Origin of the sequence: Bacillus sp. FSL R5-0585, assembly GCF_038004545.1 — a bacterium.
Classification (GTDB): Bacteria; Bacillota; Bacilli; order Bacillales; family Bacillaceae_G; genus Bacillus_A; species Bacillus_A cereus.
This window is the reverse complement of sequence record NZ_JBBORJ010000001.1, coordinates 3,166,640-3,281,982: the sequence shown is the minus strand read 5'-3', so window position 1 is coordinate 3,281,982 and position 115,343 is coordinate 3,166,640. Positions and strand designations below refer to the sequence as shown.

The window sequence follows — 115,343 nt, the reverse complement described above, 5'->3', positions numbered from 1 at the left end:
GCGACCAACGTTTAAAGAAGTAGAAAAGGATTGGAAAGAAAATAGAGAATCGTTTATGTACCCAAATGTTAAAGCGCTTTATTGAACATAATGGGGGTTTTATTCTTACAAAATTGTCACACTCCTGTAAGGTAATTCAATAGATTAGATATTTTTTCTGTGTCATAATAAAGACATAAGAAAGCGCATTAAAAAACTACAACTTATTAGGAGAGTGTCAGTCATGATTGTAACAACAACGTCTGGAATTCAAGGTAAAGAAATTATTGAGTATATCGATATTGTAAATGGTGAAGCTATTATGGGTGCAAATATTGTCCGCGATTTATTCGCTTCCGTTCGTGATGTTGTCGGTGGTCGTGCTGGTTCTTACGAAAGCAAGCTAAAAGAAGCTCGTGATATCGCAATGGATGAAATGAAAGAACTTGCAAAACAAAAAGGTGCGAACGCTATCGTTGGTATTGACGTAGATTACGAAGTTGTTCGTGATGGAATGTTAATGGTTGCTGTAAGTGGTACAGCTGTACGTATATAAGTAAATAAAAAACAGGCTCCCCCTTAAAGTTCATGCTTTGAGGGGATTTTTTTGTTTCATGATTAAAGTTAAAATGAAGAAGAGTTGATGGCGTATTATAAGTACAAAAAATAAGCAAAACGTTATTGTAAAAGATGCTAGGATTGGGGGTATTGCACGGGAATTTAGATACTAAGCAGACGCACCCGCTTATTTCAAATATAGTATATATCGTTTTCAAGGAGAAAAGTAAGAAATACAGCAATCTTTATATTTGTTTAACGAGAGTGTTAACTTTATGATAAATAAAAAAATTGTTATTTGAGGTAAGGGGAGAAATAATGGTATGAATAACGAGAGTGTATAGTTTATAGAAATAAACGATTGAGCATGTAAAGGGTTGTATTACATAAAATTTATAATGAATAGAGGCGGTTACATTATGTTTTGGTTAGGGTGTTTTTTAGGATATATTGTAGGTTCAGTTATTACATGTGCTCTACTTTACTATGGGTATAGATCCAATGAAAATAAAAAAGTGGATATACAAAAGAGGGAGGAGAGGAAAGTCAATAAAAAAGGTGTATAGTAGGCGAAAGGTAAGGTGATAATGTTGATGCAACAATAAAGGACAGTACATATTTTATATGACGATTATGTACTGTTCCGCTTATTCTTTTTGGATTATGAAAAATTGTTGCCTGTCTTGCTATAAATTTCATAGGCGAAATAACCAAATAAATAGCCTATTCCAGACCCTAAACTAATGGAAAGCAGTGAGAAATCTGGGGAAAACATACCGGAAATCAAACCAATCATACAGCCGACAAGCATTCCCATAGGTATGAAACTATCTAATAACAGTTGAGCTTTTTGAGATTTTTTCTTACCTAATTTTCCGTTCTTATATTTATGTTCCAATCTTTTAATTACAAATACTACAATTCCACCAACTATTACAACAGGCGCGATTGCCGTGATTAGCCACATGTGAAAATCTCCTTTCACCTTTTAATAGGATTATACCAGATACTTACAATTAGGTGTTCCTAAACGTACTATCTAGTCTATTTAAATGGCCAATCAAAAAGACTCCTTCAATTGTAGTCAATAACCCGTCAAAAAAACTTTCCCTTTCGTTTTCTCCGCAGATTGCACAACATCAACCGCCGCTTTCACATCCGCTAAGTCATATGTAGAATGGACTTTCATAAAACGTAATTGCTCATTTTCTACTAAGCAAATTAAGTGACGAAACGTTTCTTGCCATTTATATGGTGACACTTCATTATTCCAATGTCGTAAATGAAATATGTTTGCGTGTACTTTTGCTTTCGTGACAATCTCGGCCCAGTTCACTTGTATTCCTGATAGAAGACCGATCGTTAAAAAGTGCCCGTTTGGACGTAAGGAGAAAGCTAATTCATTTCCATCCGGTCCTCCGATGGAATCAATTGCAGCATCCGCACCGAGCCCGTTCGTTAATTCCATAACGGTTTCATAAAGCGGGGCAGTGGAAGTATCAATTACATACGTAGCACCAAGGCGCAGTAATTCTTCTGTATGCTTATTATTTCTTGTAACAGCAATTAATCGGAAATTTAAAATTTGCGATAACTGCGCAAAAAGATGACCAATTGCGGATCCACAAGCATTCACTAATAAAACGTCATTACGCTGTAAGTTTAACGTTTCTGTACATGTAACCCACGCTGTAAGGGGATTAATATACATTTGTGCCGCGGTAAAATCATCAATAGAATCGGGAATAGGGACTACAAAATCAGCCGATGTTTTCACATATTCTTGCCAAGTACCTTCCCCGCGTAACGGTAACACACGTTTACCGATAAGGTCTCTAGAAACAAAAGCTCCTACATCTTCTACAATACCAACACCTTCATAACCAGGTATGTTAGGTAAAGGGATTCTATGTGCGTACGCTCCGGTTATTGGAATTAAGTCAGATGGATTAATCGGTCTAACTAGCATACGGACGAAAACTTCATTATCTTTTAGTGGTTCTATATTTTTATATTCAACTTGTAATACGTCTTTTGGATTGCCAAACTTATGAAATTGAATGCATGTTCCAAGCAAAGTAATTTACCCCCTTAGTTTCATTGGGTTTATTATAGCATTTTTGGTTTGGGTGGTTATTTTGTTAGTGATAAATAGGGTTTTTAATTTACGTATTTATCAGAATTTTATAAAATGTGTATATAACTATAAAATGGGGGGATTTCTTCATGTGTACTAGTTTGACATTACAAACTAAAAATTTCCAACACCTTTTTGCGAGAACAATGGATTTCACATTAGATATGAATCAGGAAGTAATAATCATTCCTCGGCGTTATCAGTGGAACAATATAACTGGTGAAACGATCCGAGCGAAAAAGGCTGTTGTCGGAATGGGAATTAATCATGAAGGAAGGGTCATTATGGCGGACGGAGTAAATGAAGCTGGTATGACGTGTGCCACTCTCTATTTCCCGGGATTCGCTACTTATAGTAACAGTATAGATAACCACAAAACGAATTTAGCGCCATTTGATTTTGTGGCTTGGAGCCTCACGCAGTTTAATTCTGTTGAAGAGTTAAAAAAATCTGTTGATAACATTTCCCTTATAGATGTACCATTACCAGTTTTAGGAATTGCTCCGCCGCTACATTGGATTTTAGCAGATAAATGGGGAGATTGTATTGTACTTGAGCCGACAACTGATGGACTAAAAATGTATGACAATCCACTAGGAGTGATGACTAATAGTCCGGAGTTTAATTGGCATTTACAAAATTTAAGACAATATATTGGTCTTAAATCGCAGCCATTTGCGCCAACGGAGTGGGGCGATGTACCATTAAGTGCTTTTGGACAAGGTTCAGGATCGATGGGACTTCCTGGAGATTTCACACCGCCATCAAGATTTGTGCGGGCAGCATATGGAAAACAAAACATTCAAGGTATAGAGAACGAAGAAGAGGGGATATCTGCTATTTTTCATATCTTATCAAATTGTGAGGTCCCTAAAGGGGCAGTAATAACAGAAGACGGAACATTAGATAATACGATCTATACGAGTGCAATGTGTATGGAATCTGGAACATATTATTACCATACTTACGATTGTAGACAAATTATAGCCATTCATTTATTCAATGAAGATTTAGATACAGCTGAGATTAAAATGTATCCGTTCCAGCGGAAGCAAAAAATCTTTTATGAAAACTGATAAAAACACCTCCATTGAATTTGCATACTTTGAACTGACCCACGAATTTGGTACATGAAAAAAACACCTATGCTACCTGTTTCTTATATTCTATAGGAGACAGGTAGTTTAACTTTTCTTGAATACGTTCCGTATTATAATACTCAATGTAATCGTGAATGAGTTGTTTGAGAGTAGAGGTTGAATGTATTTGTTTTTCTTGGGAGTAAAACAATTCAGATTTCAATGAGGAATGAAAAGATTCTATTACGGCATTATCATGACAATTTCCTTTACGGGACATACTTGTGGTAATGCCATTCTCTTTAGATAACGTTTGGAAAGCGTAGGAGGTATACACGGCCCCTTGATCACTATGTAGTATAATTTGAGTCTTTTGTTTTAGTTTGATCGCCTTCTCAACTGTGTTTAAGACAAGTGTTACGTCTTGTCTGTTACTTATTTCATACGCAATGATTTCATTGTTATATAAATCCATAATACTTGATAAATACAACATCTCTGTACCAAATGGCAAATATGTAATATCTGTAACCCATTTTTCATTTGGCTTGTTAGCTTGAAAATTTCTATTTAAGAGATTCTCTACAACAATTCTACTTTCCCCATTAATCCAGGTTCTTCTCTTTCTTTTAACCCTACATTGTAAATTTTTCTTTTGCATTATTTTTTGTACGGTTTTTCGATTTAGGTGATAATTATATTTTCGTTTCAATAAAGCAGTAACTTTTCGATGTCCATATCGAAAGTGATTTGTCATACAAATTTTCAAAATAGCCTGTTCTAATTTTGCTTCCTTTACATCTTTCACTTTATTTTTCCATCGATAATAAGTAGAACGAGGTATACCAATTAATATACATATCTCTTTAATGGAGTACTCATCTTTCATCAACTCCACTACTTCTACAACTACTTCTTTAACCAACTCCTCTCGATTTCTTGGTACTTTTTTAAAATATCTAGTTGCATTTTTAATTTCCGATTCTCTATCTGAAGTTTCTCGATTTCAGTTATACCTCCTTCACTAGCCTTTTGTAGCGTACTTTGTTTTCCTACAGGGCGACTAAAACGATACGTTTCACCTTCACGATGCCACTTCATCCAAGTTTTAATCTGTGCTTTATTTTTAATTCCTAATTGTTCCATAATTTCTTTATTTGTGTATCCTTGTTTTTTCAGCTCGATTGCTTTCCATTTAATTTCTTCTGAATAAGATTTTCTCGTCCCCATAAAAGAAACACCTCCGTATATTCGTATTTAAATTAAATACGGTATAAGAGGTGTTTTTTCCTTGTCTTATTTCATTGGGTCACTTCACTTAGTATGCGAATTCGGGAGGTGTTTTTCTATTAAGCCGAAGCTTTCTTCATTCTCTCAAGTAAACTAGATAACACATGCGTACGATACGATTCTAGTTTTTTACCTTCATAAGTACGGATACCTAATTTTTTAAGTTCTTTTACATACCAACCTTTGCTTCCGAAATACATGTGATCGCTCCCCTTCAACTTTGTTTTTATTTGTTCTGATTGCATATGGAGGTACAGGTAATATAATGAAGGAAATGAATTTCGCGCGAAAATGGTTAACTTTGTTGCAAAAGACATATATACTAAAGATAGTATACAACGAGGTGGACAAGACGTGATTATAGAGAAGCACGAAATTCAAATTGACCAAATTACGAGCGGTAAAGTGAATATCTTTACTTTCTATCGAAATAGAAAGCAAATTGATGATCATTTTTTACGATTGCAAGAACCATCGCTTACAGCAAACTACTTCTTCCATTTTCATTTTGATGCAGAGAGCTTGCATCTACTGCAGAAAGAGTTTCCAAGCGTATATCCGTACGACGGTAGTGAAACGATTCACGACTGGACGGAAAAGATGAAAGCTGAATTGCAACATCAGATCCAAACAGGAAAATGGAATAAACGCGTACGTATCGGTAATCGCATTCTAGATGTGGTGTTTACGTGGTGTGACGAAGATATAGTAGAGTGAAAAAGAAGCGGATGACGCTTCTTTTTTTAGCGCTGGAATAAAACGAGCTTACCTGCAGTAGATGTACAGCGATGTGTTTTTTCATACAATCCTTTTTCTTGTAAGATAGATTCACCTTTTGCTTTTGCTTCTTTTTCAGTTGCCGCCTCGAATGATTCGTCTAATGCTTTTGAACCATCTTTTTCAAAGACTGTTAGAACGTATACTCCCATGAAAATTCCCTCCAATAATTAAAATCAGAATCTTATAATTATTTTGACATAAAACGCTACAATATGCAAAGAAATATATGACATTGCGTGGTAAAATAGAATGAAACTTTACTCATCGAGAATATTTTTATTCTCGATGAGTATTAGTTTTCAGCGATGTTAATTTTAATAAAATGAAACTTTTGAAAGATAGAAAGGATCGTTATTTGTGAAACAAGTAAAGTTTATACATGCGGCTGATTTGCATTTGGATAGTCCGTTTAAAGGGATGGAGATGAATGTACCGCAGTCTGTTTGGGAGAGAATGAAGCAAAGTACGTTTGAATCATTTGAGCGTATTGTTGATAAAGCGATTCAAGAGCGCGTTGATTTCGTATTACTAGCTGGGGATTTGTATGATGCGGAGACGAGAAGTTTGAGGGCGCAAGTGTTTGTGCGTGAGCAAATGAAGAGACTTTCGCAGTACGATATCCCTGTTTTTATTATTCACGGTAACCATGATCATTTAGGGGGAAGCTGGGCAGCAATTGAGTTTCCGGAAAATGTTCATGTATTTACTGAGCCTTATGTAGAAGAGAAATCATTTTATAAAAATGGTGAGCTATTAGCTTCTATTTATGGGTTTAGTTATTTGCAGCAAGCGGTAACGGATAATATGACAGCGCAGTATACGAAAATGAGTGATGCGCCTTTTCATATTGGCATGCTTCACGGAAGTGTGGAAGGAGATGCAGAGCATAATCGCTATGCACCGTTTCAAATTCGTGAGTTGAAAGAAAAACTGTTTGACTATTGGGCTCTTGGCCATATACATAAACGTGAAATTTTATCAGAAGAGCCGTATATGATTTATCCAGGGAACATACAAGGTCGTCATCGTAAGGAAACAGGCGAGAAGGGTGCGTACCTTATTGAACTTACGAAACAAGGAACGCAATGTTCATTTTTCCATACGGCAGATGTTGTATGGGATGAGATTGAAGTTTGTATTGATGGACTTGAAACTGTTGATGAACTTATGACGAGCCTATCTACTGCGATGAATGAATGCAGAAGAGAAGAGGAAGGGACGCTTTTAACTGTCGTATTCACAGGGCAGGGCCCACTTTCACCTTATTTGCGCGACGAAAAGCGTGTGGAAGAGATTTTTCATATTTTAGCATCTGGAGAAGAGCGAAAAGATTTCGTATATGCGATGAAGTGGAAAAATGAGACGGTTTCTTTTGCGGAAATCGAACGTTTGAAAGCGGAAAATCATTTCGTCGGTAGTGTGCTAAAGGAGTTAGAAGCTTTCACTAATATGGATGGAGTATTGCGCACTATTTGGACATCTCCTGTAGCGCGTAATAGTATTGAATCTTTTACAGAAGAAGAGAAGAAAGAGATTCAAAAGGAAGCAGAAAATATTATTTTAGAACAATTATTCCAGCAAGAGAGGGATAAAAAATGAGAATTGAAAAAATCCATATTTATGGGTACGGAAAATTAGAAAATGTGGAAATGGATCTTTCCTTGCTGACAGTGTTATACGGTGAAAATGAAGCGGGGAAATCGACAATTCGCTCATTTATGAAAAGTATTTTATTCGGTTTTCCGACGAGAGGACAGCGCCGTTATGAGCCGAAAGAAGGTGGTAAGTATGGCGGTGCGATGACTGTGCAAACAGAGCAGTACGGTCGTTTGAAAATTGAGCGATTGCCAAAGACAGCCAATGGCGAGGTGACCGTTTATTTTGAAGACGGGAAAACGGGCGGAGAAGAAATTTTAAACGATATATTAAGCGGGATGAATGAAAGTTTATTTGAATCTGTCTTTTCATTTGATATGCATGGCCTTCAAAACATTCATCAGCTTGGTGAAGCGGATATTGGCAATTATTTATTTTCGGCAAGTGCAGTCGGAAGTGATGCGCTATTGCAGTTAGATAAAAAGCTAGAAAAAGAAATGGACCAGCGCTTCAAGCCGAGTGGTCGTAAACCAGAAATTAACGTGTCATTGCAAGAGATGAAGAAACTTGAAGAGAAGATGAAAGAGTGGCAAGGGAAAATTGGCACGTATGAAAAACAAGTGGAGCAGTTAAAAGAAAGTGAAGAGAAGCTTGCTTCTGTTCGCGGGGAAAAAGAGAGTGCAGAAAAGCGAAAGCAAGATTATGAAATATTAGCAGCGCTTGAGCCACTCGTTATTGAAAAGCGTGCGCATGAGAAAGTGTTAGAGAACGAGAGCGGGCAGTTTCCTGTAAACGGAATGGCGCGTTATGAAGCAATGAAGGCGAAGATGGAGCCGCTTCAATTACAAGTCGATTCGCTCCACAAGAAAATTGAGACAGTACAATCGGAAATTGCTTCGATTCAAATAGATGAAGAGTTTTTACAAAAAGAAAGTTGTGTAGAAGAACTTCGTATGCAGCATATGTCTTACGAAAATGCACGCCAAGAAATGCGTGATATGAGCGGGAATATTACGAATATAAAAGAAGAACTGGCAGAACTAGAACAACAAATTGGTACTACTTTTGAAAAGGAAACAGTTCTTTCATTTGATATGAGTTTGGCAACGAAAGAGTTAATTACGCAAACAGTGCAAAAGGCGCGCGAATTAGAAACGCAAAAAGTACAGCTCGATGATTGTTTTAAAGTAGCGCAAGAGCAATTAGAAGAACAAGAAGAAAATATAAGACAGATTAAGAAACAAATGTTAGTGGATGAAGAGAGAAATGTGTTAGTTGAGAAAGAGAAATCGTTCCAAGATGCGGCGTTTATCGGTATGGGCGCAGAGAGAATGAAGCGCAAGTATGAGGAAAAAGCAGGAGCAGCTAAGCAAAAGAAAAAGCAGTGGCAAAGAGTTTGTCTTCTGTTACTTCTTATTAACACAGGCGTTTTATTCACAAGCTTATTTATAGATAACCGAGCGCTCTTATTTATTAGTGTCATTGTTTTTGTAGGGATTGTTCTCGCTCTTGTTTTATATAAAGATCCATCAAATGGATTACAAGAAGAGCTCCTTACACTTCAGCAAAGTGCCGGCGGGAGACAAAGTGAAGAAGCGATGTCTGTACGCTATCAGTTAGAAAAAGATGAAGAGATACGTAAATTATTTGAGCGTGAGTCTTATAAGTTACAGCAGTTGGAACGAGCGTATGATAAAGTCGTTTCATCGTATGAGGAATGGGAGAGAGAAACGTTCCAGGCGGGAGAACAAGTCGATGCATATAAAACGCGCTATATGTTTCCTGAATTTTATACGTATGCACACATATTGCCGGCGTTTGAGCGTATTGAAAAAATGCAGCAATTATATCGGGAGTTAGAGAAGCAAGGCACGCGAAAATCTTCATTATATGAAATGATTTCGCAATTTGAACATAAACTAGAAACTGTTATCGGTAGTGCGGAGTATAGTAAGCTACACGAGGCACAAAGCCGTATGCAAAATGAGAAAGAGAAGCGCCAAACTTGTAAGCAGTTAAAAGAAAAACTGGCGGAATGGCAAGAAGAATATGAGTTTATGCAAGAACAATTAAAGCAATTACTAATAGAACGAGATGGTTTATGGCATATTGCAGCGTCTACAGATGAAGAGATGTTTTTAGAAGCAGGTAAACTGGCGGAAAAACGTGAGGATGCAGAGAAACAAGTGGGGCGTTTATTGCCGCAAATTAATCTGTTGGAACAGCGTTTAACGAGTTTATCATTAGCTGAACATTATGAAGCTGACGGTTATGAAGAGAAATTAAAGCAAGAAATGACAGTCGTGCAAAACTGTCTTACGGAAGAGAAAGAACTGACAGAGCGTATTGCGAAACATCGTATGGAAATTGCGAATTTAGAAGAAGGTAGTACGTACGGTGATTTAATGCATGAATGGGAAATGAAAAAAGCGCAAGTGCGTGAACAAGTGAAGAAGTGGGCTGCTTATGCGGCCGCAAAAACGGTGTTAACGAAAACGAAGCAATATTATCACGAAGTACATCTTCCTCGTATTTTACAAAAGTCAGAAGAGTATTTCGTCTATTTAACAGGCGGACGATATAGTAAAATCTTTTCACCGTCAGAGGCAGAACCGTTCATCGTTGAACGTAACGACGGTATGCGTTTTTACAGTCATGAACTAAGCCAAGCGACAGCGGAGCAGTTATATTTATCGCTGAGATTTGCACTCGCGAAAACATTTGAGCATGATTATCCATTTATTATTGATGATAGTTTCGTGCACTTTGACGCGGTAAGGACGAATCGCACAATTGAACTTATAAAGGAAATTGCAAAAGATAGACAAGTCATATTCTTTACATGTCATGCGCATTTACTCGCGTATTTTACAGAAAAACAGATTATAAAATTAACACATATGCGTAAAGAAAATGAGTTGTAGTGTGCTATACTAAAAGTAACTGATTTGGTGGAGGAATTCGAATGAAAAAGAAAATTGCAGAGTATGAAGTTGGTGAACAAGTCGATATTTTCTTGTTAATTAAAACAGCGACAAAAGGTATCGCAAGCAATGGAAAGCCATTTTTAACAGTAATCTTACAAGATCCAAGTGGAGATATTGAAGCGAAATTGTGGGACGTATCACCAGAAGTTGAGAAACAATATGTAGCGGAAACAATCGTGAAAGTAGCTGGAGATATTTTAAACTACAAAGGACGTATTCAATTACGTGTGAAACAAATTCGAGTTGCGAATGAAAATGAAGTAACAGATATCTCAGACTTCGTAGAAAAAGCACCAGTGAAAAAAGAAGATATGGTTGAGAAAATTACGCAATACATATTTGAAATGAGAAACCCGAACATTCAGCGTCTAACAAGACATTTATTAAATAAGCATCAAAACGAATTTTTAGACTATCCAGCAGCGACAAAGAACCATCACGAGTTCGTATCTGGACTAGCTTATCACGTCGTATCGATGCTTGATTTAGCGAAAGCTATCTCAAATCTATACCCATCGTTAGATAAAGACTTACTATATGCAGGTGTTATTTTACATGACCTTGGTAAAGTAATCGAACTATCTGGCCCAATTTCTACAACGTATACGTTAGAAGGAAATTTACTAGGCCACATTTCTATTATGGTGAACGAAATTGGTAAAGCAGCAGACGAATTGCAAATCGATGCAGAAGAAGTATTAATTCTTCAACACATCGTCCTTTCTCACCACGGAAAAGCGGAATGGGGTAGCCCAAAACCACCATTAGTAAAAGAAGCAGAAATTCTGCATTACATCGATAACTTAGATGCAAAAATGAACATGATGGACCGCGCATTAGGACGCACAAAACCAGGCGAATACACAGAGCGTGTCTTTGCGCTTGATAATCGTTCGTTCTATAAGCCGTCGTTCCATAATTAATAGTGTGAATAAAGTGGCCTCATTAAGTGTTAATACACTTAGTGAGGCTGTTGTATAATGATAATAAAGTTATTGAATTTTGATTATTAAAAAGCTAAGAGCCTTACTACATTCTACGTAGCAAGGCTCTTTAAAGTTGTTTCAAATTACATCCATCTGTTCGTTCAAGTGTAACTATTCGCAATCATTTGATATTATACATGTGAATAGAAAGATACATTAAAATTAGTTTCGTAGTTGTAAAAGGAGGTTATTTATATTATTTTCTTATAATTTTCCAAAAGGGAGAGTTTATGAAAAAGATTATTGTTTTTGTATTAACGATATTTATATTATTCTCAGGATTCGCAACACAAAGTTATGCGTTGTCAGATTCGCAATCTGCGGCAATACAAGCGTTGCTAGATGATGCCTGTCGTATATCAGGTGTGCCGGGAATGTCAATCTCAATACTTGCTGATGATGAAGTGTTCTACTTTTCTTCAGGGTATGCAGACCGTGAAAAGGGGTTGTCTGCAAGTGAAAATACACTCTATGAGTTAGCCTCGGTCAGTAAAGCTTTTACCGGTATGGGTATTATGCTATTGGAAGAGCAAGGGCTGCTCTCAATGACTGACCCTGTCCAAAAATATTTACCTTGGTTTACATTAAAGTATCAAGGGAAACCTGTTGATATGCAAAGTCTTACACTAAATAACTTTCTTCACCATACCAGTGGTCTAACAAATATTAGGCATCTTCAAAATATTCCACAAGGCAATACACCGGATATGTTGCAAAAGACTGTGGAAATGCTCGTTGATGCTGAATTGGCGTTCCCTCCCGGTGAACAGTATAACTATGGAACCGTTAATTATGACGTATTGGGTTTGGTTATTGAGATTGTGTCGCGACAAAGCTATGAAGACTTTATGAAGGAACAGGTATTTCAGCCGCTAGGTCTTCACCAGACGTATGTTTATAAAGAAGATGCTCAAGCTACTGGACAGTTGGCACAGGGCTACCGTTCTTCCTTTTTTATGACAACTCCATTTAAAGCTCCGGATTATGCTGGGAATAAACCCGCAGGCTACATCATTTCTAATACAAAAGATATGGCTCGTTGGCTGGGCATACAGATGGGTATCGTGCAGGACATACCCGAAATATTTCACACGGTTATCGAAAAATCACATAGGGGTGATATGTCTGTTTCGGCTGTCAACGGTATGTATTATGCGGCAGGTTGGTCCGTAAATGCCGAACAAACGATTATAGAACACACTGGGGGCAATCCAAATTTCAGAACCGAAGTAGTCATACTGCCAAATGAACGAACAGCCGTCTCCTTGCTGAGTAACGGCACAAATACCAATACAAACATGGTACTAAAAGTTAAAGATATATTAGAAGGCAATCTAACTCAGTCATATGAAATAAGCGGCACACAGCTTTTGGATATCATTTTGTCGTCTATCACAATTATTTTTTGCCTATTGGCCGTTTTGCTATTTCTCTTAGGATTACGCAGAAGGAGAACGAATGAGCGACAGCCAATGACAAAAAAGAGAATAACCGTAACAGTTATTTTCCTGATCGCTACGATTGCTCTGGGTATACTGTGCTGCGCTTTCGATTGGTCAACAATACTTATGTGGCAAACATATAGTGTTCTTACAGCTTTGATTTCGTCAGCATTATTAACAGCAAGCATTACATGGTTTGTATACACTCACCGATAAAATACCTTGCTCCCAAGATAAGCATAATGTTAAGTCATTAAAGTCCGATTGGTGAGGGCTGATAATCAGTGGGGGGGAAGAAAACCCCCACTGATTAAAGTTTCACTTTATTAAAAATGAAATAAAATAGTTAAGAAGTACGCATGGGTGTAACGAAGAACTAATAAAACATATCTTGCCACTAGAATGGGGGCATATCAACTTTTAAATTGAGTACCGCCAGCATTTCAGAAAAAATATGTTAAGCAAAAAATACAATAAGCTGTCCATATGGGCAGCTTATTTACATAATTCTCGATATTGGAAGTTGATTAATATCAGTTCATTTGTTTTTCGAAAGGAGTTATTTTGTTCGTTCAAAGATAATATCAAAGTAATTCGCGTACCCCATAGTTGGTGGCGCAAATAGTTGATTTTATAGGGGGAAAACCTGTAACTAAAGCCTAACATAGGTGTTTTTGTTTAAATTTTGCTTAATTCTCACTAGTAATTAACTAAAAATTTAGAAATCGTTATATAATGAATTTAATTTAAAATTAGGAGTGATTAAATTGCCAGATATGATAAACCTCGTTCTTTTCATCATTATAGCGAGGTGTTAAAACTTCTAATAGAAAGCATATTCGATTAAGAAAGAAGGGGTAGTTATGAAAACTAGTGAAGAAACGCATTGGCAAAGGTTTAAACGTAAGAGTAAATCCCCGAAAGAGTGGTTAAAGAAAGTATACGAATTTTTTATTAATGAACACGTATGGGATGCTATCTTTAAAGTGTTCATTAAACTAGTATGGGCAGTAAAAGGTATGGGGAAAAGCTTGAAACGGGTAATAGAAAACATATTCAATTAAATTCTATTCTTTCATAATTTCCTCATACGATCGATAATTTCCAATAAATTTGTTTTATATAATGGAGTGTGAATACAACAGTTGATACAGCAATGGCTATAATACCTATATGTGCGTAAAAATTGAAGTAATCATATTTCTGGAAGAAAAATTCAAGGACAGGAAATAAAAGAGTAAGACTAGCAATTAATATTAATTGTTCTTTTTTCATTATCATGCCTCCTTCTTTGTATAATTCAGCATTGATAGAAACAATTTCTATATGAATATCCTATACATGATCAGTTAACATAACGTCCTATTATCGGTAGCAAGGAAAAAGGAGGAACCCTACTCTCACAAGGGAACCTCCTTTTTTTGTTCTATCAATCTATGCAATTTTTTATACATTCCTATTCTGGTGCGGTTTTAGGGTTCTTGTCTGTTATTGGATTAACGAAAAAACTGTATAAAATCTCGCATACTCTTAGCGTGTTTTTTTCAAAAATGCTGGCGATATCTCACATCCATCAACTTATGAATTTTATAATGTCCTCAAACCAAGAATTTCTCGTGTTTTTAGTCCAAAATGTTATTTAATAAAAAAATATCTCGAATTCGAGATAAAATACTTGCTTTTTAATCACTTGAGTTGTAAAGTGATAGTAACGAAAGCAATTGAGCCATATGAAAAACATACACTCAGTTGTTTTCGATTAAAAAACAAAGTAACTTATACAGTAAAAACTAAGATGAATTTACGAAAACATTAATGAGAATAAATTGAAAAGCTAAAAAGCATAGTATTTTTTTATCATCACTTGACTAGTAAAACGAAGCGGAGGAATTACAAATGTATAAAATTAAAGGGCATCATCACATTTCAATGGTTACGAAAAATGTAAATGAAAATAATCACTTTTATAAAAATGTGCTTGGATTACGTCGTGTGAAAATGACAGTGAACCAAGATGATCCGTCAATGTACCATTTATTTTACGGAGATAAAACAGGAAGTCCGGGTACAGAGTTATCATTTTTTGAAATTCCTTTAGTAGGAAGAACATATCGCGGTACGAATGCGATTACTCGAATTGGATTACTCGTTCCTTCAGAGGAAAGCTTACATTACTGGAAAGCGCGATTTGAGGAATTTGATGTAAAACATAGTGAAATAAAAACATATGCAAATCGTCCTGCTTTGCAGTTTGAGGATGCTGAAGGTCTTCGCTTAGTATTACTCGTTTCAAACGGAGAAAAAGTAGAGCACTGGGAAACTTGGGAGAAATCAGAAGTTCCTGCAAAGCATCAAATTCAAGGAATGGGTTCTGTAGAAATGACAGTTCGCAGACTTGATAAAATGGCGAGTACACTTACAGAGATGTTTGGTTATACAGAGGTTAGCCGAAATGATAAAGAAGCAATTTTCCAGTCCATTAAAGGAGAGGCTTTCGGAGAAATCGTTGTGAAATATTTAGATGGTCCTACTGAAAAACCAGGCCGCGGTAGCATTCACCACTTAGCAATTCGCGTGAAAAACGATGCAGAGCTTGCTTATTGGGAAGAACAGGTGAAACAAAGAGGCTTCCATTCTTCAGGAATCATCGACCGTTTCTATTTTAAAAGCTTATATTTCCGCGAATCAAACGGAATCCTATTTGAAATTGCAACAGATGGCCCAGGATTTACAGTTGATGGAGATGTGGAACATTTAGGAGAAAAACTGGATTTACCACCGTTCTTAGAAGATCAGCGTGCAGAGATTGAAGTGAATTTAGCACCGATTGAAGAGAAGTAATAGAAGAAAATATACAACTTTAACATATAAATGAAACCCATTGGAGGAATATAAAATGAACCAATTAAAAGGAATTCACCACGTTACAGCGATTACAAGTAGTGCAGAAAAAAACTATGAGTTTTTCACTCACGTTTTAGGAATGCGTTTAGTTAAAAAAACAGTAAACCAAGATGACATTCAAACGTATCATTTATTCTTTGCAGATGATAAAGGTAGTGCAGGAACAGATATGACATTCTTTGACTTCCCAGGTATTCCAAAAGGAGTACACGGTACAAATGAAATTTCAAAAACTTCATTCCGTGTTCCAACTGATGCAGCGTTAGCATATTGGGTAAAACGTTTTGATCGTCTTGAAGTAGAACATACAGGAATTAAAGAGCAATTTGGTAAGAAAACTCTTTCTTTCGTTGACTTTGATGATCAACACTATCAATTAATCTCAGATGAACTTGATAAAGGAATCGAATCAGGTACACCATGGCAAAACGGACCAGTACCATTAGAATACGCAATTACTGGTTTAGGACCTGTATTCATTCGTATCGCAAACTTTAGTTTCTTCAAAGAAGTGTTAGAAAAAGTTTTATTATTTAAAGAGGTTGCGCAAGAAGGAGAATTCTATTTATTTGAAGTGAATAAAGGTGGAAACGGTGCATCTGTCATCGTAGAACATAATACGGTTCTTCCTGAAGCACAACAAGGTTTTGGTACAGTGCACCATGCTGCATTCCGCGTAGAAGATCGCGCTGTATTAGAAGAATGGATTGAGAGAATCAGTAGGGTTGGACTTCCTTCATCTGGTTATGTAGACCGTCATTTCTTTGAATCATTATACGCAAGAGTTGCACCACAAATCTTATTTGAATTTGCAACAGACGGCCCAGGGTTTATGGGAGATGAGCCATACGAAACACTTGGCGAAAAATTATCTTTACCTCCATTCCTAGAGCCAAAACGTGAAGAAATTGAAAAATTAGTTCGTCCAATTGATACAGTGAGAAGTACGAAGGAATTCATTAAAGAGTAAAAATAGAGATAGTAAGTAGGAGAGCAAGTAGTTTTAGCGGAGTGCTGGAACTGCTTGCTTTTTTATTTATCTTAGTAAGTTTTCTGACAATTATTTCTCAAGTTATTAAAAAGGAAAACTTTGGTATAATTAATTAAAATATTAAATTTTCTGATAATTATTTTTCAATACATAGAAAAGGAGTGGTAATATACAATTTTGATAATTGTATAAAAATCCTAATTTTGTAATTTTGGAGAAAAGGGGATGCGAGTGTATGGGAGCAGATGTAGTAACGCGGGAGCAAATGAGACACTTATTGGATGATTGGTATCATTCAATGTTAAAACAAGATGTGGTTAAAGCGAAAGTACTAAATGAGGAAATAGAGTCCAAGGTTATTTATATTAAAGAAGATCAGTATGCGGCATTTTATCACACATTATTAAAATTCCGTTATCATGTGCTAATTGATAGTTTGAGTATTACAGAGAATAGTTTTGATGAAATTAATACCTTTATAATTCCTGATGACGCACTTTTAACACATTATTATCACTTATTTAAAGGTATTCATGCAATGTATATATCAAATTACATTGAGTCACAAAATCACTTTGAAGAGGCTGGGAAATTACTTAAATATATAACATCTTCGTTGGAACATGCTGAATTCAATTATAGATTTGCATATTTGTCTTATCAAACGTATAAACCATTGATGGCGATTGATCAAATACGTTTAGCAAAAGATGAATATGAAAAACATCCTGGCTATGAAGTTTGTATTGCTTTGTGTGAGAATATTTTTGCAATGGCTTGTATTGATTTAAAGCAATATGAACAAGCCGAAGAGAAGTTGAATTTGGCATTAGATGTATTTCAAAAGATAGATAATGAAAGATTTATTACAATGGTTCGTCATAATTTAGCATGGTTATATGCAAGTCAAAACCTTTCGAGTTTAGCAATTCGACATTTAGTAGAAGTAATAAAAAGTAATCCCAAACATTTCAAAGCAATGTTTGTATTAGCACGTGAATATTACAAAATTGGAAAAATCGATACTGCCGCTGAATTAATTGAAAAAGGATTAGATATATGTAATAAGATACAAAATAAAGAATTTCAGCACCGTTTTGTAATTTTAAAGGAAATGAATCAAAAGACGTCTAGTGTATTATTAGAATCCACTATTTTAAATGGGATTTTATATTTTGAGAAAGAAGGTTTGTTGGATTGTATTCAAGAATATACTGAGATTTTAGCTATGCAATTTTATAAAGAAGAAAACCATGTAAAGGCAAGTAAATATTTTTATATAAATAATCAAGCACAGAAAAAACATTTAGAAAAAGGGGCGTTGAAATAATGAAAAAAGTAGGCGTAATAGCAAAAGGATTAATTTTTGTAGGGATTCTTTCATTGGGACTTAATTTTTCTTCTACTACACAGCAAGCAGTTAATATTGGTGACGGAGGAGCACCAGCAAGACCAGACTACGTTAACATTGGCGAAACAGGAGGAGCACCAGCAGATAATAAAGGCGACGGCGGCGGAGTAAGCCAACTATAATAACAAAGAAAGGGACTTCAATATGGAGTCCCTTTTTCTATTTTCAGGCCATGTAGAGAAAAGAATTGACTTACTTTAAATGTGTAACTATAATAGTTACATAATAACCATTAGTAATAGAAGTGAGTTATATTTTTTTAGTATAATTGTAACTGTTTTAGTTACAATTAAAAGGATAACATAAAATAACCAAAAAATGTAAAAACTTTAAATAGCAACTCAAGAAAGGAGACGGGAATGTTGAAACGGTTTAAGTTTTATTTGATTAGCGGTATTGTGCTTGTTTTGCTTATCGTATGTAACTTCGTTGATAAGCCGATTGCGAAGGTTGGAGAAGTGAAAGATACTGTTATGATGAAGCTGAATACGAAAGAGAGTATGGCGCAAATTGATGGGCAGACGATTTATTTTAAGCAAATTGGTGAGGGAAAACCGCCGTTACTCATGTTGCATGGGTTTGGTGGTTCTTCTGATGGGTTTAGTGATATTTATCCGGAACTAGCGCGAGACCATACGATTATTGCGGTTGATATTTTAGGGTTTGGGCGTTCTTCTAAGCCAGTTGATTTTCAGTATTCGTTTCCTGCGCAAGTGAATTTATATTATAAGTTAATGAAGAAGCTCGGATACGATCAGTTTGCGGTGCTTGGCCATTCGATGGGCGGAGAGATGTCCTTGAATTTAGCGTATTTATATCCGGATGCAGTAACGCATCTCATCTTGGCGGATGCTACAGGAATTGAGTCTTTCCAGCAAAAAGAAAGTTATGAAGTACCACCGCTATCGACGGACTTACAAACTGTAACCGAGATTACGAAGTATAATAAAAATGAAGTGAAAAATAGTCGTGATGATAAAGAGCATTATGATCAGCTTACGAAAATGAGAGAGCGCCGCATTGCGATGGAAGCTGATAAAATTAAGGTACCGACTTTAATTATATGGGGACGACATGATAAGAGCGTTTCTTGGAAAAATGGTGAACTGTATCATGGGCTATTTGCAAATAGTACGTTTCATATTATTGAAAAAGGATACCACGCACCGTTTCGTCAGGAACCAATTGAGTTTATGGAATATGTACAAGCATTTTTCGCGAAGCATCCACAATAAAAATTTTAAGCATAAATCCACTTCTTTCCTCATAAAGTGAAACTAATAAGGCTTGTCTAAGGAAAGGAATGAAGTGATTTGGAAACTTTACCATGGTGGGTGTATCTTGTAATTGTCGGGATTGTACTAAGTGGCTACATGGTTTTATATACTTCGAAAAAAGAGCAAGATATGGATAATGAGTTTATCGAAAAAGAAGGCGAAGTATATATGAAGCGTTTAGAAGAAGAACGTGAGAAACGTAATCAAGATAGTGATAAAGATTCGGTATTGCTTTAATAGAAATTTTGAAAGGCTACCACCTAGTAGGATTTTACATCTAGGTGGTAGCTTTTTTTCTTCTGGGGAGCAGTATATGTTCATCGAGCTAAGGTTATATTCGTTTAATTTTACATGTATAAGAGAGTCATCATAAACTTTTATTGATGGCATTTATATATATTTTTCTTCATAAGAATGGAACTAGCGGGGATTTTACTGGGGGGGATTAACAATGCATAGGGATGAAACTTCATTACATCCGGATACAGGTGTTACATCTGTAATGTTTGTTGAGCGTTCATTAAATGAAATTCGTTTTTGGTCTAGAATCATGAAGGAGCATTCTTTTTTTCTACGTTTAGGATTTAGATGCGAGGATACTCAACTAATCGAAGAGGCGAATCAATTTTATCGATTGTTTGAACATATTGAACAAATAGCGCATTCCTATACAAATGAAACAGATCCTGAGCAAATAAAAAGATTTAATGCAGAAGTACAACAAGCCGCAACTAATATTTGGGGATTTAAACGAAAAATTTTAGGATTAATTCTCACATGTAAATTGCCAGGACAAAATAACTTTCCACTTTTAGTTGACCATACAAGTAGGGAAGCTGATTATTTTAGAAAACGTTTAATACAATTAAATGAAGGTAAATTAGATGCTCTTCCTGATGCTATTATTAAAGAAAATGTTTTCTTTTTAAGGATTATGGCAGACCATGCTAAATTTATTGGCCATCTTCTTGATCCATCGGAAAGAAAGCTTGTAGATACAGCACGGAATTTTAGCAATGATTTTGATGAATTGATGTATCAAGCAATTGACTTAGAATCTATGAAACCACAATCCCAAACAGCTCCTCTTTTAGATCAATTTTTAGATCAAAATCGCGTGTCAGTTGCATCTCTTCGGGATTTTAAGAAAACAGCACGTGATTTAATTGAGCAATGTAAAATAAAGAGCATCATTCATCCATTATTGGCAGACCATGTTTTCCGTGAAGCTGATAGATTTCTTGAAATCATTGATATGTATGATGTTCATCTTACAAATATTCAATCACAACCTAGATATTAGAAGATAAGGAAAGATACTATTTTTTCCTTAAGCTGAGAAGTTAACAATTTATTGTTAGCTTCTTTTCTTTGCGATTAAAATTTCCTTTTAAGAACTACATAAATCCCTTTGACCAAATATATAATTCTTTGTAAAATGATATATGTGGAAAAATTATGAATATACAGGAAATCTATGGATAGTAGATTTTAATAAATTACTCGGGGGAAATTTATTAGTTAAGTATATTAACTTGTTTGCACTACATTTTACAAATAAAGGGGTATTAGTAATCATGAAAGCAAAGAAATTAGTAAGTTTGGCGTTACCAGTTATGTTATTGAGTGGTTGTATTACAATTGAAACTGATGGTAAGAAAGCTGAACCAAAGAAAGAAGAAACGCAAAAGGTAGAGAAAGAAAATAAGGCTACTGAAAAAGAGAGTAAGTCAACTGATAGCAAGAAAGAGGATAGCTTATCTGTAGCGAAAGGTGAAGGTACAAATAGTAGTTCATCAAGTAGTCAACAAAGTTCTTCTTCTAATTCTTCAACTGGTAAGGTAACTGGTTCTGATGTTGAAAGGTATAAGGCAGATATCATAAACAGTGCTACTCAAATTGAAGATACAATGAAATTAATTGAAGGAATAGCAGATTCAGATGTAAAATCATACAAACAAAAGAAAAGTGAAGTACAACTAAGTTTAGGTGGAGCAAAGGCAACAACGAAGAAACTGAAGAATTTACAAGCACCTCCTGAATTACAGGGAGAACAAGTGAAGATAAAGCAATCGATGGAACTGTATGCGGATTGTTTCCAACTTCTCTTTGATGCATTAGACCAAGAAGACGAGAGTAAAATGCATCAATCATTAAGTAAAGCACAAGAAGGTTCAAAACTGTTTGAAGAGGCAGCGAAGAGTATCGGTAGTAAAACCAACTAAAAATAAAGTATTTAAAGGGGTATTTGTAAGTGCAGTTGGTGCAAGTAAAGAGTTAGAAATTAGTTATGGAAACACATTACAAATTTATCATATGGACGATAATGTTCGTATTCGATATGTAAAACAATAAATAATTGGTGAAAAACTCTGTAATAAATTTTACAGGGTTTTTTGTTAGTTCTAGTTTATTTTTTGTCTTCCTAAGCGTTAAGCATACTAGTATAAGTTGAGAAATGAACAAAACAATAATGATAGGCAGATGATGTAACTCCATAGTAACTGTAACCATCCAAAGCCCAATTCATACACTATGATGGAGGCTTTTTACTTACTAATCGGATGAAAAAGGAGTGTAATCATGAAGAAACGTACTGTTAATGAAGCAGGAAGGAATGTGCCACAACCAATCCGCAGCGACGGAGCAGGTGCGATTGATTCTGGACCTCGTAATGTTATGCGGGATATTCAAAATCCGAATATGCTTGTTCCGCCTATAACGGATGCAGGGTTAGTTCCTAACTTGAAGTTTTCATTCTCGGACACTTCTATGATTTTGAAACAAGGTGGGTGGTCCCGGGAGATTACTGCTCGGGAACTACCGGTTTCGACGACAATTGCGGGAGTGAATATGAGTTTAACGGCCGGTGGAGTACGAGAACTACATTGGCATAAAGAAGCGGAATGGGCGTATATGCTTTTAGGACGGGCACGCATAACGGCTGTTGATCAAAATGGGCGGAATTTTATTGCTGATGTTGGACCAGGTGATCTTTGGTATTTTCCGCCTGGTATTCCGCATTCCATTCAAGGATTGGAACATTGTGAATTTCTACTCGTTTTCGATGATGGACATTTTTCTGATTTATCTACTTTAGCTATTTCTGATTGGTTTGCGCATACGCCAAAAGAAGTGTTGTCGGCTAATTTCGGAGTACCTGAGAGTGCTTTTCGTTCTATCCCTTCAGATCAAGTTTATATTTATCAAGGAGAGGTGCCAGGTTCGCTTGAAAGTCAGGAAGTTCAATCACCGAAAGGAGAAGTTCCTTTAACATTTAAATATGAATTGTTAAAACAACAGCCGATTAAGACGCCTGGTGGTAGCGTTCGAATTGTAGATTCTACGAATTTCCCTATTTCCAAAACAATCGCAGCAGCGCTCGTTGAGGTTGAGCCTGGCGGAATGAGAGAACTTCATTGGCACCCGAATAATGATGAATGGCAATATTATTTGACAGGGGAAGCGAGAATGACTGTGTTTCTTGGAAATGGTACCGCTCGTACATTTGATTATAGAGCTGGCGATGTCGGATATGTACCGTTTGCGACGGGGCATTATATTCAAAATACAGGTACCGAAACATTATGGTTTTTAGAGATGTTCAGAAGCAATCGTTTTGAAGATGTATCGTTAAATCAATGGATGGCACTGACTCCTAAAGAAATAGTGGAGAGTAATATACATGTTGGCCCGCAAGTAATGGATTCTCTGCGTAAGGAGAAGTGGCCTGTTGTGAAATATCTGGGGTTTTCATATAGTCCGAAAAATGATGAGTAAAAATGAAAATTTGCGTTATTCTTTCTGGAGACTGATAAGAAGGGATGGCGTATTTTTTATGCCTAATCTAGTCTTTATCCCGCTATTTGCCGGGCAGTAAGACCCCACCTCAAAATTCAGCGGAATCAAAGAAGTTAGGTGGGGGGCAGGCTGTCCGTAAAAGCCCGATTGGTGAGGGCTGATTAAAGTTTCACTTTATTAGTATCCGTTCCTTGTATTATTGTTCGGGAAATTATTATTGGAGCATAGTATAGGGAAGATACATATAAAAGAGCGCCATTATAAGCTGTAACGTATAAGTTGCGCAGGAAATGCAACGATAACTCGCTTTACTCTTCATCATTTATTTGAACATAATGGGCATAGAGAGGTGATAAACACAGTATGATTTTTAGTGAGCGTTTAAAAGAAGAAAGGGAAAAAAGAAATTGGTCGCAAAATGATTTGGCTGAAACACTTCATGTGAGCAGGCAATCTGTTTCGAAATGGGAGACGGGAAAGAACTATCCGAGCATTGAAATTATTATTCATTTAAGTGATCTGTTCGGTATTACAATTGATGAACTGCTAAGGAGTGATGAAGAATTGACGCAGAAAGTAATTGAAGATAGTAAGCAATTGGCGTATCCAAAATGGAAGGTGTTTTTTGATAGTCTATTTATGATAGGAGTATTTTTGTTTATTGCAAAAATCGTTGTATGGATGCTAAATAAGTTTGCTGGAGCAAATATTACAATTGTAGCAGATGCGCCATATGTAATGAATCTTTTGCCCCTTGCATTCATGATTATAGGTGGTATGGGATCGGATAAGTTGAAGAAAATATATAGATAAGAGAAAGATTTGAAAGAAATCCCCAACACTAGCTGTTCTTTTCACTTAAATTGTGTACTATAAAGGATAGGATGACATAAAGAAGGGGACATATAGAATGGAATTTCATGAACAGAAAATTTTGCCGGCAGTGAGGCAAATTAAAGATTTGGAAAAGCTATTACATAGTTCGTATGAATATATCGTTATTTTAGATATTCATGTCGGCCAATTGAAGAGTGTTATATCGCTTGCGAAGCAATATTGTAAAAAGGTGTTTTTACATGTGGATTTAATTCATGGTTTGCAGAGTGATGGGCATGCGACGGAATATTTATGTCAGGAGTTTAGACCGTACGGGTTACTTTCAACAAAGGCGAGCGTTATTATGAAGGCGAAGCAAAAAGGTGTTGTGGCAATACAACGCATCTTTTTAATCGATTCGAGTGCGATGGAGAAGAGCTGCAATCTTTTAGATAAGACGAAACCGGATTATATTGAGGTACTTCCTGGAGCATTAACGGATGTTATCGCTGAAGTGAAAGAGCGTACTGGTGTACCGATTTTAGCAGGTGGTTTTATTCGTACTGTAGAAGATGTGGAAAGAGCTTTAAACGCTGGTGCGACAGCAATTACGACATCAAAACGCGAACTATGGAAACATTACCAAAAAAAGTGACGAAAATGTGAATTTTTTCGTTGACACCGCTTTCATTTGCGGTTAACATTATAGACAAGTTAATAAACGTGACGGAGAAAAGTAGAGATCCACATTTCATTGTTTCTATATAAATTTATATAGAAGCGTGCAAGCTGTGGGTCTTTTTCTTTTGACAAAAACGAATGGCCATTCATTTTACCTCTATCACATTTGAAAGCGTTTAAATTGATTGTGGAGGGATACTATGTCAGCATTTTTAGGAGAGTTAATAGGGACTGCGTTGTTAATCGTACTTGGTGGCGGCGTTTGTGCTGGTGTAAGTTTAAAGAAATCGTTTGCGAAAGATTCAGGTTGGATTGTTATTACAATGGGCTGGGGCTTAGCAGTAGCGGTTGCAGCGTATGCGGTTGGATCAATTAGTGGGGCACATTTGAATCCAGCGTTAACGATAGGATTAGCATTTAAGGGAGCGTTCCCATGGAGTGACGTACCAGGTTATATCGTAGCACAAATGATTGGGGCAATTATCGGGGCAGTTATCGTATATTTACATTACTTACCACACTGGAAAGAAACAGAAGATCCAGGAACAAAGTTAGGTGTATTTGCAACAGGTCCAGCAATTCCGAACACATTTGCAAACCTTTTAAGTGAAATGATTGGAACATTCGTTTTAGTATTTGGTATATTAGCAATTGGTGCAAATAAATTTGCAGATGGATTAAATCCATTTATCGTAGGTTTCTTAATTGTAAGTATTGGTTTATCATTAGGTGGGACAACAGGATACGCAATTAACCCAGCGCGTGATTTAGGTCCGCGTATCGCACACTTCTTCCTTCCGATTGCAGGAAAAGGCGGTTCAAACTGGAAGTATGCATGGATTCCAGTAGTTGGTCCAATTTTAGGTGGATCACTTGCAGGTTTATTCCATCAAGTTGTATTTGAAGGAAAACAAAATTCAGCACTTATTTATGTGATTATCGCAACTGTGATTGTACTAGCAATCTCTTATATGACAAGTAAAAAAAGCGGAAGCAATACAAATAGTAGAAAAGTAGCATAAGGGGGAAACCGATATGAAAAAATATATTCTTTCATTAGACCAAGGAACAACAAGCTCACGCGCAATTCTTTTCAATAAAAAAGGTGAAATTGTTCATTCAGCTCAAAAAGAGTTTACACAACATTTTCCAAAGCCGGGCTGGGTAGAGCATAATGCACAAGAAATTTGGGGATCTATTTTAGCAGTTATCGCAACTTGCTTAAGCGAAGCGGATGTAAAACCAGAACAAATCGCTGGTATCGGTATTACGAACCAACGTGAAACAACGGTTGTATGGGATAAAACAACTAGTAAACCAATTTACAACGCAATCGTATGGCAATCTCGCCAAACAGCTGAAATTTGTGATGAGTTAAAAGAAAAAGGTTATAGCGAAATGGTTCGCGAAAAAACAGGTCTTTTAATTGATGCATACTTCTCTGGTACGAAAGTAAAATGGATTTTAGATAACGTTGAAGGTGCAAGAGAGAAAGCAGAAAACGGCGATCTATTATTCGGAACAATTGATTCGTGGCTTGTATGGAAACTATCTGGTGGTAAAGCACACGTAACAGATTACTCAAACGCATCACGTACGTTAATGTTTAACATTCATGACTTACAGTGGGATGATGAGCTTCTAGAAATGTTAACAGTACCAAAGAGCATGCTTCCAGAAGTGCGTCCATCATCTGAAATTTACGGAGAAACAATTGATTATCACTTCTTCGGCCAAAATGTACCCATTGCAGGTGTAGCTGGTGACCAACAAGCAGCATTATTTGGACAAGCTTGTTTCGGTGAAGGTATGGCGAAAAATACTTACGGAACTGGTTGTTTCATGTTAATGAACACTGGTGAAAAAGCAGTAGCTTCTGAGCACGGCCTATTAACAACAATTGCATGGGGAATAGATGGTAAAGTAAACTACGCATTAGAAGGAAGTATTTTCGTAGCAGGTTCTGCAATTCAATGGTTACGTGACGGAATGCGCATGTTTAAAGATGCAAGTGAGAGTGAAGTGTACGCAAATCGCGTTGAATCAACTGACGGTGTATACGTTGTACCAGCATTCGTTGGACTAGGAACACCTTATTGGGATAGTGAAGTACGCGGCGCTATGTTTGGTGTAACACGCGGTACGACGAAAGAGCACTTCATTCGTGCAACGCTAGAATCTTTAGCTTACCAAACGAAAGATGTATTATGCGCAATGGAAGCAGATTCAGGTATTGAACTGAAAACATTACGCGTTGATGGCGGAGCAGTTAAAAATAACTTCTTAATGAAGTTCCAAAGTGATATTTTAGATGTTCCTGTAGAGCGTCCGGTGATCAATGAAACAACAGCTTTAGGTGCAGCATACTTAGCTGGTCTTGCGGTTGGATATTGGAAAAACCAAGATGAAATTAAAGAACAGTGGCATATGGACAAACGCTTTGAGCCAACGATGGAAGCGAAAACAAGCGAAGAGCTATATGCTGGATGGAAAAAAGCAATTGAAGCAACAAAAGCTTTCAAATAATCATAAACAGTGTTATAATGGTGACAAGTTAATAATTCGGTAGGAGATTTGGAGAGACCACAACGCGCTATAGAGGCGAAATCTATAGCGGAGTTTGTGGTCTCTTTTTTCGTTATCAAAGGGAGGAATTACCATGAAATTTTCAAGTAAACAACGTAAAGACGTATTAAACGGAGTAAATAAACAAGAGTTAGATGTGATCGTAATTGGTGGAGGTATTACTGGTTCTGGTATTGCATTAGATGGAGCAACACGCGGGTTATCAACAATTGTGTTTGAAATGCAGGACTTTGCAGCAGGTACATCAAGTCGTTCAACGAAGCTTGTACACGGTGGTCTACGTTATTTAAAACAACTTGAAGTGAAAATGGTAGCAGAGGTGGGTAAAGAGCGCGCGATCGTATATGAGAACGGTCCCCATGTAACAACACCAGAGTGGATGTTACTTCCGTTCCATACAGGCGGTACGTTCGGATCATTTAGTACATCAATTGGTCTTCGTGTATACGACTTCTTAGCAGGTGTAAAACGAAGCGAGCGCAGAAAGATGTTTAACCGTGAAGAAACATTAAACAAAGAGCCTCTTGTAAAAAAAGAAGGATTAAAAGGCGGCGGTTACTACGTAGAATATCGTACAGATGATGCGCGTCTTACAATTGAAGTAATGAAAGAAGCAATTGAGCACGGCGCAAAAGCTGTTAACTACGCAAAAGTAGACAGTTTCTTATATAAAGATGGAAAAGTATGTGGTGTACGTGTAATCGATTTACTAGACGGAGAAGTATACGAAGTTTACGGTAAGAAAATTGTAAACGCAGCTGGCCCTTGGGTAGATACACTTCGTGAAAAAGATAACTCGAAAAAAGGAAAAGTACTTCAGTTATCAAAAGGTGTTCACTTAGTAATTGATCAAAAACGTTTCCCATTAGGTCAAGCGATTTACTTCGATACACCAGATAAACGTATGGTATTCGCGATTCCACGCGGCGGAAAAACATATGTAGGTACAACAGATACGTTCTATGATAAAGACGCAGCTGTACCACAAATGACAACAGAAGATCGCACATATATCATTAATGCGATTAACTACATGTTCCCAAGCGTGAAAATTACAGAGAAAGACATCGAATCAAGCTGGGCTGGTGTACGTCCGTTAATTTACGAAGAAGGTAAGAGTGCATCTGAAATTTCTCGTAAAGACGAAATTTGGACTTCTGAATCTGGTTTAATTACAATCGCAGGTGGTAAATTAACTGGATACCGCAAAATGGCTGAAATGGTAGTAGACTACGTAACGAACTTACTACAAAAAGAAGGTCATAGCGCATATCCGAAGAGCGACACGAAACATATGCCAATCTCTGGTGGACATGTAGATGGTTCACACGGATTCCCAGCATTCGTTGCGAAAAAAGCTGGTGAAGGTACGAAATATGGTTTAACAACAGCACAAGCAGAAGAATTCGCGAAATTCTACGGCTCTAACGTTGACGTACTATTTGATTTAGCGAAAAAACATAAAGACGAAGCGAAAGAATACAACATGCCACTAGACGTTCTAATCCCGCTTGTATACGCAATGGATTACGAAATGACAGCAAAACCAGTTGACTTCTTCGTACGCCGTAGAGGCGCTGTATTCTTCAATATCCACTGGGTATACGAGTGGAAAGAAGCAGTAATCAACTACATGGCTGCGAAACTAGGCTGGAATAAAGAAGAGCAAATGAAATACACAGCTGAATTAGAAAAAGCATTAACAGACGCTGTAATTCCTGTAGATCAACAAGAACAGGCGGCTGCTTTAGCGTAAAATAGATATGTTTTTTGAAGAAAGAATTGTGTAGGTATAAAAATACACAATTCTTTCTTTATTGTAGGGGATAAATTATGAGTATTTGGTGTTAAAAAGACTCTTATCATTAATGGAGAGAGTCTTTTTATTTTGCGTGCCCAGCTAAGCTGGGCACTGCTTGCTGGTGAAAGTCCAGCGCCAAGTCGTCTAGTAGCTAACAGGCAACTGGTGGAGAAATCCTAAGGTTGAAGCTCTGTGACAAAGTGACTTCTATTTAGAAGTGCGAGCGAATCAACAAACCGTAACATAAAGTGAACCTTGCCGCCTCGTTAAAAGAAACCTAGCAATAGGACAAAGGGAAGTTGAGCCTGGTGAATATAGGAGAAAACCATGGAAGACGTGAAGAACTTGGAAATACAGCATCGAAGAATCCTTCGGGGTACGGAGGATGGTATGTTGAGAAAGTAGTGTCTGGAACTAGGGAGCCCCTCCTTTGCCCTTTCTTTCAGAAAGGAGAGAGAAAGCCTATAAGCATATGCGAAATGGTGGACTGTAAAGAGGGCGTCGGAGGAGATTATAGTACTGAATATCATAACCACAACACAACGTTATGTAGGGAAGGACCTCTACTTTGTTCATAAGTTGGAAGGAGGTACGAGTGAGTGAATACTGGAAAACTTGCTAACTACACTGATGTAAAAGCTCAAGAACTTTGGAAGACTTTATATTTTTGTGCCAAAGAAAATTCAAGCCGAAGATTTCATGCGTTGTATGATAAGATTTATCGTCCCGATATACTAGCTGAAGCATGGCGAAGAGTAAAACGGAATAGAGGAAGGGAAGGAGTGGATGGACAAAGAATTGAGGGAATTGTTCACCAATATGGAGAACGTAACTTTCTAAATGAGTTGTGCAAGGAACTCAAAAGTAAGCCATAGCATCCACAAGCTGTGAGAAGAACCTATATTCCAAAGGGGGATGGAAAACAAAGACTACTTGGAATTCCTATGATCAAAGATAGAGTTGTACAAATAGCAACAAAATTAGTCATTGAACCAATCTTTGAAGCTGAAACAGAAAAGAGATGGCGAAGCCATCCCTAAAGAAATTTAATCTGTTTCAGTTTTCTACTTTACGAGAATATATTGGGGGATATTTCGAGTGTGACTATCTCTTTTCGATGAACCAAGAGATGGATTTTCCGGTAAGAATTTTATTATTTTACATTTATTTCAATTAAATTCATTTGGTGAATAGGTTACTAAATGAAATGTTTATCTAAACTCAGTATCAGTATAACAAGAAAAAATAGTAAAAAACAGTATTGTTTTGATTATATATGTATATTAGAATTTATTCAATGTTAGGAGGGGATAGTGATTAAGAAGAAAATTTTGTATTCTTTGATTTTTTTAGTTTGTGTTTTTGCAATTTGCACTGTCTATTTCTTTTTCTTTCAACGTACGAGTTTGGTTAAAATAAATCAATCAGACAACCTTGCTTTACTAGAAAAAAGAAAAAAGGAGCAAGTAAGATCATGGGCACTTTCGAATTTAAATTCAGAATATTGGGAACATGAATCTAAAAATAAGATTAAGGTTGCGATATTAGACAGTGGAATAGAAAAACAACATGATGATTTAAAAAATCTTGTAATTAAAGAATACAATGTAATTGAGCCGCAACATCCAGTAATTGATGTTTTAGGCCATGGAACGAATGTGGCAGGTATTATCGCAGCAAATAATAACAAAATTGGAATCACTGGCGTTGCAGCATCGCTAGTGGAACTCTATGATGTTAAAGTTCTTAATGATGATGGAAAAGGGAAGATTGATAATTTAGTTCAAGGTATTAATTGGTCCGTTGAAAACAATGTTGATGTGTTAAACGTTAGCTTTGGTATGTCTTCTAACCATCCTGAACTTGAAAGGGTGATTGAGAAGGCGATTCAAAAAGGGATAATTGTTATTGCAGCTGCAGGTAATAATTATGGCGGAAAAGTTGAATATCCAGCTAATTATAAAGATGTTATTTCAGTAACAGCAGTAAATCACGCTTATAAAGCTGCAAGTTTTGCTGCAAGGAATGGGAAAATTGATTTTGCAGCCCCAGGTGTGAACGTAATAACCACTACAACTTCTAATGGTTATTCGATTGAAAATGGAACATCTCTAGCAACGGCTCACGTAACAGGAATTGTATCTTTAATTCTTGCGAATAAGGAAACATTTAAACTGCCATCTAGCAAAGTAAAGTTCCCTCAAGAAGTGTATAAAATTCTAGAAAAAAATACAGTGGACATTGGTAGCAGTAATCAAATTGGCAATGGTTTTATAAAATTATAGTAGGGTGGAGAATTATGATTAAAAAGATAGTATCATTAATGTTAATCTTTGTTTTAAGCATTGGAATCATTCCAAATGGTAAAGTTTTAGCTGAAGGTTGGGTTCAAGACGAGAATATTGAAGTACTTGAGAATAATAGTGAGAAAGTAGAAGTACAAACAGAAGTTGAAACGGTAGAAGGTGATGCAACAGTTTCAGCGGCTTGGGATAAAACAGATAACACATTTACAGTGAAATCAATGGAAAAAGATGCAAACGGAAATGAAGTTGAAAAAGAATATAGAGTTGACGTTGAAGAGGCTACTGACGAAGTGTTTAAAGCGACATTTACCGATATAAAAACAAACGAATCTTTTGAAGTAGATTCTATGGAAGCGCATGCTTCTGTAGTGTTCTTATTACCGCTGGCAGGTGTAATTGGTCAAGGGCTTGTTTCGCATTTAATCGCGATTGGTGCTGCTGTAATTATTGCAGGTGCTACATATACGGTAGTGGGGAAAGTTGCAGCAGAATTACGAAAGAAAAAATATGATCACTATGCTGCTGTTTTAACAAAAGGTGATTTATATATTGGCGGACCAATTTCTAAAGCAACTGCAGTTTCAAGAATGAAATCAAGTGATAAAAAGAATAACAATGTTTGGTCAAAAACTTATGCTTTAGCGGCAACTGTTGCAAAAGACGCTGGAAACGGGAGAACACCAATTGGCCCTGAGCGTGACAAAGGAAAAACGTCAGCAGAAGGTTATTATTTCCACTTCCATATCCATAATAGAACAGGTGGTCATTCATTCTATTAAAAAGGAGTAGTGTATGATAAATAAACTTTATGAAAAATACAAAATGCGAAACATCCCAAATAAATTTTCGATAGACGAAATTGATACAATTTTGAAAAGTGAGTATAGAGCTACAGAAATTAAAAAAAATAAAATTGGTTCCATTTATCTAGATACAAATATCGAATTTAAAGAAATAGTAAAGTGTTATAAGATCGAGGAAAAGGCTGTTTTGATGGAATTGTTTAGTGATGCGGAAAAAAAAAATTTTGCTGAAATGATACAACTTAATCAATCTGAACAAAATACAGATTTCAATGAGCAAGATCTTTTCAATAAAGAAATTCAAGAAGGCAAATTAATTGTTATTTTTTTAGCAAGTGCGGATGGCACATACATTAATTACTTCAACCTATTAGGTCATTCAGAGATGATGTACAATAAACTTACAGTTCTTATGGGCTTAGAAAAAGAAGAATGTAATATTGAAAATCCCTTGTTTCAAGAATACTTACAGGCACTAGCTGCGATTGGGTATTTAGAAGAATAAAGTGAAAATCACAGTGATTTGAAGTGAGCCATGAAAATGGAACGCACGTTAAAAAAACTAAACCATCTATTTCCTATATACTTTAGGGGATAGATGGTTTAATTTTTTTAAATTTGTATACTTATTATGCGAATTCAAGAGGTGTTTTTTTCTCTTGACTAAAAATAAATAAAATGTGTTACAATGATGATAGAGTATATAGTATGAATTTTGCATAAAATAAAAAAGACAGAAGCCTGAGAAACTTCTGCCTTGTGTAACCTAACTTGCTATTGTGGTGGTAGTAGGTGCGGTTATAAGACAATTACATTAACGTTTTAGCCGAGAACCGCCCTTACCTTTTCCACGAAGCAGGGTGGTTCTCGCTTTTTTGTATACAGAAATTAGCCATGGACCGACGTATCTTCTACCGATGACAACGCCAGCTCCGGTTAGGATACCATACACTAATTTAATTACAAACATCGCGATCATATTATCACCTCCCCCTTTTTTCAAAATGGAAGAGATGATTACCACACCTACTAGTTATAGCTTATTAAGTTACATATTAATTGTATTATGTTTTAAAATAGGGAACAAGACATATGGATGAAAATTCCTGTTTTTAAGCAGAACATTAGTGTCAGGGGACAAGAAGTAAATAAATATTCATAAAAAAACGGTATGGACATCGCAATCTGTATTTTTTACACTAGCACACTTAGTACGTTTTGTTTCAAAAACATAAATAGATAGTATGTAGAGGGTTATGATAAATAACCCTCTTTTCGTGTTTAAATAAGTGCACTCTCTTTAATAGAAATACATAATTCAGAACGAGAAATTGATTCAGCTAGCTGGTGTAAATAGGCGTATTCTTCCGAGTCTTTTTCGGAAGTGTTAGGATCCAATACAGGTGAAGAAAGAAGTACATCAATCGTAAGTATGTCTGCATCATGAGAAATGATGTTATAACCTGCAAATACAGGTTGTTTTAAGTCTTTTACTTTTTGAATCATCTGATGGAATTTCGTAACACTTATATTGATTTGTGCGAATGGAAAGCATTTTTGGGTAGGATTCTCGATGGTCTTTCTAATTTTATAATCGTATACATAGTAGTACTTTTCTTGCTGCTCAAGTGTTTGCAACTCTTTCGTTAATAAGTGGTATTTGTCTGTAAGTCCAGTTGTAAGTACATCGTGTTCTTCGCCAACTAATAATGTGAAAGGTCTTGGTGAGGAGATTGAAATGGTGCGGACGTTTAGGTCAGTAAAAGTGTGCTTAGATTGTAAAATGGTATGTAATTTTTCGGTAGGAAACTCACCGTCATAAATAGCAATGAAATAATGATTCATATTTCCACTCCTTGTTTTTTCTAAAATGATATATTCTACTTTAAAGGTGCAAATCCTGCACAAAAAAAGAAACACCTTGATTGTTATCAAGGTGTTGTAATAAGCTCAAAACTCTCCGAATCAGCCCCAAGTATAAAAGGACTAACTTCGCCAACGCTATAAAGTTGCAACTCATGCATCGCGCGCGTACAAGCAGTATAGAACAATCTACGAACGCTCTCATCACTGTACACATCTTTAGATGCATCGTAAATAATAACAGCATCAAATTCGATACCTTTCGCTAAGTAAGCAGGGATCACGACAATGCCTTGCTCATACTCGGCTGAGTTACTTTTCACAAGTTTAATATTCTCGATATGACTAAGTGCTTCGTAGGCAGCGGCGCTTTCAGCTGCGGATTTACAGATGATTGCGATCGTATTGTGCTGCTCTGTTTGTAGTGCAGCAACTTTAGCAGTAATATGTTCGTGCAGTTCGCTCTCATTCGCTACTTTCGTCACTGTGGGTTTCTCGCCGTCACGTTCAAAGGCGTGAATGTTCTTCCCTTCCGGTACGAGAGCACGTGTAAATTCAATAATCGGTTTTGTTGAGCGATAGCTACGAGTTAAGTTAATGCCGTTTGTTTCGTCTGGCCCGTATAAATTCGTAAGTGTATCGAAATTCACCGTTTCACTCGCATGGGCAAATATCGCTTGGTTAAAGTCTCCGAGTACCGTCATTCTTGCAGCAGGGAAGAGACGTTTTAAAAACTCGAACTGGAACGGAGAATAATCTTGCGCTTCATCTACGAGTACGTGTTTAATCGATCTGTTCGTTTGGAAGCCTTCAATTAACTCTTTTAAAAGTAAAAATGGAGTTGCGTCCTCGTAATATAGTTTTCCTTCATCGAGCATGTTTACTGTTAATGAGCAAATGTCATCCCATTCTTTCGGTTTTTCCCCAGTAACCCATGATGCATCTGTGAAGAGCTGTTTATATATGCCTGTGAAATTGATAAAGCGCAGTGTTTGAACACCTTTGCGAAGTGGCTTCATTTTTTTACGGACAATCATACGTCCAAGTACTTTCGCTTCTTTCTCAAAATCGTTAAAGGAGTTGTCGTCAAACTCGCCTTTTTTCTGTAAATATTTATAAGCCTTTTGGTATTCATCTTTACTAAGTAATTCAATTTCTTCTTCTACCCAAGGCTTTTTCAGTTCTGCTTTTTCAAGTGCATTTATTTGCTTATTTAGCCAATCCGTTAACTTCTCAATTCGACTATGGAAGCGGAGGGAGGAGTCAGTATTATAAAATTGCTCTGTAATTTCTTTAGCTGAGACGATTAGTTTCCCTCTAAATTTCATTCCTCTAAATAGCATACCTGAAGATTCAAGAGATTGTCTGTACGCTCTAATCATCTCGAAAAATTGAGTAGATGCTTTAAATCGGATGCTCGCATTTCTCGTTTTATAGGTAGGGCTATTCGTTTCAGTTAACATATATTCCAATTGCTCATAAGGATCTTCAACTTCAAATGACTTACTTAGTCTATGATTTAAATATTCTTGGAATGTAACTTGCTGCATATTTTCTTCACCGAGTTCAGGTAGTACGTTAGAAACGTAGCTATTGAACATAGAGTTAGGAGAGAAGAGAATAATTTGATCCGCTTTTAGCCATTCGCGATATTTATATAGTAAGTAGGCGATTCGTTGCAGGGCAGCTGATGTTTTACCACTACCAGCGGCTCCTTGCACGATAAGGAGTCGGCCTTCATCGTGACGGATAATTTCATTTTGCTCGCGCTGAATCGTAGCAACGATGCTTTGCATATGTTTGTTCGTGCCTTTTCCAAGCGCTTGTTGCAAGATTTCATCACCAATTGTAAGGCTCGTATCGAACATAGAATCAATCTCGCCATTTTGAATAATGTATTGTAATTTTTTCTCCACATTACCGTGGATTACGCCGCCTGGTGTACTGTATTCAGCAGGTCCTGGTGGATAATCATAGTACACACTCGAAATAGGTGCGCGCCAGTCATATATAAGGAAGTTTTCTCCGCTTGCATCAGTAAGTGTAGCGACGCCGATATAAATTTGATCCGCGGCAGATTCTCCTTCTTCTTTGAAATCAATTCGTCCGAAATAAGGTGCTTTATGCATACGTCTTAATGCGGCAAGTCGATTAAAGGTGTGCTTATGGGTAATTTGTGTGACAGCTAGTGACTGAGCTTGTTGTCTTAAGTTGATAACTGTTTCAAGATAATCATCAAAAGTATCCGTGTTCACTTTCACATCATCCCAAAAGTGTTTACGAATATTGATTACTTCTGCCCGGCGTCTGCCAGTTTCGTTTTCCAGTTTATCAATTTGCTCCTTAATCGTTTCGATTACGGTATCCAATCTTTTTTGCTCTAAATCAAGTTTTTTGTTCATACGGTAGCACTCCTTTAAAAGTGAAAAATAGAGGTTGACTGAAGATGTGTTTTGGTGTACAATTAAGATACGGATAAATACGTTCCTTTCGTTTTAGAAAACGTGTTTCTGTACTAATTTAACATAGTTTTTGAATTTAATCAATGATAATAAGATAAACCTTGGTTCTGCGTGGCGTGGATCAAGGTTTTTTTGTGTTTTTCTTTAAGGAAGAATTGCAATTTTATTGAGGAGAATGTAAGTAAAGCAAAGAAGAAAATCAGGAATAGGGGGATACTGATGCAAAAATATTTTGAGGAAGCGCATCGTTTTTGTTCTCGTAATAGAAAGCACTTGGAAAAGGATGTTATATGTGGTTGTTTCTATTGTTTAGAAATTTTTCATCCAGAAAAAATTACAGAGTGGTGGGATGATGATAACACAGCAGTTTGTCCGCATTGCGGGATTGACTCTATTATAGGAGAAAATTCTGGATTTAAAATTACAGAAATGTTTTTAAGTGAAATGCATAAAAGATGGTTTTAGTTAAACGAATGAAAAAATAAACTTTCATTAACGAAGAGGATACATAAAAAAGCTCGGGCCGAAGCCCAAGCTTTTTTTTACTTCATTATTTCTTTTCTTCTTTTTTATCGTCAGCTTTTTTCTCTTCGAAAAGATCTTTTAAATCTTTATCGTCAACTTTTACGTCAGCTTTTTTGATTTCTTTCATCATAAGATCGTTCATAAATTGAGCATCTTGTGTTTTTTCTTGAACTAGTGATTTTTTAATATCAGCTTTTGCTTTATCGAAATTTGCATCTGCGTGATTATCAGTTACTTTGATGATATGGTAACCGAATTGTGTTTTTACAGGTTCGCTTACTTCACCTTTTTTCAACTTTTGAGCTGCTTCTTCAAATTCTTTTACCATTTTCCCTGGTCCGAAGAATCCTAAGTCGCCACCTTTTTCTTTTGAGCCTGTATCTTCAGAGTATTGTTTTGCTAATTCTTCGAAAGATTTACCTTGAGCAAGTTCATCTTTCACCTTTTTAGCAGTTTCTTCATCTTTTACAAGGATATGACTTGCTTTAATTTCTTTTTTATAATCCTCGAATTTTGCTTTTACATCTTTATCAGTAATCGATTGTTCAACCGCTTTTTCTTGAGCTAATTGAGCACGCACACCAGTTTTTATCGTTTCTTCTTTAATACCTTGTTGTTTTAATAGTGTATCGAATTGATCACCGTATTGTTTTTTCATTTCATCGAACTTTTTGTCTACATCTTTGTCTTCAACTTTGTAGTTTTTAATAAGTACTTTTTCCATAACCATGTTGTTTAGTACTTGTTTACCAGCTTGTGTCTTCATTTGATCGTAGAATTCTTCTTTTGTAATGTCACCAGCTTTAGATGTAACAATTTTGTCTGATGATGATGTTCCACATGCTGATAATGCGATTACACTTGTTGCGGCTAAGGCAAGCATAGCTTTCTTCATTCGATAAACACTCCTACTATTATGTATTTTTAATTTATCCTACACCAATGAATTTTGATTCATAAGAGCCCGATTAAGTCTCACTGATACTTTTGCTTTTTTATATTGGTAAAGCGCGCTTAACAGGGCTTACCGTGGCTGAGGATAAAGTTTTGATGAATGTTTTGTTCTATAGTATAAGCAATATGTACAAAATTTAATATATCATATTTCGAACCGTTTTCATATTGATAAAGAAAAAATAACCAGCACGTGTCAGATTTTGAAAGTGTGCCATATTGGGCGCATGCCGCATATACAGAATAGAGGAGGGGATGGGGATGAATTCTCAACTTATTTTATTACTTGTACTGTTTATTTTATTGGTTATTGTAGGTATAATTTGCTTATAGAGGAAAAAAGTGAGGAAGGGGCTTTCCTTCCTCACTTTCCATGAAATATAATTTCTATATAACTAGAAATTAATAAAATTGTTATACATACATTAATAACCCGAAAGACACCGGGCTGGCGGCTCGCAGCTATTTGTTTTCGTTCACACAGTGTATGTGTCATGAAATTCGTGTAAAATATAACAAGAAGTGCAAATGCGACAAAAACAACTGTTATAAGTGTCATGAGGCGAGACCTCCTTTTGGCTAAAATACATATACATATATTGTATCACACGATATTTTGTTCGTGTTACAAAATTCAGAAATAGAAGACTTTGTGTTAGAAAGTGAGGGAGAAAATGGACGTTGTTAGAAGATTAGAACAAGCTGAATACTATGTAGACCTACTATTTAAAATGATTGATGAAGAGAAGTGTCCATTTTATTCTTTGATCATAAAGAAAAAAGCTCGTAAAAAAGATATTGAACGTATACTAAATCTTTGTGAAAAACTGAACGAGCAATATGTAGCGGAGAAAGCAGAAGGGCTTCTTTTGTTCGATGCGCTGTTAGATCAATTTGAAAAAGCGCTTCCACATCAGCTCGAAGTACACGAAACTGCGGAAGCGCTAGCAAAACAAGGTTTATTTAAGCCGCTTATGAATGAATTCTTAAGCATGATTGCGAAAAAATAAATAGATTATTTCTTAACTAACTTTTGATCGGATTCTGTAAAGTTCTCTTCAATATCTTCTAATGATTTCTCAAAAATATCGATAAAGTCTTGTCCGTAAATGTTACGCAGGATTGCAATCAGTTCGATATTTTCTGGGAACTTCCCATAAAAATTACGAAGTGCAAGAGCCCCATTAAACACTGAATTATTTTCAGGATCATACTCCTCCATTAAGCGAAGTAGTAATTCTTCCCCTTTGTCTGTAATTTCAATGTACGTATTTCGTTTATCATCTTCCTTTTTTGAGAATACAAGATAGCCGCGTTCTTCCAGCTTTTTCGAGAAGTTAAACGCTGTTGATACGTGCATAACTCCAAACTTAGCAATCTCAGAAATAGAAGCCCCTTTTAAATGATAAGCGATTGTTAAAATATGATGTTCATTAATATTTAAATCATAAGGTTTAATCCACTGCTGCCAATCTTTCTCTACACATTTCCATAACGCTTTCGATAATTGAGCAATGCGTTGGCTGAAAATCATCGCTTCTTTTACCGAGTAATCTTTTTCTCCACTTTTCATTTACTCACCCACTTTAACATTCTTTTTTCATTACTATCTATTATGCCAGTAAAATAAAAATTAATAAAGTCTTTTTGTGAGAATTGTGAAAATTTTTCGGAAAAATGACATTCTATACAAATCATGCATAACTATGGAAGCGTTTTATGAGTCATGAATACATACGTTGTCCTTACATGTTAAGTGATAACATATATTGTAAATGCATAAAAACACGGCATATCTATACGATATGCCGTGTCAAGGTCAATTTATATAAAAAATATTTGTTATATGCAAAAAACTAAGCAGGAATTTGTTTACGCTTTTTCTGGAACAGCTTCTTGTAGTTTCTCAATTGACTTTTGGATGTCCAAAATTTCTTTCTCAATATGGCGCTTGTTTTGAGAAATATCTTGCTTCCAGTTAGAAAGTGTATCGTGCATATCGTCTTTTAATTCTTGGAACACTTCTTTACCTTCTGAAGCAGTTTCAACGATTTGACGTTTTAATAATTTCGTATCAGCTGTAATATCAGCTAAAGTCTTTTTAATATCATTTCCTTTTTCTTTTAACTTGCCGCGCATGTCTTTACCAGAAGAAGGAGTTGAGAAAAGAACAGCTAGTCCAGCAACTGCTCCGCCGCAAATAACACCTGTAATAAAGGATTTAGCTTTTGACATAAAAGGAGACCTCCTTATTTTTTGTTCGTATTCATGATGGGAAAATATGCATATCTTTCTTATATGTGCTATGCACAAACAATCATCCCTGAGCATTTTAAGTAAAGAAACAAGCCATGCGGAATTTGATGACTTCAGGGAAGTGGCTTGTTATGTATTACGCCTTCTTATAGTGTCATTATTTCACACTATTTGCAATTGTACTTGCGATGTTTTGTAAATTTTCCATAGTGTATTCATTTTGGTGTGATTTCCAAACAGCACCGAAACCATCTTTTTCACCGTAGCGTGGAATTAAATGAAGGTGGAAGTGGAACACAGTTTGTCCAGCTTTTTCACCGTTATTGTTAAGTAGGTTAAAGCCAACTGGATTAAACTCTGCTTTAATCGCATTTGCGATTTTTGGAACGACAGAAAAAATGTGTGATGCGATTTCTGGCGTTAACGCAAAAATGTCTTGTTTGTGAACTTTCGGAATAACAAGAGTATGTCCTTTTGTTACTTGACTAATATCTAAAAATGCAAGCACATGTTCATCTTCGTATACTTTTGAGCAAGGGATTTGCCCGTCAATGATTTTACAAAAAATACAATTGTCTGCTGTATGATTCATTGATCTCATCCTTTCAAATATCCTTAGCCGTATTTTACCATAATTACATAAGAGAACAAACACGAAAAACAGGAAGCTGACTCAGCTTCCTGTTTTCTGAAGAGGGATTGAAAAAGCATTATCGTAATTTACGTTTCGCAGACACCTCATTTATTTAAGAAATGCACGGTAAATCGGCTAAAGTTTCTGCCGCAGACACCCCATTTTCAAGTGAAATGAATTGCAATCTTTTTTAAAATGAAATTGTTTATTTTTTAAAACAGTATATGCTCTTTCAGAGACACCCCGTTTCGAAAATGAAACAAATGATCTGGTTATGTGTAAATTTCATTGTCCAACTTGGACACCCCATTTCATGATGACTTCACTATGTTGTTGTACTCATCAATTGGTGGTTGCTTTTTCAATGTGTTCCTTCTTCAATAATTATGATGTCCGCTTTCGGGAAATTATATGCTAATAAATTTAAAAATTTTTTTTGAGTACATGGATACTATGTAGTACAGCATAATTTTTGGTAAGATGAATATAGAATGAATACTAATGAAGAAAGTGGTGTCGTATGAGCGAGTTATTGCGTGTGGAAAATGTTACAGGAGGATATACGAAACGACCTGTATTAAAAGACGTTTCGTTCTCTGTTAATAAAGGCGAACTTGTCGGCTTAATCGGTTTAAATGGAGCTGGTAAAAGTACGACGATTAAACATATTATCGGTTTAATGGAACCGAAAAAAGGAACTGTCACAATTAATGGGAAAACAATTCGTGATGATATGACAGCGTACCGTTCTAGCTTTTCATTTATTCCGGAAACGCCGGTATTATATGATGAATTAACGTTAGAAGAGCATTTGAAATTAACAGCTATGGCGTATGGTGTTGATGAAAAACAATATGAAGAACGTGTAGGACAACTACTACAAGAGTTTCGTATGAAAAATCGTTTAAAATGGTTTCCATCTCATTTCTCAAAAGGGATGAAACAAAAAGTAATGATTATGAGCGCATTTTTAGTGGAGCCATCTCTTTACATAGTAGATGAACCTTTCGTTGGATTAGATCCGTTAGCGATTCAATCCCTTCTTCAAATGATGGACCAAATGAAAAAGAGTGGTGCCGGTATTTTAATGAGCACACATATTTTAGCGACGGCAGAGCGTTATTGTGATTCGTTCATTATTTTGCATCAAGGTGAAGTAAGAGCGAAGGGAACGCTATCTGAACTGCAATCACAGTTTAATATGCCAGGTGCAACGTTAGATGATATTTACATCGCGCTAACAAAGGAAGAAGATTATGAATAGCACAGCGTTATGGAAAGAACGATTTCGTCACTTTCTAAAAGAAGTTCGTACATATAGTAAATACGTATTTAATGATCATTTGAAATTTATTTTCGTGTTCATCATCGGTGCGGGAGCGTATTATTACCAGCAATGGTTACAAACGTTAACAACTTCGTTTCCAACTGCGCTCGTAATGGCAGTATTAATTGGACTCGTGTTAACGGCTGGATCCATTCAAACATTATTAAAAGAAGCGGATCTCGTTTACTTACTGCCAGTTGAAGAAAAGTTAAAACCTTACTTCACAAAGGCATTTCTTTTTACATTTATGATTCAGTTATACATAATCGCAATCGTAGCAGCCGCGCTTGCTCCGTTATACTTCCAACAAATGAAGCAAACAGGAGCTGGCTACATATGGATCGTACTCGCATTTGTCATTGTAAAAGCGTGGAATTTATTTGTAGCGTGGGAAAAGTCATTTTTAACAGATCAAAATATACAAAGGGCTGATTGGTTTATTCGTTTTATCCTAAACGGTTTATTTGTATATTTCCTTGTAGAACGTACTTCAGTTCTTTTCATTGGTGGAATCGTCCTTCTCATGGTGTTATACCTTGCTATCATGCATCAAATGGTCAAAGGAAAGCCACTAAACTGGGAGTATTTAATTTCCGAAGAAGGTAAGAAGATGATGCTACTGTACCGCATTGCGAACATGTTCGTTGATGTACCAGCATTAAAAGAAAGAGTAGCCCGCAGAAAATGGCTAGATTTCATTCTGTCGATGATAGGCGAAAAGCGTACATATTTATACTTATATACGAGAACATTTTTAAGATCTGGTAATTATTTTGGATTATATGTGCGTCTGCTCGCTCTTGGCGGAGTAATTCTTTACTTCATTCCATTTTTATATGGACGATTTATCGTAAGCCTTATCTTCCTATACTTAATCGGTTATCAGCTATTAACTTTATGGAAACATCATCGCATGAAAATTTGGCTTGATTTGTATCCAGTAGGGGGAGAAGAGAAGAAGAAAGATTTTCTTGCTTTATTAAACGCGATTCTAATCATCGGAAGCGTAATCTTTACAGTTATATTTGCACTAGCAACGAAAGATTTCATGATGACAGGAATTTTACTTATCGTAAGCATATTATTTAGTATCGGTTTCGTTTACCAATACGGGGCGAAGCGCATTGAGCGTTTAAATTGAAAGGAATGAACCTATGATTACATACGAAGAGAAGGTTATAAAAGAATTGGAGCAGTGGAAAGCTACATTCATGAAAGATTCTTCTATGATGACACGGTTCTCCAAAAAAGTGCAGACGAAGGTGCAACAGCTCATTCCGGCGAAAGTACAAAAGGTACTAACAGAGACGATTCGTATGATGGTGCAAACGATTAGCGCCGGGTCAAACTTTATAAAGCCGAAACTAAAAGAGACGACATGGTCACTGCAAAGACGTGACGATGAAGTTCGTAAAAAAATGGATGAGTACAAAAAAATAGCAGCGGCAGAAGGAGCAGGGACTGGAGCTGGTGGTATTCTCCTCGGTCTTGCTGACTTTCCGCTTTTACTTACAATTAAAATTAAATTTTTATTCGATGCAGCGACATTGTACGGATTTGATACGAGTAAACAAGAAGAGCGTCTTTTTATCCTTCACGTTTTCCAACTTGCCTTTTCAAGTGACGATCACCGAAAAGAAATATGGAAAGCAATCGAAACGTGGGATACAGAAAAAGAAAATCATATGGACTGGGAAAAGTTCCAAACAGAGTACCGAGACTATATTGATTTAGCGAAAATGCTTCAGCTCGTACCAGTAATCGGTGCCCCAGTCGGCGCATATGCGAACTATCAATTACTGCAAAGGCTTGGAGAAGTGACGATGAATTGTTATCGTATGCGATTGCTGAATAGAGATTAAAAACAAGGCGTCCTACATATGTAATGTAGGACGCCTTTTCTTAGAAGCTAAGTCCGATATAGCTAATTCCAGCTATAATCAATACGATAAAAAGTACAATGATTAATGAAAATCCGCTCTTACCAGCTTGTCCCGCTTCACCGCCGCCATTACCACCACTACCGCCATTACCACCAAGTCCCATATGATATCCTCCTTATTCTTATATGTTGCTTTTACTTTATAACTTTCTGTATTTTCCAATAAATACCTTCTGTAGTGCTAACTAAATTGAAAATCATTTCGTTTTGTTTTATAATTTACTTACCGAACGGTAAGTAAAAATAAGTGAGGTATAGTATGACGAAGAATTTACAAACATCGCAGAACATTGTAGAGGCATCATTTAAACTTATGGCAGAACACGGCATTGAGAAGATGAGTCTTTCCATGATTGCGAAAGAGGTAGGTATTTCAAAACCGGCTATTTACTATCATTTTTCTTCTAAAGAAGCGTTAGTTGATTTTTTATTTGAAGAGATTTTTTCTGATTATCATTTTACAAAATACTTTAATGAAGAGCGGTATACGAAAGAAAACTTTGCAGAAAAGCTAATCGCAGATGGTTTACATATGCTCTCTGAGTATGAAGGGCAAGAAGGAATACTACGCGTTATCAATGAATTTATCGTAACTGCATCGCGAAATGAAAAGTATCAGAAACGTTTATTTGAAATACAAGAGGATTTCTTACATGGTTTCCATGATTTATTGAAGAAAGGCGCGAGACTGGGCGTTGTGTCACAACATGAAACGGAAGAAAATGCTCATACGTTAGCGCTCGTGATCGATAATATGAGTAATTACATGTTAATGGGATTCGAGTTAAAGTATAAAGAAATTTGGATTCGAAATGTGAAAAACGTTATGAAGGAGGAATAGAAGTGAAAATGCAAAAAAACTGGTGGCTCGGTTTTCTTGGATTCATTGGAGTGTATAAAATACCAGGTATGATTGAAGCTTTTCAAACGGACGGAAGCTGGATGAAGTTAATAGGCTTCATATGGCTACTTTGGTTCGGATATTTTATTCCTGAGAAGAAAGAAGATTAAATTCCAATTTTCTGTAAAGTTACGTAAAATATAGATTAAGAGTATTCATATATTAGATTACTAGATTTGGAGTGGTTACATGGATCCATTGAAAAATGAAATTCACCCTGACATGGTCAAGGTGTGGAAAGTTCGGGCTGTAATGGAAGAAGGAATCGGTATTCTCGTCATTTTAGCTTACCTTTTCCTCATGATAAAGTTTGATTGGTGGGCGTGGATTTTGTATGTGATGATTGGGCTAACAGTTGTGTTCGCACCATTTTCGTACTTCTTATTCCCGAAACTACGTCAACGTTATTACAGTTATCAATTAAATGAAGAAGAGCTTGAAATTCAGCACGGTCTTTTCGTCGTAAAGCGCGTATTAGTACCGATGATTCGTGTGCAGCACGTTACGATTGAACAAGGGCCAATTATGAGAAAATACGGATTAGCAGAATTACACATTTCAACAGCAGCAACTTCGCATAGCATCCCAGGTTTAACGATGTATGAAGCTGAAATGTTGAAAACGAAAATCGCAGAATTAGCGAAAGTGAGTGATGAGGATGTATAAAAGGCAGCATCCAATCACGATGTTATTAGAGTTAAAAATAACAGACTTTATACCACTCATTATTTTTCTTTTTAGCTTAAGGGGAAAGTTTCCATTTTGGTATTTAGTTCCTATTGGTTTTGCGTTGATCACAATTATTTCAGCTATCGTAGGCTGGTATTACAAAGTATACTGGGTCGAAAATAACGTATTACATGTGAAACAAGGTCTCTTTGTGAAAAAGGAGAGCTACTTAAATAAAGAACGTGTTCAAACAATTAATACAAGTTCTAACGTACTATACCAAATGCTCGGTTTGAAAAAAATTCAGATTGAAACAGCTGGCGGAGGCGATGAAGCAGAAGTTAGCTTAGCTGGAATTACGGTAGAAGAGGCGACGGAGCTTATTACTTTGCTAAATGAGCCAACTCCAGAAGTGAAAGCAGAAAAAACGTTAGACGAAGCAGCAGAAAATACAGTAGAAAAAGCGATTGTTACAGAGGAAAAACAAACGACAGAGTACAAGTTAACGTGGAAAGAGATTTTAATAGCGTCTGTTACATCTGGTCAATTTGGAGTATTGTTCTCTTTAATCTTTTTCGTTTATCACCAAGTAGATGAGTATATTCCAAAATGGATAAAAAATAGTGTGACGTCATATGTAATGGACCACGATATATATGGCTGGATTTACATGGTAGCTATTTTACTTGTCGTTTCTTGGATGATATCTACAATTGGCTACGCGTTAAAACACGGTAACTTCACAGTAAATCGAAAAAATGATGAAGTCCGTATTTCGCAAGGGTTACTGGAGAGAAAAGAACTCGTACTAAAATTGCATCGTATTCAAGGGATTACGATAAAAGAAGGTATTTTACGCCAACCGTTCGGTTATTGTGCTGTGCAAGTAGAAGTCATTCAAAGTAAGGGAACGGATGACGAAAAAGAAAAAGTTACACTGCATCCTATCATTCGAAAAGATCGAGTGCAACAGTTACTCGCGCATTTACAATTACCATACGAACTGAATGCAAATATTACTTCGTTACCAAAAGCAGCATTGCGCCGTTATCTCATTGATAGTTTCATCTTTTTCGCTATGCTCGCAATCCCGCTTACTGGAATAAGCATATACTTTGAAAAGTATTACATCATGTGGGCATTACTACCGCTCGCAATCCTTATCTTTACACTTGGATACGCAACATTTAAAACAAATGGTTACAGTGTTAACGGAGAACAAATTACACTTGTCTATCGTAGCGTCGGAAAATATACAGGACTTATTAGAAGAAGACACGTCCAATCAATGGAGAAGACACAATCATATTTCCAGCGCCGTGCGGATTTATGTACGTATAAGTTTTCGAGTGCATCATCTAGTTACAAAATAGAGCATACGAGAGTAGAAGATGCGGAGAGAATGCAGGATTGGTATAAGAAGAGAAATAAGTGAGAATTAAATGGAATGGCTCGTCTTTTGCGGAAGACGGGTTGTTTTTTGTGTGAAGAATGCTAGTTGGAAGCAAATTTGTTAAATAGCTTTAAATAAAAATGTTATTACTCGATGTAACAGGAGTAATAACATTTTTTTGTAGTGAATAAAGAATTAACGCCGTCTGACAAGATAAAACAGTACAGATGATACAGCAATAGGAAGGCCAGTATCCAGAAAAGCTTCTAAAGTAAAGGATAGAAAATCTCTGTTGTTAAACCACATAAAGAATAAATGATTGTAGGAAATACCTAACACTATAAATAAAGGAATCCCGATGTTTAATTCGTGACTTCCTTTTATTTTTCTATAACAAAGTTCACCTAATAAACAACCGATAAGAACAGGAATGCTTCCAAGAATTGAAAACATAATAATAGATATCCAAATCGGTCCCCATGAATCCGCATAATTTGGAGTTTGTGCATACTGTAAAACATTCACAGTGACAGAGAAAACTAGTAAGCATATTAAATAACTAATAGAAAATTTTTTCAAGGGAATCAACCTTATAAAATTTCACTTTATTTTTATGAAAATATAAACCTCTTTAAATTATAGATTAGATATATGAGGATAATCAATTTGTATGCATTTCGTGTTTATGGATATATTTTCAATGAATATAAAAGTATAGATGTATAGTCAACTATGAGCATTTAATGTTATCATATTGAATGATATGGAAATTTTTAATAGAATAAGTAACTAAAAATTCAAAGGTAATGAAGCTTTTGTTGTATAAAGAAAATACTTAGTAGTAATCAACAATATTAAAAATAAGATTCGTATTTATATAAATTTAGTAGAAATGGGGTTTTAAAAAGGAATGAGTATAAGCATAACGCGGCAAAAGATTTTGGCGGCCGCTTCTCAAATTGTGCAATGTAAAGGGGTTGCTAAATTAACTTTAGAAGCAGTGGCAAAAGAGGCGGGTGTAAGTAAAGGTGGATTATTGTATCACTTTTCAAATAAAGAAGCTTTAATAGAAGGTATGATAGTCAGAGGGATAGAGGATTATGAAGGGGCCATTTACAATAAAGTAGCGGAAGACTCAGAGAGGAAAGGGAGATGGGTTCGCTCTTTTGTAGAGGAAAGATTAAATAATGAGAGAAGAACAGAAGAGTTATCTAGTAGTATGATGGCAGCATTCATGTTAAAACCTGAATTACTTGAGCCATTACAACAATCATTTCAGCAACTGCAAAAGAATATAGAAAATGATGAGATAGATTCAGTTTGTGCAACAATTATTAGATTAGCAGCAGATGGATTATGGTATTCGGAATATTTAGGGGTTGGAAGACTAAGCCCTGAGTTAAGAGAAAAAGTGATTCAAGCTCTTATTAGGAATTCATATAAATAGAATATACGAACTATATAATGTAAAAATAATTCACCGTTGCTTCTTTAATGTAGTGGTGAATTATTTTTTTTATTAGAAAAATAGAACAATTTTATAGAGTATTGAATTATAACCGTCCAGACGGTATAGTAATATTTGGTTTAAGAGGAAAATGAAACAAAAAAAGAATAAAAGATATTTTTAGCACACTATTCGAAAGGATAGGCCGCAAAGCTTAGAGTCTACGGTAATACATATTGGTTACTAAGATCGTCTGGTTGCACATTTTTGATGCAACCGGACGGTCTTTTTTTGTTATATAAATATAAAAAATAGGAGGGAACTATGCAAATGAAAAGTACTAAAAGACATATTTCAATGGTTTCATTAGTTTTTCTAGTATTATTTTCAGTGCTGAATGTGTGGGCTCCAGTTATTCAAGCTGCTGTGATGAAAAGTCCAGTGGACGAAATTAATATTTCCCGTACTGATGGCACGACATCTGAACCGTATCAAGCCTCAGATGGTATGAAAGTAGAAGTGAAGTGGTCAGCTAAAGAAAAAATAAAAAGTGGAGATCAATTCACAATTGATATGCCAAAAGAGTTTCGAAAAGACCTTATGAATATGAGTTTTCCTTTAAAAGATGCTGAAGGAAAAACAGTTGGTACATGTGAGATGAAAAAGGGTCTATTAACGTGTACTATGGGGGATTACGTAGAAGGAAAGAATAACATTAAAGGTTCTTTATTCGTAGAATTCTACTTTGGTCTAGAAGCATATGATGGTGTTAAAGAAATTCCATTAGAATTTAACGTTGATGGTCAAATCGTCAATAAAGAAGTAAATGTAAGTAATACGACAGAGAGACCGAAGCCACAGCCCAATACAGATAATCTATTGAAATGGGGTTCTTATAATCAAGAAGATCCTTCGATTGCTGATTGGCTTGTATATGTAAATGCAACTGGAACAGAAATGCAAGATCTTAAATTAACAGATACATTAGGACCTGGGCATGAGTTAATTACAGACAGCGTAGTATTAGAAGAGGCTGTATTTGAAGATGGTTATGCACCAACAAATATTAAGCCAGCAGATTTATCTAACATTAAAATTAATGCAACAAAGGCTGGATTTACAATTGAGTTTCCAGACAGTTCAAAAGGTTATATTTTAAGATATAAAACAAAGATTACTAATCCTTCTGCAAAACCTCATAAAAATACTGTGAAATTAGAAGGTAAAAATATTAAAACTGAAGAAAAAGTAGGACAAGTATTCGTAAGTGGTGGAGGGGGAACCGGTTCAGGTGACGATAATCCACCTAGTATTGAAAAAAATATAGTTGATGAGAATGGCAAGCTTGTAGAGAATGAGCAGCTAACACAAATGGATCAAGTGATTCAATACCAAGTTGGTACACATATACCAAACGATCCTCCTAAATACACATCAATGGTAATTAGTGATGATTTAGAAGATGTTTTAGAAGTATTAGAGGCAAAAGTGTATGATCAAAATGGCCAAGATATTACTTCTAAAGGGACGTTAAAGATAGATAAGCAAAGAAGTGAAGTAACATTTACGTTTGGTGAGAATTTTGACTATAAGTCATATGAAGACCAGAGAATCAATCTTAGTATCAAGGCGAAAATTAAAAATAATGCAGACTTATCTTCTTACGTAGATAAGAAGATTCCTAATAAAGCGGAATTACATTTTGATGATAAAACATTAACATCAAAAGAAGTAACTATTACGCCGCCCGAAGCTCCAAAAGACGGTACAGTATCGATTCATAAAATAGATTCTGAGAATCTGAACAAAGGGTTAAAAGGTGCCGAATTTGAAGTTCGAAATAGTGCAAATGAAGTTGTTGCAAAACTGAAAACGGACGAAAAAGGTTTTTCAGTACCTCAAACTTTAGCTCCTGGAACGTATAAAGTTTATGAAACAGTAGCACCAGAAGGATATCAAAAATTAAAAGAACCAGTAGAGGTTACACTTCAAGCTGGAGAAACAAAAACAATTGAAATTAAAAATACTGTGCAAAAGGGTCAAATTGAAGTAAAGAAAATTGATTCGGAAAATGGTGAAAAACCATTAGCAAATGCAGAGTTTGATATAGTAAAAGACGGTGTAGTAGTCGAACATATTGTTACAGATAAAGATGGTAAGGCAATCTCTAAACCGTTAGCACCAGGGAAATATATTTTAAAAGAAACGAAAGCGCCTGAAGGCTACCAATTAAAAGAAGCAGAGTTCGAAGTAAATGTAACAGGGGACGGCATATTCCCAATACAAGTGGAAAATGCAATGGTAGACAAAGGTAATATAGAAATTACAAAAGTGGACAAAGAAAACGGAGCAGTATTAGCGGGTGTCGAATTTGAAGTCCAAGATGAGAAAGATGAAGTAGTAAGAAAAGTAGTAACAGATAAAGATGGAAAAGCAAACGTTTCAGATCTATCAGTAGGAAAGTACAAATTAGTAGAGACGAAAAGCTTACCGGGTTATAAAAAGCTAACAGAACCAGTACCATTTGAAATAAAAAAAGGTATGACAAAAGCTTTAGCAATAAAAGTAGAAAATGAGCAGTTAGACAAAGGCTCAGTAGAAATTATAAAAATAGATAAAGATAGCCAAAAAGTACTAGAAGGCGTAGTCTTCGAAGTGCAAGATGAGCAAGGCAAAGTAGTAACAGAAGTAAAAACAGATAAAGATGGTAAAGCAAAAATCTCTGATTTATCAGTAGGGAAGTACAAATTAGTAGAGACGAAAAGTTTACCAGGCTACAAAAAGCTAACAGATTCAGTATCATTCGAAATTACAAAAGGTATGACAACAGTCCTATCGTTGAAAGTAGAAAATGAACAGTTAGATAAAGGTTCAGTAGAAATTATAAAAATAGATAAAGACAGCAAAAAAGCATTAAAAGGCGTAGTCTTTGAAGTGCAAGATGAAGTTGGAACAGTAGTAAAGGAAGTAAAAACCGATAAAGATGGTAAAGCAAAAATCTCAGATCTATCAGTAGGAAAGTACAAATTAGTAGAGAAAGAAAGTTTACCAGGCTATAAGAAATTAACAGAGCCAGTATCGTTTGAAATTACAAAAGGTATGACCGAGATTTTATCATTAAAAATAGAAAATGAAATGGTAGATACGGGAAATATAGAGATAACAAAGATAGATAAAGATAATAAAGCACCGTTAGCGGGAGTAACATTCATCGTACAAGATGAAAAGGGTAAGGAAGTTACGAAAGTAACGACAGATAAAGAAGGAAAAGCAAATGTTTCAGATTTACCTGTAGGAAAGTATGAATTAGTAGAGGTAGAAAGTTTACCTGGTTATAAAAAGTTAGAAAAACCAGTATCATTTGAAATCAAAAAAGGCATGACCGAGGTCCTATCATTGAAAGTAGAAAATGAAATGGTGGATACAGGGAATGTAGAGATAACAAAAATAGATAAAGATAGTAAAGCTCCATTAGAAAATGTTGTATTTGAAGTACGTGATTTAAAAGGAAAAGTAGTTGCGAAAGTAAAAACGGATAAAGAAGGAAAAGCAAACGTTTCAGATTTATCTATTGGAAAGTATGAGTTGGTAGAAGTAGAAACACCGGCAGGATACAAACCACTAGAAAAGCCAATTTCATTCGAAATTGAAAAGGGTAGAGTAACAGCATTACAATTGACTGTAGAAAATGAATTAGTGGATACAGGAAATGTAGAAATTACAAAAGTAGATAAAGAAAATAAAGATGCTTTAGCTGATGCAGTCTTTGAAATTCAAGATGAAGCAGGACAAGTAGTCGCTAAAATAACGACAGATAAAAAAGGACAAGCACAAGTTACTAATTTATCAGTCGGCACATACAAGTTAGTAGAAGTAAAGGCACCAAAAGGGTATAAACAATTAGTAGATCCGATTACTTTCCAAATTGAAAAAGGTATGACAAAATCTCTTGCTTTAACAGTAGAAAACGAAATGTTAGACAAGGGAAATGTGGAAGTAACAAAAGTAGATAAAGATAGTCAAAAAGTATTAGAAGGCGTAGTCTTCGAAGTACAAGACGACAAAGGAAAAGTAGTAACAGAAGTAACGACAGATAAAGATGGAAAAGCAAACGTTTCAGATCTATCAGTAGGAAAATACAAATTAGTAGAGACGAAGAGCTTACCAGGTTACAAAAAATTAACGGAACCAGTATCATTCGAAATCAAAAAAGGTATGACGAAAGTTTTATCATTGAAAGTAGAGAACGAACAGTTAGATAAAGGTTCAGTAGAGATTATAAAAGTGGACAAAGAAAGTGGCGCAGTATTAGCGGGCGTAACATTCGAAGTGCAAGATGAAAAAGATAAAGTAGTAACAAAAATAACGACAGATAAAGAAGGACAAGCAACAATTTCAGATTTACCAGTAGGAAAATATAAGCTAGTAGAGGTAGAAAGCTTACCAGGATATAAAAAACTAGCGAAACCAGTATCATTCGAAATCAAAAAAGGTATGACAGAAGTTTTATCACTAAAAGTAGAGAACGAATTAGTAGATAAAGGCTCAGTAGAAATTACAAAAGTGGACAAAGAAAGTGGCGCGTTATTAAAAGGCGTAACATTCGAAGTGCAAGATGAGCAAGGCAAAGTAGTAACAAAAGTAACAACAGATAAAGAAGGAAAAGCGAAAATTTCAGATCTATCTGTAGGGAATTACAAACTAGTAGAAGTAGAAAACTTACCAGGCTACAAAAAGCTAACAGAGCCAGTATCATTCGAAATTAAAAAGGGTATGACAGAAGTCTTATCATTAAAAGTAGAGAATGAACAGTTAGACAAAGGTTCAGTAGAAATTACAAAAGTAGATAAAGATAGTCAAAAAGTATTAGAAGGCGTAGTCTTCGAAGTTCAAGACGACAAAGGCAAAGTAGTAACAGAAGTAAAAACAGATAAAAATGGTAAAGCAAAAATCTCAGACTTATCTGTAGGAAAGTACAAATTAGTAGAGAAAGAAAGCTTACCAGGTTACAAACAATTAACAGAACCAGTATCGTTTGAAATTACAAAAGGTATGACAGAAGTTCTATCATTAAAAATAGAAAATGAAATGGTAGATACGGGAAATGTAGAAATTACAAAAATAGATAAAGATAATAAGGCACCGTTAGCAGGTGTAGTCTTTGAAGTACAAGACGACAAAGGCAAGGTAGTAACGAAAGTAACGACAGATAAAGCTGGAAAAGCAACAGTTTCAGATTTATCAGTAGGAAAGTACAAGCTAGTAGAAGTAGAGAGTTTACCAGGCTACAAAAAATTAGAAAAGCCTGTACCATTTGAAATTACAAAAGGTATGACAAAAGTCTTATCATTGAAAGTAGAGAACGAACAGTTAGACAAAGGTTCAGTGGAGATTACAAAAATGGCCGCTGAAAGCAAGGAAGTCTTATCAGGAGCTGTGTTTGAAGTTCATGATGAAAAGGGAAAAGTAGTAGTGAAAGTAACAACAGATAAAGATGGAAAGGCAAAAATCACAGATCTATCTGTAGGTAACTACACACTAGTAGAAGTAGAAGCACCAAAGGGATATGAAAAATTAACTAATCCAATTCCATTTGAAATTACAAATGGAATGATAAATGCAGTTCAATTAGAAGTATTAAACAAATTGAATCATTTAGCACCACCAGGTCCAGAAACACCAGATCCAGAAAAGCCTGGAACACCGAATCCAGAAAAGCCTGGAACACCGAATCCAGAAAAGCCTGGAACACCGAATCCAGAAAAGCCTGGAACACCAGATCCAGAAAAACCTGGAACACCGAATCCAGAAAAGCCTGGAACACCAGATCCAGAAAAGCCAGGGACACCGAATCCAGAGAAACCTGAAAAAGAATTACCGAAGACAGGGCAGAAAGTGCCTGTGGAACCATATATGGGAGCACTTCTTGTAATGATGAGTTTTGGGTTACTCGTATTAGGTAGAAAACAGCAGAGATAATAAAGGTGAAAAGGTATCCTCAAAGTATTTGAGGATACCTTTTTTAGCATAAAAAAAAGCATCTAGCAAAAGTACTAGATGCAAATAAAAACACAAGGGAAGACAAAATTCTTCCCTTTTCCCGTATGTAATTATATCAAAAAATTTATAAAAAACTAGCTATATTTAAAATATAATTTTTAAAAAAGTTATATACATAAATAATTGCAATACTCGCAGTTTTATCTTTCTGAAAAATCCATTTCTTTAATTTTGAATATTAAGACTAATGTTGATAAATCTTCAGATAATTAGAAAAAATAACCAAAAGGATATATAATATTGCTTAATAAATAATTTTAATGAATTACATATATTTCATTTGGTGTATTAATTGAATATCATAATTTTAAATTTTATTAAGCAAGAATCTCGGTTACTTATTGCATTTCTAACATAGGGTGAGATAGAAAAATACAATAGTGTGGAGGTTTTTATAATGACGTTTGTTCTTAGTAAAATGAATGGGTTTAGCATAGAAGAAAAGGTACATGAATTTGAATCTAAAGGATTCCTTGAAATATCAAATGAAATCTTTTTACAAGAGGAAGAGAATCATCGTTTATTAACACAAGCACAGTTAGATTATTATAATTTGGAAGATGATGCGTACGGTGAATGCCGTGCTAGATCTTATTCAAGGTATATAAAGTATGTTGATTCACCAGATTATATTTTAGATAATAGTAATGATTACTTCCAATCTAAAGAATATAACTATGACGATGGCGGGAAAGTTAGACAGTTCAATAGCATAAATGATAGCTTTTTATGCAATCCTTTAATTCAGAATATCGTGCGTTTCGATACTGAATTTGCATTTAAAACAAATATAATAGATACAAGTAAAGACTTAATTATAGGTTTACATCAAGTAAGATATAAAGCTACTAAAGAAAGACCATCTTTTAGTTCACCTATTTGGTTACATAAAGATGATGAACCAGTAGTGTTTTTACACCTTATGAATTTAAGTAATACAGCTATTGGTGGAGATAATTTAATAGCTAATTCTCCTCGGGAAATTAATCAGTTTATAAGTTTGAAGGAGCCTTTAGAAACTTTAGTATTTGGACAAAAGGTCTTCCATGCCGTAACGCCACTTGGAACAGAATGTAGTACGGAGGCTTTTCGTGATATTTTATTAGTAACATTTTCTTATAAGGAGACAAAATGAGAGAGAATAAAATAATTATGATTTCTGGAGCCAATAGCGGTATAGGTCATGCTTGTATAAAATACTTTTTAGAAAAATCATTTCATGTAATAGCGCTTGATATTAATAATAATAACTTAATAGATTATATGAAAACAGATATGCCTTTGAAAGTAGTGCAAATTGATTTAAGTAATAGCGAAGCGATTCAGAATCTTTTTACTCAATTAGATTTAGAAAAGCTTTCTCCTGATATATTAATAAATGCAGCTGGTATTCGAGAGATAACACCTGTTTTACATTTATCCGATGATATGTTTAAAAAAGTAATTGATGTAAATTTAGTAGCCCCATTTATCCTTTCTAGGGAAGTAGCTAAGCGATGGTGTAAATCGAAAATAAAAGGTTGTATTGTGAATATAGCATCGGTTTCTGGATTAATGGCTGAACCAGAGCGAGCTGCTTATGTTGCATCAAAGCATGCTTTAATCGGATTGACTAAACAGATGGCTATGGAATTTGGGAAGCAAAATATAAGGGTAAATAGCATTTCTCCCGGTGTTATTAGAACCGAACTTACAGAAGAATACTTTAGTAATAAAGCCTTGATGTCTATGATAAAAAGTAATCAATCTTTAGATACTTGGGGGTTGCCACAGGATATTGTTTCATGTATTGAGTACTTGATTTCTGATCAGGCCCGCTTTATTACTGGTTCTAATTTTGTAATTGATGGTGGTTGGACTGCTGGAAAAAATTTATAATTGAGTGTTTTTGAGGAAAAGCACCTGTCCTTTTTTTAGGCTGGTGTTTTTCTCACTATAAACCGAGTTTTTATTGGAGGGGGATTAATTTGCTTCAAAAGAGTTTTAAGCAAGAGAAAACGGTACCGGCCTTAAAGATGATAGCATCAATGGTTATCTTTGGATCAGTTGGATTTTTTTCTGTTCAAACAAACTTACCTTCGTTTGAATTAGTGTTTGTAAGGTGTATTTTTGCGACAATATTTTTAAGTGTATGCTGGTTGCTTACAGGGCAATATAAACAAGATAAATGGGAACGAAAAGAAGTTATTCAAGTTTTAATATGTGGTTTTTTCTTAGTATTTAATTGGGTTTTCTTATTTAAAGCCTTTGAAAATATGTCAGTTACCATTGCTATCTCAGTTTATCATCTTGCACCCGTAATTGTACTGTTAATTGGAAGTATCGTCTTTAAAGAAAAATTAACATTCATATCTATCATTTCAATAATTGTGTGTTTTGCAGGAGCTTTATTAATTGCTGGTATCGATGGAAGCTTCTCTGTCGGTTCATTAATGTCTTCAGGTATGATATGGGGATTTCTTGCGGCTCTCTTTTATGCATTTACAACTTTATTTGGTAAAGGGATTAACAAAATGAGTGCGTATGCAATGACATTTTTACAAACATTCTTGGGGATATTTCTTTTAATACCATTTATAGATTTAGATGCTTTTAGTGGCCTCACTCAAAGTAATTGGACATATATTATAGCTACTGGTTTTATTCACACAGGGATAGTATATTATCTGTTTTTTGATAGTTTACGCTATTTATCTACAAAAACAATCTCAATATTAGTTTTTTTAGATCCGGCAGTGGCAATATTATTAGATACTGTACTTACTGGATTCCGTCCAACTTTAATGCAAATAACAGGAATTCTTTTTATTTTTATTGGCATGACTTTAACATTAAAAAAATCTAAAGATAAAAAACTAAGCCAAAAAGAAAAGCGAATTGAAAGCGATGCTAGTATATCTCAACAATAATGAAATATATTGTGTATAAAACGATAAACCTTGCATGAATCATGTAAGGTTTATTTTAGTTCAATATAATTCATATTTATAATACATAATTTTCAAAACTGAGGTATGTGTTTCTTTAATATGCTTTTGATTCAACTATTTTTATTTGACTATAAATTTACAAAAATGTATATAAAACCTTATTTTTTGATAATATATAAGTAATAAATTCATAGAATTGGAGTGATGGGATGCAGCCTTTAGAAAGGGAGATTCATTCTAATATGCTGAAAGTGTGGAGGATGCACGCTTTAATTGGGGCGGTAGTTATACTAACAGTCGTAATTGCGTATTTCTTTTTTATGATTAACTTTAACTGGTGGGGCTGGTTGTTTGGACTATTAGTAACAGGAGCTATTACATTTATTCCCCTTGATTATTTTGTGTTTCCAAATTTACGTCAACGCTATTATAGTTACAGATTAAATGAAGAAGAGATTGAGATTCAAAAGGGAATGTTCGTTGTAAAACGCGTACTTATTCCGATGATCCGTGTGCAGCACGTAACGATTGAGCAAGGGCCGATCATGAGAAAGTATAATTTAGCAGAATTACATATTTCAACAGCCGCAACTTCTCATAGTATTCCAGGTTTAAGGAAAGAAGAAGCAGAACAGCTGAAAAGACAAATTGGAGAACTTGCGAAAGTGAGTGATAAGGATGTATAAGAGGCAACATCCGATTACGATATTGTTAGGTATTAGGATTGCGAGTTTGTTGCCACTTATTATTCTTGTTTTATTTAAACCTGATGAACAAGTGGAACCTTGGTATTTATTTTATCTTTTTCTTCTGGTTGTTTTATTCATCATGGCTATTTTTTCAGCAATTAAATGGTATTTTAAAGTGTACTGGATTGAGAATAATATTTTACATATAAAGCACGGTGTTTTTGTAAAGAAGGAAAGCTATTTAAATAAAGAGCGTGTACAAAATATTAGTACGTCTTCTAACATCATTTATCAAATGCTCGGACTTATGAAGTTAAATATAGAAGTAGCCGGTGGTGGTAATGAACCAGAAGTGATGTTGGCTGGTATTAAAGAAGACGAGGCAAAACATTTAATTTCTTTATTACATAAGAAAGAAACTACTGTAAAAGAAGAAATAGAAGAGGAAGAAAGCAAGACGGTTTATCAGTTAACAGCGAAAGAGGTTTTAGCCGCAGCGATTACATCTGGTCGGTTCGGACTAGTGTTCTCTGGACTAGTACTTCTTTACACAAAGTTTGATTTTGTTCTTCCTGAAGGATTCACAAGTAAAGTAGAAGCGTATGTGATGGGAAACGGTGTTTATAAACTAATTGTAATTGCATTAATTTTAATGGCAATTTCGTGGATTATTTCCACAGCTGGATATGTGTTGAGATATGCAAACTTTAAAATCGAGCGAAAAGGGGAAGAGATTCGTATCGTTCAAGGATTATTTGAAAAGAAAGAGTTTGTCTTAAAATTGCACCGCATTCAAGCGATTACTGTAAAAGAAGGTATGCTTCGCCAGCCGTTTGGCTATTGTGCTGTTGAAGTGGAAGCAATTCAAAGTATTGGAGCAGCAAGTAACGAAGTAATGTTGCATCCATTTATGAAGAAAAAAGATGTACAGCACCTGATCACATATTTAGAGTTACCATATGAAATCGAAGCGGAGATCGTTCACTTACCAAAAACAGCGTTGCGTCGTTATTTCATTATGGGCTGGTTAATAAGTATCATACTCACAGTTCTAATTGCCAGCGTGAGTATATATTTTAAACAATATATTGCGTTGTTTGTTATTTTACCGTTATTTATCGTGTTTTCGTTACTTGCGTATGCTAGATATAAAAGTGGCGGTTATGAATTAAGAGAAAATCAACTAACGGTTGTATATCGTAATTTTTCGAAATATACAGGAATAATGCGAAGAAGACATGTTCAAGCAGTAGGTTATAATCAATCGTATTTTCAAAGAAAAGATGAATTATGTACAACTCTTGTAGCGGTAGCCGGGCGGGGTTATGAAGTAAAGCATATGAGAAAAAAAGATTCACTTCGTATATATAATTGGTACAAAGAAAAAGGAAACACCGGTGTGTAATGGTGTTTCCTTTTTGTCATTAAATTGATATCTTTAGTCGAATCGTTGATATATTTCAAGATATGATAGATATATTCGGAAAATCGTTGATATATTTCAAGATGTGATAGATATATTCGGAAAATCGTTGATATATTCAAAGATATGATAGATATATTCGGAAAATCGTTAATATAATTTCACGTACTGTTAGTGTTGTATTATGTTTTAATTAAACTAACACATCAAAAGTAGTCACAAAAGATGGACGAGAGAAAATACTCTTTTGCTGTTCCGCATGTGGATGCGCTGGAGCTTGTCCTTCTGCTTGCGTGGGACGTTTTTTATGAGCGTTTTCGAATGAACGTGATTCTGTCCAGTCTTTAAAGTTTTGCTCTGTTTCCCACATCGTTAAGATGACGTATGTATCGTTACTTAATGGGCGTAGAACACGGATCGCTTGGAATCCTGGTTCGTTTTCAATAAGGCCTGCGCGGTTTTTAAAACGGTTTTCAAATACAGGGCGACCTTCGTCTGTGACAGAAATGTTGTTACAAACGATATAGCCAGGTTGTCCTTTAAATTCACCGACAGCATCTAGTACGTCATACTGAAGTGAACCTTCTACAGATTCTTCTGTATTTTCTTTATAAAACATATTTTTTTCATCATTTTTTGCAGTGAAATGTGCTTGTTCTAGAGGTGTTTCGTATGAAATAATAGCCTTCATTTTAATGCCCCCCTTAATAGTTTGTTTCTATTATATCAACTCTCTTAAAAAACTTCGAAGATTATATACATAAAGATACTTCTTTTTCAAATAATAAATGTACCATCATTTGGAAAGAAGGACGATGTATGAAGAAAGTGAAGTGGACTTTATTAGGCGGCGTCGCAACCTTCGTAGTAGCGATTGTACTCTATAAACTTATCGTGTTAGCTGGTGGCTATATGATGGATGAAAAGCAGCTCGTTTTCCACTCTTCATCACGTATCGTTGACCAGAAAGGGAAAGAAATTACGAAATTATACGTAGAAAATAGAGAGCTCGTACCGATCGAGCAAATTCCGAAGTATGTGCAGCAGGCGTTTGTTGCGGTGGAAGATTCTCGTTTTTATGAGCATCAAGGGATTGATTATCCGTCTATATTCCGTGCTCTTTATAAAGATACGTTAGCTGGAGAAAAGGTAGAGGGCGGTAGTACCATTACGCAGCAACTCGCTAAAAACGTCTTTTTAACTCGTGAAAAAACATTTACGCGCAAATTGAAGGAAGTCGCAATTTCTCTTCAATTAGAGCAAAAATATACGAAGCAACAAATTCTTGAAATGTATATGAATCATATTTATTTTGGTCATGGGGCTTACGGTATTCAAGCGGCAGCAAAGTTGTATTTTAATAAAAATGTTGAGGATTTAACAGTAGAAGAAGGGGCAATGCTTGCAGGCCTTCCGAAGTCACCAAACGGATATTCACCGTACTATTCTGCAGAGAAGAGTAAGGAACGCCGCGATCTAGTGTTGTCACTTATGCATAAACAAGGCTATTTGACTGCAGAAGAAAGCGTTCGTTATCAAGGGAAGACAATTGCTCTATATAAAAATTTAGATGAGAATGAGCTTGCATATATGCCGTATATTGATATGGTCATAGATGAAGCCGCTCGTTTATACGGGTTGTCTCATCAAGAAGTACTTCGCGGAGGATATACGTTTGTCGTACCTATGGATGAAAAGATTCAAAAGGTAGCATATAACCAGTTTCAAGATGCAAGGAATTTCCCTGGGAAAGAAGAGGGGGCGCAAGGTGCATTTTTATTAATGGATAATCGTACGGGAGGGATTAAAGCGGCGATTGGGGGAAGAAAGTACGTCCCGAGAGGATTTAATCGTGTTTTTGCCAAAAGGCAGCCTGGATCTGTTTTAAAACCACTTATCGTTTATGCACCAGCACTAGAAACGAAAAAGTATAATCCGTATTCTTTATTAACGAATGAAAGAAATTCTTTTGAAGGGTATGAACCTCGAAATTATAATCATGAGTATTCAAAAGAAATGACGATGTATGATGCGATTTTAGAGTCGGCAAACGTACCGGCAGTTTCTTTATTAAATGAGTTAGGGGTAGAAGAAGGAAAGCAATATTTAGAAAAAGGAAATGTCCATATTGCAGATGCTGGTTTAAGTACAGCGCTTGGTGGATTGAAAAATGGCGTTTCAACATTTGATCTTGTAAAAATGTATCGTTCATTTTTAGCAAATGGCAATATTATTGAGCCGCACGTTATTGATAAAGTATTAAATAGACACGGTGCAGTCATTGGGGAATCGCCAAAAGTAGAGACAAAAATCTTCTCGAAGCAGACAGCATGGTATATGACGAAAATGTTAGAAGGAGTTGTGAAGGAAGGAACAGCGAGAGTTGGTGTATATAACGGTGCGTTAGCTGGAAAAACGGGTACAACTTCATTGCCAAATGACGATAAGGGAGCAAGAGATATGTGGTTCGTTGGTTATACACCGAACTTAGTAGGCGCTGTTTGGATTGGTTATGACCGTACGGATAAGGAGCATCAGTTGCAAGGAGAAAGTGCATCTGCGACAAAATTGTTTAAGAAAATTTTAACGAAGGCTAATGTAGAACATAAAGAGAAGTTTATGAAGCCTGAAGGTGTGGAAACAATCGGCGCTCCGATTCGGCTGCGCAAAATTGAAGATGTAAAAATGAAATTATCATTTAGCCCTTTCGGTTTATTTAAAGCAAAATTAAGCTGGACGCCACTTCCAGATAACAGAATTATGTACCGAATCTATAGAGTGGAGAACGGAATTCATACGCATGTTAGCACTGTAAATGGTGCTGGGGAATATGAGGAAAAGTTCGTTAACATATTTTCAAAACCGAGCTTTTACGTTGTACCATATAATACACAAACGAATCGTGAAGGAGAAAAGTCAAAAGTAGCTAAACCATAGTTTTTCTCTGTGTTATAATAAGAATGTTGTGAAAATAGTAAGCGTTTTTAAGAATGTTTGTGTCAATTTAATGAACAACGTACATAATATTATGCATTTTGTTTTTACAAGCTGTATAGTAAAAAAAGATAAATATCGAACGTATTCGAAGCATTGGTAAGGAAGGGAGCAAGGGTCTTGGTAAGAACTATAAATGAGACATTTTTAAAAGCATGTAGGGGGGAACGTACCGATTATGTACCAGCATGGTATATGCGTCAAGCAGGTCGTTCACAGCCGGAATATAGAAAGATTAAAGAAAAGTATTCTTTATTTGAAATTACACACAATCCAGAGTTATGTGCTTACGTTACAAAATTGCCGGTTGATCAGTATAACGTAGACGCAGCAATTCTTTATAAAGATATTATGTCACCACTACCTGCAATTGGTGTGGATGTAGAAATTAAATCAGGTATTGGCCCAGTTATCGATAACCCAATCCGTTCTTTACAAGATGTAGAAAAACTAGGGGAAATCAATCCAGAAGATGACGTACCGTACATACTAGATACAATTCGTTTATTAACGACAGAAATGTTAGACGTACCGTTAATCGGTTTTTCAGGAGCTCCATTTACATTAGCGAGCTATATGATTGAAGGCGGTCCATCTCGTAACTACCATAATACGAAAGCGTTCATGTATGCAGAGCCAAAAGCTTGGTTTGCTTTAATGGATAAACTAGCAGATATGGTTATTACATATTTAAAAGCGCAAATTAACGCAGGAGCAAAAGCAGTTCAAATTTTCGATTCTTGGGTTGGAACAGTAAATGTAGCAGATTATCGCGTATTTATTAAACCAGCAATGGAGCGTATTTTTGCAGAAGTTCGTAAGATGGGTGTTCCAATGATTATGCACGGCGTAGGAGCTGCACACTTAGTGAATGAGTGGCACGACTTACCGCTTGATGTAGTTGGCTTAGACTGGCGCTTACCGATTGAAGAAGCACGTGCAAGGGGCGTTCATAAGGCGGTACAAGGTAATATGGACCCTTCATTCTTACTTGCACCATGGTCTGTTATTGAAGAACATGTAAAAGGTATTTTAGATCAAGGGATGAAACAGCCGGGTTATATCTTTAACCTAGGTCACGGTGTATTCCCAGAAGTAAATCCAGATACATTAAAACGTTTAACTACATTTATTCATGAATACTCTAAAGGGCAGTTAGCGAAGTAAAGGAGCATTGCTGTATGAAAAAGAAAATTGGTTTGCTTGTAATGGCATACGGAACGCCATATAAAGAAGAAGATATTGAACGTTACTATACACATATTCGCAGAGGAAGAAAGCCAAGTCCTGAAATGCTGGAAGATTTAACAGAGCGTTACCGTGCAATTGGTGGTATTTCTCCTTTAGCTACTATTACATTAGAGCAAGCTAAGAAGTTAGAGAAGCGTTTAAATGAAGTACAAGATGAAGTAGAGTACCATATGTATCTTGGCTTAAAACATATTGAACCGTTTATTGAAGATGCGGTGAAAGATATGCATAACGACGGAATACAAGATGCAATCGCACTTGTTCTTGCACCTCACTATTCTACGTTTAGCGTGAAATCGTACGTTGGACGAGCACAAGAAGAAGCTGAGAAACTTGGAAACTTAACAATTCACGGCATTGATAGCTGGTATAAAGAGCCGAAATTCATCCAGTACTGGGTTGATGCAGTGAAAGGTATATATAACGGTATGTCAGATGCAGAGCGTGAAAAAGCAGTATTAATCGTATCTGCACATAGCTTACCAGAGAAAATTATTGCAATGGGCGATCCATATCCAGATCAATTAAATGAAACAGCGGATTATATCGCGCGCGGAGCTGAAGTAGCAAACTATGCAGTAGGCTGGCAAAGCGCAGGAAACACACCAGATCCTTGGATTGGTCCAGATGTACAAGATTTAACGAGAGAACTAAATGAAAAGCACGGTTATACTTCATTCGTATATGCACCAGTTGGATTTGTTGCGGAACATTTAGAAGTTTTATATGACAACGACTTTGAGTGTAAAGTTGTAACGGATGAAATTGGTGCAAAATATTATCGTCCAGAAATGCCAAATGCATCGGACGCATTTATTGATTGTTTAACAGATGTTGTATTAAAGAAAAAAGAATCTGTACTGTAAGAAGAAAGGAGGAGCCTGCTTGAGGAAAAAAGTTGTGATCGTCGGCGGAGGCATCACTGGATTAACAGCAATGTATAACTTACAAAAAAATATTCATGAAAAAAACTTGCCGATTGATACATTACTTATAGAAGCATCGGGTAAACTTGGCGGAAAAATTCAAACCGTTCGAAAAGATGGATTTACAATTGAGCGCGGACCAGATTCTTTCTTAGCACGAAAAGAAAGTGCAGCTAGATTAGTGAAAGAATTAGGTCTTGGCGATGAACTTGTAAATAATCAAGCCGGTCAATCATTTATCCTTGTAAACAATCGGTTACATAAAATGCCGAATGGATCAATGATGGGAATTCCAACGCAAATTACGCCGTTTCTATTTTCCGGGCTGTTCTCCCCAATTGGTAAACTAAGAGCTGGCTTTGATCTATTAATGCCGAGGTCAAAGCCAGTATCTGACCAATCACTCGGACAATTTTTCAGACATCGTCTTGGAAACGAAGTGGTTGAAAACTTAATAGAACCGTTACTATCGGGTATTTATGCAGGGGATATTGATGAAATGAGCTTAATGTCAACATTCCCGCAAATGTATCAAATTGAGCAGAAACATCGCAGTATTTCACTCGGTATGCGTACGCTCGCTCCGAAAGAAGAGAAAGCTGAACCGAAAAAGGGAATGTTCGAAACAGTGAAAACAGGTTTAGAATCTATCGTAAAATCTCTCGAAGCAAAGATGCATGAAGGTACGATAATAAAGGGAACTCGCATTGAAAAAGTTGCAAAACAGGGTGATGGTTATACGATTACTCTTAGTAACGGAAAAGAAATAGAAGCGGACGCCATCGTAGTGGCAACTTCGCATAAAGTATTGCCGTCCATGTTTGCTCAGTACAAGCAGTTTCGTTTCTTCCGTAATATTCCATCCACATCCGTTGCGAATGTGGCACTTGCTTTCCAAAAGTCTGCAATCCAGCGTGATATTAATGGTACAGGATTTGTCGTATCACGAAATAGCGATTACACCATTACAGCATGTACGTGGACGCATAAAAAATGGCCACATACAACGCCAGAAGGAAAAACACTCCTTCGCTGTTACGTTGGACGTGCTGGTGATGAAGCGGTTGTAGAACAAACTGAAGAAGAACTCGTTCAGCTCGTACTAGAAGATTTAAGGAAGACGATGGATATTACAGAGGATCCAGAGTTTACAATCGTAAGTCGCTGGAAAGAAGCGATGCCCCAATATACAGTAGGTCATAACGAGCGAATGAAAAAGCTCACAACATTTATGGAGAAAGAGTTGCCTGGTATATACTTGGCAGGTAGCTCCTATGCTGGTGCTGGACTTCCAGACTGTATGAATCAAGGTGAGGAAGCTGCAAAGCGTGTATTATCTCATTTGGAGAAAGTAATAGATGCTGAATTAATCGCACAATAAATTATAAGAAACGCCTTCAATCATATTGAAGGCGTTTCGTTTATTATATAAAATACTTATTCGCCAATAAACATATATAAGTTATTTGGCTTTATAACAGCATCTCCTGCATAAATAACCCACTCTGTTAAGTTATCAAAATCTAAATGATAACTATTTCCTTCACTCATATCTTCTATAAAATATGGTTCATTGATGAGTATTCCTTGAATCAGGTCTTCTGTAATATGTTGCATTTCAAACCACATATGTTCGCTTTTACCCTCTTCATAGGAAACACCAAACTTAGCGAGAAAACGAAACTCTTCATTTGATTGTTCAATGTGAAAAATGTTGCTGAAATACCCGAAAGTATTTTTCGCATTATAAGCCATACGATCGGTTTCACTATTTGTTTTATAGAACATGAGCCCTGTAGCTTCCTCGTGTTCTTTGAAAAAACTTTCAATATATTCTTCTGAAGTATTAAATTTGAATAAGAGAACGGATGGAGATTGATGGTATTCATCTCGGGCATCCATTCCGCCTAAGAATGTATTTTGTGCATCTATTGGCTGTAATTTCACTTCTTCATCCTCGATTGAAGATAATTGGTCCATACTCGTTTTATGCCCTATATAAGATAATCCTTTCTCCCACGGAACAGCGACTGTATGTATAGAACCTTGCTGACTATGCGCGATAACGATAGGCTCATTCATAGGGACTTGTCCATTCTCAACGGCATTATTAGCAAATGTTTGAAAGAGATCGCCAATGCCGTAGTAGGAAGAAATACGATTTGGAATAATTAACTCTATTTCAGTTACGCCCGCTCTTAAAAGGCCGTGTGTATGAAACCAATATTGCGTAGGCTCGCCTTCTTTATCGTCTTCATAAACGGAATGAATAACGTATAAGTCAGGAATGTCAGGTAATAATTCATTTTCAACGTGATATTCAATATAGCTTCTAGATATCACTTTCATTGCTGCACTTGAATCGATTACAAATAACAAATCTGGGGCGAGATTCCATAAGAACTGTAACTGCTGGAAAAAGCAGTCCAGTACATCGCCTACAAATAGCGTACGAGTGAAAATTTCAGTGCCGAAAGCTGCATCTTCAAAATTACGATCTACGATTGTAGCATCTTGTCTATTGTACATTTTATATCCTTCTGGATCGTTCGGTTCATCAATATGCAGTTCATACGGTATGATTGTTTCATCCATATGTAACTCAACAATAAGGCTTGTCTCATCACTATAAACAATTTTTAACTCATCAACTTTAGTAGCGATATTTTCTAGCCGTTGTTTTAACTGCTCAATTGTAATTCTAGTTGGTATAACAGCAATCATATCTGAAAAATGACGTTCTAATGTTCCATTCATAGCTGCGCGGTATGTTTCTGTTTGCACTTCCATCCAATCACTCCTATTCAAATGAATCCATTTTACATGCCAATTAAATGTCGATATTTTCTGTTTTCTCTCTCTAACATTATAGAGTGTATTTGTAGAAGGTGTAAAATTATTATTTTGTATTATAGTTTGAAAGCTTGTAAATTAAATAAATCTTTTGTAAAATTTGTCGAAATATAGTTCTATATAACGAATCATTTGTTATGATAGAAATGCTGAGAAAATATGAAATAGGGAGAGGAAAATGGCTGTGAAGAAATTGTTAAGCGTCTTTTTATCATTCTTGCTATTGCTTTCATTTACTGGAACTTTAGCGCAAGCAGAAGAAACTGCTTCTATGTCAGTAGAAAAAGCAATTCAAGTATTTAAGCAGCAAGGGAAAACGAAGGGGATTGTGGAAGGATATATTGTCGGATATACGCAAAGTTCTTCTAAATATACGAAGGATCCAGCTAAGTTTGATGATACAAACGTAGCAATTGCAGATTCGCCAAACGAAACGAATCCAGACAAAATCATGCCCGTTCAGTTGCCAAAAGGTGATGTGAGAACGGCAGTGAATGTAAAAGATCACCCTGAAAATATCGGGAAGAAAGTTAGTTTGACTGGGACTCTTGAATTATATTTTAGTAACCCAGGTCTAAAATCAGTAACAGCTTATAAGTTTCAAGGTGAAGGACAAAACCGTGTTAGCGATGTAGTAGCTTCACCGAACGGCGGAGAAATTGCTAAAGGAACAGCGGTAACATTAACGACGAATACAGAAGGTGCAACAATTTACTATACGTTAGATGGCTCTAATCCTACTAATAAAAGTGTTCGTTATAATGGACAAATTATAGTGAATGAAAATAGTGTAGTGAAAGCAATCGCAGAAAAAGAAGGACTTAATTCTTCAGCAATTTCGACATTTTCATTTATTATCGTAAATAATGAACAGGTTCGTATTCATGACATTCAAGGAAAATCACATATGTCTCCTTACAACGGGAAGAAAGTAAACAATGTGGAAGGCGTTGTCACAGCGCTTGATAAAAACGGCTTTTATATAGAAGATAATCAGCCAGATAATGATCCAGCTACTTCAGAAGGTATGTACGTATATAAAAAAGATGCGAATGTAGCAGTAGGAGATCTTATTCAAGTTGATGGAGTAGTAGAAGAATATGTTGGACCAGGATATGCAGAGCGATTTGAAACAGACTTAACGACGACTGAAATTAAAGCGAGCCGCGTTGCTGTAATCGCAAAAGATCAACCTTTACCAGCACCGATCATACTTGGAGAAAACGGTGTAAAAATCCCTGATCAAATTATCGATAATGATGCATTCGGTTTATTTGATCCAAATGAAGATGCAATCGACTTCTATGAAAGTATAGAAGGTATGCGTGTTACGATGCCAACACCAAAAATTATTACACCTCAGAAAAACGGAAATTTATATGTAACAGTAAAAAATGGTGGAGATAAAATAGTAACACAATATGGCACACCTCTATTAGATGAAAATCAATTAAACCCAGAGCGCCTTTCTGTAAAAGTACCTCGCGATTATGTAGCAAAAGTAGGAGATACTTTCACTGGAGATATAACAGGGGTAGTAGGATATGATTACGGTTCTTTCCGTATTTCGCCAATAACAGAACTGCCAGCTGTAGTGGATGGCGGATTTAAGCAAGTAGGCGCAAATATTCAGCCTCGTCTTGATAAGTTAACGGTTGCTACATATAACATTGAAAACTTCTCGGCGAATAAAAAAGAAACAACAGATGAAAAAGTAAAAGCGTTAGCGTATTCTATTAAATACAATTTAAAAATGCCAGATATTATCGGTGTAGAGGAAATGCAAGATAATAACGGATCAATTAATGACGGTACAACAGATGCGTCATTAAGCGCAAAACGTATCATTGATGCAGTTCTAGAAATTCGTGGACCGAAGTATGAGTATGTAGAAATCGCTCCAAACAATAATCAAGATGGAGGAGCACCAGGAGCGAATATTCGCGTCGGCTTCTTCTATAATCCATCACGCGTGAAATTAGCGACGGTACCGAAGTTACTTGATAAGAATGTTGTTCGTATTGGAGACGAAAATCCATTGTTTGAAAGTACACGTAAACCGCTAGCGGCAGAATTTACGTTCCAAGGACAAAACATTGTTGTCGTTGCAAATCACTTAAACTCAAAACTAGGAGATGCAACGCCATTTGGAAAAGTGCAGCCGCTCGTATTAAAGAGTGAAGACAAACGAATTCAGTTAGCACAAGAAGTAAATTATTTCGTGCAAGGAATTCAGAAAAAGAATACAAATGCACCAGTTGTTGTGTTAGGTGATATGAACGATTTCGAATTCTCTAAACCACTAAAAACACTAGAGGGAACAATCTTAAAAGATATGTTAAACACAGTGCCGAAAGAGAATCGTTACACGTACATTCACGAAGGAAATGCACAAGTGTTAGATCATATTTTAGTAACAAACAATATCGCACCACACACAATTGTAGACCCAGTACACTTAAACTCAAACATTATGAAAGAACACGGACGTGTAAGTGACCACGACCCAGTACTTGCTCAAATTGATTTGAAGAAGGCTTCTTAAAGTGGGGAACGCTTAGGTGACTAAGCGTTCTTTTTTTGCATCGTTATAGAATAGTATAAAGAGATGATTCCTTTTTTTGTAATCTAATGATAAAATTGATTGAATATTTAGTTTTTAACAAGGAGGACAACAATGCAGTTACAAATAAATGGAAAGGTAATGAATCAGTTTGCAATTTTTTTTAGTACGATCGTCATGCTTCAGTTTGTAGCTGATATAACAGGACTTACAAGCAATCTAGATATTACGTATAACTTAATACATACAGCAGCTTCTTATATAACATTTAGTTTGGCGGTTATTTTCACTTTAATAGGTGCAAGAAGAGAATTAAGTAAATATGCAATTGTTTCATTATGTTTAGTAGTAGCGATTAAAGCGATTTATTTTGTAGCGGTTGTTATTTTATGGGGATTGGCAGGTACACCGTAAGTGAATAGTAAATAAAACCCTAATTTCCAATATAGTAAGGAAATTAGGGTTTTATTATACTTGAAACGCCTTTCTACACCGCTCTCTTTTTTGCAACCTTCTTCTATATTTTTTTCTATCACGTTTTACTCCTTGTATATACATGATTAAGCTAACGAGGAGGAAGAAGGCACATTGTATTGTCAAAATATACGGCGACATGCCATGCAAAGGTTGTTTTGGGTCATATAAATGAAAAGGAGCTCCGCCTATTGTAGGGAATATCGTATTTAGCAGGACGTATGGAATGGAGGCAACTGCAAATGGGAAAAGAATCGCCATATAGTCCTTTTGTGACCACGCAGATGCAGCAAGTCCTAAAAGGGCCATTAAACCTGCAAATAAAAAATTAATTCCGATATATACAGTAATGTAAGTGAGGGGAGATTCGTAATATAAGTTTGCAAACATCCCATTATCATTTATAATACCTGAACCAGCCGTCGGTTCTCCGTCTGGAATGGTTAATTTGCAAAATAATAACGATAAGATGAATGGAAATGTATAAAGAAGTCCGCCACAAAAGAATGTAACGATATATTTCGTTACTGAATAAGGGAACAAAGAAATCCCTTTACTTACAAACGGTTTAAAACCATCTGATTTATCCGAATTGTAACTTGTACTAAAGGGGAAACTAGCAATAACGGGCATTAATAATAAATAAACATCCATTTCATTGTCGCGAAATCCAATCCATTTAAAAGCTGTTGTTACAAACGCATCCGTTCCATCCCCAATATAACGAATTACATAATAATAATGGTAAATAAAAATAAGAGCTAGTCCACTAAACATAATAATTAAAGAAACACGATTACAAAAAGCTTGCTTTATATTTAAACGAAGCGCACGCATCATGACTGAAAAAGCCTCCACTATTTTGATAAACTTGTCTATTTTCTATATTACTATTAATTGTAAAGATTTTCTTGTTTTTTTATTTGATTATTTGAAAAAGAGGAATTTTGTTGTTGTGAAGTAAGGTTTAGCTGAAATTAATTTTTCTAAAATATGGTTGACAATTAAGTATTACATTTGTAATCTTAATTATAGATTACAAATGTAATACTTAGGAGTGAAACATACGATGACAAATCAATTACCTAAAATATCTGAAGCGGAATTAGAAATTATGAAAGTACTTTGGTCGAATTCTCCGCAAACAGCGAATGAAATTATAGAAGAACTGGAAGATGCAATGGACTGGAAACCGAAAACAATCCGCACATTAATTAATCGATTAGTGCAAAAGGAAGCCGTTTCTTACCATCAAGATAAAGGGCGTATGTACGCTTATTACCCGTTAGTATCACAAGATAATTATTTGCAAGTGGAAACGAAATCTTTACTAAAACGTTTTTGCGGTGCAGCGTTTAAGCCATTACTTGTTAATTTCTTAAAAGAGGAGAAATTATCTTCAGAAGATATTAATGAATTAAAACGCATTTTAGATGAGAAGACAGAGGAGAATAAGAGGAAGGATCGATAAAAATGATAAACACGCTTATAAATGTATACCTTCCTCATTTTTTTGATTGGCTTATAGAAACGTCACTTATGGCTAGCATATTAGTCGGATTTATTTTATGTATAAAAGTTCTATTTAGAAATAAATTAACTCCCCGGTGGCAATATATGCTGTGGATCGTATTAATGATAAGACTCCTTTTACCGTGGTCGCCAGATAGCTCTTATAGCATTTACTCATTACTTTCGTATAGTTCTAGCGTATCGGAAGTTATTCCAAAAAATATGCCGGCTACTGAGAATATAGTGAACATAGAAAGCGACCGAAAAGTGGAATTGGAATCAAATTCTAAAATGGTGACAAAAACTAGCGAACCGGAAGTAAAAGTCAGTTCGGAAAAACAGACTACATTTTCTTTATACAAACTTGCTTTGTATGTGTGGCTAGCTGGGGTAATCATATTAGCAGCCATCACGTTTCTTACAAATAGACGTTTATATTCTTACATAAAGAAACAACCGGATATTACGGACGAACAGGTCACTACAGTGTTTAATCGCTGTAAGCAGTCTATGAAAATGAAGAAGGCAGTTTCATTACGTCTTGCAGGAAAGATTGCAAGTCCAACGGTTTTTAGTTTCTTTCGCCCGAAAGTATTACTATCAAAAAAACATATGAAAGTATTAAATGAACAACAATTACAATATGTCTTTTACCATGAGTTAGCTCATATTAAGAGAAACGATGTAGCTGTAAATTGGATTATGTACAGTTTAATCCTATTAAATTGGTTCAATCCGATTCTTTGGTACGCCTATTTTTGTATGCGAGAAGATCAAGAATTAGCCTGTGATGCATATGCACTTACTTTTATAGATAAAGAGGAACAAATTGCATACGGACATACAATTATTACCCTTCTAGAACACTATTCCTATCAAGTACCAAGCCTAGCAAATTTAAGTAGAAATAAACGAACACTAAAAAGGAGAATCGTTATGATTAAAAAATTCCAAAAGAAATCGTATCGCCTTTCTTTACTTGGAGTGATTGCGATAGCAGCTATAGCAGGCGGATTTTTATTAAATGCAAGGATAACTGAGGGAGATGAAAGACAGGAAGAAAAGATTGTAGAAAAAAAGCAACATAAAGCGGCTTTTGAAGAAGCGATAGAAACAGTATTAGGTACACCAGAGAATGCAAGTAGAGAATGGGGTATGTCGATAAAGTCATATAAAATGAATACAGATTTTTTGTATTTGGCAGAAAAGAATTTTACGAAAGAAGAATTTGAGCAGTATGTTCAATTATTTAAGGAAGCGCAAGAAATTCATAAGAAAGCAATGGTTAAGAAAAATGTGCCTGAGAATTATGATGGAGATACAAAGGAATATAAACCTGAACGCTTGAAGAAAGCTGATCAAGAAAGACTAGCTACTATTGAGAAGACATTAAAGCCGCTTGAAGATAAGCTGGAGAAGTCTTTAACATATACTATAGAAGAAGCAAAAGAACATGTACCGTATCAAATTAAGCAGCCGACTTATATACCAGAAGGTTATGAGCTAAAGAGAGAATGGGCTGACTCATATTTTGGAAGAGATGTAGAATTAGTTATTAAATCAGAATATACAAAAGGGAAATATGGTTTTACGATTTATCAGTCAAGGATGTATATGGATGGTAATGGTAATGGTGGTAAGGATCCACTACACTATATGATGCCTGGAGAAGAGAATTTAGAAAGTTATAGTTTAGACGGGAAAGGAATGGTCTATAATAAATCTTCTCATGGAGAGGGGAAGTTAAGAGGCCTTAAAATGTTTGTCCCAGCACAAGGTAAGAATAGTGATTATCAAATTGTCATAGTGAATGATATTTTTACAAGAGATACAAAGATATACGAAGAGATAATCGATGATGAGCTAACTAAGAAAGAAATGGAGAAAATATTACTTTCTATGTCAAAATAATAGACAGTGTTCTTAAACCTTTGGTTTTAAGAACACTGTCTATTTTATTAAATTTCTAGTGGGATCTAGTCAGCAATTATTTACGAATATATTCTAGCTTTCCATACAAGTATACTTTTTGATAAACTATGGACAGTATGATATAACTCGACTGAAATTTTTTTATACTGGAAATAATAAAAAGAGAACTTGTATAGAATGTAAGCGTGTGGTAATATCAAAGATGTACTGATTGACTATATTATCCAATTGGTCATTTTTGGAGGTGACAATGTGGCGATAGATCGAAAACGTTCTATTATTGAAGCTGCAACAAAGTCTTTTTCAGCGTTCGGTTATAAAGCAACAACGATGGATCAAGTAGCGAAGTTAGCGAATGTAGGAAAAGGAACGATTTATACTTTTTTCAAAAATAAAGAAGAGCTATTTGGTGAAATTATTTCTAATTTAATTACAGAAATGAAGCAAGTTGCAGAAAGTGCAATTCGTTCAGATGTTTCATTTTTTGAAAATGTACATAGAGCATTATATAGCATCTTGGAATTTAGAAAAGAACATCAGCTTATGATTAAATTAATTCAAGAAGAGCGCGATATGGGAACGAAAGAAGTACAAGAAGTTATGCAACAAGTTGATGTGGAAATCGTTTCTGTTATTCAATCGTATTTAAAGATTGCGATTGAAAAAGGTGAAATTAGCAAATGTGATCCAGAAATTACAGCATTTATTATGCTTCGTCTATATGTATCGCTTATTTTTGATTGGGAAAAAAATCACGAACCGCTAGAAAAAGAAAAAATTGCAGAGTTATTTGAACTTTATTTACTAAAAGGATTGTCAAACTAAGATAATCCTTTTATTATTATAAAAAATGACCAATCGAACAAAATGGTCATATATTTATTTTAGGAGGGATAATAGAAATATTCATTTCATAGTAAGGAACAGTTGCATAGTAATAAATTCGGGGATAAGGCATATGTATGAACAAGTATAGCCTTTTTGTTTGGGTAAAAATGACTATATGAACATTTTGGTCATTTTATAAAAGGGGGAGAAATTATGAAAGGGAATCAGTTACTTCGGAAAGAGTTCACGGAAATTATAAAAAGTAAAAAAATATTAATTCCAATTATTGCGGTCTTATTCGTACCGATTTTATATGCAGGGATGTTTTTGTGGGCCTTTTGGGATCCGTATAAACAGTTAGATGACTTACCAGTTGCAGTAGTCAATTTAGATAAAGGCGCAGTATTTGATGGGAAACCAATTGAGGTTGGAAAAGGGCTCGTTGATAATTTAAAAGATAATAAAAGTTTTAAATGGGAGTTCGTAAGTGAAAAAGAAGCGAAGAAAGGAATGGAAGGTAGAAAGTATTACATGTTAGTGCGCATTCCAGATGACTTCTCAAGTAACGCTACAACGTTACTAAAAGACAATCCAAAGCCATTAAACTTAGAGTACATTCCAAACGAAAGCTTAAACTTCTTATCTTCACAAATTGGAGGAACAGCCATTGAAAAGATTAAAACTGAAGTATCAAGCACGTTAACGAAAACATATGCAGAGAAAATGTTTGATTCCATTCAAGACGTCTCAAAAGGATTAGCAGATGGGGCGGAAGGAGCAAATAAACTACACGACGGATCAAGTGAGCTGCATGATGGTTCAAGTAAAGTGACGGATGGCCTTCATACACTGCAAGGGAAGTCTGGGGAGATGAAGGATGGAGTTCAGAAATTAGCAGATGGATCTAATAAATTACAAGATGGCTCCGGAAAAGTGACAGCAGGTTTAAATACGTTAAATAGCAAAAATGGTATAGGGAAATTACAAGATGGATCTGGGAAAGTAACAGACGGTTTAAATATGTTAAATAGCAAAACCGGTGAAATGCAAAAAGGAATTAGTGAATTGCGTGATGGATCTGAGAAAGTAACGAACGGTCTGAGCATATTGGTAAGTAAAACAGGTGAATTACAAACAGGAACAACAGAACTATCAAATGGTATGGAAAAACTTGCGGGAGGGCAAAGTCAATTAGAGAAAGGTTCTCAAGAGATTCAAAAGGGTTTGCAAGAGTTAAATAATAAAGTACAAAACTCTGTTGCAGGATTAGGGGAAATGCAGTCGAAAGTTCCTTCTATATTAAATACAGTAACTGAGAAAATAGATGGAGCTGTAGAAAATGTAAATCAGCTAAATGAACTCACTCAATCAACAGCAAGGGATGCAAAAACAGCAGTGCAAGATGTAGCAAATTTACAAAAGCAAATTGAAAGTTTACCAAAAGAATATCAAGAGCAGTTACAGCCATTTATAACAAATGCGGTAAAAAGTACGGCGACAGTTCAACAGAAAGCTGCTGGAGTAGCAGGCGGAACAAATAAATTAAATGAAGAAGTAAAACAATTAAAAGGTGAAATCAGTGAAAAGACAAGTGGGATGCAAAGCAAAATGCCGAATCCAGAAGAGGTGGGAAATTTAACGAGTGGTATTAAGACATTAACGAATGCACAAAACGAATTTGTAAGTAAGTTTCATGGATTAGGTGAAGGATTAGGTAATGCTAAAGTAGGTGCAGATAAATTAAAAAACGGATCAGGGCAATTAATTGATGGGGTAAATCAATTGTTTGATGGATCTGGAAAGGTAACAGGCGGTTTAGGAACGTTATCTGTAGGAGCAAATCAAATGGCAGGTGGGATAAATCAATTAGCGGACGGTTCAAGTCAAGTAACAGGTGGTTTAGGTACATTATCTGTAGGAGTAACCAAATTAGCAGATGGATCTAATCAAGTAACAACTGGCTTAGGTACTCTAAATGGTGGCCTAAATAAAATGTCAACCGGCTCAACCCAGCTAATCGACGGCGTAAATAAACTAGCAGACGGATCTGGTCAAGTAACAGATGGCCTCGTAAAAGTAAACGATGGTTCAGGTGAACTTGCTGAGAAACTTGGCGAAGGGGCAGAGAAAACTGGTGAAGTGAAAGGGACGGATAAAACGTATGATATGTTTGCAAATCCTGTAAAAGTGAAGACGGAAAAAATGGCGGAAGTTCCAAACTATGGAACTGGATTTACACCATATTTCTTATCTCTCGGTTTATTCGTTGGGGCATTACTCTTATCAATCGTATATCCATTACGCGATACAGTAGGCGTTCCGAAATCAGGATTTAGTTGGTTTCTTAGTAAGTTTGGCGTGTTACTATCAGTTGGCATTATTCAAGCGGTAGTAGCAGATGTTATATTACTGTTCGGATTGGGTGTAGAAGTACAAAGCATTCCATACTTCATACTCTTTAGCATCATTACAAGTTTAGCATTTATCGCATTAATTCAATGTTTAGTAACAGCATTCGGTGATGCAGGCCGTTTCATTGCCATCATCACATTAATTATTCAGCTTACAACAAGTGCTGGAACATTCCCACTAGAATTGATTCCGAAGCTTTTACAACCATTCAATGCTTGGTTACCAATGACATACTCTGTATCAGGATTAAAAGCAGTCGTATCAAGCGGAGACTTTAACTTCATGTGGCAAAACATAGGAATACTCATGATCTTTATCGTTGTGTTATCAATTGGAACAATCGCTTCATTAACGTGGATGCATAAACGACAGTTTAAAAATATTGCTGAAAATCAATCGGTTGAAGCATAGAAAAAAGCACCTTTTCGGTGCTTTTTTATTTTAATAGAGGGCATCTTTTCCTTAGTTCATCTATAAATCTTTCTAAAACCTATAAAAACGAAAGAAAAGGAATTACAACAATTTACAGAGAAACATAGGGTAGAGGAGTTGATATGATGAAAGGCAATCTTACTTATTATTTTATCCTAAATCCGCTAATCATCTTTCTTGTTTATGCCCTTTCACCTATATTGTTTGATAAAGAAGTATATACAAGTATGAAAGATGCATTTGGAATACTTACGTTCTATTATGTGTTAATGGGTGGATATTACTTTATTGATATTTTAAGTGAAAAGATAAAGAAAAAAAGTGATGGAGGATAAAAAATGACTGAAAGTGAAATGAAATTCCGTGATACGACCATTCGTAACTTTTTCGATAAAGAGGAGCGCTTAAAATCGATTCCAGGTCAAAAGAAGAAGAAACTAGTATTGTTAGAGCTTTTAATTAGCAAGTTAGATGCTGGAAATCAATATACAGAAAAAGAAATTAATACATTTATAAAACAATATCATGATGATTTTTGTACAATTAGACGTGAATTTATTGTACATAGGTTTATGGATAGAGAGGATAATATGTACCGTATAAACGGGAGAGAAGTTTGGACGAAGTGGGAGGAGTTAAAATAATGAATCAGCGAGGGGATCCCCGCTGATTATAAGCCTGTGCTAGTCTTGCTGTTTCTTTGTAGTAAGTCTATGAACGCTTCAACATTCGAACTTGTAATGTATCCAAGCGTTATATATTCATCTTCATAGTAAAATATTATTTTTTTGTCAAAGATTCTTCTCTTCGTTTCTATGGATAGAATTTTTTCGTAATCAAATTCGGCAATGAATGTGTTTTTATATTGGCTAAAAAAGAGAAGTCTTTTATTAGTAGCAAGTAACATGCCAGGATACGGGACTTTATGCGTAATCATATAGCCAGTAAGTGAACATTTTAAAGTAGATAAAATCTTTTCTTCTTTATGTAATAGTTGTTTTGCAGCTGTTAATATTGGATTCATTGCATACATTCCTTTTATTTTGATGTATGAATATTGTATCAAGAGTAAAAAGATTCTCAATATGCAATATTGCATATTGGACGTTTTATAGTTTTAATATTATTTTTTAAAAGAAAAAGTACGAGGTGATTCAATGATACGATTAGCAAAAGAGGCTGATGCAGAAGCAATAATGAACATTAGAAAAGAAATTATATTATCGGAAAATACTACAAAGTTTTTCATAGTATCTCCAAAGAAATTACCGAATGATATTGATGCAGAAAGAGAAAAGATACGGAAAAGTAATGAGAAAGGTAATCTTTATATCGTGTATGAAGTAGATGGGAAGGTAGTTGGCTTTTTAATTTTCAACCGATATGAACTAGAACGGTTACAACACGCAGGCACAATGGGAATGGGGATTAAAGAGGCGTATTGTAATCAAGGCATAGGCACGAAATTAATTGAATTTCTTATTAGATGGGCGAAAGGGCAGAAAGGTTTAGAAAAAATTTGTTTAGGTGTAGTTTCTGTTAATGATCGGGCAATTAAAGTGTACAAACGTATGGGCTTTGTAGAAGAAGGCAGACAACGAAAGCAAATTAAATATGAAGATGGATCATATGGAGATGACGTATTGATGGGGTTTTATATTGAATAAAGGATATATGGTATTAAGAAAAGGAATGTACATAACGTAAATTTCTAAAAGCAGTATATTGCCCCTGCATTAACAGACTTTTTCCTATGTATAATATTAATATAGTAAAATCATAACAACCGATATTGCAGTTTCCAATAATATACTATATAATCAATTTAAGAAAACGTTTTCATGCAAAGGGGGAGAATTTCGTGTCGACTATAGAGGACGTGGCGAAATTAGCGGGGTTATCAAGGACAACGGTTTCTAGGGTGATTAATAATCATCCATATGTTTCAGATGAGAAGAAAAAAAGGGTTCAATTAGCAATGAAGCATTTAGGCTTCGTTCCTAATTCTGCGGCGAGAAGGCTTCGTAAACAAAAAACGGAAACAATTGCGGTGCTAGTTCCAAGGATTACAAATCCTTTCTTCAGTCGATTTATTGAAGCAATCGAGATTGCTGCTTCTGAACATAAATATAAACTGATTATTTGTCAAACAAGATATTTACCGGAAAAAGAGATGGAGTATTTACAATTATTATCTACGAAACAAGTAGATGGGATTATTCTATGTTCACTAGAAAATCCGTGGGAAGATGTAGAGCCATACTTACAGCACGGTCCAATCGTGTTGTGTAATGAATATATTGAGGAAGCAAATATTCCAACAGTGAAGTTTGATCATGCGCAAGGAGCATACATAGCTGCGAAGCATGTGTTAGATCAAGGATATCGTAATCTTATTTTTTGCCGTGGTAACGAAACCAAAGTCGTTAGCCAGCAGCGAAAAATGGGCTTTTTACGTGCAATAACTGAGAAGAGCCGCCAAGTAGAAGCGATTGACTTTCTTGAAAACGCTTTCTCTTGGGAAGATGGCAAACGAATATTCCATGAAGTATTAAAGGACAAAAAAAATCCTACCGCGATTTTGGCAGGAGGCGATGAGGTAGCAGCTGGAATTATCTCAGAGGCGAAACGCCATAACTGGAGCATTCCAGATGATCTCGCTGTTATCGGTTTTGATAATCAAATATTATCGCAGATTACAGAACCAGGTATTACGACAATTGAACAGCCAATTGATGAAATGGCCCGAAAAGTTGTCGACCTAATGATGGATAAAATTCATACGAAAAATTATCGAAAAAAAGAATTGTATGAGTTTGAACTGGAGCTCTTGGTGAAAGGTTCAACGATGAAGGATAAGATGTTATTAGCCTAGTAGACTATGTCTGCTAGGTTTTTTTCTGTTCACAAACTACTATTCTTCATGAACGCAATCATCACATTTGTTATGGTATGCTTCGTGCTGCTCATCAATTTCTTTCCCGCAGTGCGCACAAGTTTTCGTCGGTAAATTTCTGAAAAACTCCATTGGTTGATCGATCATGTCAATCCCTCCATTTCCATTTCTTACTATCATTGTATTAGTACAAAAAATAAAAGTCAACAACTGTTTTATAACAAAATTGAAAATTAATGAAAAAGTTTAGGAAATGGATTATAGTTAACAATGTAGGATGTAAGCAAAACATGCATTTCTACTCGGTTTTAGAAAGGATGGATACATATGAAAATGACTGTTGTCGGCTTTTGGGGCGGCTTTCCAGAAGCGGGAGAAGCAACGTCGGGGTATTTGTTTGAACACGATGGTTTTCGTTTACTTGTAGACTGTGGTAGTGGTGTACTAGCACAGCTTCAAAAATATATAACACCGTCTGATATAGATGCAGTTGTACTGTCGCACTATCATCACGATCATGTTGCAGACATTGGGGTATTGCAATATGCGAGACTAATTACGAGTGCGACAACAAGGCAACTACCAGAACTACCAATATACGGTCATACGTTTGATGAGAATGGTTTCCATTCTTTAACACATGAACCGCATACGAAAGGAATCGCGTACAATCCAGAAGAAACACTTCAAGTTGGACCGTTCTCGATTTCGTTCTTAAAAACTGTTCATCCTGTTACATGCTTTGCGATGCGTATTACAGCTGGAGATGATGCTGTAGTATACAGCGCTGATTCAAGTTATATTCCTGAGTTTATTCCATTCACGAAAGATGCTGATCTTTTCATTTGTGAGTGTAATATGTATGCACATCAAGAGGCTGCAAAAGCAGGGCATATGAATAGTACAGAAGTAGCAAGTATTGCAAAAGATGCGAATGTAAAAGAACTTTTATTAACGCACTTACCGCATACAGGCAACCCATCTGATTTAGTAACAGAAGCAAAACAAATTTTCAGTGGTCACATTACGCTAGCGCATAGTGGCTACGTATGGAACTCATGAGGTGATACGATGTTATTTATTGATAATAAAGGAATTACAGATCCTAGAATAAACTTAGCGATTGAAGAATATTGTGTGAAAAATTTAGATATTAACGAAACATATTTACTGTTTTACATTAATGAGCCTTCGATTATCATTGGTAAAAACCAAAACACAGTAGAAGAAATTAATGCAGATTACGTAAAAGAAAAAGGTATTCATGTCGTTCGTCGTCTATCAGGCGGAGGCGCAGTATATCATGATTTAGGAAACTTAAACTTCAGTTTTATTACGAAAGATGATGGAGACAGTTTCAGTAACTTCAAAAAATTCACAGAGCCTGTAACGAAAGCGCTTAGTAAATTAGGTGTAAATGCAGAACTAAGTGGTCGTAACGACATTTTAGCTGAAGGTAGAAAAATTTCAGGTAACGCGCAGTTCTCAACGAAAGGTCGTATGTTCAGTCACGGTACGTTACTATTTGATTCTGAAATCGATCACGTCGTATCAGCGTTAAAAGTAAAAATGGATAAGATTCAATCAAAAGGAATTAAGTCAATCCGTAGCCGCGTTGCGAACATTACAGAGTTCTTAAACGAAAAAATGACGACAGAGGAGTTTAGACAACTTCTTCTAGAAACAATTTTCGAAGGAGAAACAGAAATCCCAACGTATGAATTAACAGAAAATGATTGGAAAGAGATCCACAAACTTTCTGAAGAACGTTACCAAAATTGGGATTGGAACTACGGAAAATCACCGAAGTTCAACTTACAACATTCACACCGCTTCCCAGTTGGACAAGTTGATGTTCGTCTTGAAGTGAAAAAAGGAACAGTAACAGAATGTAAAATTTACGGCGACTTCTTCGGTTCACTAGATGTTCATGATATCGAAGAGCGTCTAACAGGCGTTCAGTTCGATAAAGATGCATTCACTGCAGCTTTAGAAGGCGTAGATATTGCACGCTACTTCGGTAACATTACAACAGAAGATTTCTTACATTTATTCTTCTAAAAATGAGGGAGGCTTCCATAACGGGCAGCCTCTTTCTTTTTGCGTAGATTGTCAGGTTTTGTCGGTAAGTCGATATATTTGAAAAATCGCCGATATAAACCGAGTTGCGCTGATATATTTGGAAAATCGCCGATATAAATTGAGTTGCGCTGATATAACTGAAAAATCGCTCATATAATTTCATTTACCAAAAAACATAAAATCACAGGACATTTGCCCCTCGTAAAGGAATATATATATTCAAAAGGAGGCGAATCGAAATGAAAAGGATAATGTACGTTGTATTATTACTCAGCTTCGTCGTCGGAATGACAGCGTGTAGCAGTGGATCGCCCTCAAGTCGTACAATTTTGTCTATCGGAAAACCAGCGGAGGATAATGTTATATATTTTACGCATACAGATAACAAACGAAAGATACATGATATACAAGACATGTTTCAAAATAAGAAGTGGAAAAGAAATGAAACATTCAGCACTGTTAATAAAACACCAGATGTCATCTTATCAATAGATGAAGACAATACAGGGTTACCGACATTATATGTTACAGTTTATTTTCATGAAGATGGAGCGGACGCTCTTAACTTGCACGGAGAGCATACGACGTTACAAAAAGAGGAACTTGATAAACTTAGAAAAAAGATGAGTGCATATTATCCTAAAATGATTTTTGGTCTAGTGTTATAAATTACTTGTAAATAAAATCTCCTTATTTTTCCAAAGTAAACTAAGAGAAGGTGATCTGTCTATATGCAGTTAATAGAATATCACTTGCTACTTTAATTTTCTTTTAATATAATTAATTTAGAATTTTTAAATATTCTAAATTTTATAAAGGTGGGGTTTTTGTGAATCTCGTTCAATCTTTGGCTGAAACGGCAAAAAAGAAGGGGGATAAACCGGCTTATATATTTATGGATCAGTCGGTCTCATATGACCAATTAAACAAAATGGTCACAAGGTTTTCTAGCAATTTAGCAGAAATGGGCATTGGAAAAGGGGACAATGTCGCATTAGTTGTTGGGAACTCACCACATTTTTTGGTCGGTTTATACGGAACAATGAAAGCCGGAGCAACTGTTATTCCAGTTAATCCAATTTATACAGCAGACGAAATGCATTATATTTTACAAAATGGAGATGTAAAAACAATCATCGTACTCGACGTCCTTCTACCTGTTATACAATCTCTTACAACAAGACTTCCTTCATTAGAAAACATCATCATATGCGAAACCTCATCAGATTTTAACCATACAGAAACCGAAAAAATGAAAACGTTTACTAGTTTTGTGGGGACTGGAGATACAACTTACGAAGGTCCTGAACTAGATGAAGAAGATGTAGCGGTTATTCTATACACTTCGGGCACAACTGGAAAACCGAAAGGCGCTATGCTTACACATAAAAATTTATATAGTAATGCGAACGATGTGGCGTCGTATTTACAATATACGGCTGATGACCGCGTTGTTGCGGCACTGCCTATGTTCCATGTATTCTGTTTAACAGTTGCGGTAAATGCACCGATTGTGAACGGGGCAACGATTTTAATGTTACCGAAATTTAGTCCGAAAGAAGTATTCCGTATTTGTCGCACGTACGAACCAACGATCTTTGCTGGCGTACCGACGATGTACAATTATTTATATTTATTTGAAGAAGCAAGTGCAGAAGATGTGAAGACGCTTCGCCTTTGTATTTCCGGTGGTGCATCGATGCCTGTTGCTCTTCTGCAAAACTTTGAAAAACGTTTTAACGTTATTGTTTCAGAAGGATACGGTTTATCAGAAGCATCACCAGTTACTTGTTTCAATCCGCTAGATCGTCCTCGTAAACCAGGGTCGATTGGCACAAATATTTGGCATGTAGAAAATAAAATTGTAAATGAACTTGGGGAAGAAGTACCTGTCGGCGCAGTCGGCGAATTAATCGTTCGCGGACCTAACGTTATGAAAGGATACTATAATGCACCAGAAGATACAGCTGCGACATTGAAAGACGGCTGGCTATATACAGGTGACTTGGCGAAAATGGATGAAGAAGGTTACTTCTATATCGTTGATCGTAAAAAAGATATCGTCTTAGTTGGCGGTTATAACGTATACCCTCGTGAAGTAGAAGAAGTATTATATACGCACGAATCAGTAGCGGAAGTTGTTGTAATCGGTGTTCCTGATGAAAACTTAGGAGAAGCAGTGCGAGCTTACGTCGTTCTGAAACAAACGAACGTAACAGAAGAAGAACTAATGCATTACTGTACGTTACATTTAGCGAAATATAAAGTGCCGAAAAGCATTGAGTTTTTAATAGAATTACCGAAGAATACGACGGGTAAGTTGTTAAGAAGAGCATTGAGAGAGAAAGCGATGCAAGTGTAATGAAGAAAAGGTCTCCTAAAAGATATTTTAGGAGACCTTTTCTTTGTTTATCGTAATAACTTTTTCTCATATGAAATGTAGTCGGAAGTTTGTATATATAATAGCGGAGCGTGTTCAACTATTTGATACGAGTAGTAATGAAGCTATTTCTCTTACTTTCTTAAACACAGTTATTACAATTAGAAAACCCACATTTATGCTATTCCAATGAAACTCAATGTATTAGCTTCATTGGAATACTAGAACAAAAGTGAATGTAAAAGTTTAGTTGAATCATGTTCATATTCTGTTGTTAGTAAATAATAATAGATGTGATTATTGTAATCTTAAATTATATAACAGAATTAATTATCTGTAATGATATTTTAAAAATTGTTATTGAATTGTCGTATTTTGTGCACAAAATCTTCAAAACTTTAAAACTGTATTTACTTTACTCTTTAGTTTATATAAATTGTGATATGTAACATTATATATGTTAAAAATATTTCAGTGAGGTGAGTTTATGGAAGGTAAGAAACAAAGAAAGTGGTATCAGTATTTAATCCAACTTATCGTAGTTGCATTAATTGTTACTTCTATACCACTGAATGGGTTGGCAGAAACGGCACCACCGTTTACACCATCTCCAAATTCAGAACAAACTCCAGAAGTGGAAAAGAAAGAGGAGCAGGAATTACCAGCTCCACATCCAGATCAATTAAAGAAGGATAAGGCTAAAACACAGGCGAGTCCGACTGAGATTGTAGAAGAAAGAACGGAAACCGAAAAGGTTTTTGATAACAATGATGGTACTTTTACAAAGAGGGTATATACGGAACCGATTCATGCAGAGAAAGATGGAAAGCTAGAAGAGGTTTCGCCAAAATTAGTAGAAGCACCAAATGAAAAAATTGTAACGGAAAATACAACATTAGAACCAGAGTTCGAGAAAGCGACACAAGATGGAAAGTACGTTCAATTTAAAGTAAAAGATCATACGATTCAGTATAAACTAATAAGTGCAAATGGTGAAAAAGGTGAAATGAAGCCATCACCAGTAACCGCAACACATGAAAATAATACAGTATGGTATAAAGGGGTCTTCCCAAATATTGATTTAAAGAGTACGACATTCAATGAAAATGTAAAAGAAGATTTTGTATTACGTGAGTATACAGGACACCACATTTTTACATTTGCATTAGAAACAGATTTAACACCTAGCTTACAGGAAGATGGTTCAATCGACTTCCAAGATGAGAAAAAAGAAAAAGTATTCACATTGCCGAAACCATATATGAATGATTCCAATGTGGATCAGCAATCAGGTGAGGCTGTAACGTCAGATGCGGTTCGCTACAATATTGAGAAGAAAGATGAAAAAACATATACATTAACTGTTACTGCAGACCCGCAGTGGCTACAAGCACCAGAGCGAAAATATCCGGTATATGTAGATCCTTCAATTGAATTGGATAATTTTGAAAATGCTTACGCTTCAAGTGCGTATCCAACTGTCAATTATTCAGGGGGAAAACTTTGGGATTCAGGTCAAAATGCTTATACGTTAAAAGTTGGATATTATGATGGAGCATCTGGAACTAATTTTTCATTTATTAAACCAGATGTTTCAAACTTAAAGGGTGCAAAGATTGAAAGTGCAACATTCCATGCCTATGCAGTTTGGCATTATTATGCGAATCAACCAAATGGTGTTTGGTTAGATGAAGTAACAAGTGGATGGAATGTTGGAAGTGTAAACTGGAATAACAAACCAGGTTCTAACAACATTGCACACGCTGATGTGGGCCGCGGAAAATGGGCCCAGTTCAATGTAACGAATACAGTGAAAGCATGGGTAGAAGGCGCGAGACCAAACAATGGCTTTAAGCTACATGCAAATGGTAATGGTCAAAACCATTGGAAGAAATTCATTGCAGCTGAAAATGGAACGAATGCACCATTCTTGGAAGTGAAATATTCCTACGCAAAACCGAATAAGCCAAGAGTACAAGCTTACTCAAATGGGAGTGGGAGTGGTTCAGGTCACTTCAATGTACAATGGGACGCAGTTCCAGGAGCAACAGGTTATAAAGTTGCCATTTTTAATGGATATGACTATGAATATATTCCTGTTGGGAATGTGACAAGCTGGACGACGAAAGATAAAAAAATATTCCCGACGCCAGAAGAAATTGCACAAGGGCGTTACTGGATACATGATGATGGAAAAGGTGCAGAAGCGCCTACTAACCCAGGACAAATATATAAAAATGCTTACGAGTCAGGAGGTCCGTACGGGGATTATAGCGGAAGAAGTAGCTACTGGATTCGTATTGTAGCAGAGTATCCGTTTGGGGATAGTCCACTTTCAGATGAAATAGTTCCATTTATTCCATTAGAACAAGTGAAAAAGCCAGACGGGTCAGCCTATATTAATGCGACAGATAAGGAAACAGGATATGTCACATTAAAGTGGGATGCAGTTCCAGCGGCTGCAGGCTATAAAGTTTGGATTTATAACGGAAAAGATTACGAAGCGTTCGATGTAGGGAATAAAACAAATTGGACAACGCAAAATGAGAAAATTTGGCCAACGAAAGATGAAATTGCAAAAGGCCAATATTTACTTCATCATGATAAAAAAGGTGCAGAATTAGCAGTTGATCCATCACCTGTGTATAAGAATTCTGGCGGAATTTATGCTGGCTTTAAAAATTATTGGTTCCGTGTAACAGCGTATAGTAAAGCCGGACATGCTGAAAGTGAAATTTCGCATGAGTTTGTACCTAAATTTGCTCAAGACTTTGGGTTTATAGGGATGTTTGATTACTGGGCATCAGTTCCGGTACTAAATGGTAAAGTAAATGCTACAAATGGTAACTTTATCATGAGTGAAAAAGATATTACGTTATCAGGGCGCGGACCGGATGTATCAGTGGAAAGAACGTATAATAGCCAAAGTAAAAAAGTAGGTTTATTTGGTACAGGTTGGTCTAGTGGATTAGAAGAAAGAATTTTGGCTGAAGGAAATGGAAACTTACTATTAATTTCTGCCGATGGCGCAAATATTACTTTTACTAGAACGGGAGATAATACGTATCAAGCCCCTACTGGTATATATTTAGAAATTAAACAAGTATCAGGCGGATATGAAATAAAAGATAAAGACCAAACGGTTACTTTCTATAAATCTGGAGATGCACAAGGTCGTATCCAGTATACAAAAGATAAATACGGAAATACGACGACATATGAGTATGATGGTGAATCACGTTTATCAAAAGTGAAAAATGCTTCTGGCAAAGAATTAGTCGTACAATATGATGGAAATAATAAAAAAGCAGCAAGAGTAATCGGCCCAGATAGCAAAACGATTACATTTAAATATGATGGAGATCTACTCGTTTCTTCTACAACTCCAGAAGGAAAAGTATACAAATATGGATATGATAATGGGGTACTGACATCTATTTATGACCCACAACATACAGATGCAAAACCATATAAAACATCGTATGCATATGAGAATGATAGATTAGTAAAAGTAACGGACCCATTAGGGAAAGCTACGACATTAGCATATAATACAGATGCGAAAGAAGTTACGTTAACGAATCCTAAAGGACGTAAAACTGTTTATACGTATAACGATGCTGGAAACCCAGTCAAAACAGTTGAAGATTCCGGACGTCTAAATTTAACAACAACATATGAATATAATGCAAATAACCTAGTAAAAACAACAACTCCTAAAAATCAAACAGAAACAGCGACCTATGATGGTAATGGGAACGTAACTTCTGTTACTGATGAAATGGGAACAGAAAAGTTTGAGTACAATAAAGACAACGGGCTTATAAAAGCGACAGATAATGAGAATCGTGAAACAACAGTTGCTTATAAGGCTGCAAATACAGAAGTATCTGAAACAGACCAAGCAGCAAATACATCATCTTTCATGCAGTATGATCAGTTTGGAAATCCAATTGCGACAACTAGAGAGCTGGGAACAGGAGAAAACCTGATTCAAAATCCAAGCTTTGAAATGAATGGTACGGAAAAATGGGTACCAGTAAATGTGAATAATTCCGGATCTATTACAAAAGATGCAACATCAGCACCAGGTGGTCTGGGCGGAGAATCATCACTTAAAATTTCAACAAAAGCAACGAATAATGATTGGGGCTATATTGCTGCAATTCAAGAAGTAACGTTAGAACCAAATACAACGTATACGTTAAGTGGTATGATGAAAACGGATTTAGCCAATGGTGCCGCTTTCTTCAATGTACAGTTATTAAATGAAAACGGTGCTGGTGTAGATGGTGGATGGCATGATACTCGTCACAATAAAGTTCAAGGAACGAGGGATTGGGTTAACCGTCAAGTTACTTTTAAAACAACAGAACAAACGAGAAAAGTAAAAATCTATTTACAAGTAGAAAATGGCGGTTCTGCTACGAGTGGTTCAGTCTGGTTTGATAAGATTCAACTAGAAAAAGGTGAAGTTTCTTCTAGCTTTAACCCAATTGAAAATAGTAGTTTAGAAAATATGGCGGGAAATGGCTGTATGCCAGGTTGGATTAGAGGAGATGGAACAAGCTGTGATCCGAAAGATGTTTCTCAGCAAGAGAGCTTTACGGGACATTCATCTATTGTATTAGAGCGTAGCCAATATGGTGGTTCAGATGTAGGATATGGCAAGCATATCACTATAAATCAGAAAAAAGCAGAACCAATTACGCTAACAGGAATGTCTAAATCAGTAAATGTAGAAAATACTGCACCAGATAAACTCTCTCGAGATTACTCTATTTGGGCAGATGTACATTATCAAGATGGTAGTGGGGAAAATTTCCAAGCGAAATTCCCAAGTGGGACAAATGATTGGAATCGTAGTGCGGTTGTAATCCCTGCCACTAAACCAATTAAACGTATGGAAGTTTATATGCTCTTTAGAAGAGAGAATAAAGGGAAAGTTTGGTTTGATGATATACGCCTATTAGAAGGAAACGCTCTTATAAAAAATGAGTACGACAACGATGGAAATGTTGTTGCTATGTATGATGAAGAAGGACAGAAAAATACATTCACATACGATGCATCAGGAAATAAAAAGAGTGAAACCGATGAAAAAGGAAATACAAAATTATATGATTACAACAAAGATAATCTATTAACAAAGGTTACATTAAAAAATGGTACCTCTGTAAATTATCGTTATGATCATAATGGAAACACAACAGAAAAATCTGTCATGTTTGGTGGGAAAACACAAACACACAAATATGAATATGATGTAGATAATAAAAATACAGTATATATCGATGCGTTAAACCGTCGTATTGAAAATACGTACGATGAAAATGCAAACAAGATTAAAACAAAAATGCCAAACGGCTCTATTCTAGAATCTGTATATGATACAGCAGATCGTGTCGTTGGTGAAAAGCGCAACGGAAAAGATTCATTTACATTTGAACGTGATCAAAATGGACAAGTTACGAAAGTAAAAGATCTTGTCAATGGTGTAGAACGCACGAAAACATACGACAAGGCTGACCGCGTTACAAGTGCAACAGATAGCCGAGGCGGAAAAGTTGACTGGGCATATCACGACAAAGCAAACAGTAAGACAGAAAAATTAAAAGAACAAACAGTAACGCAAGGTGGATACACAAATAAAGTATCGTATGACTACAACACGTTAGATCAAAACATACGTGTGACAGACGGTTCGCAAACGTATCGATTTGATTATGATGATCAAGGAAATGTTCGTACGTACACAGCTGGTAATGGTTCAGGTTCTACCTTCAACTATGATCATGCGAACAAAATTAAAGATTTAGTAGTCGGTACATCAAACAGTATTCTTCTTTCTGAACGATATGAATATGATCAAGCAGGTAACCGTACGAAGATTAAACATGAAGGTGCGGGCGGAAAAGTAACGGAAACAAACTTTGTATATGACCCGATTAACCAACTATTAAACGAGGCATTACCAAACGGAACAACTAAATCATACACATATGATGGATTTGGAAACCGTACAAGTGTGAAAGTTGTAGAGAATGGAAAAGAAACAAAATCTATAGCGGCAACATTCAATGAAGGAAATCAGCTTGTCAAATTCGGAAATGAATCATTAACATATGATGCGAATGGAAATCGTACATCTGATGGAAAGTACAAGTATACATGGAACGAAGATGACCAACTTGTAGCCATCACAAAACAAGGTGAGAGCAATGCATTCGCAACTTATAAATATGATGACGATAATCGTCGTATTGAAAAGAGTGTAAATGGTCAAGTAACACGCTACTTTTATAATGGAGATAGTATTAGTCCATTATATGAGACAGACGGAAATGGCAATGTTCTTCGTCAATATGTATACTCTGTAGACGGTTCACGTTTGGCAATGAAGTCAAAAGGACAAACGTTATACTATCACTATAATCCTCGTGGTGATGTGGTTGCGATGACAGATCAAAACAGAGAAGTTGTAGCAACATATGAATACGATGCATGGGGTAATGTATTAAAGAGTGATACAAAAGGTATTGCAGCAGATAATCCATTTGGATATGCAGGATACATGTATGATAAAGAAATTGGAATGTATTATCTGATGGCACGTTATTACAATCCAGACCATGGTGTGTTCGTATCGATAGATCCTGACCCAGGTGATGATGACGATCCGGTTACACAGAATGGTTATACGTACGCGGATAATAATCCATCGATGATGACGGATCCAGATGGTCATTCACCAACGTTAATAATTAATGCTGGTTTTGCAATTTACGATGGATATGGTGCATATAAAGCAGGAAAAGGCGCAAAGGGAATTGCTATGGCTGCGGCTAAAGGTGCAATAGGTGGTCCAAAGCTTAAAGTATTTAAAGCAGCAAGAAAAGCAATGCGTATAGATAAAGAAAATGTAAAAAGACTTAATAACATAAAGAAAAAACCAGGGACGTATGTTATTGATTTCGAAAAGGGATATAGGTATATTGGAAAGGGAACTAGAGCGAGGGCTCAACAGTCAGCAAAAGACAAACACAAAGCATATGGTACCAAACCAGTTTCTATTGCATGGAAACCAGCAAAAAATAGTGATAGTGCATTTATAAGAGAGTATCATATAATGAGGAAAAATAATTTCCCAAATAATAAAATGTTATATAATAAAATAAATAGTCCTGGTAAGAAAAAATATTACCAACAAAAGAATAGAAGAAGATAGGGTTTGAAAATTAAATTTTGAATTTGTATAACTATAAAAGCGGGTTGTTTCAGCTCGCTTTTATGAAGTTTATTAATTTGTTTGAAAAATATATTAAATAAAAATGATATTGAGGAATAATATATGAAATATATTAATGGTTTTTATGTAAGAGAAGACATATATGGTGAAACAGTGCTGGTATCTCAAAAAAATTTAAAGGAGTGTATAGAATATATAAATACATCTAATGTTTTTGGAGTACAAATAAATGATATGTATTATGAAATGGAAGATTTAAATTTTTTGAAGGATTGTAAAAATATTATTCACCTATCGTTAGATAGCATCTATTTAAAAGATATTTCGAGTATATATGATCTGAAAAATCTTAAGGATTTATCAGTAGCTGAGTCTAATTACAAATTAGAGTTAAATAAATTAACAAATTTAGAAAGCTTGTCTATGTATTGCAATAAAAAGTTGACAGGCTTACAAGAACTTGTTAATTTAAAATCACTTTCTTTATGGAAATACAGCCCTAAAAATAGAGATTTAAATGAATTGAAAAATTTGCGGAAATTAGAGGAATTAAGAATTACACAATCTAAAATAGATACAATTAGTGGTGTGGAAAATTTCGAGAGTCTAAATTCGTTAAAATTAAATTATTTACGTACATTAAAAACGATAGAATATTTAAAATATGGAAGTAGAAAATTATATGATTTAGAAATTGAATCTTGTAAAAATATCGAAGATTTTTCCGTTATTCAATATTTAAAGTCTTTAGAGATCCTAAAGTTTTTAAGTTGTGGGGATATGCCTACAATAAGTTTTATAGAATCTTTGGATAGATTAAAGCATTTTTCTTTTGTAGGAAGCAATATTGTAGATGGTGACCTTAGTATCTGTGAAGAGATAGAATTTGTTAGCTTTACAGATAAGAGACATTATTCGCATAAAAATAGGGATTTTAATGGTATATAGGAGGGATTATAATGAAATTCCCAAAAGATGAAGATGGACAAGTATTAAATATGTTATACAAGCAAGGGATAGATTTTAATAAAAAACATATAGTAGATTTTTTTATTGTAATTCCTGATCAAGGTAATGGAGAAAAAATAATTGGCAGACTACAAGATCTGGGCTTAAATTGTGAATTAGATTATAATGAAGAATTTGAAGATTGGACATGTACTTGTTCTAAAGAAATGTTCTTAATTTATGAGGATATTGTAGAGATGCAAAAGGAATTGAGTACCCTAAGTGATGCGTTTGGTGGATATACAGATGGTTGGGGGACTTTTGTCTAATAATGAGTTTGTTTATGATAATATGCTAAATTAGACTGGGTAAAGAAATATTTGTGGAAAGAAGAGCTATTATTTGCTCTTCTTTCTTTATGTATAAATGGATTTTGGGTAGTGGAATCAGAAAGACAAACGTCTATCACTACAACCCTCGTGGTGATGTAGTTGCGATGACAGATCAAAATAGAGAAGTTGTAGCAACGTATGAATATGATTCGTGGGGCAATGTAATAAAGAGTGATACGAAAGGTATCGCCGCAGAGAATCCATTTGGATATGCGGGATACATGTATGATAAAGAAATTGGGATGTATTATCTGATTGCGAGATACTATAATCCAGAACATGGTGTGTTTTTATCGGTAGATCCTGATCTAGGTGATGAGGATGATTCAGTTACAATGAATGGGTATACGTATGCGGATAATAATCCGGTTATGATGGTAGATCCAGATGCTCATTTAGCGTGGTCTGTTCCAGTAGCTAAGCTTGCTGTAAAGCAGCCATTAAAGTACAAATATAAGAAAACAGTAGCAGGTTAAATCACTGAATATACTTAAATATGCCATAAATCAATCAATTGGCCGTAATGGTGTAGGAGTATCATCTAAGGTGATTTTAAATGCTGTTAAAACTGGCGAAAAAGTGCGGTAGAACTAAATATACTAGTAAACAGGCTGTAGTAGTTTTAAATAAAAAAGGTAAAGTAATTACAACTTTTGCTAAAGGTTCAAAATACATAAGGAAAGGAAAAAATAAGGTTGTTTAAATTAAATAAAGAGATGCAGATTTTATTGAAACAGACATTAGAATCACAAAATAAACATTTACTATGGTTAAATGTTTATGAAGACTTAAGTATGATAGAAACTGAAAAAATAAATAAATTGAGAGATATTATAGTAGATGAATTAATGGAAAAAGGTTTTGATGAACGAGACAATATAAACGATTTGGGAAGAGCATTAGAAGAGCTAATTGATATCTTAGGAAATTTAATACCTTAGAAAATGTTAAGCTGTATGGCAATGTTTTTAGCAGATGGAAAGTTCCGTTAATTACAGAATGAAAGATTATATAACTTTTAACAATGCGCTTAATACGAGTGTAGCTATGATTAGAGAGTTTTGTATGTGTAAAATAACTCTAAAAATATAAGGATATATTCTGAGGGCGTATGATTATATAGTATATTTATTGATTCGAATCTTTAAAAGGAGAGGAAACATGGAGAAAATAATAGGGATTATTCTGATTATAGGTGGTATGATTCCATTAATTTATGCAATGATACAAATCTATCGGCAATGGAAAGAAAAAGGGCCTTCTTTTGCTCTTAAATCAATAATTTTCTTAGCCGTAAGCATTTTGCTAGATACTGCAACAACTATTATATTGTGTATAGTAACAGTATTCATTGGTATTTGTTTAATTATCTACACATAATAAGTTCAAGAAGGCTAACTTATCGATTGTTACTAATTGGAGGGATTGGATGAACTTCATTTTACATGGATCTAAACATACAGTTTTAGCTTCCGTTTTTGACTCATTTCAAGGTAGGGAAAAAGAGTTTGATTGGCTTATAACAGACATGGAGATTGTCGCACATCAGGAAGAGAAACTTATCCGAGATTATCCTAAAATGTCGTATCCAATAGTTTGGATAGCAGGTGAAGATCTCTCAGATCTCGTAAAGAAATATAATCCTCAATTTATTTGGGGCGTATTATCTGCTTTTGATAAGTCTATAAACATTGATATTAATAACTTGCTTGTAGAACCCTATGCAAATGGAAACGAAGAACTCTGGGTACCAAGTCCAAATATTCAGCATCCCCAAGCAACACTTGAGATTGTTTGTTGGGATTCGCATGTAACGCTTTTTTTTAGTAAAGATGAGGACATCGATGATAAATTTCAAGACTATTTCAAGTCCGCTAAAAAATTGGATTGTTAAATAGGTCGTCCTTGAGTAATAAAATGAATGTATGAATAATAATCTCTTTGATGATTATTGGAATATTAGCTAGTATTTTTGAAAAAGTAACTTGTAAAATTTCGGAGTGAATTGTTAACTTTTGATGCAATAGGAAATCGTAAATAAATTTATGAAGGAGAATTTAGAGTTGGTAGAGTTTTTTGAATATTTATTAATTTTGGTTTTAAATATGCTAGTAGCATCTATCGTATTTTTACAAGAGTACTGCATAGGTAGTATAAGACTGTCTCATTATAGGAGAATCTTTGCTACGGTCATGGCTATACGTTCATTAGTGAGTATATGGATCATTTACCCTATGACAGCTACTCTGTTAGGGACGCTAAATATTTTAGTGATTCAATCAATTATATTACTTTTCCTTTGGGGGCTTATGCAGTGTGTAAAGAAGTACAGAGGAAAGTGGTATATTACAATGATTGCACTTATTATTTATGGTCTTAGCTGTTATTTTCATATTATGTATGCGAAAACTGTATAGATAATGAGGAGGGTATTTGTAGACCTAGTTACATGATAGTAAGAATCTTTAATGAAAATTAAAAATGATGTCAAAAGGGAGACTAAAAGTGCTTATAGAATTTTTAGAATTCATTTCTATCTTGGCTTTAGTAGTTGTATTAACATTAACTGTTATGTTGCAAGATATATTTTTTATAAATATAAATAAACAATATACTGAAACACGTATTGGGGCGATTATTTTTTGTATTCGGATGTTGTTCGGGACATGGGTAGTATTTGTTACAGAAACTACTATAATTGCTGTCTCAAAAGTGACTGCAATTCAATTAATTATTTTACTTCTTATTTGGGCATGCTCGAAGTATGTACAAAAAAATAGTGAAAATTGGCTAATTACTATAGTTGCTTTTGTTATTTATGGTGTTGGTACATACATGTATATTCAGTTTGCTTTTAGAGGCTATTAATATATCATCAGAAAAGTTAGTGGTTAGAAAGATGCATTTATTAAATGTTTGTATGAAGGAAGAGCGAATATAGGCTCTTTTTTCTTTATATATAGGATAGGACATGTATCTAATCCTCGTGGGATAAATCAAAATAGAGAACGGAAGGAATTATATGAACAAAAAAGAATTAAAATTAAAGCTACTGCAAGGTCTAGGTGAAGAGTTAAAAGAAAACGGTTATAAGATTAGGATTACACAACAAGACCTGGTGAAAAAATTTGATAAAGGAAAAATCGGTATACATTTAGCCTTTATCAATCACCCAGAAGATTTTCATGTGACGGTGGATGTGGGAATTCGGTTTGACGAATTAGAAAATATGAAAAATCAATGGGCTGACGGTTTAACAATTAGAGAGAAAAAGGAGACCTATACAATTGGAGTTGATTTAGGGAATTTAGTCTATAGAGAGCAAAAAAGGTGGCGTGTTGAAAAGGAAACCGATATTTTTCCTGTTACCATAGATATATTAAAAGAGGTTAAACAGTATTTCATTCCATATATTGATAAGTATGTAGATATGGAAAATGTATTTGATTTATGTGTAAGAGATGATGATGAGGCTGGATTAATAGGGACAATATTTGATGGGACTCGAGCACAAAATGCTATTGGATTAGCCTTGTTATTAAATAAAGAAGAAATGTTAGAACAAATCATTGAGAAAAAGAGAGAGTATTTAAAGACGAGGGATAAATTTGAATTGGAGTTATTTGAAAACTTTCTTTCTAATATGAATCTAGGATAAACAAGGTTAGTTATTCATTTTCGTGATTATAGTGGGGTTAATTGTTTATATCTGGTTTTTCTGGTTAGAAAAACATTAAACTCTAGATTTTCTATTAATCATAAATATTAGTAGCCCCTAGAAGGAAACATTTGACGTTTTTATGATTAGATACAAACTTCGAATGTAACTTATAGGGGTTTTTATTTACAGGTTTTATAATACTGGAAAGCCCATATCGAATTTTAGCCGGTTTGAGATAGTGCCTGCGAGTGATGATGGTGCAATGTAACCTTGAGCAGTAGCGATAGACTTAGCCTTTGGAAGCAAAAACCCCACAGAGTCTAGTCAACTTACCTTTTTTAAAAGTGTATCAAAGAATTATTTATTTGAGCTCAATTATATTATGTGAAATAGGAGTGAGAATCTTGTTCCAAACAATAATTTACGATAAAGCTAAATATCATTATGAAGGAGATTTCCCACAAGAATTACCGATGGAGCAAGCATTTGTACATACTGGAATGTTCTTAGGTTGGATTATTGATAATAATTTATTTAGTGATGAATTTTTAGAAGAGACCGAAGAGGAAATTAATAAATTTAAGCTTAGAAAAATGACTGGGACTCAAGTTTATATGTTCTGGGATGGGGTTTTAAGCGATGACATGTTAAATGATGAAGGGAATCAATTTGCAATAGATTATTTTGATTTTGAAAAAGGTTTATATTTAGATGATTATGATGATGTATTTTTAGAGTGTGATACATTATATCAAGTGCAAGATACTTGGGAAAATTACTTTAAATTAAAAGAAGTGATCGATATTAGGTATACAGAATGGAAAAAACTTAAAAATAACGGGTAAAGAGGACTTTAAGTAATGGAATATTTTTTGTTCCAAATGAAGGTTTATTATATGCTATAGAAAAGGGGAGAAATAATGAAATTCCCAAAAGATGAAGATGGACAAGTATTAAATATGTTATACAAGCAAGGTATAGATTTTAATGAAAAACATATAGTAGATTTCTTTATTGCAATTCCTGATCAAGGTAATGGAGAAAAAATAATTGGCAGAGTACAAGCGCTGGGCTTAAATTGTGAGTTAGATTATAATGAAGAATTTGAAGATTGGACATGTACTTGTTCTAAAGAAATGTTCTTAATTTATGAGGATATCGTAGAGATGCAAAAGGAATTGAATAAACTGGGTGAAGAGTTTGGTGGATATACAGATGGTTGGGGTGCATTTGTGTAATATTGAATTTATTTATCGTGATAAAATAAATTGGACTGAGTAAAGAAACTATTTATGGAAACAAGAGCTTATATAAGCTCTTGTTTCTTTGTATATATTAAGATAGCTTAGTGGTAAAAACGTATATGATATGTGGGGGGCGGGCTGCCTGTAAAAGCCCAATTGGTAAGGGCTGATTAAAGTTTCACTTTATATAGGTTTTGAGAGAGTAAGATATATTGTTTGTAGCAGGATCTTGAAGGAAGGAAGCGTGTGATAATTGGCAATGACGGATGAACAATTCGAGAATTATCTTGTTATGTGTTATGACAAATTAGAAAGTAAACAGCAAAAATTCATTTCGGATTATAATATCTATAACTTTGATGAGTATTGGTATGATCAAGATCAATGTATATTACAGTTTAAAAAAAATGGTCAAGTATTACTTGAATTTAGTGTTGTTTTTATAGGGTCTTGGTCTGGAAAGAGTAACAGTTGGATGTGGTCTTGGGCTAATGAGAATGTGGCTGATTATGCAAGAAGTAAGTCTAACTGTTTGAAAGATTTACAAAAGATTACAGGAAGTGAGGTTTTTATAAATCCACTTTTTGAATGCGATCAAGAAATGGCGTATGAGCTAGCAGCCTTTTCCATTGAATATTTAGATGCAGAAGGAATGTATATGGCACCAGGTGAGAGAAGTGATGTGTTTATGGCTGTTATGTCACCGCATGCGTTGTGAGTAGAGCATATGAAAAATATAGATAAGGTAAAATGAATAAGGAGTACAGTTTAATAAATTATTAAAAGGTATCATAGGTCCCCGATGCATGGTGATAAATTTAAAGGAGTGAATTATATTGCTTGAAGTAAAGTTTTACGATTGGAAAAAAAAACGTCCTAAAAAACATTATTTGCTTGTACATGAAATTAGGATTTTTGAGTTGATTTTCGCAAAGAAAGTTAGCGAGTTTGAGATGGGATTAAAAGAAATTGAGAAAGTTACTGTTTATTGTTTAGCTAAGGAGCACACTGATGTTTCATATAAAGTGAATAGGGCATCGGGTGAAATTAGTATACTGGTTCCTTATGATTTTATGAATTTCTTAACACTGGAATCAGTTGAAGAGAAATACAAAGAGTTTTGCAAATTAGTACGCCAATATGTTGTCCCTAGACTTGAAGAAAACTCTACTCTTTCATCATCTGTTGTTAAAGGGTATATAGAGGAATCTTTAGATGAAATTGTGAAGCAAAACTATGAAGGAATATTTTTAGTTGGGAAGACACCTAAGAAAAGCCCAAGCCGTAAGAAGATAGCGATATTAAAAGGAATTCATCGTGTTAAAGGTTTCCAGCTACGATGTGAAGTGTATGATGAAAAGGGATTAAAGATTCGAGATCAACTATTGGTGGAAGAGGTAGGAAATGAAATGGTGTATGCAAGATTTTTGGGTACATTAAAATGGGAAAGTGAAAATCTAATAGTAGTTCAATCTAAATCCAGTAGTTGGAAAGAAGAAATCTATCTTTAATAACAAGATAGCATTTTATAAAAAAGAATGTTTTTGTGTTGAAGAGATAGCGGATTTTACTTGTATTTGAAAGGAGTAATAATATGGATATGTATGAGCTAGCTACTGGTGTAGATTCAAAAGAAAAATTAGTAGAATTCCTGTTTTATCTTCAAAAAGATTTTAAAGAAAATAAAAATGAGTGGGAGAATATAACGTTAGAAGATTACTTAGAATCATTGGAAGCATGGCTAAATGATTGTGATGGTGCTTTTCAAAATAAAGGTGAAGAGATGCCTAAAAATATATCATGGAATTTCATAGCGACGGTATTACTCGCGGGAGCTTATTATGAATAAGTAAAAAAACGAAGAGTCTAAATAGTCCCTTCGTTTTTTTACTTATTTTTTCTCTACTAACTTTTTATTCTTCCAATCTAGTGTGAACAATTTATTAAATGTTTTTTGATCAACGTCTTTTACGTTGTTTCCAACCCAGTTTGCAGTTCCGAATGTGTAGCCTGGACGAAGTTGGTAGTCGTCGGCGTGTTTTGTATAAGCGACCTGTAAGTTAGATTGATCTGTATTTTTTTCAGAGATAACAACAGCAATCATACCAGGAGAGAAACCGCTATTTGTTAATGCTGGAAGTTGATCCATCGGTATTAAATTACCTTTTGCATCAGATTCATATAGGTATGTGCGAGAGTACATGAACAGTTGGTTTCCATATAAAGAGTGATAGGAGTCACGTGTGTAAATACCCCAGTTTTGATTGTTATATCCGTTAAAGAATACGTTCCACTTTACGTTTTTGTTTGTTTGGTCAATTAAATTTGTTTTATAACTAGTTTGTTTATAGCTTACAGAGTCAGACCAAGTGACTTGACCAGTTGCACCAGCCTCACCGCTAGGGCCATTAGGCGTTACAGAAGCTTTAACAGAACCACCAAGTTGATAAGATACACTAGATGTTACAGTCGTTTCTTCTACAGCATTTGTAGGTGCTACGTTAAAGAAACGAGCGCTGTTATCTTGAAGGTTAAATGCAACATCATATTGTGAAGGATAACGTAATGTTGCACTAGCACCAGGGATTGGGTAGTTATCAATAGGTGCATCACTTATAGTAGGATTTGCTTTTAGAAAACTACCAGTTGTATTAATAACGGCAATCTGTTTATCAGCGCTCGGGTCATCGATAAAAGTTACCTTTAAAGACATTGTCATATTATCAGCTTGATCATTATTAAATGTATTATAGCTCGTATGTGTTTTTGCATTTTGCCCGATATCTGTTACAACTTGTGACGTCGTTTGAGCGTAAGCAGCAGGTGTTGAAAGAGTTACAGCGCTACTAGCAAAAACAGCGGATAATGCTAAACATTTTAAGTATGTTTTAGAACGTTTCATACAATCACTTCCTTTTATCTTTGTCGATATATGTCGTATTACATTTATATCGTAACATGAAAATAAAACGGAATGGATGGTTATGCATAATTGCATAGGTGAGTTTTGAACGATAAAGATAATAGAATTTCATCCAACACTTAAGACTCAAAAATGTCCATTACAGCCGTTCTTAAAAATTTTAAGATAATATGTTTATCAATGTTCTTATTCTGAAGATTGAAGCGCTTAATATTTACGTTATAAGTGCATAACAAGTTATAATAAAAGAAATCAATAAGGAGGCTGGCTGTGAAGAATCTTCGTTATCTCAATATATTTACCATATTAATTATATACACACTACTTATGTTTTACATCGGCTGGAACGGATGGGTTTGGCTTCATGCGGTATTTGGCTGGGAATCTTGGGGATATTATGCTTTTATAGTCGCATTTATTTCATATGCGTACATTCTCGTGCAAGTGTTTAAGTTTTTGCCATTTCTACGAACGATCGGTTCAATTTGGTTCGCGGTCATACAATACGCGCTTATGTTGTTGCCATTAGCTAATATTATGGTCTTTCTTTTACAGTTTTTAGTAGAGAAAGAAGCGGCAATTATTTGGACAGGGGCGGCTGTGATAGCTGCATTTATCTTTATCTTTGCGTATGGAGTATTTAATGCGTATAGTCCGGTAGTAAGAAAGTACGAGGTGCACATACCGAAAAAGGTAGAGGGGCGTAAAAGTTTACGCATTGCGATGGCTTCTGATATGCATTTCGGTAAACTGTCTGGCGTTTCGCATTTGAAAAGGCTTGTTCGTCATGTAAATGAAATGGAGCCTGATATTATTTTACTGCCAGGTGATATTATCGATGATCATCCAGGTGTGTTCATTCAAAAAAATATGGGACATATTATGAAACAAATGACAGCTCCACTAGGCGTATATGGTGTGTTAGGAAATCACGAATATTACGGACGAGCAGTTCCAGAATTTTTACAAGAGATGGATAAGATCGATATTCGTATTTTGTTAGATGAAGTGATCACCATTGAAGATGCCTTTTATCTCGTTGGAAGAAGAGATAAAACAGAACGAGACCGCCAAAGTTTTGAAAATCTTATGAGTACGGTAGATAAAACGATGCCAGTTATCGCAATGGATCACCAACCCTTTGAGTTAAAACAAGCAGCGGATGCTGGCGTAGATTTACTATTATCCGGTCACACGCACCGCGGACAAATGGCACCAAACCATATTGTAACGAGAAGAATGTACGAACTAGACTGGGGATACGTACAAAAAGGTGCATTCCATGCAATTGTTTCTTCTGGATTTGGATTTTGGGGACCACCGCTTAGACTTGGTAGTAGGTCGGAGATTGTGCAGGTTGAGGTTACGTTTGAATAGGTGTTATGAAATAGAGAGCTGATGGCTCTCTATTTTTTCAATAAAAACAAATAACAATAAATATTTATGTTGGTGCTAATTTCATAAAAGAGATAAGATTATAAGACTCGATTAAAATAAAGGGGGATTGTAAGTGATCATATCAGATGTACTATACGGAGAATTTGAAGTGGATCAAGTAGTAGAAGAATTAATTTCAAGTGAGTCTATGCAAAGACTAAAGGGAATTCATCAAAATGGCGCAAGTTACTTAGTGAACGAGAAATGGAATGTAACGCGCTTTGATCATTCAGTTGGTGTTATGTTATTAGTTAAAAAACTAGGTGGTTCAGTAGAAGAACAGATCGCTAGTTTACTGCATGACGTATCGCATACTGCCTTTTCCCACGTGATTGATTACGTTTTTGATAATGAAGATGAAAGTTATCATGAAGAGATATTTAGTTCTGTTGTGAAAAACTCAGAAATTCCAGCGATCCTTGCGAAGCATGGTTATAACTATGAAGATATTTTATTAGATGATTCGAAGTGGACATTACTGGAAAGGTTAGCGCCCGAATTATGCGCAGATCGAGTAGATTATACGTTACGAGATATGTATACATACGGATATATTTCTTTAGAAGAGGTTCATAGATTTTTAGAGGATATTATCGCAGTAGAGGGGAAAATGGTTGTTCAAAGTGTCGAAATGGCAGAATGGTTTACAGAAACGTATTACAAAGAAGTAATTGATTTCTTTATGAAACCAATGAATATTTACGGAAACGATATGTTAGCGAAAACGTTAAAGTTATCTCTTCATAAAAAGGTTATTCATGCAGATGATTTTCTTCTTGAAGATGAGGAGCTTATTTCGAAATTGCAGCAATGTAATGATTCAGAAGTCCATGCTTTATTAAGAAAAGTTCATCCCAATGTAAAAGTAAAAGAAGATAGAGACGATTACGATTTGTATCAGAAAAATAAAGTCCGTCTTATTGATCCTCCGTTACTTCGTGAAGGTGAAGTTATTCCAGCATCTGTTGTGTCAGAAAACATAAGACAGATGAGTGATATTGCTTATGAAAAAGCGGTGAGAGGGATGTATGTGAAAGTGATTTCGAATTAAAAAAGAAGTAGCGCATCGTTTTTAGAGCGCTACTTCTTTTTTATTAATGATCAAACCAATTCCAAATCTCAATATCTCCAAGAGTCGCATAACGTACGTGCGGGGAGTTTTGTAATTTTAATAACTCTTTCGATGGGCCAGTAATAACAATTCCGTATACTTTTACACCGTTTTCCTTTACATATTGATAACGTTTATCTAAGTTTAGTTCTTTCTCAGAAAGCGCTGCTATTTTGCTTACCGTTTTTTTATGGATAGAAAGGATGCGCATCATTTCGGTTACTTTGTCTTCTTGCGTTTTCTGCCCGTCAGTTTCATTAGCGAGGAATCTTACATGTTCTGGAAATCCTATAGCTTCTCCGCCATGTAGGATATAGTCATCTACATTTTTTCTTTCTTGTCCTGTATCTAAAGCATACCATAAAGGAGTTGGAGGGAGTTCTTGTGCCTCAAATATGCTATATAAAAGCGGTTCTAATTCTTTTAAAGTGTAAGCTTTATCAAAAGAAATTGCTACTTCTGCAACGGTTCCATCATGTACTTTTGCAAGTGTATCCCATACTTTTTTTGATGAATCCTTTAAATAATCACCCTGCTCTGTTTTTGGATGAACAAAGAAGAGTTTTGGTTGATAGAACGGATTCATCCAAGTTCGCTTCGTGATATCTACAGATGATAAGAAGCTTTTTGTTTCTATTGTACCGAGGGGCATTTCTTTTTTACCGACGGTTCGTACTAAATCAAATTGGCTATTCGTACGGAAAAAAGCTTCTACACTTGTTCCGCCTCCCATAACACGGCTATTTGGGATCGTTGCTTCAAGTGCAAGCGAAGGAACCTCTCTAATTTCTTCTAGCCTTTTATCATTATTAGCTTGAAAATAAAAGGCTGATAATACCCCGCCGATTATATAGATAACGATGCAAATTGATAATATAAAACCAAACGTTTGTAAACGATGTTTCCACTTAATTCTCCAAAAAGGAATTTTAAGATTTTTTGGAGGTAACTTTTTCTTAATTGGTTCTGTTTTTGTTAACAGCTCATCTAAGTAAGCTTCACACGCTTCACATGACTCAATATGACTTTCTAACAGTTCTTGTTCATCATGCGTGAGCGTTCCATTTTCATACTTCTTCCATAGTTTTTTAAATTCTGTACAACCCATCCGTATCACTCCTTTATGCTTTTCGTGTCTTTCCGTCCCCTGTGTAATTCAATTTTCACTTTCGCTAATGAGAGACCAGTCATTTCTGCTATTTCCTTATAGGAGAATCCATAGTAATCTCGTAGTAGTAGGACATTTCGTCTTTCGAGCGGAAGAGCGTATAAACTGTCTAACCAACTAGCAATCTCATGTTTTACGAAATATTCATGTTCTGTACTTGGCACGTTTGGTAAATGGAATTCTTCCACTGTAGTTGTTTTATACTTTTTTTCTTTTCGATATCAATCGATAAAGGCATTGTAGGCAATTGTAAATAACCACGGCCTAATTTCTTCTCCTTTATAATAGTCAATATGGACGAGCATTCGGTAAAATGTTTCTTGCATGAGATCTTCCGCATAGTGGGAATCTCCGGTTAGGGAGAGAAGATAGCGAAATAAATCTTGCATATGCTCTGAGTAAATTTCTTCTAATGATTGTTTGCGTTTCACTACATTTCCCTCCCTTCATATATAACAACGAAATACATATAAAAAAGTTACAATTTTTTATGGAATTATAGTAAAAAACGTCAAGAATTGGATTGCGTTCTCTTTTATCATAATACATATAAGGCGGGTGAACAGAGATGGAAAGCTATGAAACACAAATTCAAAGGTCAATTGATTATATTGAGGAAGATGTAATGGAAAAACAAACGCTGCGTAATTTAGCGAGGGTTGCAGGTTTTTCTGAGTCGCATTTTCATCGTGTATTTCAGGCGTTAGTAGGTGATACAGTAATGGAGTATGTTCGAAAGAGGAGGTTAGCCCGGGCAGCTTATCAACTTTCTCATACGGATGAAAAAGTTATTGATATCGCGTTTGAACATGGCTTTCAATCTCACGAAACGTTCACGAGAGCCTTTAAAAAATTATTTAAAATGACACCGAGTGAATATCGAAAACAAGAAATCGAAACACCGATGTATTACAGAGTGAATGTAAAGCAAAGAAAATTAAATCCGTATTTAGGGGGCATACAAATGGAATATCGTATTGTAAATAAACCAGAATTTTTAGTGGCGGGTTATGAATTGAAGACGACAAGTAAAGAAGGGAAAAACCATCAAGACATTCCAGCATTTTGGCAAGAATATTTACAAAAAGATCTTGGGACAACAATTCCGAATCGTAAAGATACGAGCCAATGGGTAGAGCTTGGATTATGTACTGATTTTAATTTAGAAACAGGGGACTTCACTTACATTATCGGAATGGAAGTTACAGACTTTGAAAATGTACCAAATGAAATTGCAAAGCGTACTTTCCCGGCAGCAACATATGCAGTATTTACAACGCCGAAAGTTCCTCATAAAGAAATGGTATCGTCTATTCACCAAACTTGGAATGCAGTATTCTCAGAATGGTTTCCGCATTCAGGGTATGAACATTGCGGAGTTACAGAGTTTGAACTGTACGATGAGCGTTGCCACGAAGATAAGAGTGAGTTTGCACAAGTAGAGCTTTGGATACCGGTGAAGAAAAAATAATAAGGTAAGGGCGAATCATTGGGAGATGGTTCGCTTTTTTTATAAGTGGATTGTTAAATTTGTATTGTGTTATCTGTAATACATATGAAAATGGTAAAATAAAACAGCAATTAAATATTGCGGGTGGAAGGTTATGCCCTTTCTTCATTTGGTGAAGAAAGGAGGTGTAATCGTATGGAATTTCTTTTGCAAATTTTGTTGGAAATCACAAAAACTATAGCTAGAGAAGGTATAGTTTTGGGATTTAAGAAATTAACGGCAAAAAAGCGCAAAAAGAAGACCACCCGTCTGCCTGCGAAGCGTGGGAAGTCTTCTAAGCGCAAATAAGCTTTAGTTGCAACCTTCCACCTTGCGGTAATTAGTTGCAGTGACGGGGTGTTGGAAGCACCTCGTCTACTTCATTTTATGCAAAACTTAGTTAGTTTATACTTCTATTTATAGTATAACAGTTTAGAAATGTATTTGTTAATAGTTTTATTTTTACTTTGTATAGTAGGGAGGTAGGTTAGTATTGTCGGTTTTTGTCGGTAAGTCGATATATCTAGAAAATCGCTGATATAATTCGAGTTGCGCTGATATATTCAAAAAATCGCCGATATAATTTCATATACCGCTAAAACACCTCAAAAAAACGATCCACATAATTTCAATTACCGCAAAACTCTCCCAGAAAAGAAAAAAAGACGCCACATAGCGTCTTTCCTACGAACGAAACGGAAACACAAGAATAATCGTCGTTCCTTTTCCGAGTGCACTATCAACGGAAATTGTCCCGTTATGAGCATGAACGAGCTGTTTTGTAATGGCTAGGCCAAGTCCAGTTCCAATGTTGCTTTCTTCTGTGTTTGTTCCGCGGTAATATCGTTCAAATAGAAGTTCTTTCGTTTTTTCATCCATTCCTTTTCCATCATCTGAAATGGAGAGTGTAAAGGAATTAGCGTTTTGTGATAATTTTACGATGACAGTAGTTGTTTCATTATTATGTTTTACAGCATTTACGAGTAAGTTTTCGATAATACGCTGGAACCATTTTTCTTCAATGAAATATTGAATTTTATTTGAGCTCGGTACGAATTCAATATTTTGATTTTGGAGTGTTGGATTGTTAATAAATTGCAATAACACTTTTTGAACGAACTGATTGATTTCAACGTTTACGTGTTGGGCAGGAAGGCTGTTATTTTTTAATTGATACGTTAAGCTTAAATCATCAATTAATGTCGTCATATATTGAGATTTCTCTTTCATAACACTACCAAATTGCTGAATATCACGATCAGTCCAGTTATATTGATTCGATTCGAGTAATAATGCGTAGCCATATATAGAGCTAAGTGGTGTTTTTAAGTCGTGTGTTAGACCGGTAATCCATTCTTCTCGTGTTTGCTGGAGGACTTGCCTCATCGCATCATTTTTTTTGAGTGTAATAGAAAGGTGTTCTAGTGAACTTGTTACATCTCTAAACAAACGGAATGACCATTTTTCTTTACCAGATCGCCGGAACCTGACGGGTTTTCCTTTTTTACTAATAGGTTCTTCATACTTTCCACCAGCGATATTTTTAAGCCAGCGCATCGCATGTAATAACGGTTTCCCGAATTTATTACCGTACCAAATAGAAAGAATGACTAAATAAACAAATACGATAAGAAGGATTAATCCGCATCCGATGAGAAACTTCTTAGTAAATACATCTTCAATTTCGTCATCTGGATAGTAGTGCTCATTTTTTGCAGTTACAACGAGAAGGTTGCCACTATTTGCATCGTAAAAGCTAGACGTGTTTTCTTTATGATTCCACGGCTCTTTTTCATTAAGGGCAATTTGTATCGCTGAAAATGTTTTTTTCTTTCCAGCTGGATAGGCAAAAACCTCATCGCCATTTTGATTAAATATTTGAAGTGCTGCTTTTTCTTTAGACAGTAACTGTTTTTCTTGATCTGTTAATGTGAACGAGTCCATCGTTAAAGAGGAGTGATCCTTTTGAATTGCTGTCAGTAACGCATTGCTTTTTAACATACCACCATAAATAACAAGTACTTTCTTTTCTTCTAATTCAATTTCCCAATATGTAAATTTATAATTACTTTCGATATGATGTTGTATATATGCGACTAAAGATGTCTTCGTATAAGCATTCGGAACATCATTTGGTGTATTAAAGTGGTAGAGGATTTTTCCGTTTTCATCTACAACTTGGAGCCAATCATTTTTCTCCTTTATTAAATCTTGCACTTCAGATTGTAACGAAATATGCCCATCTTCTGAAGAGATGTATCTTGAAATTGTAAAACTATCAGAATCTGGAATGTTAGGTTCGTATAAAGTACTAGTAAGAAGAAAAATTAAATAAGTAAAAGCAGCAACTACAGCGATAAGTAGTGTAACTAAAACAAAAACGTGTTGCATGATAAATTGAATAATAAGTCGTTTATTAAAATTCATATCGTCACCCTACTTTGTAACGAACTTATAACCAAGCCCGCGAACGGTTTTTATATATTCTGGTTTACTTGGATCGTGTTCAATTTTTTCACGTAGTTTTCGAATGTGGACCATAACAGTATTGTCATCGCCATTATAGGCAGGTGCTCCCCAAACTTTTTCATATATTTCCTCTTTCGAAAATACGTAGTTCGGATTCTCGCAAAAGAAGAGTAGTAGTTGAAAGAGTTGAGCAGAACATTCGACAATGTGCCCATCTACTGTTAGTTCTGCAGAGTGCTGATCAATTTCAAATCTTCCAAATGAAATTGAGTGTGGTTTTTGTTCGTGTGGTACGGTTTGTTTCATATGTCTCCGAAGCTGTGCTTTCATACGTGCTACTACTTCTAATGGATTAAATGGTTTCGTAATATAATCATCTGCACCGTATGAAAATCCGGATATTTTATCTAAATCAGATGCTTTTGCTGAGAGGAAGAAAATTGGACAATCTGTTTGTTGGCGAATGATTGGACAAATATCAAAACCAGATTGTCCAGGAAGCATTACATCTAAAATAATTAAATCGTAATTGTTTTGCTTAGTTAGAGATAAAGCTATTTCAGCTGATGTTGCAGTTGTAATATGAGAAAAGCCTTCTTTTTCAAGAATGGTAGTTAGTAATTGTAAAATTGCTGTTTCATCATCAACGAGTAAAATATTTGCTTGGTACATAAACATCCCTCCTAATTTTCTCGAATATCATATCATCATTTTGTAACTTATGGAATTTTTAAGGAAATTTTAAGGTTTTCTTTCGCAAAAAATTAAGAATCAAATGATATGATAAAAGTAACATAGGGGAGGAGATGAGTGTGAACCCGTTTCAAGTGATGCGAGCTAGATATTTTTTAATTGTATTTGCACTATTAATTTTAATAGCGAGAAGTAGTGGCGATTTGCTAACAAGTATATTTCATATACAAAATTCTTCTTTTATAAATATCCTTATATTCTATATCCTTCCGATGGTATGGATTTCTTATGAGTATAGAAAGCACCACATTTCATTTTCATTATTTGTTAATAAAAATGAAACATTTAACTTGGTACAAGTTTTATACATTACGGTTATGTTATGCATGTTTAGTTACGGGTATCTTATTTTGTATATGTATAGTTTTGCATGGATTACACCGGACTTTATTATGAACGCCCTGCATGAACCAATTGTAGATAGTACTGGGGGATATGTATCTCAAGTCATTAGGGTCGTATTCATCGCACCAATTATCGGGGAATTTGTTTTTCGCGGATTTTTACTTCAACGTTTTGCAACAAAATGGGGAACGAGCATAGCGACCATCGTTGTAGCAATATTGTTTGCGTTGTTACATGTTGATTTCCTCGGTGCAGCCATATTCAGCATCGTATTATCAATCGTATATATTCGTACGAAAAGTTTACTCATGCCAATTGCAATACATATGTTAAACAATGCATTTGTAATAGGTGCGTCTTTTCTAATAAGTAGAGAAAAAATTATGAGTTTTGCCGATTTCTCAAGTTATACGACATTCTTTCCTGGACTTATTATTTTTATAACAGGATTAAACTTAGTACTTATCTTTTTATTTGTTAATCGCAAATATTGGAGTAAAGAAGTGCCAGTTATATATGCAGAGCAGAAAAAGAGCTTTTCAGATGTAGTCGGGAGTAAATAAGATGAAGAAGACGGTTGAAAAAATATTAAAAGACATTATAGATTCTACGTCTATTACAGGTATGTGTGATAGAAGTGTTTGTCATTGGCTTCAACCTGTAGTAGATACGATTGTGTTTCCAGAGTATTACGTATTTTCTAGTACTCATTTAAAAGAAAATATTATTTCTCTTCTTATTGTGTTCGGGGTTTTACTAATATTTGGTCTAATTGTAGAAGAAATGATGAAGCGCATCTTCAAAAAGAATGAAGAGAAGTATATGTGGATTCATAAAGTATTCGAGAAAGTAATGGTGGCTTTCCTTTTGTTTTATGGTATGAAAACAATCATTTACTTTATAGCTTTGAAACATCATTAATTCGAAATTTGAAAGGGATGTATAAAATTATATGAATGAAACGATATCATCAAATAAGTTTTTTTATTTGATTTTACTTAGTCTAGTGTTAATAACGACAGTGAATGTTATTTTGCGCTGGGAGGAAGCTTATTTTTTCATGTATTTAGCGCTCCATTTGTTGGGGATTTTATGTATAAGTGGTGGAGTCGTTACTGAAAAAAAGAATGAAGAAAGCGTTAACTATATGTGTGTGATCGGTCTTGTTTTACTTTTAGCTGCACAGGGTATTATGAAATATAGTTCTTTCTCTTTACAAGATTTTAGTTTATTAATAGATGTACTTCCTTAAAGAGGCTTTTTATGTTATCTAAAAAGCAAGTAGGGTACGTGCTGGTTTGTAAGTGCGATTCTTATTCTGGATTATGAACCGAAGAAAGTGTTTAAAGGTAGGTAAAACTCTTCTTATGTAGAAGAGTTTTTTTATGTAAATAAAAAGATCCAGAGCAATTCACATAATAAGCTTGTTCTAATTTAGCGTGTACGAACTTACAATAATAATAGACAGGCAGCATAGAGGAGGGAATAGCGTGAGGAAGGTTATCGGTTGGTCGCTTTTTTTGTACGTTGGATTTGCGTTACTTATATATTGGTATTTATTTGGATGGAATCATGAACTTATTCCGGACATGTATAAGGGAACGAGTGCAGATCCAGAAACGTTTATGAGTACGAGAGAGCTTACGCTAAGCCAAGATTATTCGCGCGTGAAAAATTTACTATATTTTTTAGCGACGCCTCTTGAATGGATTATTTTATTATTTGTACTTGTGCTAGGTATTTCAAGAAAGTTTGAGAAATGGTCGAAGGAAACGACTAAAATAAGTGTTTTGCAAGTTGCGATTTATTTCTTTTATTTATCATTATTGACAACAGTGCTTGCCTTACCGATGCAATGGATTGGCCGGAAAGTGTCCGTTGATTACGGCATTTCAACGCAAAGTACACAAAGCTGGATAAAAGATCATGTTATCGGTTTTTGGGAAAGTTATGCGACTATGTTAATCGTAGTTACCGTTCTATTATGGCTTATCCGTAAATTTCCGAAGAGATGGTGGCTCGCAGGATGGGCGCTCTCTGTTCCATTTACAATCTTTTTAACATTCATACAGCCTGTCGTTATTGATCCGCTTTATAACGACTTCTCGACGCTGAAAAATAAAGAATTAGAAACGAAAATTTTAGCGATAGCAGACAAAGCGGATATTCCTGCTAAACACGTATATGAAGTAAATATGTCAGAAAAAACGAATGCATTAAATGCTTACGTAACAGGAATTGGCCCTAACGCCCGTATTGTAATGTGGGATACAACGCTTAAACAGTTAAAAGATAAAGAGATTTTATTTATAATGGCCCATGAAATGGGGCATTACGTTATGAAACATATATATTTTGGCGTTGCAAGTTATGTATTGCTATCGTTTATAGGTATGTTTTTAATTAGTCGTATTATAAATATGTGTATTCGCAAATGGGGAGATACATTGCAAATTTCAAAAGTAGCATGTTTCTCCATTTTACCTTTATTTTTCTTAATTTCTTCTGTCCTCTCTTTTGCAGCACAACCAGCAACAAACTATGTTTCACGTATAGAAGAAAGAGCGGCAGATCAATATGCTTTAAATATGACGAAGGACGGGAAATCTGGTGTGAAAACTTTTCAATATTTATCAAAAACAAGTTTAAGTCAAGTAAATCCGCCTGCGTTAGTAAAATTTTTCTTATACACGCACCCACCAATTTTTGAAAGAATTCATACGTTTGAACAATATGAGAAACAAAGCAAAAAGGAGTAGCATGATAGCTACTTCTTTTTTTATAGGGATATAAGTTTGATATTGGGAATATTTATCATTGCTTTTTATTGCGTTTTTGTAAATAATAAGCTATAAAATTCTAAAAATCTATATATAAAGGAATAAAGGTGGAAAAATGTATTTTTTACAAAATTTAAAAGTGAAATATAAATTATTAGCGCTTATTTCATTAGCAGTTTTAGGTATGGTAATTATGAGCAGTGTAGCAATTAGTTCTATTAATAAGATTAAGCACGATACAGAAGTTGTAGTAGATGATTATCAAAATTCTGCAATTTTATTAGAAGGAATGCTTCGTAAACAAAATTCACTAGAATATAATCTACTAGAATTAATTACGGTATCACAAAATGAAGTGGCAAATAAAGAGGGAATAATTAATAATATTGAAAAGGATCTTAAAAAATATGATTCTTTATTAAAAGAATATGATGATGGCGTTAATTTAAGTAAGCAAGAGGATGAACTATTTCAGAAGATGAAGAAATCTTTGCCAAGTTATAAAGATACATATAAAAAATTATTTGAAAAGGCGAAGGCAACAAATGAGCCACAAATGGTAAATGAATTTCAGAAGGAATTAAAGCCGAAGGGAATAGAGTTAGCTGGTTATGCAGTGGATCTAGAATCGTATGTTTCAAATTTAGCTGACCAAGTATTTAAAGATTCTCAAAAAATGATTGATCGTTCCGTTATTACCTTTATCATTCTTGTAGTAGTTACTACAATCGTTATATGTATAGTAAGTTATATTATTAGCAAGCTTATAGTTGCCCCTTTACAAACGGTTAGTCGTATGATGGAAAGAGCGAAAGAAGGAGATTTAACCGTACATGGTGATTATACTGCTAAGGATGAATTAGGTGTATTAGTAAGTAATTTTAACGAGATGATTGCAGGGCTAAGAACAAATATGCAAGAAGTAGAGAATAATATTCAGCTTTTATTCCAACATGCAGACGGAGTAGTATCTGCATCAGAAGTATCTAGTAGTGCAGCGAAGAAAATCACTATGGATATTGAAGAAGTTGCAAATGGTGCAGAGAGTCAAATGCAAGCAATGGAACAAACTGCGGGTGCGATGGAAGAGTTGACACAAGGAATGCAGAGTATAGTCAATACATCATCCTCTGTAAATGAATTATCTGCTCAATCAGCGTTAGATGCAGAGAGTGGTAACAAATTAATGAAACAAATGATTCAACAGATGGATACAATCCAAAATTCGGTACATAGCGGTGTGAAACAAGTAGAGACTATGAAAGAACAATCAGAAGAAATTGTTAAAATCATTGATGTAATGCAAGGTATTACCTCCCAGATTAACTTATTAGCATTAAACGCCGCAATTGAGGCTGCACGTGCTGGTGAAAGTGGTAGAGGATTTGCAATTGTGGCAGATGAAGTGCGGAAATTAGCAGAACAATCTAGTGATTCTGCAAAACAAATTGAGAATCTTATTACTCAAGTTATGGGAACAACGAACCATACGGTACATATGATGGGGAAAGTAGATAATGAGGTACAGGCAGGTACACAAGTAGTAATGCATACAGAAAAAGTATTTGGAACAATTACAGAAAAAGTACAGCAAGTATCTGAGCAAATTCAAACGGTATCTATGTCTACAGATGAAATTGCAGCGAGTAGTGAGGAAATCTCGGCTTCTGCAGAAGACATGGCTCAAATTTCCCAAAGATCATCTGACCGAACTGATAGGGTAAAAGAGTCTATTCAACAGCAAGAAAAATCTGTTCAAGAGATTTCGGTTTCAATTGAACATATGCATAACGCAGCAGGAAAATTAAAACAAATAGTTGCCCAATTTACTCTTCAAAAGTAGTAGCATATTTGAGTGTTAATAAATATAAAAAATCATCCTCTTTTAAGAAAAAAGGATGATTTTTTTATCCCGTTATTTGCTGGGCAGTAAGACCCCCACCTCAAAATTCAGCGAAAGCGAGTTATCAGTGAAGGGGGATGCTACCTCTGAAATATAAACCATGAATATAGTAATCTCCATTAGGCATCTCCTTTAGGTGCCAATAAAGGGAAGTTATAAAGTGAAAAGGAGTTTATAAAGAGATTGTAGAATGTTTTAGTATATAACACCTTAGATGTGACAACTTCCTTTTTGAAAAAGAAAGAAGGGG

The 115,343-nt window shown here is 35.3% G+C and carries 111 protein-coding genes, 4 pseudogenes and 1 riboswitch (1 of these 116 cut by a window edge); of the genes and pseudogenes, 88 read left to right on the top strand and 27 right to left on the bottom strand.

What is annotated here, in order from left to right; genetic code table 11:
* On the top strand, positions 1 to 85 hold the 3' portion of the coding sequence (locus MKY38_RS16850; RefSeq protein ID WP_065223399.1) for a DUF4028 family protein. 119 nt of this gene lie to the left of the window's left edge; the window shows 85 of its 204 coding nt (coding positions 120–204); its start codon lies beyond the left edge, outside the window; the stop codon is at positions 83 to 85.
* Positions 86 to 223: 138 nt separating this feature from the next.
* On the top strand, positions 224 to 535 hold the full coding sequence (locus tag MKY38_RS16845; protein WP_000637510.1) for a YbjQ family protein: 312 nt from the start codon (positions 224 to 226) through the stop codon (positions 533 to 535).
* Between the two features lie 663 nt (positions 536 to 1,198).
* On the opposite strand, the gene MKY38_RS16840 is transcribed toward MKY38_RS16845, so the two are convergent.
* Both MKY38_RS16840 and MKY38_RS16835 read right to left on the bottom strand, forming a co-directional pair.
* Positions 1,199 to 1,504 carry a hypothetical protein gene (locus MKY38_RS16840; RefSeq protein ID WP_065223398.1) on the bottom strand — a complete coding sequence of 102 codons (306 nt, stop codon included), beginning with the start codon at positions 1,502 to 1,504 and terminating at the stop codon, positions 1,199 to 1,201.
* Positions 1,505 to 1,621: 117 nt separating this feature from the next.
* Positions 1,622 to 2,614 carry a zinc-dependent alcohol dehydrogenase family protein gene (locus MKY38_RS16835; protein WP_065223397.1) on the bottom strand — a complete coding sequence of 331 codons (993 nt, stop codon included), beginning with the start codon at positions 2,612 to 2,614 and terminating at the stop codon, positions 1,622 to 1,624.
* A 149-nt stretch (positions 2,615 to 2,763) separates the two neighbouring features.
* On the opposite strand from MKY38_RS16835, the gene MKY38_RS16830 reads away from it, so the two are divergent.
* The gene (locus tag MKY38_RS16830) at positions 2,764 to 3,750 is read left to right on the top strand and encodes a choloylglycine hydrolase family protein (RefSeq protein WP_070179802.1); all 987 of its coding nucleotides are present in this window, start codon (positions 2,764 to 2,766) and stop codon (positions 3,748 to 3,750) included.
* A 67-nt stretch (positions 3,751 to 3,817) separates the two neighbouring features.
* On the opposite strand, the gene MKY38_RS16825 is transcribed toward MKY38_RS16830, so the two are convergent.
* Both MKY38_RS16825 and MKY38_RS16820 read right to left on the bottom strand, forming a co-directional pair.
* A protein-coding gene (locus MKY38_RS16825; protein ID WP_170965754.1) for an IS3 family transposase occupies positions 3,818 to 4,983 on the bottom strand; the annotation gives its coding sequence in 2 pieces (ribosomal slippage) (positions 3,818 to 4,686 and positions 4,686 to 4,983; 1,167 coding nt in all).
* A gap of 119 nt (positions 4,984 to 5,102) precedes the next feature.
* Positions 5,103 to 5,243 (bottom strand): YflJ family protein, encoded by a 141-nt coding sequence (locus MKY38_RS16820; RefSeq protein WP_000273536.1) that lies wholly within the window; start codon positions 5,241 to 5,243, stop codon positions 5,103 to 5,105.
* A gap of 154 nt (positions 5,244 to 5,397) precedes the next feature.
* On the opposite strand from MKY38_RS16820, the gene MKY38_RS16815 reads away from it, so the two are divergent.
* Positions 5,398 to 5,760, top strand: a complete 363-nt coding sequence (locus tag MKY38_RS16815; protein WP_000582785.1) for a hypothetical protein — start codon at positions 5,398 to 5,400, stop codon at positions 5,758 to 5,760.
* A 26-nt stretch (positions 5,761 to 5,786) separates the two neighbouring features.
* On the opposite strand, the gene MKY38_RS16810 is transcribed toward MKY38_RS16815, so the two are convergent.
* On the bottom strand, positions 5,787 to 5,972 hold the full coding sequence (locus MKY38_RS16810; RefSeq protein ID WP_000539552.1) for a YhzD family protein: 186 nt from the start codon (positions 5,970 to 5,972) through the stop codon (positions 5,787 to 5,789).
* 208 nt (positions 5,973 to 6,180) lie between these two features.
* Between MKY38_RS16810 and MKY38_RS16805 the strand changes: the two genes are divergently transcribed.
* From MKY38_RS16805 to MKY38_RS16785, 5 genes are all read left to right on the top strand, one after another.
* Positions 6,181 to 7,422 carry a metallophosphoesterase family protein gene (locus MKY38_RS16805; RefSeq protein ID WP_065223799.1) on the top strand — a complete coding sequence of 414 codons (1,242 nt, stop codon included), beginning with the start codon at positions 6,181 to 6,183 and terminating at the stop codon, positions 7,420 to 7,422.
* On the top strand, positions 7,419 to 10,343 hold the full coding sequence (locus MKY38_RS16800; protein ID WP_341049188.1) for an ATP-binding protein: 2,925 nt from the start codon (positions 7,419 to 7,421) through the stop codon (positions 10,341 to 10,343). The genes MKY38_RS16805 and MKY38_RS16800 overlap by 4 nt, the downstream gene beginning before the upstream one ends.
* A 41-nt stretch (positions 10,344 to 10,384) precedes the next feature.
* Complete coding sequence (gene yhaM, locus MKY38_RS16795; protein WP_000726638.1) at positions 10,385 to 11,329, top strand: 3'-5' exoribonuclease YhaM; 945 nt, start codon at positions 10,385 to 10,387, stop codon at positions 11,327 to 11,329.
* A 293-nt stretch (positions 11,330 to 11,622) separates the two neighbouring features.
* Positions 11,623 to 13,050, top strand: a complete 1,428-nt coding sequence (locus MKY38_RS16790) for a serine hydrolase domain-containing protein (protein WP_070179905.1) — start codon at positions 11,623 to 11,625, stop codon at positions 13,048 to 13,050.
* Positions 13,051 to 13,697: 647 nt separating this feature from the next.
* Positions 13,698 to 13,898, top strand: a complete 201-nt coding sequence (locus MKY38_RS16785; protein ID WP_017658129.1) for a hypothetical protein — start codon at positions 13,698 to 13,700, stop codon at positions 13,896 to 13,898.
* 22 nt (positions 13,899 to 13,920) lie between these two features.
* Here the strand turns inward: MKY38_RS16785 and MKY38_RS16780 are convergent, their stop codons facing one another.
* Positions 13,921 to 14,109, bottom strand: coding sequence for a hypothetical protein (locus tag MKY38_RS16780; RefSeq protein WP_000712159.1), 189 nt, complete (start codon positions 14,107 to 14,109; stop codon positions 13,921 to 13,923).
* 621 nt (positions 14,110 to 14,730) lie between these two features.
* Here MKY38_RS16780 and MKY38_RS16775 point away from each other — a divergent pair.
* From MKY38_RS16775 to MKY38_RS16685, 19 genes are all read left to right on the top strand, one after another.
* Positions 14,731 to 15,675 carry a ring-cleaving dioxygenase gene (locus tag MKY38_RS16775; RefSeq protein ID WP_078385422.1) on the top strand — a complete coding sequence of 315 codons (945 nt, stop codon included), beginning with the start codon at positions 14,731 to 14,733 and terminating at the stop codon, positions 15,673 to 15,675.
* A gap of 55 nt (positions 15,676 to 15,730) precedes the next feature.
* Positions 15,731 to 16,708: a ring-cleaving dioxygenase gene (locus tag MKY38_RS16770; protein ID WP_070179907.1), complete on the top strand. Its 978-nt coding sequence runs from the start codon at positions 15,731 to 15,733 to the stop codon at positions 16,706 to 16,708.
* A gap of 256 nt (positions 16,709 to 16,964) precedes the next feature.
* Positions 16,965 to 18,059: a response regulator aspartate phosphatase gene (locus MKY38_RS16765; protein WP_070179908.1), complete on the top strand. Its 1,095-nt coding sequence runs from the start codon at positions 16,965 to 16,967 to the stop codon at positions 18,057 to 18,059.
* Complete coding sequence (locus MKY38_RS16760) at positions 18,059 to 18,262, top strand: Phr family secreted Rap phosphatase inhibitor (RefSeq protein WP_070179909.1); 204 nt, start codon at positions 18,059 to 18,061, stop codon at positions 18,260 to 18,262. The genes MKY38_RS16765 and MKY38_RS16760 overlap by 1 nt, the downstream gene beginning before the upstream one ends.
* A 237-nt stretch (positions 18,263 to 18,499) precedes the next feature.
* On the top strand, positions 18,500 to 19,375 hold the full coding sequence (locus MKY38_RS16755) for an alpha/beta fold hydrolase (RefSeq protein WP_341049184.1): 876 nt from the start codon (positions 18,500 to 18,502) through the stop codon (positions 19,373 to 19,375).
* Positions 19,376 to 19,453: 78 nt separating this feature from the next.
* Positions 19,454 to 19,654 (top strand): sporulation YhaL family protein, encoded by a 201-nt coding sequence (locus MKY38_RS16750; RefSeq protein WP_000449223.1) that lies wholly within the window; start codon positions 19,454 to 19,456, stop codon positions 19,652 to 19,654.
* Positions 19,655 to 19,868: 214 nt separating this feature from the next.
* On the top strand, positions 19,869 to 20,720 hold the full coding sequence (locus MKY38_RS16745) for a DUF2935 domain-containing protein (protein WP_000554479.1): 852 nt from the start codon (positions 19,869 to 19,871) through the stop codon (positions 20,718 to 20,720).
* Between the two features lie 274 nt (positions 20,721 to 20,994).
* Complete coding sequence (locus tag MKY38_RS16740; RefSeq protein ID WP_341050315.1) at positions 20,995 to 21,642, top strand: DUF7018 domain-containing (lipo)protein; 648 nt, start codon at positions 20,995 to 20,997, stop codon at positions 21,640 to 21,642.
* Positions 21,602 to 21,772, top strand: coding sequence for a hypothetical protein (locus tag MKY38_RS16735; RefSeq protein WP_176512378.1), 171 nt, complete (start codon positions 21,602 to 21,604; stop codon positions 21,770 to 21,772). The genes MKY38_RS16740 and MKY38_RS16735 overlap by 41 nt, the downstream gene beginning before the upstream one ends.
* A gap of 228 nt (positions 21,773 to 22,000) precedes the next feature.
* Entirely contained in the window at positions 22,001 to 23,197 is a 1,197-nt protein-coding gene (locus MKY38_RS16730) for an oxalate decarboxylase family bicupin (RefSeq protein WP_341049182.1), read from the top strand.
* 384 nt (positions 23,198 to 23,581) lie between these two features.
* Complete coding sequence (locus MKY38_RS16725; protein WP_065223807.1) at positions 23,582 to 24,031, top strand: helix-turn-helix domain-containing protein; 450 nt, start codon at positions 23,582 to 23,584, stop codon at positions 24,029 to 24,031.
* 97 nt (positions 24,032 to 24,128) lie between these two features.
* Positions 24,129 to 24,689 carry a glycerol uptake operon antiterminator GlpP gene (gene glpP / locus MKY38_RS16720; protein WP_000394285.1) on the top strand — a complete coding sequence of 187 codons (561 nt, stop codon included), beginning with the start codon at positions 24,129 to 24,131 and terminating at the stop codon, positions 24,687 to 24,689.
* 226 nt (positions 24,690 to 24,915) lie between these two features.
* Positions 24,916 to 25,737: a glycerol uptake facilitator protein GlpF gene (gene glpF / locus MKY38_RS16715; RefSeq protein ID WP_001272200.1), complete on the top strand. Its 822-nt coding sequence runs from the start codon at positions 24,916 to 24,918 to the stop codon at positions 25,735 to 25,737.
* Between the two features lie 13 nt (positions 25,738 to 25,750).
* On the top strand, positions 25,751 to 27,241 hold the full coding sequence (glpK, locus tag MKY38_RS16710) for a glycerol kinase GlpK (RefSeq protein WP_000760009.1): 1,491 nt from the start codon (positions 25,751 to 25,753) through the stop codon (positions 27,239 to 27,241).
* A 133-nt stretch (positions 27,242 to 27,374) separates the two neighbouring features.
* The gene (gene glpD, locus MKY38_RS16705; protein WP_078439242.1) at positions 27,375 to 29,057 is read left to right on the top strand and encodes an aerobic glycerol-3-phosphate dehydrogenase; all 1,683 of its coding nucleotides are present in this window, start codon (positions 27,375 to 27,377) and stop codon (positions 29,055 to 29,057) included.
* Positions 29,058 to 29,701: 644 nt separating this feature from the next.
* Positions 29,702 to 29,977, top strand: a complete 276-nt coding sequence (locus MKY38_RS16700) for a TetR family transcriptional regulator (protein ID WP_065223809.1) — start codon at positions 29,702 to 29,704, stop codon at positions 29,975 to 29,977.
* Positions 29,978 to 30,508: 531 nt separating this feature from the next.
* Positions 30,509 to 31,387 carry a S8 family peptidase gene (locus MKY38_RS16695; protein WP_341049177.1) on the top strand — a complete coding sequence of 293 codons (879 nt, stop codon included), beginning with the start codon at positions 30,509 to 30,511 and terminating at the stop codon, positions 31,385 to 31,387.
* Between the two features lie 14 nt (positions 31,388 to 31,401).
* Positions 31,402 to 32,187, top strand: a complete 786-nt coding sequence (locus tag MKY38_RS16690) for an SAR2788 family putative toxin (protein ID WP_016117370.1) — start codon at positions 31,402 to 31,404, stop codon at positions 32,185 to 32,187.
* Positions 32,188 to 32,200: 13 nt separating this feature from the next.
* Complete coding sequence (locus tag MKY38_RS16685) at positions 32,201 to 32,716, top strand: hypothetical protein (protein ID WP_065223812.1); 516 nt, start codon at positions 32,201 to 32,203, stop codon at positions 32,714 to 32,716.
* A gap of 309 nt (positions 32,717 to 33,025) precedes the next feature.
* Here the strand turns inward: MKY38_RS16685 and MKY38_RS16680 are convergent, their stop codons facing one another.
* The 3 genes from MKY38_RS16680 to helD form a co-directional block, all read right to left on the bottom strand.
* Positions 33,026 to 33,190: a hypothetical protein gene (locus tag MKY38_RS16680; RefSeq protein ID WP_000561154.1), complete on the bottom strand. Its 165-nt coding sequence runs from the start codon at positions 33,188 to 33,190 to the stop codon at positions 33,026 to 33,028.
* 302 nt (positions 33,191 to 33,492) lie between these two features.
* Positions 33,493 to 34,056: a hypothetical protein gene (locus MKY38_RS16675; RefSeq protein ID WP_341049176.1), complete on the bottom strand. Its 564-nt coding sequence runs from the start codon at positions 34,054 to 34,056 to the stop codon at positions 33,493 to 33,495.
* A gap of 86 nt (positions 34,057 to 34,142) precedes the next feature.
* Positions 34,143 to 36,476 (bottom strand): RNA polymerase recycling motor HelD, encoded by a 2,334-nt coding sequence (helD, locus tag MKY38_RS16670; protein ID WP_341049175.1) that lies wholly within the window; start codon positions 36,474 to 36,476, stop codon positions 34,143 to 34,145.
* A 279-nt stretch (positions 36,477 to 36,755) separates the two neighbouring features.
* Between helD and MKY38_RS16665 the strand changes: the two genes are divergently transcribed.
* Positions 36,756 to 37,001, top strand: coding sequence for a hypothetical protein (locus tag MKY38_RS16665; protein ID WP_001174905.1), 246 nt, complete (start codon positions 36,756 to 36,758; stop codon positions 36,999 to 37,001).
* Between the two features lie 85 nt (positions 37,002 to 37,086).
* On the opposite strand, the gene prsA is transcribed toward MKY38_RS16665, so the two are convergent.
* On the bottom strand, positions 37,087 to 37,956 hold the full coding sequence (gene prsA, locus MKY38_RS16660; RefSeq protein WP_044307201.1) for a peptidylprolyl isomerase PrsA: 870 nt from the start codon (positions 37,954 to 37,956) through the stop codon (positions 37,087 to 37,089).
* Between the two features lie 423 nt (positions 37,957 to 38,379).
* Positions 38,380 to 38,574 (bottom strand): hypothetical protein, encoded by a 195-nt coding sequence (locus MKY38_RS16650; RefSeq protein WP_000172690.1) that lies wholly within the window; start codon positions 38,572 to 38,574, stop codon positions 38,380 to 38,382.
* A gap of 115 nt (positions 38,575 to 38,689) precedes the next feature.
* Between MKY38_RS16650 and MKY38_RS16645 the strand changes: the two genes are divergently transcribed.
* A complete protein-coding gene (locus MKY38_RS16645) occupies positions 38,690 to 39,025 on the top strand; it encodes a DUF1878 family protein (RefSeq protein WP_044307203.1) in 336 nt (111 codons plus the stop codon).
* 5 nt (positions 39,026 to 39,030) lie between these two features.
* On the opposite strand, the gene MKY38_RS16640 is transcribed toward MKY38_RS16645, so the two are convergent.
* The 3 genes from MKY38_RS16640 to MKY38_RS16630 all read right to left on the bottom strand — a co-directional run bounded on the left by MKY38_RS16640 (position 39,031) and on the right by MKY38_RS16630 (position 40,863).
* A complete protein-coding gene (locus tag MKY38_RS16640) occupies positions 39,031 to 39,588 on the bottom strand; it encodes an HTH-type transcriptional regulator Hpr (RefSeq protein ID WP_000834924.1) in 558 nt (185 codons plus the stop codon).
* Between the two features lie 299 nt (positions 39,589 to 39,887).
* Positions 39,888 to 40,250, bottom strand: coding sequence for a YtxH domain-containing protein (locus MKY38_RS16635; protein WP_000030300.1), 363 nt, complete (start codon positions 40,248 to 40,250; stop codon positions 39,888 to 39,890).
* 178 nt (positions 40,251 to 40,428) lie between these two features.
* On the bottom strand, positions 40,429 to 40,863 hold the full coding sequence (locus tag MKY38_RS16630) for an HIT family protein (RefSeq protein WP_001016835.1): 435 nt from the start codon (positions 40,861 to 40,863) through the stop codon (positions 40,429 to 40,431).
* Positions 40,864 to 41,425: 562 nt separating this feature from the next.
* Here MKY38_RS16630 and ecsA point away from each other — a divergent pair.
* From ecsA to ecsC, 3 genes are read left to right on the top strand one after another with little or no spacing between them, the layout of a single operon-like run.
* On the top strand, positions 41,426 to 42,169 hold the full coding sequence (gene ecsA, locus MKY38_RS16625) for an ABC transporter ATP-binding protein EcsA (protein ID WP_001292603.1): 744 nt from the start codon (positions 41,426 to 41,428) through the stop codon (positions 42,167 to 42,169).
* On the top strand, positions 42,162 to 43,373 hold the full coding sequence (gene ecsB, locus MKY38_RS16620) for an ABC transporter permease EcsB (RefSeq protein WP_001089131.1): 1,212 nt from the start codon (positions 42,162 to 42,164) through the stop codon (positions 43,371 to 43,373). Before ecsA ends, ecsB begins: the two co-directional genes overlap by 8 nt.
* 13 nt (positions 43,374 to 43,386) lie before the next feature.
* A complete protein-coding gene (gene ecsC, locus MKY38_RS16615) occupies positions 43,387 to 44,094 on the top strand; it encodes an ecs operon protein EcsC (RefSeq protein WP_000634142.1) in 708 nt (235 codons plus the stop codon).
* A 40-nt stretch (positions 44,095 to 44,134) separates the two neighbouring features.
* Here the strand turns inward: ecsC and MKY38_RS16610 are convergent, their stop codons facing one another.
* Complete coding sequence (locus MKY38_RS16610; RefSeq protein ID WP_000522758.1) at positions 44,135 to 44,278, bottom strand: YjcZ family sporulation protein; 144 nt, start codon at positions 44,276 to 44,278, stop codon at positions 44,135 to 44,137.
* A 155-nt stretch (positions 44,279 to 44,433) separates the two neighbouring features.
* Here MKY38_RS16610 and MKY38_RS16605 point away from each other — a divergent pair, with 155 nt between their 5' ends.
* The 4 genes from MKY38_RS16605 (at position 44,434) to MKY38_RS16590 (ending at position 47,179) form a co-directional block, all read left to right on the top strand.
* The gene (locus tag MKY38_RS16605; protein ID WP_070179917.1) at positions 44,434 to 45,015 is read left to right on the top strand and encodes a TetR/AcrR family transcriptional regulator; all 582 of its coding nucleotides are present in this window, start codon (positions 44,434 to 44,436) and stop codon (positions 45,013 to 45,015) included.
* A gap of 2 nt (positions 45,016 to 45,017) precedes the next feature.
* Positions 45,018 to 45,185 carry a hypothetical protein gene (locus tag MKY38_RS16600; RefSeq protein WP_064473049.1) on the top strand — a complete coding sequence of 56 codons (168 nt, stop codon included), beginning with the start codon at positions 45,018 to 45,020 and terminating at the stop codon, positions 45,183 to 45,185.
* Between the two features lie 79 nt (positions 45,186 to 45,264).
* A complete protein-coding gene (locus MKY38_RS16595) occupies positions 45,265 to 45,741 on the top strand; it encodes a PH domain-containing protein (protein WP_063546728.1) in 477 nt (158 codons plus the stop codon).
* On the top strand, positions 45,734 to 47,179 hold the full coding sequence (locus MKY38_RS16590) for a PH domain-containing protein (protein WP_114555795.1): 1,446 nt from the start codon (positions 45,734 to 45,736) through the stop codon (positions 47,177 to 47,179). The genes MKY38_RS16595 and MKY38_RS16590 overlap by 8 nt, the downstream gene beginning before the upstream one ends.
* Before the next feature lie 153 nt (positions 47,180 to 47,332).
* Here the strand turns inward: MKY38_RS16590 and MKY38_RS16585 are convergent, their stop codons facing one another.
* Complete coding sequence (locus MKY38_RS16585) at positions 47,333 to 47,716, bottom strand: hypothetical protein (protein ID WP_114555794.1); 384 nt, start codon at positions 47,714 to 47,716, stop codon at positions 47,333 to 47,335.
* A 331-nt stretch (positions 47,717 to 48,047) separates the two neighbouring features.
* Here MKY38_RS16585 and MKY38_RS16580 point away from each other — a divergent pair, with 331 nt between their 5' ends.
* The 7 genes from MKY38_RS16580 (at position 48,048) to MKY38_RS16550 (ending at position 59,668) form a co-directional block, all read left to right on the top strand.
* On the top strand, positions 48,048 to 48,584 hold the full coding sequence (locus MKY38_RS16580) for a TetR/AcrR family transcriptional regulator (RefSeq protein ID WP_046392431.1): 537 nt from the start codon (positions 48,048 to 48,050) through the stop codon (positions 48,582 to 48,584).
* A gap of 172 nt (positions 48,585 to 48,756) precedes the next feature.
* Positions 48,757 to 48,849: riboswitch (cyclic di-GMP riboswitch) on the top strand.
* Positions 48,850 to 48,908: 59 nt separating this feature from the next.
* Positions 48,909 to 54,563, top strand: a complete 5,655-nt coding sequence (locus tag MKY38_RS16575) for a SpaA isopeptide-forming pilin-related protein (protein ID WP_341049174.1) — start codon at positions 48,909 to 48,911, stop codon at positions 54,561 to 54,563.
* A gap of 478 nt (positions 54,564 to 55,041) precedes the next feature.
* Entirely contained in the window at positions 55,042 to 55,779 is a 738-nt protein-coding gene (locus tag MKY38_RS16570) for a 2OG-Fe dioxygenase family protein (RefSeq protein ID WP_000144813.1), read from the top strand.
* The gene (locus MKY38_RS16565) at positions 55,776 to 56,522 is read left to right on the top strand and encodes an SDR family NAD(P)-dependent oxidoreductase (RefSeq protein ID WP_065223820.1); all 747 of its coding nucleotides are present in this window, start codon (positions 55,776 to 55,778) and stop codon (positions 56,520 to 56,522) included. Before MKY38_RS16570 ends, MKY38_RS16565 begins: the two co-directional genes overlap by 4 nt.
* A gap of 89 nt (positions 56,523 to 56,611) precedes the next feature.
* Positions 56,612 to 57,553 carry a DMT family transporter gene (locus MKY38_RS16560; protein WP_000939625.1) on the top strand — a complete coding sequence of 314 codons (942 nt, stop codon included), beginning with the start codon at positions 56,612 to 56,614 and terminating at the stop codon, positions 57,551 to 57,553.
* Between the two features lie 230 nt (positions 57,554 to 57,783).
* On the top strand, positions 57,784 to 58,260 hold the full coding sequence (locus MKY38_RS16555; RefSeq protein ID WP_065223821.1) for a PH domain-containing protein: 477 nt from the start codon (positions 57,784 to 57,786) through the stop codon (positions 58,258 to 58,260).
* Positions 58,253 to 59,668: a PH domain-containing protein gene (locus tag MKY38_RS16550; RefSeq protein ID WP_065223822.1), complete on the top strand. Its 1,416-nt coding sequence runs from the start codon at positions 58,253 to 58,255 to the stop codon at positions 59,666 to 59,668. The genes MKY38_RS16555 and MKY38_RS16550 overlap by 8 nt, the downstream gene beginning before the upstream one ends.
* Before the next feature lie 211 nt (positions 59,669 to 59,879).
* On the opposite strand, the gene hmoB is transcribed toward MKY38_RS16550, so the two are convergent.
* Positions 59,880 to 60,377 (bottom strand): heme-degrading monooxygenase HmoB, encoded by a 498-nt coding sequence (gene hmoB, locus MKY38_RS16545; RefSeq protein WP_000644062.1) that lies wholly within the window; start codon positions 60,375 to 60,377, stop codon positions 59,880 to 59,882.
* A gap of 128 nt (positions 60,378 to 60,505) precedes the next feature.
* On the opposite strand from hmoB, the gene MKY38_RS16540 reads away from it, so the two are divergent.
* The 4 genes from MKY38_RS16540 to hemY all read left to right on the top strand — a co-directional run bounded on the left by MKY38_RS16540 (position 60,506) and on the right by hemY (position 66,238).
* Positions 60,506 to 62,623 carry a transglycosylase domain-containing protein gene (locus tag MKY38_RS16540; protein WP_000756300.1) on the top strand — a complete coding sequence of 706 codons (2,118 nt, stop codon included), beginning with the start codon at positions 60,506 to 60,508 and terminating at the stop codon, positions 62,621 to 62,623.
* A 177-nt stretch (positions 62,624 to 62,800) separates the two neighbouring features.
* On the top strand, positions 62,801 to 63,847 hold the full coding sequence (hemE, locus tag MKY38_RS16535; RefSeq protein ID WP_000252605.1) for a uroporphyrinogen decarboxylase: 1,047 nt from the start codon (positions 62,801 to 62,803) through the stop codon (positions 63,845 to 63,847).
* A 14-nt stretch (positions 63,848 to 63,861) separates the two neighbouring features.
* Positions 63,862 to 64,797 carry a ferrochelatase gene (hemH, locus tag MKY38_RS16530; protein ID WP_000726775.1) on the top strand — a complete coding sequence of 312 codons (936 nt, stop codon included), beginning with the start codon at positions 63,862 to 63,864 and terminating at the stop codon, positions 64,795 to 64,797.
* A gap of 19 nt (positions 64,798 to 64,816) precedes the next feature.
* A complete protein-coding gene (gene hemY, locus MKY38_RS16525) occupies positions 64,817 to 66,238 on the top strand; it encodes a protoporphyrinogen oxidase (protein WP_341049173.1) in 1,422 nt (473 codons plus the stop codon).
* A 56-nt stretch (positions 66,239 to 66,294) separates the two neighbouring features.
* Here hemY and MKY38_RS16520 read toward each other — a convergent pair whose 3' ends face one another.
* The gene (locus MKY38_RS16520; RefSeq protein ID WP_078385428.1) at positions 66,295 to 67,647 is read right to left on the bottom strand and encodes a DUF4026 domain-containing protein; all 1,353 of its coding nucleotides are present in this window, start codon (positions 67,645 to 67,647) and stop codon (positions 66,295 to 66,297) included.
* 241 nt (positions 67,648 to 67,888) lie between these two features.
* Between MKY38_RS16520 and MKY38_RS16515 the strand changes: the two genes are divergently transcribed.
* A complete protein-coding gene (locus MKY38_RS16515) occupies positions 67,889 to 70,255 on the top strand; it encodes a DUF6359 domain-containing protein (protein WP_341049172.1) in 2,367 nt (788 codons plus the stop codon).
* Positions 70,256 to 70,387: 132 nt separating this feature from the next.
* The gene (locus MKY38_RS16510; protein ID WP_065223826.1) at positions 70,388 to 70,687 is read left to right on the top strand and encodes a hypothetical protein; all 300 of its coding nucleotides are present in this window, start codon (positions 70,388 to 70,390) and stop codon (positions 70,685 to 70,687) included.
* Between the two features lie 54 nt (positions 70,688 to 70,741).
* Here MKY38_RS16510 and MKY38_RS16505 read toward each other — a convergent pair whose 3' ends face one another.
* Entirely contained in the window at positions 70,742 to 71,587 is an 846-nt protein-coding gene (locus MKY38_RS16505) for a hypothetical protein (RefSeq protein WP_065223827.1), read from the bottom strand.
* A 229-nt stretch (positions 71,588 to 71,816) separates the two neighbouring features.
* Between MKY38_RS16505 and MKY38_RS16500 the strand changes: the two genes are divergently transcribed.
* From MKY38_RS16500 to MKY38_RS16475, 6 genes are all read left to right on the top strand, one after another.
* Positions 71,817 to 72,218 carry a BlaI/MecI/CopY family transcriptional regulator gene (locus tag MKY38_RS16500; RefSeq protein ID WP_000184503.1) on the top strand — a complete coding sequence of 134 codons (402 nt, stop codon included), beginning with the start codon at positions 71,817 to 71,819 and terminating at the stop codon, positions 72,216 to 72,218.
* A gap of 2 nt (positions 72,219 to 72,220) precedes the next feature.
* The gene (locus MKY38_RS16495) at positions 72,221 to 74,170 is read left to right on the top strand and encodes a M56 family metallopeptidase (RefSeq protein ID WP_078385533.1); all 1,950 of its coding nucleotides are present in this window, start codon (positions 72,221 to 72,223) and stop codon (positions 74,168 to 74,170) included.
* A gap of 273 nt (positions 74,171 to 74,443) precedes the next feature.
* Positions 74,444 to 75,016 (top strand): TetR/AcrR family transcriptional regulator, encoded by a 573-nt coding sequence (locus MKY38_RS16490; RefSeq protein ID WP_000963381.1) that lies wholly within the window; start codon positions 74,444 to 74,446, stop codon positions 75,014 to 75,016.
* A 216-nt stretch (positions 75,017 to 75,232) separates the two neighbouring features.
* Positions 75,233 to 77,842 carry a YhgE/Pip domain-containing protein gene (locus MKY38_RS16485; protein ID WP_070179928.1) on the top strand — a complete coding sequence of 870 codons (2,610 nt, stop codon included), beginning with the start codon at positions 75,233 to 75,235 and terminating at the stop codon, positions 77,840 to 77,842.
* 143 nt (positions 77,843 to 77,985) lie between these two features.
* Positions 77,986 to 78,198, top strand: a complete 213-nt coding sequence (locus tag MKY38_RS16480) for a hypothetical protein (RefSeq protein WP_002163884.1) — start codon at positions 77,986 to 77,988, stop codon at positions 78,196 to 78,198.
* A 3-nt stretch (positions 78,199 to 78,201) separates the two neighbouring features.
* Positions 78,202 to 78,507 (top strand): DUF2087 domain-containing protein, encoded by a 306-nt coding sequence (locus tag MKY38_RS16475; RefSeq protein ID WP_000140301.1) that lies wholly within the window; start codon positions 78,202 to 78,204, stop codon positions 78,505 to 78,507.
* A gap of 26 nt (positions 78,508 to 78,533) precedes the next feature.
* On the opposite strand, the gene MKY38_RS16470 is transcribed toward MKY38_RS16475, so the two are convergent.
* A complete protein-coding gene (locus MKY38_RS16470; protein WP_001068217.1) occupies positions 78,534 to 78,887 on the bottom strand; it encodes a PH domain-containing protein in 354 nt (117 codons plus the stop codon).
* 133 nt (positions 78,888 to 79,020) lie between these two features.
* Between MKY38_RS16470 and MKY38_RS16465 the strand changes: the two genes are divergently transcribed.
* Both MKY38_RS16465 and MKY38_RS16460 read left to right on the top strand, forming a co-directional pair.
* Entirely contained in the window at positions 79,021 to 79,530 is a 510-nt protein-coding gene (locus MKY38_RS16465; protein WP_070179929.1) for a GNAT family N-acetyltransferase, read from the top strand.
* Positions 79,531 to 79,724: 194 nt separating this feature from the next.
* Complete coding sequence (locus tag MKY38_RS16460) at positions 79,725 to 80,738, top strand: LacI family DNA-binding transcriptional regulator (RefSeq protein WP_000103715.1); 1,014 nt, start codon at positions 79,725 to 79,727, stop codon at positions 80,736 to 80,738.
* A gap of 39 nt (positions 80,739 to 80,777) precedes the next feature.
* Here the strand turns inward: MKY38_RS16460 and yhfH are convergent, their stop codons facing one another.
* Positions 80,778 to 80,906 carry a protein YhfH gene (gene yhfH, locus MKY38_RS16455; protein ID WP_000567010.1) on the bottom strand — a complete coding sequence of 43 codons (129 nt, stop codon included), beginning with the start codon at positions 80,904 to 80,906 and terminating at the stop codon, positions 80,778 to 80,780.
* A gap of 180 nt (positions 80,907 to 81,086) precedes the next feature.
* On the opposite strand from yhfH, the gene MKY38_RS16450 reads away from it, so the two are divergent.
* The 20 genes and pseudogenes from MKY38_RS16450 (at position 81,087) to MKY38_RS16355 (ending at position 100,564) form a co-directional block, all read left to right on the top strand.
* Positions 81,087 to 81,821 carry an MBL fold metallo-hydrolase gene (locus tag MKY38_RS16450; RefSeq protein WP_000784671.1) on the top strand — a complete coding sequence of 245 codons (735 nt, stop codon included), beginning with the start codon at positions 81,087 to 81,089 and terminating at the stop codon, positions 81,819 to 81,821.
* 9 nt (positions 81,822 to 81,830) lie between these two features.
* Entirely contained in the window at positions 81,831 to 82,820 is a 990-nt protein-coding gene (locus tag MKY38_RS16445) for a lipoate--protein ligase (protein ID WP_000897287.1), read from the top strand.
* 260 nt (positions 82,821 to 83,080) lie between these two features.
* Entirely contained in the window at positions 83,081 to 83,509 is a 429-nt protein-coding gene (locus tag MKY38_RS16440) for a hypothetical protein (RefSeq protein ID WP_341049171.1), read from the top strand.
* Between the two features lie 161 nt (positions 83,510 to 83,670).
* Entirely contained in the window at positions 83,671 to 85,203 is a 1,533-nt protein-coding gene (locus tag MKY38_RS16435) for a fatty acid--CoA ligase family protein (RefSeq protein ID WP_001055175.1), read from the top strand.
* 43 nt (positions 85,204 to 85,246) lie between these two features.
* A complete protein-coding gene (locus tag MKY38_RS16430) occupies positions 85,247 to 85,414 on the top strand; it encodes a hypothetical protein (RefSeq protein ID WP_341049170.1) in 168 nt (55 codons plus the stop codon).
* A gap of 294 nt (positions 85,415 to 85,708) precedes the next feature.
* The gene (locus MKY38_RS16425) at positions 85,709 to 92,449 is read left to right on the top strand and encodes a DNRLRE domain-containing protein (RefSeq protein ID WP_114555790.1); all 6,741 of its coding nucleotides are present in this window, start codon (positions 85,709 to 85,711) and stop codon (positions 92,447 to 92,449) included.
* A 123-nt stretch (positions 92,450 to 92,572) separates the two neighbouring features.
* Entirely contained in the window at positions 92,573 to 93,418 is an 846-nt protein-coding gene (locus MKY38_RS16420) for a hypothetical protein (protein ID WP_016117396.1), read from the top strand.
* Positions 93,419 to 93,429: 11 nt separating this feature from the next.
* A complete protein-coding gene (locus MKY38_RS16415) occupies positions 93,430 to 93,747 on the top strand; it encodes a ribonuclease E inhibitor RraB (protein WP_341049169.1) in 318 nt (105 codons plus the stop codon).
* A gap of 89 nt (positions 93,748 to 93,836) precedes the next feature.
* Positions 93,837 to 94,513, top strand: a pseudogene (locus tag MKY38_RS16410) (RHS repeat domain-containing protein).
* Entirely contained in the window at positions 94,506 to 94,751 is a 246-nt protein-coding gene (locus MKY38_RS16405; protein ID WP_000475564.1) for a hypothetical protein, read from the top strand. Before MKY38_RS16410 ends, MKY38_RS16405 begins: the two are co-directional and overlap by 8 nt.
* A 220-nt stretch (positions 94,752 to 94,971) precedes the next feature.
* On the top strand, positions 94,972 to 95,190 hold the full coding sequence (locus tag MKY38_RS16400) for a hypothetical protein (RefSeq protein WP_000411162.1): 219 nt from the start codon (positions 94,972 to 94,974) through the stop codon (positions 95,188 to 95,190).
* A 49-nt stretch (positions 95,191 to 95,239) separates the two neighbouring features.
* Positions 95,240 to 95,704: a hypothetical protein gene (locus MKY38_RS16395; protein WP_341049168.1), complete on the top strand. Its 465-nt coding sequence runs from the start codon at positions 95,240 to 95,242 to the stop codon at positions 95,702 to 95,704.
* A 169-nt stretch (positions 95,705 to 95,873) separates the two neighbouring features.
* A complete protein-coding gene (locus tag MKY38_RS16390) occupies positions 95,874 to 96,227 on the top strand; it encodes a hypothetical protein (RefSeq protein ID WP_000229075.1) in 354 nt (117 codons plus the stop codon).
* Between the two features lie 88 nt (positions 96,228 to 96,315).
* Entirely contained in the window at positions 96,316 to 96,678 is a 363-nt protein-coding gene (locus MKY38_RS16385; RefSeq protein ID WP_341049167.1) for a hypothetical protein, read from the top strand.
* Positions 96,679 to 96,832: 154 nt separating this feature from the next.
* Positions 96,833 to 97,468, top strand: coding sequence for a hypothetical protein (locus tag MKY38_RS16380; RefSeq protein WP_098954974.1), 636 nt, complete (start codon positions 96,833 to 96,835; stop codon positions 97,466 to 97,468).
* Positions 97,469 to 97,875: 407 nt separating this feature from the next.
* Complete coding sequence (locus MKY38_RS16375; protein WP_000487868.1) at positions 97,876 to 98,316, top strand: DUF7832 domain-containing protein; 441 nt, start codon at positions 97,876 to 97,878, stop codon at positions 98,314 to 98,316.
* 75 nt (positions 98,317 to 98,391) lie between these two features.
* On the top strand, positions 98,392 to 98,709 hold the full coding sequence (locus MKY38_RS16370) for a ribonuclease E inhibitor RraB (RefSeq protein WP_151629374.1): 318 nt from the start codon (positions 98,392 to 98,394) through the stop codon (positions 98,707 to 98,709).
* Between the two features lie 259 nt (positions 98,710 to 98,968).
* Positions 98,969 to 99,433 (top strand): DUF6882 domain-containing protein, encoded by a 465-nt coding sequence (locus tag MKY38_RS16365; protein ID WP_341049166.1) that lies wholly within the window; start codon positions 98,969 to 98,971, stop codon positions 99,431 to 99,433.
* 118 nt (positions 99,434 to 99,551) lie between these two features.
* Entirely contained in the window at positions 99,552 to 100,226 is a 675-nt protein-coding gene (locus MKY38_RS16360) for a hypothetical protein (RefSeq protein WP_341049165.1), read from the top strand.
* A gap of 83 nt (positions 100,227 to 100,309) precedes the next feature.
* Positions 100,310 to 100,564 (top strand): DUF7660 family protein, encoded by a 255-nt coding sequence (locus tag MKY38_RS16355; protein ID WP_070179937.1) that lies wholly within the window; start codon positions 100,310 to 100,312, stop codon positions 100,562 to 100,564.
* A gap of 42 nt (positions 100,565 to 100,606) precedes the next feature.
* Here the strand turns inward: MKY38_RS16355 and cytK2 are convergent, their stop codons facing one another.
* Positions 100,607 to 101,617: a beta-channel forming cytolysin CytK2 gene (gene cytK2 / locus MKY38_RS16350; protein WP_000830629.1), complete on the bottom strand. Its 1,011-nt coding sequence runs from the start codon at positions 101,615 to 101,617 to the stop codon at positions 100,607 to 100,609.
* Positions 101,618 to 101,760: 143 nt separating this feature from the next.
* Positions 101,761 to 101,874: pseudogene (locus MKY38_RS16345) on the bottom strand (TetR family transcriptional regulator); the annotation flags it as partial.
* A 34-nt stretch (positions 101,875 to 101,908) separates the two neighbouring features.
* Between MKY38_RS16345 and MKY38_RS16340 the strand changes: the two are divergent.
* Both MKY38_RS16340 and MKY38_RS16335 read left to right on the top strand, forming a co-directional pair.
* On the top strand, positions 101,909 to 103,015 hold the full coding sequence (locus MKY38_RS16340; RefSeq protein WP_341049164.1) for a metallophosphoesterase: 1,107 nt from the start codon (positions 101,909 to 101,911) through the stop codon (positions 103,013 to 103,015).
* Positions 103,016 to 103,148: 133 nt separating this feature from the next.
* On the top strand, positions 103,149 to 104,126 hold the full coding sequence (locus tag MKY38_RS16335) for an HD domain-containing protein (protein WP_070179939.1): 978 nt from the start codon (positions 103,149 to 103,151) through the stop codon (positions 104,124 to 104,126).
* Between the two features lie 43 nt (positions 104,127 to 104,169).
* On the opposite strand, the gene MKY38_RS16330 is transcribed toward MKY38_RS16335, so the two are convergent.
* Positions 104,170 to 105,294, bottom strand: coding sequence for an anti-sigma factor (locus MKY38_RS16330; RefSeq protein WP_065223844.1), 1,125 nt, complete (start codon positions 105,292 to 105,294; stop codon positions 104,170 to 104,172).
* A gap of 5 nt (positions 105,295 to 105,299) precedes the next feature.
* Positions 105,300 to 105,785, bottom strand: a pseudogene (locus tag MKY38_RS16325) (RNA polymerase sigma factor).
* Between the two features lie 137 nt (positions 105,786 to 105,922).
* On the opposite strand from MKY38_RS16325, the gene MKY38_RS16320 reads away from it, so the two are divergent.
* Together MKY38_RS16320 and MKY38_RS16315 are read left to right on the top strand one after the other, a co-directional pair.
* Positions 105,923 to 106,825: an AraC family transcriptional regulator gene (locus MKY38_RS16320; RefSeq protein ID WP_070179941.1), complete on the top strand. Its 903-nt coding sequence runs from the start codon at positions 105,923 to 105,925 to the stop codon at positions 106,823 to 106,825.
* 174 nt (positions 106,826 to 106,999) lie between these two features.
* Entirely contained in the window at positions 107,000 to 107,152 is a 153-nt protein-coding gene (locus MKY38_RS16315) for a hypothetical protein (RefSeq protein WP_000394945.1), read from the top strand.
* A gap of 375 nt (positions 107,153 to 107,527) precedes the next feature.
* On the opposite strand, the gene MKY38_RS16310 is transcribed toward MKY38_RS16315, so the two are convergent.
* Together MKY38_RS16310 and MKY38_RS16305 are read right to left on the bottom strand one after the other, a co-directional pair.
* Positions 107,528 to 109,270 (bottom strand): sensor histidine kinase, encoded by a 1,743-nt coding sequence (locus MKY38_RS16310; protein ID WP_070179943.1) that lies wholly within the window; start codon positions 109,268 to 109,270, stop codon positions 107,528 to 107,530.
* Between the two features lie 9 nt (positions 109,271 to 109,279).
* Complete coding sequence (locus MKY38_RS16305) at positions 109,280 to 109,984, bottom strand: response regulator transcription factor (protein ID WP_000283864.1); 705 nt, start codon at positions 109,982 to 109,984, stop codon at positions 109,280 to 109,282.
* A gap of 140 nt (positions 109,985 to 110,124) precedes the next feature.
* Here MKY38_RS16305 and MKY38_RS16300 point away from each other — a divergent pair, with 140 nt between their 5' ends.
* The 6 genes and pseudogenes from MKY38_RS16300 (at position 110,125) to MKY38_RS29325 (ending at position 115,033) form a co-directional block, all read left to right on the top strand.
* On the top strand, positions 110,125 to 110,973 hold the full coding sequence (locus tag MKY38_RS16300; RefSeq protein WP_001067988.1) for a CPBP family intramembrane glutamic endopeptidase: 849 nt from the start codon (positions 110,125 to 110,127) through the stop codon (positions 110,971 to 110,973).
* 1 nt (position 110,974) lies between these two features.
* Entirely contained in the window at positions 110,975 to 111,331 is a 357-nt protein-coding gene (locus MKY38_RS16295) for a hypothetical protein (protein ID WP_341049163.1), read from the top strand.
* A 31-nt stretch (positions 111,332 to 111,362) separates the two neighbouring features.
* Positions 111,363 to 111,662, top strand: a complete 300-nt coding sequence (locus tag MKY38_RS16290) for a hypothetical protein (RefSeq protein WP_341049162.1) — start codon at positions 111,363 to 111,365, stop codon at positions 111,660 to 111,662.
* A gap of 238 nt (positions 111,663 to 111,900) precedes the next feature.
* Complete coding sequence (locus MKY38_RS16285) at positions 111,901 to 113,169, top strand: M48 family metallopeptidase (RefSeq protein ID WP_001233329.1); 1,269 nt, start codon at positions 111,901 to 111,903, stop codon at positions 113,167 to 113,169.
* A gap of 136 nt (positions 113,170 to 113,305) precedes the next feature.
* Positions 113,306 to 114,085 (top strand): annotated as a pseudogene (locus tag MKY38_RS29330) (MCP four helix bundle domain-containing protein); the annotation flags it as partial.
* Entirely contained in the window at positions 114,080 to 115,033 is a 954-nt protein-coding gene (locus MKY38_RS29325) for a methyl-accepting chemotaxis protein (RefSeq protein WP_409194079.1), read from the top strand. The pseudogene MKY38_RS29330 and the gene MKY38_RS29325, both read left to right, overlap by 6 nt.
* The last annotated feature ends 310 nt before the right edge of the window (positions 115,034 to 115,343 follow it).

Coding starts and splice junctions, on each gene's coding strand:
- MKY38_RS16640 (WP_000834924.1), bottom strand. CDS start 39,588: ATGAAAAGTGGAGAAAAAGATTACTCGGTAAAAGAAGCGATGATTTTC.
- MKY38_RS16305 (WP_000283864.1), bottom strand. CDS start 109,984: ATGTACCAAGCAAATATTTTACTCGTTGATGATGAAACAGCAATTTTA.
- glpP (WP_000394285.1), top strand. CDS start 24,129: ATGGAATTTCATGAACAGAAAATTTTGCCGGCAGTGAGGCAAATTAAA.
- MKY38_RS16380 (WP_098954974.1), top strand. CDS start 96,833: ATGAACAAAAAAGAATTAAAATTAAAGCTACTGCAAGGTCTAGGTGAA.
- MKY38_RS16500 (WP_000184503.1), top strand. CDS start 71,817: ATGACAAATCAATTACCTAAAATATCTGAAGCGGAATTAGAAATTATG.
- MKY38_RS16780 (WP_000712159.1), bottom strand. CDS start 14,109: ATGAAAAAAGAACAATTAATATTAATTGCTAGTCTTACTCTTTTATTT.
- MKY38_RS16505 (WP_065223827.1), bottom strand. CDS start 71,587: ATGATGCGTGCGCTTCGTTTAAATATAAAGCAAGCTTTTTGTAATCGT.
- MKY38_RS16680 (WP_000561154.1), bottom strand. CDS start 33,190: ATGATCGCGATGTTTGTAATTAAATTAGTGTATGGTATCCTAACCGGA.
- MKY38_RS16565 (WP_065223820.1), top strand. CDS start 55,776: ATGAGAGAGAATAAAATAATTATGATTTCTGGAGCCAATAGCGGTATA.
- MKY38_RS16840 (WP_065223398.1), bottom strand. CDS start 1,504: ATGTGGCTAATCACGGCAATCGCGCCTGTTGTAATAGTTGGTGGAATT.
- MKY38_RS16595 (WP_063546728.1), top strand. CDS start 45,265: ATGGATCCATTGAAAAATGAAATTCACCCTGACATGGTCAAGGTGTGG.
- MKY38_RS16745 (WP_000554479.1), top strand. CDS start 19,869: ATGCATAGGGATGAAACTTCATTACATCCGGATACAGGTGTTACATCT.
- MKY38_RS16790 (WP_070179905.1), top strand. CDS start 11,623: ATGAAAAAGATTATTGTTTTTGTATTAACGATATTTATATTATTCTCA.
- MKY38_RS16315 (WP_000394945.1), top strand. CDS start 107,000: ATGGAATTTCTTTTGCAAATTTTGTTGGAAATCACAAAAACTATAGCT.
- MKY38_RS16440 (WP_341049171.1), top strand. CDS start 83,081: ATGAAAAGGATAATGTACGTTGTATTATTACTCAGCTTCGTCGTCGGA.
- MKY38_RS16400 (WP_000411162.1), top strand. CDS start 94,972: ATGGAGAAAATAATAGGGATTATTCTGATTATAGGTGGTATGATTCCA.
- MKY38_RS16515 (WP_341049172.1), top strand. CDS start 67,889: ATGGCTGTGAAGAAATTGTTAAGCGTCTTTTTATCATTCTTGCTATTG.
- MKY38_RS16650 (WP_000172690.1), bottom strand. CDS start 38,574: ATGACACTTATAACAGTTGTTTTTGTCGCATTTGCACTTCTTGTTATA.
- MKY38_RS16590 (WP_114555795.1), top strand. CDS start 45,734: ATGTATAAAAGGCAGCATCCAATCACGATGTTATTAGAGTTAAAAATA.
- MKY38_RS16445 (WP_000897287.1), top strand. CDS start 81,831: ATGTTATTTATTGATAATAAAGGAATTACAGATCCTAGAATAAACTTA.
- MKY38_RS16690 (WP_016117370.1), top strand. CDS start 31,402: ATGATTAAAAAGATAGTATCATTAATGTTAATCTTTGTTTTAAGCATT.
- MKY38_RS16775 (WP_078385422.1), top strand. CDS start 14,731: ATGTATAAAATTAAAGGGCATCATCACATTTCAATGGTTACGAAAAAT.
- MKY38_RS16725 (WP_065223807.1), top strand. CDS start 23,582: ATGATTTTTAGTGAGCGTTTAAAAGAAGAAAGGGAAAAAAGAAATTGG.
- MKY38_RS16730 (WP_341049182.1), top strand. CDS start 22,001: ATGAAGAAACGTACTGTTAATGAAGCAGGAAGGAATGTGCCACAACCA.
- MKY38_RS16425 (WP_114555790.1), top strand. CDS start 85,709: ATGGAAGGTAAGAAACAAAGAAAGTGGTATCAGTATTTAATCCAACTT.
- glpD (WP_078439242.1), top strand. CDS start 27,375: ATGAAATTTTCAAGTAAACAACGTAAAGACGTATTAAACGGAGTAAAT.
- MKY38_RS16570 (WP_000144813.1), top strand. CDS start 55,042: ATGACGTTTGTTCTTAGTAAAATGAATGGGTTTAGCATAGAAGAAAAG.
- MKY38_RS16765 (WP_070179908.1), top strand. CDS start 16,965: ATGGGAGCAGATGTAGTAACGCGGGAGCAAATGAGACACTTATTGGAT.
- yhfH (WP_000567010.1), bottom strand. CDS start 80,906: ATGATCGATCAACCAATGGAGTTTTTCAGAAATTTACCGACGAAAACT.
- MKY38_RS16605 (WP_070179917.1), top strand. CDS start 44,434: ATGACGAAGAATTTACAAACATCGCAGAACATTGTAGAGGCATCATTT.
- MKY38_RS16355 (WP_070179937.1), top strand. CDS start 100,310: ATGGATATGTATGAGCTAGCTACTGGTGTAGATTCAAAAGAAAAATTA.
- ecsB (WP_001089131.1), top strand. CDS start 42,162: ATGAATAGCACAGCGTTATGGAAAGAACGATTTCGTCACTTTCTAAAA.
- cytK2 (WP_000830629.1), bottom strand. CDS start 101,617: ATGAAACGTTCTAAAACATACTTAAAATGTTTAGCATTATCCGCTGTT.
- hemH (WP_000726775.1), top strand. CDS start 63,862: ATGAAAAAGAAAATTGGTTTGCTTGTAATGGCATACGGAACGCCATAT.
- MKY38_RS16845 (WP_000637510.1), top strand. CDS start 224: ATGATTGTAACAACAACGTCTGGAATTCAAGGTAAAGAAATTATTGAG.
- MKY38_RS16575 (WP_341049174.1), top strand. CDS start 48,909: ATGCAAATGAAAAGTACTAAAAGACATATTTCAATGGTTTCATTAGTT.
- MKY38_RS16645 (WP_044307203.1), top strand. CDS start 38,690: ATGGACGTTGTTAGAAGATTAGAACAAGCTGAATACTATGTAGACCTA.
- MKY38_RS16330 (WP_065223844.1), bottom strand. CDS start 105,294: ATGGGTTGTACAGAATTTAAAAAACTATGGAAGAAGTATGAAAATGGA.
- yhaM (WP_000726638.1), top strand. CDS start 10,385: ATGAAAAAGAAAATTGCAGAGTATGAAGTTGGTGAACAAGTCGATATT.
- MKY38_RS16740 (WP_341050315.1), top strand. CDS start 20,995: ATGAAAGCAAAGAAATTAGTAAGTTTGGCGTTACCAGTTATGTTATTG.
- MKY38_RS16480 (WP_002163884.1), top strand. CDS start 77,986: ATGATGAAAGGCAATCTTACTTATTATTTTATCCTAAATCCGCTAATC.
- MKY38_RS16470 (WP_001068217.1), bottom strand. CDS start 78,887: ATGAATCCAATATTAACAGCTGCAAAACAACTATTACATAAAGAAGAA.
- MKY38_RS16685 (WP_065223812.1), top strand. CDS start 32,201: ATGATAAATAAACTTTATGAAAAATACAAAATGCGAAACATCCCAAAT.
- MKY38_RS16820 (WP_000273536.1), bottom strand. CDS start 5,243: ATGTATTTCGGAAGCAAAGGTTGGTATGTAAAAGAACTTAAAAAATTA.
- MKY38_RS16830 (WP_070179802.1), top strand. CDS start 2,764: ATGTGTACTAGTTTGACATTACAAACTAAAAATTTCCAACACCTTTTT.
- MKY38_RS16370 (WP_151629374.1), top strand. CDS start 98,392: ATGAAATTCCCAAAAGATGAAGATGGACAAGTATTAAATATGTTATAC.
- MKY38_RS16810 (WP_000539552.1), bottom strand. CDS start 5,972: ATGGGAGTATACGTTCTAACAGTCTTTGAAAAAGATGGTTCAAAAGCA.
- glpF (WP_001272200.1), top strand. CDS start 24,916: ATGTCAGCATTTTTAGGAGAGTTAATAGGGACTGCGTTGTTAATCGTA.
- MKY38_RS16420 (WP_016117396.1), top strand. CDS start 92,573: ATGAAATATATTAATGGTTTTTATGTAAGAGAAGACATATATGGTGAA.
- MKY38_RS16465 (WP_070179929.1), top strand. CDS start 79,021: ATGATACGATTAGCAAAAGAGGCTGATGCAGAAGCAATAATGAACATT.
- MKY38_RS16295 (WP_341049163.1), top strand. CDS start 110,975: ATGAAGAAGACGGTTGAAAAAATATTAAAAGACATTATAGATTCTACG.
- MKY38_RS16755 (WP_341049184.1), top strand. CDS start 18,500: ATGTTGAAACGGTTTAAGTTTTATTTGATTAGCGGTATTGTGCTTGTT.
- hmoB (WP_000644062.1), bottom strand. CDS start 60,377: ATGAAGGCTATTATTTCATACGAAACACCTCTAGAACAAGCACATTTC.
- MKY38_RS16415 (WP_341049169.1), top strand. CDS start 93,430: ATGAAATTCCCAAAAGATGAAGATGGACAAGTATTAAATATGTTATAC.
- MKY38_RS29325 (WP_409194079.1), top strand. CDS start 114,080: ATGATTGCAGGGCTAAGAACAAATATGCAAGAAGTAGAGAATAATATT.
- MKY38_RS16635 (WP_000030300.1), bottom strand. CDS start 40,250: ATGTCAAAAGCTAAATCCTTTATTACAGGTGTTATTTGCGGCGGAGCA.
- prsA (WP_044307201.1), bottom strand. CDS start 37,956: ATGAAGAAAGCTATGCTTGCCTTAGCCGCAACAAGTGTAATCGCATTA.
- ecsC (WP_000634142.1), top strand. CDS start 43,387: ATGATTACATACGAAGAGAAGGTTATAAAAGAATTGGAGCAGTGGAAA.
- MKY38_RS16540 (WP_000756300.1), top strand. CDS start 60,506: ATGAAGAAAGTGAAGTGGACTTTATTAGGCGGCGTCGCAACCTTCGTA.
- MKY38_RS16395 (WP_341049168.1), top strand. CDS start 95,240: ATGAACTTCATTTTACATGGATCTAAACATACAGTTTTAGCTTCCGTT.
- MKY38_RS16520 (WP_078385428.1), bottom strand. CDS start 67,647: ATGGAAGTGCAAACAGAAACATACCGCGCAGCTATGAATGGAACATTA.
- MKY38_RS16610 (WP_000522758.1), bottom strand. CDS start 44,278: ATGGGACTTGGTGGTAATGGCGGTAGTGGTGGTAATGGCGGCGGTGAA.
- MKY38_RS16630 (WP_001016835.1), bottom strand. CDS start 40,863: ATGAATCATACAGCAGACAATTGTATTTTTTGTAAAATCATTGACGGG.
- MKY38_RS16760 (WP_070179909.1), top strand. CDS start 18,059: ATGAAAAAAGTAGGCGTAATAGCAAAAGGATTAATTTTTGTAGGGATT.
- MKY38_RS16320 (WP_070179941.1), top strand. CDS start 105,923: ATGGAAAGCTATGAAACACAAATTCAAAGGTCAATTGATTATATTGAG.
- MKY38_RS16310 (WP_070179943.1), bottom strand. CDS start 109,270: ATGAATTTTAATAAACGACTTATTATTCAATTTATCATGCAACACGTT.
- MKY38_RS16290 (WP_341049162.1), top strand. CDS start 111,363: ATGAATGAAACGATATCATCAAATAAGTTTTTTTATTTGATTTTACTT.
- MKY38_RS16665 (WP_001174905.1), top strand. CDS start 36,756: ATGCAAAAATATTTTGAGGAAGCGCATCGTTTTTGTTCTCGTAATAGA.
- MKY38_RS16495 (WP_078385533.1), top strand. CDS start 72,221: ATGATAAACACGCTTATAAATGTATACCTTCCTCATTTTTTTGATTGG.
- MKY38_RS16770 (WP_070179907.1), top strand. CDS start 15,731: ATGAACCAATTAAAAGGAATTCACCACGTTACAGCGATTACAAGTAGT.
- MKY38_RS16580 (WP_046392431.1), top strand. CDS start 48,048: ATGAGTATAAGCATAACGCGGCAAAAGATTTTGGCGGCCGCTTCTCAA.
- ecsA (WP_001292603.1), top strand. CDS start 41,426: ATGAGCGAGTTATTGCGTGTGGAAAATGTTACAGGAGGATATACGAAA.
- MKY38_RS16550 (WP_065223822.1), top strand. CDS start 58,253: ATGTATAAGAGGCAACATCCGATTACGATATTGTTAGGTATTAGGATT.
- MKY38_RS16555 (WP_065223821.1), top strand. CDS start 57,784: ATGCAGCCTTTAGAAAGGGAGATTCATTCTAATATGCTGAAAGTGTGG.
- MKY38_RS16510 (WP_065223826.1), top strand. CDS start 70,388: ATGCAGTTACAAATAAATGGAAAGGTAATGAATCAGTTTGCAATTTTT.
- MKY38_RS16675 (WP_341049176.1), bottom strand. CDS start 34,056: ATGAATCATTATTTCATTGCTATTTATGACGGTGAGTTTCCTACCGAA.
- helD (WP_341049175.1), bottom strand. CDS start 36,476: ATGAACAAAAAACTTGATTTAGAGCAAAAAAGATTGGATACCGTAATC.
- MKY38_RS16450 (WP_000784671.1), top strand. CDS start 81,087: ATGAAAATGACTGTTGTCGGCTTTTGGGGCGGCTTTCCAGAAGCGGGA.
- MKY38_RS16475 (WP_000140301.1), top strand. CDS start 78,202: ATGACTGAAAGTGAAATGAAATTCCGTGATACGACCATTCGTAACTTT.
- glpK (WP_000760009.1), top strand. CDS start 25,751: ATGAAAAAATATATTCTTTCATTAGACCAAGGAACAACAAGCTCACGC.
- MKY38_RS16800 (WP_341049188.1), top strand. CDS start 7,419: ATGAGAATTGAAAAAATCCATATTTATGGGTACGGAAAATTAGAAAAT.
- MKY38_RS16485 (WP_070179928.1), top strand. CDS start 75,233: ATGAAAGGGAATCAGTTACTTCGGAAAGAGTTCACGGAAATTATAAAA.
- MKY38_RS16785 (WP_017658129.1), top strand. CDS start 13,698: ATGAAAACTAGTGAAGAAACGCATTGGCAAAGGTTTAAACGTAAGAGT.